Source organism: Methylomarinum vadi (assembly GCF_000733935.1).
Classification (GTDB): Bacteria; Pseudomonadota; Gammaproteobacteria; order Methylococcales; family Methylomonadaceae; genus Methylomarinum; species Methylomarinum vadi.
This window is the reverse complement of the sequence record NZ_JPON01000001.1, coordinates 1,035,733-1,151,075: the sequence shown is the minus strand read 5'-3', so window position 1 is coordinate 1,151,075 and position 115,343 is coordinate 1,035,733. Positions and strand designations below refer to the sequence as shown.

Annotated in this window: 96 protein-coding genes and 8 pseudogenes (1 of these 104 running past the window's edge); 54 read left to right on the top strand and 50 right to left on the bottom strand. The window is 52.4% G+C overall.

What is annotated here, in order from left to right; all coding sequences use genetic code 11:
* Positions 1-129 precede the first annotated feature (129 nt).
* From EP25_RS0105865 to EP25_RS0105830, 7 genes and pseudogenes are all read left to right on the top strand, one after another.
* Complete coding sequence (locus tag EP25_RS0105865; RefSeq protein WP_031433017.1) at positions 130-2,565, top strand: peptidoglycan-binding domain-containing protein; 2,436 nt, start codon at positions 130-132, stop codon at positions 2,563-2,565.
* 285 nt (positions 2,566-2,850) lie between these two features.
* Positions 2,851-3,600: a hypothetical protein gene (locus EP25_RS0105860; protein ID WP_031433016.1), complete on the top strand. Its 750-nt coding sequence runs from the start codon at positions 2,851-2,853 to the stop codon at positions 3,598-3,600.
* A 47-nt stretch (positions 3,601-3,647) separates the two neighbouring features.
* The gene (locus tag EP25_RS0105855) at positions 3,648-3,956 is read left to right on the top strand and encodes a hypothetical protein (protein WP_031433015.1); all 309 of its coding nucleotides are present in this window, start codon (positions 3,648-3,650) and stop codon (positions 3,954-3,956) included.
* Between the two features lie 120 nt (positions 3,957-4,076).
* A pseudogene (gene tnpA, locus EP25_RS0105850) lies at positions 4,077-4,508 on the top strand (IS200/IS605 family transposase).
* A 340-nt stretch (positions 4,509-4,848) separates the two neighbouring features.
* Entirely contained in the window at positions 4,849-5,850 is a 1,002-nt protein-coding gene (locus tag EP25_RS0105840; RefSeq protein WP_152555601.1) for a hypothetical protein, read from the top strand.
* Positions 5,851-6,233: 383 nt separating this feature from the next.
* Positions 6,234-8,393, top strand: a complete 2,160-nt coding sequence (locus EP25_RS0105835) for a C25 family cysteine peptidase (RefSeq protein ID WP_031433013.1) — start codon at positions 6,234-6,236, stop codon at positions 8,391-8,393.
* Positions 8,394-8,461: 68 nt separating this feature from the next.
* Positions 8,462-9,628 carry a hypothetical protein gene (locus EP25_RS0105830; protein WP_152555600.1) on the top strand — a complete coding sequence of 389 codons (1,167 nt, stop codon included), beginning with the start codon at positions 8,462-8,464 and terminating at the stop codon, positions 9,626-9,628.
* Between the two features lie 882 nt (positions 9,629-10,510).
* Here the strand turns inward: EP25_RS0105830 and EP25_RS0105820 are convergent.
* From EP25_RS0105820 to EP25_RS0105795, 5 genes are all read right to left on the bottom strand, one after another.
* Positions 10,511-10,702 (bottom strand): hypothetical protein, encoded by a 192-nt coding sequence (locus EP25_RS0105820; protein WP_152555599.1) that lies wholly within the window; start codon positions 10,700-10,702, stop codon positions 10,511-10,513.
* Positions 10,703-11,021: 319 nt separating this feature from the next.
* Positions 11,022-11,390, bottom strand: coding sequence for a hypothetical protein (locus tag EP25_RS0105815; RefSeq protein WP_031433009.1), 369 nt, complete (start codon positions 11,388-11,390; stop codon positions 11,022-11,024).
* Positions 11,391-11,454: 64 nt separating this feature from the next.
* Positions 11,455-12,999, bottom strand: coding sequence for a SpoVR family protein (locus tag EP25_RS0105810; RefSeq protein ID WP_051906424.1), 1,545 nt, complete (start codon positions 12,997-12,999; stop codon positions 11,455-11,457).
* Positions 12,996-14,264: a YeaH/YhbH family protein gene (locus tag EP25_RS0105805; RefSeq protein WP_031433007.1), complete on the bottom strand. Its 1,269-nt coding sequence runs from the start codon at positions 14,262-14,264 to the stop codon at positions 12,996-12,998. The genes EP25_RS0105810 and EP25_RS0105805 overlap by 4 nt, the downstream gene beginning before the upstream one ends.
* Positions 14,265-14,408: 144 nt before the next feature.
* Positions 14,409-16,328 carry a PrkA family serine protein kinase gene (locus EP25_RS0105795; protein ID WP_031433006.1) on the bottom strand — a complete coding sequence of 640 codons (1,920 nt, stop codon included), beginning with the start codon at positions 16,326-16,328 and terminating at the stop codon, positions 14,409-14,411.
* A 344-nt stretch (positions 16,329-16,672) separates the two neighbouring features.
* Here EP25_RS0105795 and EP25_RS0105790 point away from each other — a divergent pair, with 344 nt between their 5' ends.
* The gene (locus EP25_RS0105790) at positions 16,673-17,086 is read left to right on the top strand and encodes a hypothetical protein (RefSeq protein ID WP_031433005.1); all 414 of its coding nucleotides are present in this window, start codon (positions 16,673-16,675) and stop codon (positions 17,084-17,086) included.
* Positions 17,087-17,163: 77 nt separating this feature from the next.
* Positions 17,164-18,714: a permease gene (locus EP25_RS0105785; RefSeq protein WP_031433004.1), complete on the top strand. Its 1,551-nt coding sequence runs from the start codon at positions 17,164-17,166 to the stop codon at positions 18,712-18,714.
* A 103-nt stretch (positions 18,715-18,817) separates the two neighbouring features.
* Here the strand turns inward: EP25_RS0105785 and EP25_RS0105780 are convergent, their stop codons facing one another.
* From EP25_RS0105780 to EP25_RS0105765, 3 genes are all read right to left on the bottom strand, one after another.
* Positions 18,818-19,600, bottom strand: a complete 783-nt coding sequence (locus EP25_RS0105780; RefSeq protein ID WP_051906422.1) for a serine/threonine-protein kinase — start codon at positions 19,598-19,600, stop codon at positions 18,818-18,820.
* Positions 19,601-19,633: 33 nt separating this feature from the next.
* Positions 19,634-20,770, bottom strand: coding sequence for an HD domain-containing phosphohydrolase (locus tag EP25_RS0105775; protein WP_031433002.1), 1,137 nt, complete (start codon positions 20,768-20,770; stop codon positions 19,634-19,636).
* A gap of 135 nt (positions 20,771-20,905) precedes the next feature.
* Positions 20,906-21,739 (bottom strand): hypothetical protein, encoded by an 834-nt coding sequence (locus EP25_RS0105765; RefSeq protein WP_031433001.1) that lies wholly within the window; start codon positions 21,737-21,739, stop codon positions 20,906-20,908.
* Positions 21,740-22,010: 271 nt separating this feature from the next.
* Here EP25_RS0105765 and EP25_RS0105760 point away from each other — a divergent pair, with 271 nt between their 5' ends.
* Entirely contained in the window at positions 22,011-22,826 is an 816-nt protein-coding gene (locus EP25_RS0105760) for an ATP-grasp domain-containing protein (RefSeq protein ID WP_031433000.1), read from the top strand.
* Positions 22,827-22,846: 20 nt separating this feature from the next.
* Here the strand turns inward: EP25_RS0105760 and EP25_RS0105755 are convergent, their stop codons facing one another.
* The 5 genes from EP25_RS0105755 to EP25_RS0105735 all read right to left on the bottom strand — a co-directional run bounded on the left by EP25_RS0105755 (position 22,847) and on the right by EP25_RS0105735 (position 26,913).
* Complete coding sequence (locus EP25_RS0105755; protein WP_031432999.1) at positions 22,847-23,440, bottom strand: DUF4166 domain-containing protein; 594 nt, start codon at positions 23,438-23,440, stop codon at positions 22,847-22,849.
* Between the two features lie 2 nt (positions 23,441-23,442).
* Positions 23,443-23,916: a DUF2269 family protein gene (locus EP25_RS0105750; protein WP_031432998.1), complete on the bottom strand. Its 474-nt coding sequence runs from the start codon at positions 23,914-23,916 to the stop codon at positions 23,443-23,445.
* Positions 23,913-25,199 (bottom strand): NAD(P)H-binding protein, encoded by a 1,287-nt coding sequence (locus tag EP25_RS0105745; protein WP_031432997.1) that lies wholly within the window; start codon positions 25,197-25,199, stop codon positions 23,913-23,915. Before EP25_RS0105745 ends, EP25_RS0105750 begins: the two co-directional genes overlap by 4 nt.
* Positions 25,196-25,729, bottom strand: a complete 534-nt coding sequence (locus EP25_RS0105740) for a hypothetical protein (RefSeq protein WP_051906420.1) — start codon at positions 25,727-25,729, stop codon at positions 25,196-25,198. Before EP25_RS0105740 ends, EP25_RS0105745 begins: the two co-directional genes overlap by 4 nt.
* 176 nt (positions 25,730-25,905) lie before the next feature.
* A complete protein-coding gene (locus EP25_RS0105735) occupies positions 25,906-26,913 on the bottom strand; it encodes an AraC family transcriptional regulator (RefSeq protein ID WP_031432995.1) in 1,008 nt (335 codons plus the stop codon).
* Positions 26,914-27,072: 159 nt separating this feature from the next.
* Between EP25_RS0105735 and tgt the strand changes: the two genes are divergently transcribed.
* The 12 genes from tgt to tpx all read left to right on the top strand — a co-directional run bounded on the left by tgt (position 27,073) and on the right by tpx (position 39,195).
* The gene (gene tgt / locus EP25_RS0105730) at positions 27,073-28,188 is read left to right on the top strand and encodes a tRNA guanosine(34) transglycosylase Tgt (RefSeq protein WP_031432994.1); all 1,116 of its coding nucleotides are present in this window, start codon (positions 27,073-27,075) and stop codon (positions 28,186-28,188) included.
* Positions 28,189-28,254: 66 nt separating this feature from the next.
* Positions 28,255-28,605: a preprotein translocase subunit YajC gene (yajC, locus tag EP25_RS0105725; RefSeq protein ID WP_031432993.1), complete on the top strand. Its 351-nt coding sequence runs from the start codon at positions 28,255-28,257 to the stop codon at positions 28,603-28,605.
* 93 nt (positions 28,606-28,698) lie between these two features.
* Entirely contained in the window at positions 28,699-30,546 is a 1,848-nt protein-coding gene (gene secD / locus EP25_RS0105720) for a protein translocase subunit SecD (RefSeq protein WP_031432992.1), read from the top strand.
* 41 nt (positions 30,547-30,587) lie between these two features.
* On the top strand, positions 30,588-31,514 hold the full coding sequence (gene secF / locus EP25_RS0105715) for a protein translocase subunit SecF (protein WP_031432991.1): 927 nt from the start codon (positions 30,588-30,590) through the stop codon (positions 31,512-31,514).
* 118 nt (positions 31,515-31,632) lie between these two features.
* The gene (gene ndk / locus EP25_RS0105710; RefSeq protein WP_031432990.1) at positions 31,633-32,064 is read left to right on the top strand and encodes a nucleoside-diphosphate kinase; all 432 of its coding nucleotides are present in this window, start codon (positions 31,633-31,635) and stop codon (positions 32,062-32,064) included.
* Positions 32,039-33,151 carry a 23S rRNA (adenine(2503)-C(2))-methyltransferase RlmN gene (rlmN, locus tag EP25_RS0105705; protein WP_031432989.1) on the top strand — a complete coding sequence of 371 codons (1,113 nt, stop codon included), beginning with the start codon at positions 32,039-32,041 and terminating at the stop codon, positions 33,149-33,151. The genes ndk and rlmN overlap by 26 nt, the downstream gene beginning before the upstream one ends.
* Positions 33,141-33,908: a type IV pilus biogenesis/stability protein PilW gene (pilW, locus tag EP25_RS0105700; RefSeq protein ID WP_036300278.1), complete on the top strand. Its 768-nt coding sequence runs from the start codon at positions 33,141-33,143 to the stop codon at positions 33,906-33,908. The genes rlmN and pilW overlap by 11 nt, the downstream gene beginning before the upstream one ends.
* Positions 33,909-33,943: 35 nt before the next feature.
* Positions 33,944-35,230, top strand: a complete 1,287-nt coding sequence (hisS, locus tag EP25_RS0105695; RefSeq protein WP_031432987.1) for a histidine--tRNA ligase — start codon at positions 33,944-33,946, stop codon at positions 35,228-35,230.
* 44 nt (positions 35,231-35,274) lie between these two features.
* Positions 35,275-35,931 carry a YfgM family protein gene (locus tag EP25_RS0105690; protein ID WP_031432986.1) on the top strand — a complete coding sequence of 219 codons (657 nt, stop codon included), beginning with the start codon at positions 35,275-35,277 and terminating at the stop codon, positions 35,929-35,931.
* A 101-nt stretch (positions 35,932-36,032) separates the two neighbouring features.
* Positions 36,033-37,253, top strand: coding sequence for an outer membrane protein assembly factor BamB (gene bamB / locus EP25_RS0105685; RefSeq protein ID WP_051906988.1), 1,221 nt, complete (start codon positions 36,033-36,035; stop codon positions 37,251-37,253).
* Entirely contained in the window at positions 37,253-38,644 is a 1,392-nt protein-coding gene (gene der, locus EP25_RS0105680) for a ribosome biogenesis GTPase Der (protein WP_031432984.1), read from the top strand. Before bamB ends, der begins: the two co-directional genes overlap by 1 nt.
* A gap of 47 nt (positions 38,645-38,691) precedes the next feature.
* The gene (gene tpx, locus EP25_RS0105675) at positions 38,692-39,195 is read left to right on the top strand and encodes a thiol peroxidase (RefSeq protein ID WP_031432983.1); all 504 of its coding nucleotides are present in this window, start codon (positions 38,692-38,694) and stop codon (positions 39,193-39,195) included.
* A gap of 83 nt (positions 39,196-39,278) precedes the next feature.
* Here the strand turns inward: tpx and EP25_RS0105670 are convergent, their stop codons facing one another.
* Positions 39,279-40,073: an inositol monophosphatase family protein gene (locus tag EP25_RS0105670; protein ID WP_031432982.1), complete on the bottom strand. Its 795-nt coding sequence runs from the start codon at positions 40,071-40,073 to the stop codon at positions 39,279-39,281.
* An 89-nt stretch (positions 40,074-40,162) separates the two neighbouring features.
* On the opposite strand from EP25_RS0105670, the gene EP25_RS0105665 reads away from it, so the two are divergent.
* The 5 genes from EP25_RS0105665 (at position 40,163) to EP25_RS0105645 (ending at position 43,665) form a co-directional block, all read left to right on the top strand.
* Positions 40,163-40,891 carry an RNA methyltransferase gene (locus tag EP25_RS0105665; protein ID WP_031432981.1) on the top strand — a complete coding sequence of 243 codons (729 nt, stop codon included), beginning with the start codon at positions 40,163-40,165 and terminating at the stop codon, positions 40,889-40,891.
* Between the two features lie 5 nt (positions 40,892-40,896).
* Positions 40,897-41,649, top strand: coding sequence for a serine O-acetyltransferase (cysE, locus tag EP25_RS0105660; protein WP_031432980.1), 753 nt, complete (start codon positions 40,897-40,899; stop codon positions 41,647-41,649).
* Positions 41,650-41,735: 86 nt separating this feature from the next.
* Positions 41,736-42,221 carry a Fe-S cluster assembly transcriptional regulator IscR gene (gene iscR, locus EP25_RS0105655; RefSeq protein ID WP_031432979.1) on the top strand — a complete coding sequence of 162 codons (486 nt, stop codon included), beginning with the start codon at positions 41,736-41,738 and terminating at the stop codon, positions 42,219-42,221.
* On the top strand, positions 42,221-43,327 hold the full coding sequence (locus EP25_RS0105650) for a cysteine desulfurase family protein (protein ID WP_031432978.1): 1,107 nt from the start codon (positions 42,221-42,223) through the stop codon (positions 43,325-43,327). The genes iscR and EP25_RS0105650 overlap by 1 nt, the downstream gene beginning before the upstream one ends.
* A 14-nt stretch (positions 43,328-43,341) precedes the next feature.
* Positions 43,342-43,665, top strand: a complete 324-nt coding sequence (locus EP25_RS0105645; protein ID WP_031432977.1) for a HesB/IscA family protein — start codon at positions 43,342-43,344, stop codon at positions 43,663-43,665.
* On the opposite strand, the gene EP25_RS0105640 is transcribed toward EP25_RS0105645, so the two are convergent.
* From EP25_RS0105640 to EP25_RS0105630, 3 genes are all read right to left on the bottom strand, one after another.
* Positions 43,662-44,333 (bottom strand): ANTAR domain-containing response regulator, encoded by a 672-nt coding sequence (locus tag EP25_RS0105640; protein ID WP_031432976.1) that lies wholly within the window; start codon positions 44,331-44,333, stop codon positions 43,662-43,664. The two genes, EP25_RS0105645 and EP25_RS0105640, sit on opposite strands and share 4 nt — an antisense overlap.
* 198 nt (positions 44,334-44,531) lie before the next feature.
* Positions 44,532-44,924, bottom strand: coding sequence for an RNA-binding S4 domain-containing protein (locus tag EP25_RS0105635; protein ID WP_031432975.1), 393 nt, complete (start codon positions 44,922-44,924; stop codon positions 44,532-44,534).
* Positions 44,917-45,276, bottom strand: a complete 360-nt coding sequence (locus tag EP25_RS0105630; RefSeq protein ID WP_031432974.1) for a rhodanese-like domain-containing protein — start codon at positions 45,274-45,276, stop codon at positions 44,917-44,919. The genes EP25_RS0105635 and EP25_RS0105630 overlap by 8 nt, the downstream gene beginning before the upstream one ends.
* Before the next feature lie 155 nt (positions 45,277-45,431).
* Here EP25_RS0105630 and EP25_RS0105625 point away from each other — a divergent pair, with 155 nt between their 5' ends.
* The gene (locus EP25_RS0105625) at positions 45,432-45,815 is read left to right on the top strand and encodes a DUF6394 family protein (RefSeq protein ID WP_031432973.1); all 384 of its coding nucleotides are present in this window, start codon (positions 45,432-45,434) and stop codon (positions 45,813-45,815) included.
* A gap of 30 nt (positions 45,816-45,845) precedes the next feature.
* Complete coding sequence (locus EP25_RS0105620; protein WP_051906418.1) at positions 45,846-47,600, top strand: potassium channel family protein; 1,755 nt, start codon at positions 45,846-45,848, stop codon at positions 47,598-47,600.
* A 53-nt stretch (positions 47,601-47,653) separates the two neighbouring features.
* Here the strand turns inward: EP25_RS0105620 and ispH are convergent, their stop codons facing one another.
* Genes ispH through trhP form a run of 5 tightly spaced genes read right to left on the bottom strand, consistent with a single transcriptional unit; the run spans position 47,654 to position 54,870 of the window.
* On the bottom strand, positions 47,654-48,616 hold the full coding sequence (gene ispH, locus EP25_RS0105615) for a 4-hydroxy-3-methylbut-2-enyl diphosphate reductase (protein WP_031432971.1): 963 nt from the start codon (positions 48,614-48,616) through the stop codon (positions 47,654-47,656).
* Between the two features lie 37 nt (positions 48,617-48,653).
* Positions 48,654-49,139 carry a ribonuclease E activity regulator RraA gene (gene rraA / locus EP25_RS0105610; protein WP_031432970.1) on the bottom strand — a complete coding sequence of 162 codons (486 nt, stop codon included), beginning with the start codon at positions 49,137-49,139 and terminating at the stop codon, positions 48,654-48,656.
* 27 nt (positions 49,140-49,166) lie between these two features.
* Positions 49,167-52,280 carry an efflux RND transporter permease subunit gene (locus EP25_RS0105605; RefSeq protein ID WP_031432969.1) on the bottom strand — a complete coding sequence of 1,038 codons (3,114 nt, stop codon included), beginning with the start codon at positions 52,278-52,280 and terminating at the stop codon, positions 49,167-49,169.
* The gene (locus tag EP25_RS0105600) at positions 52,277-53,515 is read right to left on the bottom strand and encodes an efflux RND transporter periplasmic adaptor subunit (protein ID WP_031432968.1); all 1,239 of its coding nucleotides are present in this window, start codon (positions 53,513-53,515) and stop codon (positions 52,277-52,279) included. Before EP25_RS0105600 ends, EP25_RS0105605 begins: the two co-directional genes overlap by 4 nt.
* A 17-nt stretch (positions 53,516-53,532) precedes the next feature.
* Positions 53,533-54,870 (bottom strand): prephenate-dependent tRNA uridine(34) hydroxylase TrhP, encoded by a 1,338-nt coding sequence (gene trhP, locus EP25_RS0105595; protein ID WP_031432967.1) that lies wholly within the window; start codon positions 54,868-54,870, stop codon positions 53,533-53,535.
* An 86-nt stretch (positions 54,871-54,956) separates the two neighbouring features.
* On the opposite strand from trhP, the gene EP25_RS23425 reads away from it, so the two are divergent.
* Positions 54,957-55,103 carry a hypothetical protein gene (locus EP25_RS23425; protein ID WP_160172701.1) on the top strand — a complete coding sequence of 49 codons (147 nt, stop codon included), beginning with the start codon at positions 54,957-54,959 and terminating at the stop codon, positions 55,101-55,103.
* Positions 55,104-55,153: 50 nt separating this feature from the next.
* On the opposite strand, the gene EP25_RS0105585 is transcribed toward EP25_RS23425, so the two are convergent.
* From EP25_RS0105585 to EP25_RS24025, 3 genes are read right to left on the bottom strand one after another with little or no spacing between them, the layout of a single operon-like run.
* Positions 55,154-55,807, bottom strand: a complete 654-nt coding sequence (locus EP25_RS0105585) for a potassium channel family protein (RefSeq protein WP_031432966.1) — start codon at positions 55,805-55,807, stop codon at positions 55,154-55,156.
* The gene (locus EP25_RS24030; protein ID WP_051906416.1) at positions 55,804-56,334 is read right to left on the bottom strand and encodes a potassium transporter TrkG; all 531 of its coding nucleotides are present in this window, start codon (positions 56,332-56,334) and stop codon (positions 55,804-55,806) included. The genes EP25_RS0105585 and EP25_RS24030 overlap by 4 nt, the downstream gene beginning before the upstream one ends.
* A gap of 40 nt (positions 56,335-56,374) precedes the next feature.
* Positions 56,375-57,277: a potassium transporter TrkG gene (locus tag EP25_RS24025; RefSeq protein ID WP_051906414.1), complete on the bottom strand. Its 903-nt coding sequence runs from the start codon at positions 57,275-57,277 to the stop codon at positions 56,375-56,377.
* Positions 57,278-57,389: 112 nt separating this feature from the next.
* Between EP25_RS24025 and tnpA (EP25_RS0105575) the strand changes: the two are divergent.
* Both tnpA (EP25_RS0105575) and tnpA (EP25_RS0105565) read left to right on the top strand, forming a co-directional pair.
* Positions 57,390-57,821: pseudogene (tnpA, locus tag EP25_RS0105575) on the top strand (IS200/IS605 family transposase).
* 154 nt (positions 57,822-57,975) lie between these two features.
* Positions 57,976-58,407 (top strand): annotated as a pseudogene (gene tnpA / locus EP25_RS0105565) (IS200/IS605 family transposase).
* 232 nt (positions 58,408-58,639) lie between these two features.
* Here the strand turns inward: tnpA (EP25_RS0105565) and EP25_RS0105555 are convergent.
* From EP25_RS0105555 to EP25_RS22885, 4 genes are all read right to left on the bottom strand, one after another.
* Positions 58,640-60,277, bottom strand: a complete 1,638-nt coding sequence (locus EP25_RS0105555) for an IS1182 family transposase (RefSeq protein ID WP_051906412.1) — start codon at positions 60,275-60,277, stop codon at positions 58,640-58,642.
* Between the two features lie 62 nt (positions 60,278-60,339).
* A complete protein-coding gene (gene corA, locus EP25_RS0105550) occupies positions 60,340-61,401 on the bottom strand; it encodes a magnesium/cobalt transporter CorA (protein WP_036300272.1) in 1,062 nt (353 codons plus the stop codon).
* Between the two features lie 279 nt (positions 61,402-61,680).
* Positions 61,681-63,393 carry a proline--tRNA ligase gene (locus tag EP25_RS0105545; RefSeq protein WP_031432964.1) on the bottom strand — a complete coding sequence of 571 codons (1,713 nt, stop codon included), beginning with the start codon at positions 63,391-63,393 and terminating at the stop codon, positions 61,681-61,683.
* 72 nt (positions 63,394-63,465) lie between these two features.
* Entirely contained in the window at positions 63,466-63,627 is a 162-nt protein-coding gene (locus tag EP25_RS22885) for a hypothetical protein (protein WP_200875016.1), read from the bottom strand.
* A gap of 144 nt (positions 63,628-63,771) precedes the next feature.
* Between EP25_RS22885 and tnpA (EP25_RS0105530) the strand changes: the two are divergent.
* Positions 63,772-64,203: pseudogene (tnpA, locus tag EP25_RS0105530) on the top strand (IS200/IS605 family transposase).
* Positions 64,204-64,357: 154 nt separating this feature from the next.
* Positions 64,358-64,789 (top strand): annotated as a pseudogene (tnpA, locus tag EP25_RS0105520) (IS200/IS605 family transposase).
* Between the two features lie 10 nt (positions 64,790-64,799).
* On the opposite strand, the gene EP25_RS24150 reads toward tnpA (EP25_RS0105520), so the two are convergent.
* The 3 genes and pseudogenes from EP25_RS24150 to EP25_RS0105495 all read right to left on the bottom strand — a co-directional run bounded on the left by EP25_RS24150 (position 64,800) and on the right by EP25_RS0105495 (position 67,686).
* Positions 64,800-65,201: an ATP-binding protein gene (locus EP25_RS24150; protein ID WP_327036913.1), complete on the bottom strand. Its 402-nt coding sequence runs from the start codon at positions 65,199-65,201 to the stop codon at positions 64,800-64,802.
* Between the two features lie 59 nt (positions 65,202-65,260).
* Positions 65,261-65,692: pseudogene (tnpA, locus tag EP25_RS0105500) on the bottom strand (IS200/IS605 family transposase).
* Between the two features lie 56 nt (positions 65,693-65,748).
* Positions 65,749-67,686, bottom strand: a complete 1,938-nt coding sequence (locus tag EP25_RS0105495; RefSeq protein ID WP_051906410.1) for an MASE1 domain-containing protein — start codon at positions 67,684-67,686, stop codon at positions 65,749-65,751.
* A 75-nt stretch (positions 67,687-67,761) separates the two neighbouring features.
* On the opposite strand from EP25_RS0105495, the gene EP25_RS0105490 reads away from it, so the two are divergent.
* The 4 genes and pseudogenes from EP25_RS0105490 to EP25_RS0105470 all read left to right on the top strand — a co-directional run bounded on the left by EP25_RS0105490 (position 67,762) and on the right by EP25_RS0105470 (position 70,241).
* Entirely contained in the window at positions 67,762-69,075 is a 1,314-nt protein-coding gene (locus EP25_RS0105490; protein WP_031432961.1) for a YhjD/YihY/BrkB family envelope integrity protein, read from the top strand.
* A gap of 8 nt (positions 69,076-69,083) precedes the next feature.
* The gene (locus EP25_RS0105485) at positions 69,084-69,392 is read left to right on the top strand and encodes a hypothetical protein (protein WP_031432960.1); all 309 of its coding nucleotides are present in this window, start codon (positions 69,084-69,086) and stop codon (positions 69,390-69,392) included.
* Between the two features lie 56 nt (positions 69,393-69,448).
* A pseudogene (gene tnpA / locus EP25_RS0105480) lies at positions 69,449-69,880 on the top strand (IS200/IS605 family transposase).
* A gap of 100 nt (positions 69,881-69,980) precedes the next feature.
* Entirely contained in the window at positions 69,981-70,241 is a 261-nt protein-coding gene (locus EP25_RS0105470; protein ID WP_031432959.1) for a PilZ domain-containing protein, read from the top strand.
* A gap of 11 nt (positions 70,242-70,252) precedes the next feature.
* Here the strand turns inward: EP25_RS0105470 and EP25_RS0105465 are convergent, their stop codons facing one another.
* A complete protein-coding gene (locus tag EP25_RS0105465; protein ID WP_084190967.1) occupies positions 70,253-70,786 on the bottom strand; it encodes a putative metalloprotease CJM1_0395 family protein in 534 nt (177 codons plus the stop codon).
* Between the two features lie 74 nt (positions 70,787-70,860).
* Between EP25_RS0105465 and hrpA the strand changes: the two genes are divergently transcribed.
* Together hrpA and EP25_RS0105455 are read left to right on the top strand one after the other, a co-directional pair.
* Complete coding sequence (gene hrpA, locus EP25_RS0105460; RefSeq protein WP_031432957.1) at positions 70,861-74,748, top strand: ATP-dependent RNA helicase HrpA; 3,888 nt, start codon at positions 70,861-70,863, stop codon at positions 74,746-74,748.
* A gap of 189 nt (positions 74,749-74,937) precedes the next feature.
* A complete protein-coding gene (locus EP25_RS0105455) occupies positions 74,938-75,654 on the top strand; it encodes a rhomboid family intramembrane serine protease (RefSeq protein ID WP_031432956.1) in 717 nt (238 codons plus the stop codon).
* Positions 75,655-75,765: 111 nt separating this feature from the next.
* Here EP25_RS0105455 and EP25_RS0105450 read toward each other — a convergent pair whose 3' ends face one another.
* Genes EP25_RS0105450 through EP25_RS0105430 form a run of 5 tightly spaced genes read right to left on the bottom strand, consistent with a single transcriptional unit; the run spans position 75,766 to position 81,735 of the window.
* Positions 75,766-75,978 (bottom strand): formate dehydrogenase subunit delta, encoded by a 213-nt coding sequence (locus EP25_RS0105450; RefSeq protein ID WP_031432955.1) that lies wholly within the window; start codon positions 75,976-75,978, stop codon positions 75,766-75,768.
* Positions 75,979-75,987: 9 nt separating this feature from the next.
* Entirely contained in the window at positions 75,988-76,827 is an 840-nt protein-coding gene (fdhD, locus tag EP25_RS0105445) for a formate dehydrogenase accessory sulfurtransferase FdhD (RefSeq protein WP_031432954.1), read from the bottom strand.
* Positions 76,828-76,831: 4 nt separating this feature from the next.
* A complete protein-coding gene (gene fdhF / locus EP25_RS0105440) occupies positions 76,832-79,687 on the bottom strand; it encodes a formate dehydrogenase subunit alpha (RefSeq protein ID WP_031432953.1) in 2,856 nt (951 codons plus the stop codon).
* A 21-nt stretch (positions 79,688-79,708) separates the two neighbouring features.
* Positions 79,709-81,259: a formate dehydrogenase beta subunit gene (locus EP25_RS0105435; RefSeq protein WP_031432952.1), complete on the bottom strand. Its 1,551-nt coding sequence runs from the start codon at positions 81,257-81,259 to the stop codon at positions 79,709-79,711.
* On the bottom strand, positions 81,256-81,735 hold the full coding sequence (locus EP25_RS0105430; protein ID WP_031432951.1) for a formate dehydrogenase subunit gamma: 480 nt from the start codon (positions 81,733-81,735) through the stop codon (positions 81,256-81,258). The genes EP25_RS0105435 and EP25_RS0105430 overlap by 4 nt, the downstream gene beginning before the upstream one ends.
* A 463-nt stretch (positions 81,736-82,198) precedes the next feature.
* On the opposite strand from EP25_RS0105430, the gene EP25_RS0105420 reads away from it, so the two are divergent.
* From EP25_RS0105420 to EP25_RS0105400, 3 genes and pseudogenes are all read left to right on the top strand, one after another.
* Positions 82,199-84,514 carry an esterase-like activity of phytase family protein gene (locus tag EP25_RS0105420; protein ID WP_051906405.1) on the top strand — a complete coding sequence of 772 codons (2,316 nt, stop codon included), beginning with the start codon at positions 82,199-82,201 and terminating at the stop codon, positions 84,512-84,514.
* A 148-nt stretch (positions 84,515-84,662) separates the two neighbouring features.
* A pseudogene (tnpA, locus tag EP25_RS0105415) lies at positions 84,663-85,094 on the top strand (IS200/IS605 family transposase).
* Between the two features lie 252 nt (positions 85,095-85,346).
* Positions 85,347-85,670 (top strand): hypothetical protein, encoded by a 324-nt coding sequence (locus EP25_RS0105400; protein WP_031432949.1) that lies wholly within the window; start codon positions 85,347-85,349, stop codon positions 85,668-85,670.
* Between the two features lie 481 nt (positions 85,671-86,151).
* Here the strand turns inward: EP25_RS0105400 and dxs (EP25_RS0105395) are convergent, their stop codons facing one another.
* Genes dxs (EP25_RS0105395) through EP25_RS0105360 form a run of 8 tightly spaced genes read right to left on the bottom strand, consistent with a single transcriptional unit; the run spans position 86,152 to position 97,869 of the window.
* The gene (dxs, locus tag EP25_RS0105395) at positions 86,152-88,014 is read right to left on the bottom strand and encodes a 1-deoxy-D-xylulose-5-phosphate synthase (protein ID WP_031432948.1); all 1,863 of its coding nucleotides are present in this window, start codon (positions 88,012-88,014) and stop codon (positions 86,152-86,154) included.
* A 2-nt stretch (positions 88,015-88,016) separates the two neighbouring features.
* On the bottom strand, positions 88,017-89,648 hold the full coding sequence (locus EP25_RS0105390) for a copper resistance D family protein (RefSeq protein ID WP_031432947.1): 1,632 nt from the start codon (positions 89,646-89,648) through the stop codon (positions 88,017-88,019).
* A gap of 5 nt (positions 89,649-89,653) precedes the next feature.
* The gene (locus EP25_RS0105385) at positions 89,654-90,034 is read right to left on the bottom strand and encodes a copper resistance CopC family protein (RefSeq protein WP_051906404.1); all 381 of its coding nucleotides are present in this window, start codon (positions 90,032-90,034) and stop codon (positions 89,654-89,656) included.
* Positions 90,035-90,073: 39 nt separating this feature from the next.
* Positions 90,074-91,462: an aspartate aminotransferase family protein gene (locus tag EP25_RS0105380; protein ID WP_031432945.1), complete on the bottom strand. Its 1,389-nt coding sequence runs from the start codon at positions 91,460-91,462 to the stop codon at positions 90,074-90,076.
* A 17-nt stretch (positions 91,463-91,479) separates the two neighbouring features.
* Positions 91,480-94,083, bottom strand: coding sequence for an MMPL family transporter (locus EP25_RS0105375; RefSeq protein ID WP_031432944.1), 2,604 nt, complete (start codon positions 94,081-94,083; stop codon positions 91,480-91,482).
* 4 nt (positions 94,084-94,087) lie between these two features.
* Positions 94,088-94,813: a phosphorylase family protein gene (locus EP25_RS0105370; protein WP_031432943.1), complete on the bottom strand. Its 726-nt coding sequence runs from the start codon at positions 94,811-94,813 to the stop codon at positions 94,088-94,090.
* Positions 94,810-96,765 (bottom strand): squalene--hopene cyclase, encoded by a 1,956-nt coding sequence (gene shc, locus EP25_RS0105365; protein ID WP_031432942.1) that lies wholly within the window; start codon positions 96,763-96,765, stop codon positions 94,810-94,812. The genes EP25_RS0105370 and shc overlap by 4 nt, the downstream gene beginning before the upstream one ends.
* Before the next feature lie 12 nt (positions 96,766-96,777).
* The gene (locus EP25_RS0105360; RefSeq protein WP_031432941.1) at positions 96,778-97,869 is read right to left on the bottom strand and encodes a phytoene/squalene synthase family protein; all 1,092 of its coding nucleotides are present in this window, start codon (positions 97,867-97,869) and stop codon (positions 96,778-96,780) included.
* 475 nt (positions 97,870-98,344) lie between these two features.
* On the opposite strand from EP25_RS0105360, the gene hpnH reads away from it, so the two are divergent.
* From hpnH to EP25_RS0105340, 4 genes are read left to right on the top strand one after another with little or no spacing between them, the layout of a single operon-like run.
* On the top strand, positions 98,345-99,442 hold the full coding sequence (gene hpnH, locus EP25_RS0105355) for an adenosyl-hopene transferase HpnH (RefSeq protein WP_031432940.1): 1,098 nt from the start codon (positions 98,345-98,347) through the stop codon (positions 99,440-99,442).
* Positions 99,442-100,566 (top strand): glycosyltransferase, encoded by a 1,125-nt coding sequence (locus EP25_RS0105350; RefSeq protein ID WP_031432939.1) that lies wholly within the window; start codon positions 99,442-99,444, stop codon positions 100,564-100,566. The genes hpnH and EP25_RS0105350 overlap by 1 nt, the downstream gene beginning before the upstream one ends.
* A 25-nt stretch (positions 100,567-100,591) precedes the next feature.
* The gene (locus EP25_RS0105345; protein ID WP_031432938.1) at positions 100,592-101,227 is read left to right on the top strand and encodes an ABC transporter substrate-binding protein; all 636 of its coding nucleotides are present in this window, start codon (positions 100,592-100,594) and stop codon (positions 101,225-101,227) included.
* 15 nt (positions 101,228-101,242) lie between these two features.
* A complete protein-coding gene (locus tag EP25_RS0105340) occupies positions 101,243-102,337 on the top strand; it encodes an MlaA family lipoprotein (protein ID WP_084190966.1) in 1,095 nt (364 codons plus the stop codon).
* Between the two features lie 146 nt (positions 102,338-102,483).
* Here the strand turns inward: EP25_RS0105340 and EP25_RS0105335 are convergent, their stop codons facing one another.
* The 4 genes from EP25_RS0105335 to EP25_RS0105320 form a co-directional block, all read right to left on the bottom strand.
* On the bottom strand, positions 102,484-102,999 hold the full coding sequence (locus tag EP25_RS0105335; RefSeq protein WP_031432936.1) for an adenine phosphoribosyltransferase: 516 nt from the start codon (positions 102,997-102,999) through the stop codon (positions 102,484-102,486).
* Positions 103,000-103,319: 320 nt separating this feature from the next.
* Positions 103,320-105,182 (bottom strand): 1-deoxy-D-xylulose-5-phosphate synthase, encoded by a 1,863-nt coding sequence (dxs, locus tag EP25_RS0105330; RefSeq protein WP_031432935.1) that lies wholly within the window; start codon positions 105,180-105,182, stop codon positions 103,320-103,322.
* Positions 105,183-105,251: 69 nt separating this feature from the next.
* The gene (gene ispA, locus EP25_RS0105325) at positions 105,252-106,148 is read right to left on the bottom strand and encodes a (2E,6E)-farnesyl diphosphate synthase (protein ID WP_031432934.1); all 897 of its coding nucleotides are present in this window, start codon (positions 106,146-106,148) and stop codon (positions 105,252-105,254) included.
* On the bottom strand, positions 106,141-106,374 hold the full coding sequence (locus EP25_RS0105320) for an exodeoxyribonuclease VII small subunit (RefSeq protein ID WP_031432933.1): 234 nt from the start codon (positions 106,372-106,374) through the stop codon (positions 106,141-106,143). The genes ispA and EP25_RS0105320 overlap by 8 nt, the downstream gene beginning before the upstream one ends.
* 111 nt (positions 106,375-106,485) lie before the next feature.
* Here EP25_RS0105320 and parE point away from each other — a divergent pair, with 111 nt between their 5' ends.
* From parE to EP25_RS0105280, 7 genes are all read left to right on the top strand, one after another.
* A complete protein-coding gene (gene parE, locus EP25_RS0105315) occupies positions 106,486-108,375 on the top strand; it encodes a DNA topoisomerase IV subunit B (protein ID WP_031432932.1) in 1,890 nt (629 codons plus the stop codon).
* A gap of 95 nt (positions 108,376-108,470) precedes the next feature.
* A complete protein-coding gene (locus EP25_RS0105310; protein ID WP_031432931.1) occupies positions 108,471-109,310 on the top strand; it encodes a CvfB family protein in 840 nt (279 codons plus the stop codon).
* Complete coding sequence (locus tag EP25_RS0105305; protein ID WP_031432930.1) at positions 109,307-109,804, top strand: acyl-CoA thioesterase; 498 nt, start codon at positions 109,307-109,309, stop codon at positions 109,802-109,804. The genes EP25_RS0105310 and EP25_RS0105305 overlap by 4 nt, the downstream gene beginning before the upstream one ends.
* Positions 109,805-109,806: 2 nt before the next feature.
* The gene (gene parC / locus EP25_RS0105300) at positions 109,807-112,047 is read left to right on the top strand and encodes a DNA topoisomerase IV subunit A (RefSeq protein ID WP_031432929.1); all 2,241 of its coding nucleotides are present in this window, start codon (positions 109,807-109,809) and stop codon (positions 112,045-112,047) included.
* A gap of 87 nt (positions 112,048-112,134) precedes the next feature.
* Positions 112,135-113,637, top strand: a complete 1,503-nt coding sequence (locus tag EP25_RS24145; protein WP_327036912.1) for an alpha/beta fold hydrolase — start codon at positions 112,135-112,137, stop codon at positions 113,635-113,637.
* 299 nt (positions 113,638-113,936) lie between these two features.
* Positions 113,937-115,100: a MotY family protein gene (locus EP25_RS22410; protein WP_031432928.1), complete on the top strand. Its 1,164-nt coding sequence runs from the start codon at positions 113,937-113,939 to the stop codon at positions 115,098-115,100.
* 157 nt (positions 115,101-115,257) lie between these two features.
* A protein-coding gene (locus EP25_RS0105280) for an argininosuccinate synthase (RefSeq protein WP_031432927.1) crosses the window boundary here: on the top strand, positions 115,258-115,343 show its 5' end (the start). It continues 1,123 nt past the right edge of the window; 86 of the gene's 1,209 nt are visible here — the first part of the coding sequence; the start codon lies at positions 115,258-115,260; its stop codon lies off the right edge, out of view.

The window sequence follows — 115,343 nt, the reverse complement described above, 5'->3', positions numbered from 1 at the left end:
GCATTTATTCATAGTGATTGCGCTTCAATTTTCGGTACTTTATTTCCTTTTTCTCAGTGAGAAAGGGAATAACTGAATTTTGTAGGGCACACAGAATAATTTTGATACTTCTCAGCTTAAGGAGAAGATATGAATACTTTATCTTTAAATTCACAAGGGGATTTTGTTCGAGAAATCCAAGGTAAACTTCTCGAACTTGGTTTCGAGCCTGGGCCAATTGATGGCTTATTCGGTGAATGTACACGCAGGGCGGTGGTCTGTTTCCAACAAAGTAGAAAGCTAGAGGCCGATGGGATTGTAGGACCGATTACAGCCAATGCGTTGGGAATTAAAGTTGATTTTCAAGTTCTTGAGATTGAGCGCGCTAATTTCAGAGCATTGTTACTGACAAATCCAAACTACTTTGGAAACAAGCGCGTTTCCAAGTACCAGCCGGTCAAGCAGAAAAAGAGCGACACTTCTTATGAAGAATTGAAATGCGTAGGTTATAACCCTCATGTGAAACAACTGTACGCAGTGGTCCATATCAAGAGGGACTATGGTTTTCTAGGGGGGCTTTGCTCGACCGGTAGTACCGAGTATATACGGTTTTATATCGACTGGAACAATGACGGCCGCTGGATTGACGCAGGTCTGACTCATATTGCCGTCTTTGATATCCCTGGCGACAAACCGTTGGAATATTCGTTGACCCTCGACATCGATCCAGTGGAGAAACCTTGTGCTATCGAGAACCTTCCGAAAGTGCGAGCCATCCTTTCTTGGAACGATCTACCGACTGCAGGAGACCCCGATTATCTGCCGGTCTGGGGTAACATGGTGGAGGTGAGAATCCAGATAGATACCCTCAACGGCAAAACGGTTGCTTTGGGCGATTTTTTAAAATTGGGTAAAGCCACTTTCCCCGACAGCATTCTCGATAACATTGACCTTAATCAGCCTGTTTCACTCGCTGACACTAAAGAGCTCAGCATCGGCGATTTAGCCAGCGCTTATAAAGAGAAAGGCGTTCCGGCTCATCGCTTCACTTTCTCTACAGTAAAAAAACTTTCTATCAAATCGGTTGACGCCGGTATCGCTCATGACGAATTGTCCGAGCTCCTGTCTGGGTACGATATGAAGGTTTCCGAGGTCGTGGAGGCCTTGGCCGCGACCGACGGTGATACGCGCTACGAGGAATTGAAGTGCGTCGGCTACGATTCTCGGCGGAGGCATCTTACTGGAATTCTTAACGTCAAGCTTCCCTACGGTTATTCGGGTAGCTTGTGCAAGAAAGGCAGTTTGGAGTATGTCGCTTTTTGGGAATGGGATGAGATCGAAGCGATATGGCTATATCTAGGCACGGCTGTCGTAAATACGCACGATGTTAAAAGCATGCCTAGTGGAGGTATACAGTATGCCGTTTCTTTAAGTGCGGATTTTAGTCATCGCCGTCGTCCTTGTACTAAAGGGCCGAGCGAGGCAAGAATTCGAGCGATCCTGTCATGGGAAGAGCCGCCTCCGCCGCATAACCCAAATTGGGTACCTAAGTGGGGAAACCGGGAGGAAACCAGAATACACATCAAGCCGGGGCCAATCGTAACAGGAGAACATATTCCTTATATCGAAACGGTTGGGAATATGCACGTATGCGACATCAATCAGGGTACCGGCTTGGCCACCGGTGAGGGGATTATCGCTCACTTTGATGCGGACAGAAGCCCATTTGCACAAACTTTGACTGTGACGGGTTATATCGACAACCCTCCGGCAGGCGTTATGGAAGGAGCCGCAATCCCTTTGAAGTATAAGATTTCGGTTCGCCCTTATGATCCGATTAGCCCTCAGCCATGGCAATCACTGCACAATGATTTTTCAGTATGGGTGAGGGAAGAAATCGGTCTCAATCCCCCCATTCACAAGAAAATCAAGCAAAAGATCGATCCGGCGGATGGTTGTTATACCTATCTTGAGGATCCTGGCGGATCTCATGAACGTCATTATGTTATCCCGGTTTTAGCCAAATGGCATACCAGTGCTCCCCATACCGGCTTGTGGGAAATCCGGATCATGGCAAAACTTCCATCCGATGGAGTGATCTATGGTGGCGTGCTGATATGTGCGGCGGATGGATCAACCCGAAGCGTTGTCAGGGTGCGGCTGGACAATAAGGAGCCGGAGGTAGCAATCGGATTGACAGGCTATCAGCGTGGTAGTGATCCAACGGTACACCCGATCGGTACGAGCACATCGGAAAAATGTGGCAAATTCGTCATAGGCGACGTATTGCATGGTGTCTATGACGTTAAGGATGCGCATTTCGGCACACTGACCCTGACCGTCGCACCTAGCGGTCCCGCCCATGGAACAACGGTCAACCCGCCGTTAAGAAGATTCGACATTGTGCCGACCAGTGGTGAGTTCGGAACATGGACGTTAGATACTAAAAATATGGAGGCATGTGGGTACATCGTCAGGCTTTGGGCAAGAGATCGAGCCATCGTTGACAGTGGCTACATCGGTCTTCGGAACACTGATGATGTTGGCTTTTGTTTAGAGGAACCTTTAGCAGAAGAGAGCGCTTAGGTTTGGTTAAGAGTTAGGGAGTAGCAGTCGAGACCGCAGGGTGTCGACTGTTACCTGTTTGCTTGTACTGTTTGACTATACCACCTCCGTAATATCAGGGGAGAAGCATTACCGAAAAAGACATTGTATAAATTACCTTTTCAATCTATGACATTGAAATCCTTGAATAATAAGTGAATAAGATCTTTAGTTAAGATGTAGATGCAGTTTCTTAGAACTCGGAATGGGATATGCCCTGATTTCTGAAAAGGTTTACCCAGTTAGTGAACAACTGTGAGAGATCATATGAAAACCGAAATTGATTATGGTAATTGGGAGATTCATCCTCACTTAGCCAAACCGTTCCTACTCAAGAAAGTCAGAAAAACATCAGAAATGAAAGTGATGGCGACCAAGTACGAAGGGTCGATCACGTATCTTAAGTTCTGGAACTTTTGGGTGAGAGCGGGAACACCCGCCAACACACCGACGGAATATTTTTTCCACAATTTCGAAAGCGGTTCAAGCCAAGTAAAGATGCTGATTAATGCCGTGGGGGTTCCCACCTATTGGCCGCGTACAGAAAAAAAGGTTTGGAATAGAATCGTTGCGGTCTGGAGTTGGTTAGCTGAAAACGTAAGAGTCGATAATACCGACTATGCTGGCCTGACCTCCGAAGATAGGTGGCCTTCCCTTGAAGAGTATGCTCACTATTTTTCGGATCATCATCGTTTGGTGTGGGCAGCCTGTTTTTCAAAGGCGCACCTTTTTGCCAGTTTGCTGGGTCGGGTTCTACCGCGCTGGCATATCATTATCGCAACAGCTCATCATACCGAGGCAGGAGCGCCGCCGACCGCATCGCATGTCTATGTTGGCGTCTATTTGGCCAATCGTTGGTATTACTTGGATCCATCGGCTGTTTATACCGCGCCCTTGCCACGTTTTAAAGAGAAAAGATCCATCGGTCCCTTTGAAACGGTGGACTACGAGCATCCTTTCCGGGTCTTACCGATACCACTTTTCCCCTTGAATTTAGTGCCTTACTTGCCGGCATAAGGGCATGAGAAAACCATTCCTCATGATTACTTTATTGGAGACGCAACATGAATCTATCAATACGAAACAACAAAAAAAGATATTGGTTCCCATATGGAGTTCTTGCTCTTATTGGATTCCTTACCTCGTCATGCACTTACATGAAGATGAATCCGCCGCCCGATACAGATAAGGCATTTCTTGCGGGCAATAACACGTGTTATCTTGCAACGGCGGCAAATATGCTTGCTGGCGCCGGCTACGGGACGGGGGGCACGGTACAAGCCAGAGCAGATAATATTTATGCTAATTTAACCGACCATTTTGGTACGGCAAACACCGGCTGGACCGATACCGCCCTTAATTATCCATCATAAGGTTTAAACCACCGGCTTTAGCCGGTCAGCTTTAGCTGCGATAATTATCCATCATAAGGTTTAAACCACCGGCTTTAGCCGGTCAGCTTTAGCTGCGATAATTTGCCCAAGGAGGTGGCGATGGACTATAGATACGGCAGCCATACGGTTTACCAAATTGAGTATCATTTTGTTTGGGTTACGAAGTATCGTTATAAAGTGCTGAAGGATGAAATAGCCGAACGAGTGAGAGACTTGGTGCGGCAGACATGCGAAGCCTTTGAGATACGGATTATCAAAGGTGTCGTGAGCAAAGATCATGTGCACATTTTGGTGAGTGCGCCGCCGACTATGGCCCCAAGCGAAATCATGAGGCGAATCAAGGGACGAACTTCGAGCTATCTGTTCGAAGAGTTCCCGCACTTGAAAAAGCGATATTGGGGTCGACATTTTTGAGCCCGCGGTTATTTTTGCGCCACAGTGGGGCAAATGACTGATGAGATGATAAAGCAATATTTGGAGCATCACTTTGAACCTAATCCAAACGATAATTTCAAGATGGAGCCCGACTAAGACGCGTCGTTTAGTCGACGCGTATCCGGACTTTCAGTCCGTTATTGGAACCCACCCGCTTGAGCGGGTGGTTGTTTAGTGGTGGTTGGCATCCACTCATAACATATGGCCCACCAATCCTTACACCGTAGTCACCGTATACGGTAACAAGAATCCCAAAAATCCTTGGGCCAATGTTAACGGCAGTCGCGATATCGCTAACGAGCTACGACAATGTCATTTTGTTGGGTTAAGTATCAGTTGGCCTACCAATGCCCCAGGTGTAATCGGCAGTGGCGGACATGCAATCACGGGATGGGGGGATCGCAGCTGGCTACCGTGGAAAGGTTACAATGATGCGTTGACCGATAATGCCGGGGTAGTTCGTTTAGTCGACTCCGACCAAGATACCGGCGGTGATGTGCAACAGTATAGCTATGATGATTTTACTGACCCTAATCCAGGCGGCGCCAACGAAGGTAACGGTTGGTATATCGACTATGACCCTAACCATCCCTATATTAAACATATCGTCACGCTCTCTCCGACACAAAACGTCGGGGGGGGAGAGATGAGTCAGCGCGTGGTGGGATCATATAAGTTGTATCAGACTAAATCGGCGGCTGCGACAGATTTACACTATCGGGTTGGAACCGATGTGGATATCCTGTCTTATCTCACTCGGATCAACTGGGGCACCGAAAATACGCCGAGCATACAAGAAAACCAGCCTCACCGCACCCGTTTGACAGTGGATTGGGATTTATCCGATAAACCGGTTCCTCAAAACAGTTCGATCACAATCACGACAGAGTTTATCCTTAGAAACTGGAATGCCATCAATTATAGCGATGTCCATTTTACCTATCCCGACGGCAGCATTCAGACTGTTTTTCCGGATATCAGCTGGGATTTTCGATCTCCAGTTGTGGCGGGTGCCGCGCAAATCGCAAACGTCACCGGTGGATATGTGGTTGCCAGTTTCGATGTCATTGATTCACGGCAATCCGCTAATAACCGTTTGATCGGATCTTATCGTTTAATCCATCAATACAGTTTTACCCAATCCCCGGAAAAACATACATTTCATATTCAAGGGGAGAATGGGTTTAAGATTAGCCATCTTCGGTTTGGCCATAGTTATAGTTATTTAAACCGTGAGTCGTTGTGGGCGTTTCAACAATGGATGACTGATTTAGGCAGTGCTTCATACAGCTTGGATGGTTCGCCAACGACCGTGAACATCGATTGGACCGGACGTCTACCATATCCAGAAGGAGAGGATATTAAAGGGCGAATTCCCGATATTAAAAAAGGAGAGACGCGGACAACGCCCAGTATCTATGAAAAAGACGTCAAATAGGAAAAAGGAGGTACAAAAAACTAATGTCAAGTATTACCGATACTGATTTAAGAAGTCGGTTATAACGCCTAGACAAACTCATTATTAGGCTCATTTTTCACGGCTAGGTATGGATTAAGACGTATGTAAGCCAAGTCTGGAAGGTTATCCCGATGGCTCCGCGAAGCCGGGCCATCGGGTTTAATTAGGAGCGAAAGCATCGAAAAGCTAAATACTACGATTAACTCATCGCCATCAATCGAATCAAAACAGACACTTATGGTCTCCTAATTTAGCCCGTTAGATTTCAAGAGGATGAAAAAATGTCCAGAGATCCGCCATAACGCTTCTTTGACCTTGAATTGATTGCTTTACAAATTTTTTTCAAGAATGGAGAAAATGTCATGTCAGAATTTCTATCTCTATCCCCTTCAGGATTGCCTGAAGAATTCGATCTAGAACTGCATTCGGAGAAGCCGGTTGTATCGGTGGAAGAAAGGGAAGATCATATCGAGATCAACTACATCTTCCCTGGTTTCACTGTGGGCGACAACGAACAGCAGATGGAAGACCAAACCCTACCGTTCAAGGAAGTGGGAATCTCCGGAGCCGGGTTTGTGTCCGAGAGCGGCAAGCCGCTCCTGCCTTCGTTCGGACGTTTCGTGCAGATCCCGCCTGATTGCGACTATGAGGTCAGTAGCAAAAAGAGTAAACCCGTCAAGTTCGATGATATCTTGGTCACACCAGCCCAAGAGCAGGCCACCGATCAGGCCGATGAAGCGGGAGAATTTGAATACGACGTCGAGGCCTACGGCAAAGATACCCTGTATCCAACGGACGTGGTGCAGGTCGGAAAGCCACAAAACATGAACGATTACAGAGTGCTAGCGATCCATGTGCGTCCACTCCAGTACAGCGCCGGCAAACGCCAACTGGTGGGCTATAGCAACATCAAAATAACCATCTGGTTGAAAGCGAAGGAAGCAGCAGATGAGGAAGGTATGGAAGAATTCCCGCTTTGGGAGCCGTCCGTAAACCTTGAAGGTTATGGTAATCTGGTTCTCAATCCGCGTCGTCGTATCGCCGAGAGAATGCCTGTAAGTCGAGCACCAGGTTCCATAGTGATTCGACCCAGGGGCCCTGAGTTTCTCATTATCTACGACGACAAACTCAAGAATGCCGCAGAACAATTGGCTGATTGGAAGAACCGCAAGGGCCTGATCACCGAGACTGTATCTATAGCAACTGTGGGTAACACGGTAAATAAGATAAAAAAATATATCCGGAACCGTCGCAAGTTTTTACTGTATCGCCTTCGCTATGTTCTATTGCTCGGTGATGTCGCGGCCATTACCTCGGAGCAGCATCCTGAACCTTTCTTCATTCCAGCTGGTTGCCCCGCATCCTTTTACAGTGACCATTACTTCTTCACTTCACGGGATCCAGAAGACTCCGACGATTGCGTATTGCCGTGGATATCCGGCGGTCGCATTCCCGTTAAGTCGCTGGATGAGGCAAAGACTGTTGTCAAGCAAATCATCGACTACGAGCAAATCCCGCCCTGCGACCCCGACTACTATCTTCGCATGACCTTTGCTGCGTATTTCCAGGACGATGGACCTCAGGACGGGCGTGCCGACAGGGCCTATATGAAAACCATGGAAGGCATTCGTGACCATATGGTTTCCATCGGTTTTGACGTGGAGAGAGTGTATGTTTCCAATAACCCCAATCCGCAAAAATACAAGGATGGTACAACGGTACCGGCAGAGGTGCGTAACGCCATCGTAGAGGGTGACGACGCTACGGATATGCTGATCTCCGAAACCTCCGAAGGTCAACTCGCGGTAGGTCATAGAGATCACGGTGGCAAGACTGGTTGGGCTCATCCTTCTTTCACGAGTGGCCATTTAGTGGCCATTCTAAGCCGATACCCATCGATGTTCTACAGTATAAACTGCTTAACAGGTCGTTTCGATGACATTCCTAGCGACAGCTTCGCCGAGGATATTATGCTGCTGAATGGAGGAGCCCCGTCTTTGCTTGCGGCTACACAATGTTCCGGTACCTGGCGTAATGACAGCCTGATAAAGGCCGTGTTCGACGCTATGTGGCCAGGTGTCATTAGTGGATTCCCTGGCACCAGCGCGAGCTATGCGATCAAACACAATCGTCTCGGCGATATCCTCAACTATGGGAAATCCTATCTACTGGTTGCACACGGCACCAATTCCGGGGTTAAACACCATTTCGAAATTTACCATGTGGTGGGCGATCCCACTCTGCAGTTATGGGCGGATCAGCCTACTATTATCAATTTGCACGCTAGCATCCAGCGCAACAAACTAAATATTCACGTCAATCCCGCAGCGGCGGAGGCGGTAGTCACAATCTGGTACCAAAGAAAACTGGTAAAGCGCGCAGCTGTTTCCTCAAAGCGTATAAGTATACCAGTAACCGACTTACGGCTAACACCATCGCGTATTCCAACGCTTCGGCGTTATCTCAATGTCTGCGTCTCGGCTCCAGGCTATAGGTATGCCGAGACACGGGTGAAGCTATAGAGAAGGCATAAGGGCGTTCCTATTTTCCTAGGACACCGGTCAAACACTCATATTTGCAGGAGAATTTGATGATGAAAATCACGAGTCATCCGCACATTACTAAATTTAACGCAAGCAATGTGGTTGCTGAACTTTTTTCAGTAGGGAGAGAGCACAAACTCAGACCACTTAAAAACCAGAAGTCCACGGTGATTGCCGTACCAGATTTCCAACCGGAATCCTTTAGGATTTCTGGCTTTGTTTTCTCAAAACGTTTTTTAAAATCTGCAAATTTACATTCACTCGATCCTCCAAAGACGACCGAGGATTGGCAGCGCTTCATGCGTTATGCCGACCTAGCTAAGAGCATAGAAGTCGATAGTAATGGTGGACCGACAGTCGGAACAAATAAGGTCCTCATTGAGATAGATACGAATCATCGCAATGCAGGAAGCGAGGCAAGTTATATCTATTTGCGCTTTAGTAGTAATCACCGTGTCAAACTTTGGGGTATTGATGGAACTCGGTTCCCTAAAGGCTGGTGGATTGAATGGGACCTGAACAATATAAGTGATTTTTTAGAGACAATTCCGACGGATGCTTGGGATGAATTATTTTTGGAAAATCCATCTGGAGACGGCATGCTTTTATGCCGTATTCTGATCGTGCATGCCGGACAAACGATTCTAGATTGGCGTGAAAGGCAGTGGCTTGATGGGTCGAAGAAAGAGAGGTTCGGACGAATTGGATTGACGGCACAGATACTTGAGAAGAAGCTATCCTACGTGAACAATAATTGGATACCTCAAATCCACTGGGCTGCCCGAGAGATTGGTAAAACTGATTGGCGTAAGTATGGTAACGAGAGCGCTTGGTGCAGTGAATTTGCAGCCTGGTGTCTTCGTAAAGCCATGTGGGAGCCGCCAACAACGGCACATATTGCCTGCCCAGAAGATGGTGGCGCCTTCGGATCCTGTACTTTAGAGAATTGGTTTAGCGACCAGGATCGCAAGTACACGAAAAGCGACCTTACGAATGGAGATTATCGTTTGATTCCCGGAGACTACTTGCGGGTCAATAACGGAAACCATAGTGCATTGTTTGTATCCTACCTTGACGGTGATCCTTTTAACGGCCCATCCACACTTAGTCCGAATACCCGTATTCGTACGATCGAAGGAAACAGTGCGCAGACGGTACGTGTGAAGAACAACAGGACAATTGCTGAAATCTATTCGGTGGGCAGTACCGCGTAAGGAACGTCGCAAATAACGCAGGGGAGCGGGAGGACAAAGAGATTTTTCTTATAGTCAACTAGCTCTGAAAGTTAGTTGGCGTTTGGCAACCTGACAAAGAGCGGGAGGTAAAATTTGATATGAGATCTGAGGAAACTCAGCTGCCTAGATAGAGGCACATTGCGAAGTCCTGGTTGGATTTTTCGCAAAAGCATGCTGACAAGCAAGAAGTACTTCTCTTTTAAATTGAACAAAAAAGGTAATTCATCATGAAAGTAAGAATACTATCTGGCACCCTAGTGACACGAGATGCTCCAACTGGAACTGCGGTTATAGAGTTTAGGAATAACGTGCTAGCTGGAGGTCATACTCCAGGCGTTAGTTTGGCTAAAGCCTATACGGCTGGCGACGATATGCCCGCGAGTGGAGCATTTCTAGATGAACCAGCACACATGGTCTCGATTCGCGAACTGAAAATCGTAGAGACTGAGTGGACCCGAGGTTCTTCTCACGAAGGGAAAGAAATCGAAAACTTACGAATAGATACTGGGCGGATCAGTAGGACTACACTGGAAATTAGGTGGTCTTCTAGCGGTGGGTCACTGATTGAAGAAATTTCCTATATGATTATAGGAAATGTTTCATAGGCTTAGCATTGCTTAACACGGCACTTAATCTCGCTGCTCGAAGTTTGCCAGCGCGTTGTGCTGCGGTTTAGTTTGGCGTTCACGTGCGTGTTGTGCCCTGGAGCCCTTCGTTCGTTCAAGCGTCACGGCTACGCAGTTTCGCTACTTTGGGTATGGTCAGCAGCTTGCCGCAGATCATACCTAAAGCAAGTAAAAGATCGCAGGCCACATTTTTCATTGCAGCAGATATCGTTATCGAGCCGAATTAAACTTACTGTTAACCGATAATTTTCAAATCACCGGAAATACGTAAATACCGAAATTTTATGTGCGATGAGTATAGTGACTCTATCGTGGTATTAAAACGAATAAGGCTGGCAGTGCCGTTCGGACCCAGCTTAAAAAAGCGTCCGGAAAGGCCGCGTCGCCAACCCTCTTGCACCTGGCCAATCTCTTCCATGCCGCTCATCGCTGCACCTCGCCCGATCATGACGATAGCGTTGTGCTTGTGCAATTTGTGTTTGGTTTCGCGACGCGGGTTTTTCAATAGCAGGCTTGCAATGAAACGTCTCCAGCAATTCAAACGACGGACAATTCCCGAGTCGCAACGGCATCCACACGATGTCTAGGAATAAAACGTAAAATACGGTGTTAACTTTTCATAGCCTAAGTGCCTGGACGGTAAAAGCCGTCTCGAAAACTGCTATTTTACCTTATATCCAAGTCACTTAGGCTTTTCAGCTACAGCCACTAAATCCTAATCGGACAGTAATAATATAAAGCAATCTTTATGCTTTATCCGAAGCGGTTTTTCGAACATTTTCCGACGCTTCGATGATGTTCTTGCGGTATTTATAGACTAGGTATCCGACCACGACGCCAAGACCGATCAGCGTCGCGGGGTGAGTGACGAATTTTTTTAGCATGCTTTTACCAGCACCGGCGGATGCCGCAACGCCATGACTTGCTCCCTCCATCATGCCAGACTTCATCGCATGTTGCATGCCGTGTTTCATGCCTTCGTGCATGCCCATCATCGGTCCCATGCCGTGTTTCATGCCTTCATGCATGCCGCCCATATTTCCCATGGAGGAATTTAATGCGTTTTCTACGCCGGACTTGGTTACGCCGACTTTATTTTCTGTTACATGTGCCATGGCTCGTCTCCTCATCTATCAATTATGGTGGACAATGGATTGTTTCTATCTTTCCCAATCATATTCAAGTAAGGCATTCAGCGGCAAGTTCGGCATGGCCGTCTTCGTCGATGCTTTCGATACGCACGTCGTAGCCCCATAGTCTTGCAACATGGCGCAACACTTCGTCGGCACTGTCACCCAATGGCCTTCGATCGTGCATGTAGTGGCATAGGGTCAGCGAACGGTCGCCATAGATATCCGCATTCCACACCTGAATGTTGGGCTCGCGGTAGCCCAAGTTATACTGTTCCGCCAGAGTTTGACGGATTTGCTGGTAACCGGCATCGTCATGGATAGCGGATATTTCCAGTTGGTCGTCCTGGTCGTCGTCGATTACGGCGAATAATTTCATGTCCCGGATCAGATGGGGCGAGAGGTATTGGGCGATGAAGCTTTCATCCTTGAAGTTGCGCATCGCGTAGTCCAAGGTTTTCACCCAGTCGGAACCGGCTATGTCGGGAAACCAGCGCCTGTCCTCCTCTGTTGGATTCTCGCAGATGCGACGGATATCGCGGAACATGGAAAAACCGAGCGCATAAGGATTGATGCCGTGGTAGCCACGGTTATAGTAGGGCGGTTGGAAGACGACATTGGTGTGCGATTGCAGGAACTCCATCATGAAGCCGTCGGTCAGCTTGCCCTCGTCGTACAAATGGTTGAGCAGCGTGTAATGCCAGAATGTGGCCCAGCCTTCATTCATCACCTGAGTCTGGCGTTGGGGATAGAAATACTGGGCGATTTTTCTGACGATGCGAATGATTTCCCGCTGCCATGGCGCCAGGCAAGGGGCATTTTTCTCGATGAAATACAGCAGGTTCTCCTGTGGCTCGGGCGGAAAGCGGACCGCTTGCTTGGTCGCTTGACTGCGCTCTTCGGTTTTGGGCGGCAAGGTGCGCCATAAATCGTTCAACTGGGATTGCAGATAGGCCTCGCGTTCCCGCTGGCGGGTCTTTTCCTTGGCTAAGGACAGTTTGGCCGGTCGTTTGTAACGGTCTACGCCATGATTCATCAAGGCATGGCAGGAATCCAAAATTTCCTCGACCGCGACTTCACCGTAACGTTCCTCGCATTCTGTTACGTAGTTGCGCGCAAACACCAGATAATCCAGGATGCCCTCGGCATCGGTCCAGGTGCGGAACAAGTAGTTGCTCTTGAAGAACGAATTATGGCCGTAGCAGGCGTGCGCGATCACCAGCGCCTGCATGGTCATGGTGTTTTCCTCCATCAAGTAGGCGATACAGGGGGCCGAGTTGATGACGATCTCGTAGGCCAGCCCCATTTGCCCGCGCTTATAGCTCTTTTGCGTGGTCATGAATTGTTTGCCGAAGGACCAGTGGTGGTAGCCAACGGGCATGCCGACCGAGGAGTAGGCGTCGATCATCTGTTCGGAGGTGATGACCTCGATCTGACTTGGATAGGTGTCCAGTCCGTAGTGGGTCGCGACCCGGCCGATCTCATGGTCGTACAGGCGCAGCAGGTCGAAAGTCCATTCGGAGTCCTCGGAAAGCGGCCGGCAGCTGATCGCTTCCGGCCTGGCCGTTATAGTTGCCAATGATTCGTCTGTCATGTTGCCACCTTCTTCCGAAACAGTTCCCGGAATACCGGATAAATGTCTTCCAGCCCTAGAATGCGCTGCATCGTGAGATTCTTGTTGATGGATTTGACGTATTCATACTCCTCCCAAAGGCTCTGTGGATTTTCCGCCTTGATTTCGACATAGGCGTAGTATTGCACCAGAGGTAGCAAGGAGTTGATCAGCAGGTCGCGACAGTAGGGCGAATCGTCGTACCAATTGTCACCGTCGGAGGCCTGGGCCGCGTAAATGTTCCAGGAAGCGGCGGGATAACGTTCTTTGATGATGTCATGCATTAATTCCAGGGCGCTGGAAACCACAGTGCCGCCGGTTTCCCTGGAGGTGAAAAAGTCCTGTTCGTCCACTTCCTTGGCCACCGTGTGGTGGCGAATGAATACTAGATCGATGTGTTCGTAACTGCGGGTCAGAAACAAATAGAGCAGCATGAAAAAGCGCTTGGCGATGTTTTTGCATTCTTCGTCCATCGAACCGGACACGTCCATAAGGCAAAACATTACCGCCTGGCTGATAGGGCGGGGTTTCTCTACCCGGTTAGCATAACGCAGGTCCCAGGTATCGAGAAAAGGGATGCTGGCGATACGGGCCTTGAGAGCATCGATTTCCTCTCTGAGCGCATCGGCCTCGGGGCCGTTATCCTGTCCTTTCGCGGCCAATTCGGCCAAACGCTCCTCGGCGTCATTCAGCGCCTCGCGCGATCCGGCCGACATTGCCAGACGACGACCGATCGACTGTTTCATGGAACGGACCACGTGGAGATTGGAAGGTGTGCCGTCGCTGGTGAAGCCGGCGCGAACCTTCTTGAAATCCGGCACTGCGGTCAGTTGTTTCTTCACCAGGTCCGGCAAGGCAAGGTCCTCGAAGAAATAATTCATGAACTCTTCCTTGCTCAATTCGAAGACAAAATCGTCCATGCCTTCCCCGTCCGGCGAACCGCCGTTTCCGCCGCCCCGGCCGGCACCGCCTTCGGGGCGATTTACACGATCACCGCTAATGAACTCTTTGTTCCCGGGGTGGACGATGCTACGTTTCCCTCCCGGACCGTGCTCGAACACCGGTTCCTTAAGGTCTTTGGCGGGGATGGAAATCTTCTCGCCACGTTCCAGGTCGGCCACATCGCGGCCGGATACCGCTTCCGCTACAGCCTTGCGTATCTGTCCTTTGAAGCGGCGTAGGAAGCGCTGTCGGTTGGCGGCGCTGCGGTTTTTGCCGGAGAGACGGCGATCTACGAATTGGTTCATAATATTGCTACATTCAAAGAAATGATTCTCCCTTTACAGGACATAATCGGAGCGGGTGGCGAAGAACCGATGACTCGGTCAATCGCCCATCTTCTTTTCCCAGCTTTACTAAAGAAGATGGGTTAGCTTGAAAAGAGTTCCTGCTCACGACGCTTTTCTTGCCCGTAAAAACCACTCGGCCAGCAGGCGCACTTGTTTTTCCGTGTAGCCCTTGGCGACCATGCGTTCCACGAACTCGTGGTGTTTTTTCTGTTCCTCGCTGGAAGCCTTGGTGTTGAAGGAGATAACCGGCAATAAGTCCTCGGTGCTGGAAAACATGCGCTTTTCGATCACGACGCGTAGCTTTTCGTAGCTGGTCCAGACCGGGTTCTTGCCGTGATTCTGCGCGCGCGCCCGCAACACGAAGTTCACGACTTCGTGACGGAAATCCTTCGGATTGGCGATGCCGGAGGCTTTCTCGATCTTTTCCAATTCGGCATTGATTTGGGCACGGTCGAGGATCTCGCCGGTATCCGGGTCGCGGAATTCCAGGTCCTGGATCCACATGTCGGCATAGGTCACGTAGCGGTCGAAGATGTTCTGGCCGTATTCCGAATAAGACTCGAGATAGGCGGTCTGCAGTTCTTTCTCGATGAATTCGGCGTAGCGTGGGGCCAGGTATTCTTTCAGGTAGTTGATGTAGCGCTGCTCGACCTCGGGAGGAAACTGCTCCTGTTCGATCTGCTGTTCCAAAACATAGAGCAGATGGACCGGGTTGGCCGCCACCTCGACATGATCGAAGTTGAATACCTTGGACAGGATTTTGAAGGCGAAACGTGTGGAAATGCCGGTCATGCCCTCATCGACGCCGGCGAAATCGCGGTATTCCTGGTAGCTCTTCGCCTTGGGATCGGTTTCCTTGAGATTTTCCCCGTCGTAAATGCGCATCTTGGAATAGATGCTGGAATTCTCCGGTTCCTTGAGTCGGGTCAGCACCGAGAATTGGGCCAACATTTCCAGCGTGCCGGGAGCGCATGGCGCTTCGCCCAGGGAGCTATTTTGCAGCAGTTTCTGATAGATTTTGACTTCGTCGCTGACACGCAGGCAATAGGGCACCTTGACGATGTAAATGCGGTCCAGGAAGGCCTCGTTGTTCTTGTTGTTGCGGAAGCTGATCCATTCGCTCTCGTTGCTGTGGGCGAGCACCACGCCGTCGAACGGAATGGCGCCGAAACCTTCGGTGCCTTTGTAGTTGCCTTCCTGAGTCGCGGTCAACAAGGGATGCAGCACCTTGATGGGCGCCTTGAACATCTCCACGAACTCCATCAGGCCTTGGTTGGCCAGGCACAAGCCGCCCGAGTAACTGTAGGCGTCGGGGTCGTCCTGGGAAAACTTCTCCAGCTTGCGAATGTCGACCTTGCCGACCAACGAAGAGATATCCTGGTTGTTCTCGTCGCCCGGTTCGGTCTTGGCGATGCCCACCTGGCTCAACACCGAAGGCCAGCTCTTGACGACCTTGAATTGGGTGACATCGCCATTGAACTCGTGCAGGCGTTTAACGGCCCAGGGCGAGAGTACCTTGTTGAGATAACGGCGCGGAATGCCGTATTCCTGTTCCAGTATTTCGCCGTCCTCTTCGGCGGAAAACAGAGCCAAAGGAGAATCGTTGACCGGCGAATCCTTGATGGCGTAGAAAGGCATCTGTTCCATCAAATGTTTGAGCTTTTCGGCGAGGGAAGACTTGCCGCCGCCCACCGGCCCAAGCAGATAAAGGATTTGTTTCTTTTCTTCCAGACCTTGGGCGGCGTGACGGAAATAAGAAACGATTTGCTCGATGGTTTCCTCCATGCCGTAGAAGTCCTTGAAGGCCGGATAAAGCTTGATCACTTTGTTGGAAAAGATGCGGGACAGGCGCGGATCTTTCCTCGTGTCCACCAGCTCCGGTTCGCCGATGGCGGCCAACATTCTTTCCGTTGCGCTGGCATAGGCCATGCGATCCTCCTTGCAAAGATTCAGAAATTCCTCAAGGCTGTATTCCTCTTCTTCCCGGCGATATCGGGCTGTGTAGTGGTTGAATAACGTCATAATTTCACCTCCGGTTGCATAACATGGCGAACCTTTGTTTATTTCTCAGCAATGGTCGTGCCACTTGACTACTAGCCATTTCAACTTACTGTATGACCACAAAACTCCGCATTGGTGCTATCTATAACAGAACTAATTTCCACAGATTATTCAAGTCTATTTTGCACGGTATTGGTGCAAGAACCATGTTTAGAGATCACCACTCAGCGCATTTGCCGCAAGTAAGATGATCGTATGGTAGTGGGGTTAAACCTATCAGCAGGGGACAGATTCGTTAAGGATGAGCAACTTCTTTCAACGAACAGTCGCGATACAATGGCTTATAAAAGTCATAACATCAAAATATGTATAGTATAAAACTGAAATCAATCAACAAAGAACAGCGGATTGCCGGGGCTGTCTCATTAGTGTTGACGATGATTGCCGTGACGCCATTGTGCGGTTTCTTCTTTCAATGCGGTTGCGATTGGCCATGGCTGGGTTTGGATAGCGGTTGTAATTATTACCGGTCTGCCAGTTTATACCGCTGTCCCTGGTGCGTCTCATTGACCAGCGGAATAGTGTCGGCAGGTTTGGCCGTCATCGCCGCTGTTTTGACGTCGATAGCCTTACCGACATTCGTCCGGCAACCGCTTTACGATATGGTCATTCGCATCGTCTTCGCCCTGTCGGCCTTTGCCATGGTGGCGCTAGTGACGGCGGCCTGGGCTGCTTGGGTCCAGGCTTATCCTTTGGGGATAGGGCGTTATCTCAGCTAAAATCACTCCCAATTGATGAAATTCCGGCCATGCGGAATTTTCTGACTCGGCTTTTTTTATTTTCTTGGGACAAATTGATGAAATGGTTTGTGCGCGCCGATATCGACGGCTTTTTTGGCTTGGCACTGGATAATTTGGTGCAATTGCTGGTGATCGTCGGTTTATGCCGGAATGTGTTGGGATTTTCGGAAGAACTGATCTATCGGCATATTCTGCCCGGCGCTGCCGTATCGTTGCTGATCGGCAACGGTTATTATGCCTACCAGGCCAAAAAATTAGCCGAGCTTAACGGCCGTAACGATATTTGCGCCTTGCCTTACGGTATTAATACCGTTTCCCTGTTCGCCTATGTTTTTTTGGTCATGCTGCCGGCCAAGATGGTGGCGCAAGCCAGCGGCGCCGAAAATCCGGAACAGATCGCCTGGCAGGCCGGGCTACTGGCCTGTTTCGGTTCCGGCCTGATCGAATTCGGAGGGGCTTTCGTCGTCGATCGGCTCAGAAGGGTCACCCCGCGCGCCGCCTTGCTGTCGACCTTGTCGGGCATTGCCCTGACCTTTATTTCGCTGGGGTTCTTGTTTCGGAGTTATGCTAATCCCGTCGTCGGTCTGGTGACCTTGGCGGTGATTTTGCTGGTTTATTTCGGTCGCTTGCGTTTTCGCGGCAATATCCCGGGCGGATTGGTCGCCGTCGTATTGGGCGCGTTGCTGTCGTGGCTGACCGGATTGGCGCCGGTTGGCGCCTTGCCGACTCATGAGCTGGGGTTCTATTGGCCGGTTCCTGTGATCGGCGAGTTGTGCGAAATGTTGGCATCGCCGCTTAGTTTGACCTATTTGTCCGTCATCGTGCCGATGGGTTTGTTCAACGTGATTGGCTCGCTGCAGAACATCGAATCCGCCGAGGCCGCCGGCGACCGTTATCCGACTCGCCCGTCCTTGGCGGTAAACGGCCTTGGGACGTTGGCGGCCAGTTTGTTCGGTTCCTGCTTTCCGACCACCATTTATATCGGCCATCCTGGGTGGAAGGCGATGGGGGCAAGGGCCGGCTATTCCCTGCTGAACGGGGCCTTCATCACGTTGATTTGCCTCAGCGGCGGTTTGTCCTATATCGCTTGGGCGGTGCCGATCGATGCCGGCATGGCGATCGTGTTATGGATCGGGATCGTGATCGCGGCACAAGCTTTCCAGGAAACGCCGAAACGGCATGCGCCGGCGGTGGTGATGGGCATGTTGCCGGGCATCGCCGCCTGGGGCGCCTTCATGGCGAAAAGCGGCGTACGGGCCGCCGATTACGGCGGCGAACCGATGCCGGCGTTTTCCGAGACGTTGCTGGATCATTTCCAGCAGGCGGATATCTGGATAGACGGCGCGTTTGCCTTGGAGCAAGGGTTCATCTTTAGTGCGATGATACTGGCGGCGCTGACCGTCGCCATCATCGAACGGCAATTGCTCAAGGCCGCGCTGTGGAGCGTTGCCGCCGCCGCGTTGTCGGCTTGCGGATTGATACATTCCTACCGCTGGACCGTCGCGGACACCGCCTTGTCGCTGACGCCGGCCTGGGAATGGGCGCTGGCATATTTATTCATGGGAATAATCTTTATCAGTGCCAAATGGTTGTGTGTGAAAGATTGATTGGTTGATTCCAAAAGCGGCTGGTTATCTTAAAAGGGTAAAAATCGGTTTTGATTAATCATTGGGTAAACTCCCGGCTATGCCGGGGAGACTCTTGTAGGTTTTACCGATGTAGTTCGTAGCCTGGATGCAGCCTAGCGGAATCCGGGAATGGCGTGGTTCCAAGGTCCCGCATTCCGCTTTGCTTCATGCGGGCTTCTACGAGCTCGTGAAACATTTCCAGGCTGGCATAGGCCGGCGTCAGGCCGCGCAAAATAGCGGCGTCGAATTTTTCCTTGCGTTCGCTTTTGACCACGCGGGCGATACCGAAATCGATTACCTTGACCCGTTTGTCCCGGCCGACGAAGACGTTGCTGGGTTTGAAGTCAGAATGAATGATATGGCGGCTGTGGGCATGGGCCAGTGCCATCGCCAGTTGATCGATGATCGATAGCGCCTGGTCCAGTGGCAAGCCATTGGGATTGCCCCGAATGACTTGGTCCAGCGAGACGCCGTCCATGTATTCCATCATCATGAAGATATGATTGTCTACACGGTCGAAATCATAAACGGTAACGATGTTGGGATGGGCGAGTTCCTGCGACTTCTTGGCTTCGCTATGCAAGGCTTTTAACAAGGCGTTATCGGCCTGTAATTCGTCGTTCAAGACCTTGACGGCCAGAAAGGTAGTCTGTTCCGCTTCGATATCGCGTTTATCCAGTGCCTTGTAAACCGTGCCCATGCCGCCCCGGGCGATTTCTTCCAGTAGTTCGAAACGATCTTTTAGCAGCGAACCGGTGCTCAATTGTTTACGTTTGGTGTCGGTTGAAGTAACGTCCGTCGTGTTTGCCGGAGCGGGACCGAGCAATCGGGTGGCTTGATCGTTATCTTCCGGACTGTGCATCATGGCTTAGGCGGTTAGTTCGCTCTCGGCGATACATCAACCGTAAATATCTTCCTGGAAGGTTTGCTGTATTTGCTCGATATCCGAACGATGTTTGATCAATGCCTCGACACATTCCCTGTCCAGATGATGGTCGGCCAAATGCAGCAATGTATCGAAAGCATCGGCAATGCTCCAGGCGTTCTTGTAGGGGCGTTTGCTGGTGAGCGCGTCGAACACGTCGGCAACGGCGACGATTCGGGCCTCGATTGGAATTTCATCGGCTTTCAAGCCGGCCGGATAGCCGCTGCCGTCATAAGCCTCATGGTGGTATTCGGCGATGTTGCGGAGAATATCGATATTCTGAAAACGCTCCAGATGATAATTGTTCAACAGATCATCGATCATTTCCCGGCCTTTCCTGGCGTGGGACTTCATGATTTCATACTCCTCGTCGGTCAGTCTGCCCGGCTTGAGCAGAATTTTATCGGGAATACCGATCTTGCCCAAATCGTGTAGCGGCGAGAAGAGGAATATATGTTCGATAAACTGATCGTCGAAGCCATAATCATCGGCCAGTTCCGTCGCGATCAAACGGGCATAATGTGACATGCGGGCGATATGGCCGCCGGTTTCGGGATCTCGGTAATGGGTCAAGGATAGAGCCGAGCGGATCGTGGCCGTCAGCGTATTGATATTGGACCATTCGTTGACGACCAAAAGCATGATCAGATGGCTGAACATATCCAGCTCGGTCAACACATGATCGGAAAAAACCTGTTTCCGGAACGAGTTGAAAAAAATAAAGCCGTAGAATTGGTCGTCGTGAATAATCGGATGGGTATAGCTCGAGCCGAAACCGTGCCGGGAGAGCTTTTGCGCATATTCGTGCGTGCTGTTGTCGAAGATCGACAGGTCGTTGACGACGCGCGGTTTTCCCTCCCTTAAGATTTCGCACAATGAAGTGGCGTCTTGCAACCTGGCCTGATAGTGAGTCAATGGACTCGGTTCGTCGCTGCTATAAGTCAAGGTTTTAAGCATATCCGTCCCTGGGTCGTAGACCGCTATGGCGATTCGATCGATGAAGGGATGCTGCTTGATCAGCGTGCTGCGGATATTGTTCAGTTTATCGGACAACGGCAACTTCTTGTTCAGTGTTTCCAGCCGATCGGTATGCTTGAATAGGTTTGCCATAGATCGAGTCTCGTCATTGTTAATCAAGCTCAAGTACCTACTTCCTGCTGCCTTTTTGCGAACAACGAGTCCGCTTTCCCTTCGTTCGCGATAGCAGCCATGTTGTCAAGTCCCGCCACGGCAACCATTAGCGGCCTATTTTACCAATAGTTTCGCGAACGGCTTGAAATCGGCGTTGTTATGCTGGCTGCATACCGCGAAGGTGTAGTGCTGACCATCGACCGTATGGTTGATCGTTTCCAAATTGCTTTTGCGCCGGCATTGGCTTCCTTTCTGGGTCGCCGCCTGGCATTGCGTCGCTTTTTCAGCTAAGTTGATCAGGTCGCTTTTGGACGCCGCCGCTTTAACCGGTTCTTCTTTTTTGACGGGCGTGGGTGCCGGTTTTTGCTCCGCCTTCGGTTGCGCTTCGACGGGGTTGGGTGTTTCAGTGGCTGGTTTTGCCGCTACCGCCTGTGGCTTAGGGTCGGCTTTTGTTTCCTTGGGCGCGGCGGGAGTCGGGTTAACGGCTTTTTTTGCCGGCGCTTCGGTTTGTGGGGCTGTTTTTTGTTTAGCCAGGTACTTATCCACGCCCGTCAGTTCCTTGTTGGGGGCAGGAGTGTTTGCCGGCGCTTTGGGCGTCGAAGCCGGGCGGCCTTCCAGTTTGGCCAAATAACGGGCGACGCCTGTCATATTGGCCAGTTTTTCCGCTTCCGCTTTGGCTTTTTCCTGTTCCTGCCGTTGCTTTTGCGCCAGATATTTCGCGACGCCGGTTAACTCGGTTGCAGGTGCAGGCTGCTCGGGTTGCTTGGGGGTTTTTTTAGCCAAATATTTTTCCACCCCGGTCAATTGACCGGCGGTTTCAGCAGGGTCTGCGGGTTGTGGCTTGGCTGCAGATTCGTCGCGATAGACGGAAGGGTCGTATTGCCCGTCGGGATTGGGCAATTGTAATCCCGTCATGTTGAGTAATTGTCTCAGTAAGCTTTTTGCCATGGTCAGTACCTCGATTTAGTTATATTTATAGTTATTGTTGTGTTGCTTGGAATTCCTTATTAGGCTAAGGATAGCTTAAACCGTTGGCGATGTTAAACCGGATTGCAGTTGAATGAAGGGGATGAACTGAATAAGTCAGGTGAAGGTAAGATTATTTTCTTTATTCAAAGATGAACTAACACAAACAAACTAAATTCGTCATGCGTTAAAAAGCTTGAAAAATTGCCAGCAGGCCTTAAAATCGCCCGCTTCTTAACATTCCTGTTAGTGTATGGACCTGATTTCGTTCGATGCCTTGCGGACATTGAATATTCCCAATCATACTTATATCAAACCCGAGCGCATGTTCGCCGAGTTGGGACGGATCATTCAGGCCGACGGCGTTTTGTTTCCCGAGTATTGGCAGATCAATACGCTGGTTTACGCGCTGAAGGCTCGTATCTTCCCCAGCCAGGCCAGCTATTTGATCGGTCACGATAAGATCGAAATGACCCGCTGTTTTCAGGCGGTGGCGCCGGCCCATGTGCCTTATACGCTGATCGAGGCCAACACGCCAAGTAATGCCGACCGGGTCTGGCAGCAGATGCCGTTGCCGTTCGTCGCCAAGATTCCCAGAAGCAGCATGGGCCAGGGCGTGTTTTTGATCGAGACGCCGGCGCAATGGCGCGATTATCTGCAGCTGACACCCGTGATCTACGCCCAGGAGTATCTCGACATAGACCGCGATCTGCGGGTAGTTTGGGTCGGCGACCGCATCGTTGGCGGTTACTGGCGCTTACAATCTTGGCAAGGTTTTTACAATAATGTCGCCAAGGGCGGGACCATCGAAGAGGGTATCGTTCCGGTCGAGGCGCGCCGTTTGGTGCGGCGCTTGGCGCGTGCGCTAGGCATCGACTATGGCGGCTTCGACATCGCGATGCTGGGCTCGCATCCCTATGTGTTCGAGTTCAACCGGATTTTCGGCAATCAGGGATTGGCAGGCATGCAAGACAAAATGAATCAACAGTTGCTCGATTATCTTTACCGGCAATGGCACGATTTCGACCCGGGGCGGCCGCGTACGCCGCCCGTGTCGATGGCCGGCTGAGTTAGGCCGGCCATTTTCGGTCAAGGGCCATACTCGAACGAACCACGATAATAATAAGTGGTGCCGAGCAACGGGTGGCGGATCGTGAAATCGAGACTGAATTCGTCCTCCGACACCGGCTGTTCGATGATCGTGGCGCTGCCCAGCACCAGCCAGTCGGGAATGCTGAGCTGGAAACCGCAGCAACGCCACAAATGGCCGTTGCTGCGGTAGACTAATGTTTGTTGTTCGACGTCGACCGTTAATTTCAGGCCGAAGCCGAAACCGATGATCTCGACCAGTTCGTGCGGCCGCGAATAAAGCATGCGGGAGGCGAATGTATCTTGCCGGCCGTCCGGATAGTGCAGGGTCCGCTGCCAGCACAAGGCGGCCGTTTCTGGCGACTGTCGTTTGACGACCCGGGTCGGGATGTCCTTGCCGCGTTGGTAAATCAGGCCGCCGCATTGGTGAATCAGCCAAATCAAGGGCTTCAGATAGGATGGGTAACCGATTTCCAGTAAACCCTGCACCAGGCTTTGTTCTGCCGGCGGCAATTGGTAATGCCGGCGGATGACCGGGGGTAGGTTTTCCCAGTCGCTGCCTAATACTTGTTGCAATAAAGGTTGTAATCCCATGATTAACTCCAGAACGAACCGTGAAACACCATCAAGGTTGTGATGATCAGCATCGCGAAAAAAGCCGGCACCCCCAGCCACATCCAGATCAGCGAATAACGACGGTAGATGGGCGGCAACTGCCGGTTTTGCCGTAACGATTCCGCGGCGATATCGCGCATACGGATTTGCAGGTAAACTACGGGCAGCCAACATACGCCGGCCAGCAGATATAAAAGCAGCGTTTGCGATAACCAACCATCGATCCACGACAAGGACAATTGTTCGGCCAGCAATAATCCGGTCAGCGGTTGTATGATAACCGTCGGCGTCGTGAACCACCAGTCGGCCAATACGACATGGCGGCTGGTTACGGCGATCGTGGCATGGTCGCCGCTACGGTCGGCCATGATCTTGTAAAAGACCGTGCCGAGGCCGACGCCAAAGAGGATGATGGCGCTGAGGATATGAATGAGTTTTAGGCTTAAAAAGCTCATGATTGTTCTCCTTCTAATTGTATGGAAACCAGCAGGGCGATCAGTAAGGGGATGTTTTTCACGATCGGCCCGAACGGATGTAGCCAGAATTCGGGTAAAGAGATGCCGACGGTCAACGTGTAAAGCAGGACGATGCCGAACTGCAGCAGTAATAATCGGCGCGGTCGCGACAGCATCAGCGTCGCCAGGCCCAGAGCGATGTCCATTAGCGCTAGTCCGTACAAGGCCAACGGCGCGGCGATGCCGCTTATGCCGGTGCCGGCCAGTAAGTCGTAGCTGAGTTCGTGCGGATAGAAAAACAGGGAGACGAGGCCGCTCCACAGCCATACCATGGCTATCGACAGACGCAGCAGGGGGCGCAGAAAATACAGTCCGGCATGCCAGCGTTCCGCCTGATCGGCCGGCCGCAGCAGTTGGCGCGATAGGCTTAACGGCGGTCGTCCCAGCCACTGTGTTAACGGGGCTGAGGAGGCGCTATTGCCCGCCTGCAGCATCTTGATGTTGTCGGGGTTCAGAACCTGCTCGCCCAATAGCTTGCCGAGCCAGGCGACCGGGCGCGCCAGATTTTCCGGTAACGAAACGGTCGGCGCCGACGTTTTGCCGAGGCGGCGGCGTAATTTCTTTAAAAGATCGATGTAATTTATCGCCTCCGGGCCGACTAAAGCCAGCGTCTGTCGGACGGGGGCCGAAGGCTGCAGACAGCGAGCTACGGCGGCGACTACGTCGTCGATATGCACCGGCTGCAGCGACTGCCGGCCGCCGTCGATCGTCAGCAGCAGCGGCAAGGCCGACAGAGCCTGCAGAAATGGCATGCTGTGCGCGCCGTGGCCATAGACCAAGGAGGGTTGCAGGATGTACCAGTCTATTTCCAGTTTCCTTAGCGCGTCGTCGGCGGTTTTTTTGCTCAGATGATAGGGCGTGACGGCGGTCGCGTCGGCGCAGAGCGCGGAAAGCTGTATGACTTTTTTGACCCCGGCCTGGGAAGCGGCTCGAAACAACGCGATGGGCGCTTGCCGGTGCACCGCGGCGAAGCGTTGGGTTTGCGTTTCGCCGATGATGCCGACGCAATTGATGACTACATCGATATCGGTTAAATGGGGCAACCAGGCGTAGACCTCGGTCAGATCGGTAAAATCCAGCATCAAGGCGGTGGTGTTCTCCGACTTGAAATAAAGTCGATCGGGATGGCGGCAGCAGGCGATGACGCGATGCCCGCCGCGCTCCAGTTCCGCCAGGATGTGTCGGCCGATGAAGCCGCTGGCGCCGGTCAATAATATATTCATCGCAGACCTCCCTCGTTCAGCGCGTAGACGGTTGTATCGGTTTTTAGACGGATGCCGGCAATCAAGTCCCGGATTCCCCAGCCGAGCACGGCTAAGCCGAAACCAAGTAATGCCAAGCTCAGCAATCCGTAGTCGGCAGCCAAGACACGGGTGGGTTGCGATCCCCAGTGCACAAATTGCGGCACTAACAGCGCCAGATAGGCGCCGCCGTTCACGCTCAACAGCAGATGCGTGGTTCTTTCGACGGCGGATAGTTTGCGGGTCCGGTCTTCGACGATGAAATCCCAGGCCGTCAGCAGCAGCTCGATGGCAAGGGGCATGGCCATAACAATGACCCACCAGCCATGCCATTCGGCGTAGGCCAGTGCGAAGAATATGCCGGCGTAGAGCAGTTCGCGGGCGGCGTGGATTTTCTGTTCCAGCGCCGCGAAAGCACTGTGCGGTAAGCGTTCCCGATATTCATGGTTCCACAGCACGTCGAAGCCGCCCAGAGCGGCTTGCACGATCAACAAATAAAATACCTCGCTCATATTATTTACCTCGTGTTGGTGATGGTGGAACACAGCATAACGGGGCAGAGAGGTAAGGCCTTCCTGATTGATAGATCAGGAGTAGAAAGTATTTAACTAATTGTTTGTAACAGGGTTATTTTTTTTCAAAATGGACATAATGGAACATCGATAGCCGCAAACAGACTCCTGAGGGATCATTTCTTTCGTTGCGATTGTTTACGGTATTGGCCGGGAGCGATGCCGACTATGTCGCGGAAAGCGGTGTAAAAATTCGATTGCGTACTAAAGCCGACCGCCAGGCCGATCGACAACACCGAGGCTTGCGGTTCGTCGAGCAGCAGTTTTTTGGCCTCTTCGACACGATGCTGGCGGATATAGTGGGAAAAGCCTTGCTGAAATTCGCTGTTGATCAATTCGGATAATTGATGCGACGTCAATTGCACTTGTTCGGCCAGCATCGCCAGGTTTAGCGATTCCAGGGTAAAGATCTTGTCTTCCTGCATCAGCTTTTGTAATTGTTGCAGTACCGCCTGACGGTCGATGTTTTTTAATGTCGATTCGGCGTAGCTGGCCTGCGCCGCTTCGGCGACGTCCGATTCGATGGAAGGAAAGCGGAGCAAGGTGAGTACTGCGGCGAAAAAGGCTAGGCTGATCAGCATGCTGTAGCTGACGATGAAGGTGTCCGTGGTCAGCAGTGGCCAAATGAAGCCGAGCACGATGACGCCGGTCGCGATGAAGAAAAAAGCGGCCAGGGCCAGCAGTTCGAGTTTGAAACGTCGGCGTTGCTGGCGCAACGCATAGACGACGGCGGCCAGCCACAACACATAGCCGCTGCCAATCACAAACGCCGTTGGCATGGTCCAGTTTATCGGTAGCAATTGCCCGGCCGCCAAAGGTAAAGCATGCAATATATGCCGGGGACGGAAAGCGGCATCGGCGGTCAACAGGCGGCGGCTGTAAAAATAAAAGCTGGGGGCTATGACATACAACAGGCCGATGTAGAGTGGAGAAAAGAAGGGGTCGCTGTCCACGATAAAGTGTAAATGCAGCGCTTGCAACCCGGCCAGTGCGACGACCAGAACAAAGCCGGCTAATTTTCCCGATAATGGTTGAGTGGCCGAATGTTGCAATAAATTGCCAATAATCAATAATGCGGCGGTGAACAAGGAAAATCCGATTGAAAGTAAGGCTAACAGAAGCATGATAAAGGGTGCAAAATCAGTTGCGAAGGGTTCCTGTCGCTAAGTATAGACCTTGGTCGGAGACCGCCAGATATCTGACAGATGTTTAAGCAATCCTATATAATACCGCCTCTTTTTTGACAGATTATTTAGTATCTTCTCGGATAGAATTCCCGTAACATGCAATTCGACTTATTAAATACCGATGGCCATGCGCGCCGTGGGCGCCTGACGTTTGCCAGAGGTGTGGTGGAAACACCGATATTCATGCCGGTCGGCACCTATGGTTCGGTCAAATCGATGACGCCGGAGGAGTTAACCGGCATCGGCGCGCAGATCATATTGGGTAATACCTTTCATTTGATGTTGAGGCCGGGCATGGACGTGATGAAGGCGCATGGCGGGCTGCATGGTTTCATGCGGTGGGATAAGCCGATCCTGACCGATTCCGGAGGTTTTCAGGTATTTAGTCTCGGAGCCTTGCGCAAGATCACCGAACAGGGAGTAACCTTCAAGTCGCCCGTCGACGGCAGCACCATTTTCATGGGGCCGGAGGAATCGATGCGTGTGCAACGCGATCTGGATTCCGATATCGTGATGATATTCGACGAATGCACGCCTTATCCGGCGACGGTACAGGAGGCGGCCGATTCGATGCGCTTGTCGTTGCGTTGGGCGGAGCGTAGTAAAAAGGCCCATGGCGACAATGAGTCGGCGTTGTTCGGCATCGTGCAGGGCGGCATGTACGAGCATCTGCGCAGCGAATCGATAGCGGGTTTGGTCGATATCGGTTTCGACGGCTATGCCATCGGCGGTCTTTCGGTCGGCGAGCCGAAAGAGGAAATGCTGGCGACATTGGATGCGGTGCATCCGCAAATGCCGGCCGATAAGCCGCGTTATCTGATGGGAGTCGGGACGCCGGAGGATCTGGTCGAGGCGGTAAGGCGCGGTATCGATATGTTCGACTGCGTGATGCCGACGCGCAATGCCCGTAACGGCCATTTGTTTACCCGCGAGGGCGTGATCAAAATTCGCAACAGCCGCTATCAGTTCGATACTGGTCCATTGGACGAGCAATGCGGTTGTTATACCTGCCGCAATTATTCCCGTTCCTATCTGCGCCACTTGGACAAATGCCGGGAAATGCTGGGCCCGCGTTTGAACACGATCCATAACCTTTATTACTACCTGGAACTGATGCAGGGCTTGAGGGATGCGATTGCGGCGCAACGGCTGGACGATTTTGTCAATGAGTTTTACCGGCAACGAGGAAAAAGCGTTCCGCCTGTGGCATAATAAAACGATTTTTCGCCCAGATGCCGGGTGTTTTATTTTGTATAACGATAACAATTGAGGATTACGATGAGTTTTTTGATTTCTGATGCGATGGCCGAAGCGGCGGCTCCGGCGGTTCAACAACCGGGCTTTGAAGGCTTGATATTTCCGCTGGGCATTTTGATTTTTTTCTATTTTCTGTTTATCCGTCCTCAATCCAAGCGCAATAAGGAGCAGAAGCAAATGCTGGCGGCCCTGTCGAAAGGAGCCGAAGTGGTGACCTCCGGCGGTATCCTGGGCAAGGTGGCGGAGTTGGATGACAATTTTGTCAAACTGGAAGTCGGCGAGAACACGTTTATCCAGGTGCAACGCCACGCCATCGCCAATATGATGCCGAAAGGCACTTACAAGGCCTTGAGCAAAAAGGCCCGTAGTTAATCGACCGCTTCCGTGCTTTAGTTTCTCATTAGGGGTGCCCCGGCCGCACATCATTGGCAGTCGGGGCATGGCCGTTTTATCAATGGAATAACAATGCAAAACCGCTTCCCACTTTGGAAAAATGTCCTGATTCTGACCGTTTTACTGGTCGGGATTATTTATGCGCTGCCGAATTTGTTCGGTAATGATCCGTCCGTACAATTGTCTTCCTCGACAATCACGCCGCTCGAGCAACAGCAAGCGGACGAAGTGGCGGCCAGCATCAAACAGGCGGGTCTGGCCGTCAAGGCGTTCGAGTTCAGTGATGGCAAAATTTTGGCCCGGTTCAAAAATACCGATGATCAAATGAAAGCGGCCGATTTATTGCGCGACAAGATGGGCAACGATGTCACGGTGGCATTGAATCTGGCGCCCTCGACGCCGGCCTGGTTGAGCGCGTTGGGCGCCGAACCGATGTATCTCGGCCTGGATTTGCGTGGCGGTGTGCATTTTCTGTTGGAAGTGGACATGGATGCGGCCATCAAACAGGCGGAGGAGCGTTATTACAACGACATTCGCTCCGCTTTGCGGACGGCAAGGATACGCTATCAATCGGTCACGAAGGAAAATGGGGCTATCAAAGTCGTGCTGAGAAATGCGGAAGACAAGGTAGCTGCCCTGAATGTTATGGACAAGGACTTTAGGGATCTGAACGTGACCGATGACGAGGAGGAGCTCGCCTTCACTGCGCGCTTGTCCGAGAGCGAGCAACGAGAGATCAAGAAATTCGCCCTGGCGCAAAACATGACGACGTTGCGCAACCGGGTCAATGAGATCGGCGTTGCCGAGCCGGTTATTCAACAGCAGGGCGATAACCGTATCGTCGTCCAGTTGCCGGGGGTGCAGGATACCACGCGTGCCAAGGAAATTTTGGGTACTACCGCGACCTTGGAATACCGCCTGGTCGATGTCGAACACGATGTGCAGAAAGCGGTCGATGGGCGGGTGCCGGTCGGTAGTCGCCTGTATTACGAAAAAAACGGCAATCCGATTTTGTTGAAGCGCAAAGTCATCGTCACCGGTGATCAGATTGTCGATGCTTCATCCGGATTGGACCAAAACGGCTCGCCGGCCGTGTTTATTACCTTGAATGGCATCGGGGCGAAGAAAATGGGCAAGATGACCCAAGCCAATATCGGCAAGCCGATGGCGGTTGTGTTCATCGAATACAAGAGCGAGACCCGTACCGTCAACGGCAAGAAAGTCCGGCATAAGGAAAAAGTCGAGAAGGTCATCAGCGTCGCAACCATTCGCGATGCCTTCAGTAAGCGTTTTCAGACCACCGGTCTGGATAGCACACAAGAGGCGCGTAATCTGGCGCTATTGTTGAGAGCGGGCGCGTTGGCGGCACCGGTCGATATCGTCGAGGAACGTACCGTCGGTCCGAGCCTGGGGCAGGACAATATCGACCGCGGTCTGATGTCGGTCGTCGTCGGTTTGCTGTTGGTATTGGTGTTCATGGGAGTTTATTACAAGGTTTTCGGTTTGGTGGCCAATGCCGCGCTGGCATTCAACCTGATACTAATTGTGGCTTTGTTGTCGCTGCTGCAGGCTACGCTGACGTTGCCGGGTATCGCCGGCATCGTGTTGACGGTCGGTATGGCGGTTGACGCCAACGTTTTGATTTTCGAGAGGATCAAGGAGGAGATTCGCTTGGGCAATACGCCGCAGTCGAGCATCTACACCGGTTACGAGAAAGCCTTCGTCACGATTCTCGACGCCAATATCACGACCTTGCTGGTCGCGTTGGTGTTGTTTGGTTTCGGCACCGGACCGATCAAGGGCTTTGCCGTGACGCTTTCGCTCGGTATTCTGACCTCGATGTTTACCGCGATCATGGGTACCCGGATGCTGATCAATTGGATCTACGGCAATCGCCGGATTGACAAGCTGTCGATTTGATCAAGTCGGTATTTAGCTCAAACATAACGGATAACAAGAACATGTTTAAACAAGAAATCGATTTCCTGGGCAAGCGTAAATATGCGCTGGCTTTTTCCAGTTTGCTGATTGTCATATCGGTTGTTTCCTTAATTGCGAACGGTCTGACCATGGGTATCGACTTTACCGGTGGTACGCTGGTCGAGGTCGGTTATAAACAAGCAGCCGATTTGTCGGCCATGCGCGCGTCATTGGGCGAGGCCGGTTTCGGCGATGCCACGGTGCAAAATTTCGGCACCGCTAAGGACGTCTTGATTCGCCTCAAGCCGGATGAAAACCTTAGTAGTGCGGAGCTTAGTAACCGCGTCTTGGAGGCAATTAACAAGAATAGCGCGGAGCCGGCCGAACTGCGGCGGGTCGAATTCGTCGGGCCGCAGGTGGGTGACGAATTGGCCGAGGATGGCGGCTTGGCGTTGTTGTATTCGATGTTCGGCATTTTGATTTATGTTGCCTGGCGCTTCGAATATAAGTTCTCGTTGGGGTCGGTGGCCGCCTTGGTCCATGACGTTATCATTACCCTGGGCGTTTTTTCCGTGTTCGGTATGGAATTCGACTTGACCGTGCTGGCGGCTGTATTGGCGGTCATCGGTTATTCATTGAACGATACCATCGTCGTCTATGACCGTATCCGGGAGAATTTTCGCAAGTTAAGGAAGGGCGATCCCGAAAACATCATGAACACCTCGCTAAACCAGACGTTGAACCGTACCTTGATGACTTCGTTGACTACGGCCTTGGTTTTGGTGGCGCTGGCGGCGCTGGGTGGTGAAATCATCCATAACTTCGCCTTGGCGTTGTTGATCGGCGTGGCGATCGGTACCTATTCATCGATCTACATTGCCAGTCCGGTGGTTCTGGCTTTGGGTATCAGTAAGGAAGATTTGATGATGCCGGAAAAAGAAGGGCTCGACGTCGACGGTTTGCCTTAGCCAAAAATGGCCTAAGCAAAGGCCGGGAGGCGGTAAAAAAGATATTACCGGAAAAATAGATTGGTTATAATGTCTGATTATTTTACTTTTTACTTTAGAAACTGGAGTTTGAAACAACATGGCAATTGAACGTACGTTCTCAATTATTAAACCCGATGCTGTCGCCAAAAACGTGATTGGTGAGATTGTTAGCCGGTTCGAAAAAAACGGCCTGAGAGTGGTTGCATCGAAAATGGTGCAATTGAGCAAAGAACAAGCGGAAGGTTTTTACGCGGTTCATAAAGAGCGTCCTTTTTTCAATGATCTGGTTTCTTTCATGATTTCCGGCCCCGTCGTCGTCCAAGTATTGGAAGGCGAAAACGCGGTATTGAAAAACCGCGAATTGATGGGAGCTACCAATCCTAAAGAAGCGGCTCCCGGCACGATTCGCGCCGATTTCGCGGAAAGCATCGACGAAAACGCGGTGCATGGTTCCGATGCCCCGGAAACTGCGAAAGAAGAAATCGCCTTCTTTTTCTCTGAAAATGACATCTGCGAACGCATCCGTTAATTTGGATAAAATCAATTTGCTCGATTACGACAGAAAAGGCCTGCAGGCCTTTTTTGTCGAGATGGGCGAAAAACCGTTTCGGGCAACGCAATTGCTGAAATGGATCTATCAGGAAGGGGTCGAAGATTTCGATCAGATGACCAACCTGAGCAAGACCTTGCGCGCCTGGTTGCAAGATCACTGTTGCATTAAGGCGCCCGAAATTGTCGCCGAACAAAAAGCATCCGATGGCACCTACAAATGGGTCATGCAGATGAGTTGCGGCAACCGGGTCGAAACCGTGTATATTCCGGAGGAAAAGCGGGGTACGCTCTGCGTCTCGTCGCAAGTCGGTTGCGCCTTGGCTTGTACCTTTTGTTCGACGGCCAGACAGGGCTTTAATCGTAATCTCACGGTAGCGGAAATTATTGGCCAGCTTTATGTGGCGCAAAACCGCTTGGGACCTCAGCAAAAAATCACTAATGTCGTGATGATGGGGATGGGCGAGCCATTATTAAATTTCGATAATGTCGTGACCGCGATGAATTTGATGATGGACGATTTCTGTTACGGTTTGTCGAAACGACGGGTGACTGTCAGTACTTCCGGTGTCGTGCCGGCCATGCGCCGATTGCATGACGTCTGCGATGTGAGCGTGGCGGTTTCCTTGCATGCCGCGACAGACGAGCTGCGCGACGTGTTGGTGCCGATCAACCAGAAATATCCATTGCGGGAATTGATGGCGGCTTGTCGTGATTATGCCAAACAAGGGCCGCGTAAGCATATCACTTTCGAATACGTGATGCTGGACGGGATCAACGATTCCGAACGCGATGCGAAGGCCTTGATCAGGTTGTTGAGCCATGTCCCGTCCAAAGTCAATCTGATACCGTTCAACCCTTTTCCGCAAACGGATTATCGATGTTCCAAACCGGAAACGATCCTGCGTTTCCGCGATATTTTGCACAATGCCGGCATCGTCACTACGATACGCAAGACCCGCGGCGATGATATCGACGCCGCCTGCGGTCAGTTGGTCGGGCAGGTGCAGGATAAAAGCCGTCGGCATTTGAAGCTTCAGCGAGCTGGAGTGCAGCATGTCGCTTAATAAATATTGTAGCGTGATCCTTGCCGGCCTCTTGAGCCTGGTTGTCGCCGGCTGCGTATCGACTTCCGGCGCTAAGGATTCGAAGAGCAGGGAAGAAAAAGCGTTGCTGAATCTGCAAATGGGCGTGCGTTATCTGGATCTAGGGATGTTGAACGTGGCCAAGGAAAAACTGGAAATCGCCTACGAGCTAGACTCCAGGAATGCCGACGTTCTCAATGCGCTGGCAGTGCTGCATGAGCGCCTCAAGCAATACGATAAGGCCCGCTATTATTATCAGGAAGCGATGGATTTGAATCCGGATGAGGCGAGCGTGAAAAACAACTACGGTCGTTTTTTATGCGAGCACGGCAATTATAGCGAAGCCATGGAGCTATTGAATCAGGCTGCGCAAATGCCGCTGAACAGCCGAAAATGGTTGCCGTTGACCAACCTCGGCTTGTGTTATTTGAGTCAGAATCAGCAGCAGCAAGCCGAGACGGAATTCAGAAAGGCATTGCAGTTGCAGCCGAATTACGCTCCGGCATTGATGGAAATGCAGCAGATCAGCTATGAGCAACGGAATTATTTGTCGGCCCGTGCCTTTCTGGAACGCTATCTCAGCGTCGCCCAACACACGCCGCAAACGTTGTGGGTCGCTTTCCAGACAGAAAGAGCGTTGGGTAACCGGGAGTTGACGGAAAAATACCGGCAGGAGTTGCTACGTTTGTTTCCGGCGTCAGAGCAGGCCCAACAAATCCGAACGGCTATCAATCGTTAAATCAAACTTTCAAGCTTTATTCTTTTTACACCTCAATGGCAAAAAAACAGCAGGCAATACAAGCTATCCGGGGCATGCACGATATTCTCCCGGAACAATCTCCGCGTTGGCATAAGGTCGAGACGACTATCAAAGCAGTTCTCGACAGTTATGGTTACCGGGAAATACGCCTGCCGATCGTCGAGAAAACGGAGTTATTCAAACGCTCGATCGGTGAGGTTACCGATATTGTCGAAAAGGAGATGTATACCTTCGATGATCGCAATGGCGACTCCTTGACGCTTAGACCGGAAGGGACCGCTGGTTGCTTGCGCGCCTGTTTGGAACATGGCTTGTTGCATAACCAGGTCCATCGTTTATGGTATTGCGGCCCTATGTTCAGGCACGAGCGCCCGCAGAAGGGACGTTATCGCCAGTTTTACCAATTGGGTGTCGAAACCTACGGCATGGCGGGGCCCGATGTCGATGCGGAAATCATTTTGTTGAGCGATCGCCTGTGGAGAAGGCTAGGGATTCGCGGCAACGTCGAATTGCAATTGAATTCGCTGGGTACGATCGAAGAGCGAGCCGCCTACCGGGATAAATTGATCGACTATTTCAAGAGACATCTGGATTTATTGGATGAGGACAGCTTACGCCGATTAGAGACCAATCCGCTCCGCATTCTCGACAGCAAAAATCCGGATATGAAGGGAGTGATCGCCGGCGCTCCTGAATTGATGGATTATCTCGGTGAGGAAAGCCGTAATCATTTCAATGAATTGCGTGCCATGCTCGACGATTTGGGAATAGCCTATGTGTTGAATTCCCGGTTGGTGCGAGGATTGGATTACTATGGCAAGACCGTGTTCGAATGGGTGACCGACGAACTCGGCGCGCAAGGCACGATTTGCGCGGGCGGCCGCTACGACGGCTTGATCGAGCAGCTGGGCGGGAAAAAGAATTTCGCCATCGGTTTTGCCCTCGGCATGGAAAGATTGTTGGCATTGGTGGAAATGCAGGACGATTTTCAGGTCGAACCGACCGTGGACGTTTTTATGATACGGGTGGGTAGCGAGGCGGAGAAAGCCGGCATGCGTATTGCCGAACAACTCAGATCCGAGTTGCCCAAGTTGAAATTGCTGGTCAATTGTGGCGGCGGAAGTTTCAAGAGCCAGTTCAAAAAGGCGGACAAAAGTGGCGCCGAATATGCCGTCATCATCGGTGACGACGAGGTTAGCCAGGGGGTAGTCAGTTTGAAACCTCTGCGTAGCGATCGGGAACAGAGAAACATGCCTGTGTCGGAACTGATACAAGTGCTGAGTGAATGGTTGGCCTGTTGAAATTGGCCGAAGTTTGTAGAAAACGATATTAACAGAGAAAAACCGTGGAAATTTACGAAACAGAAGAACAGCAGGTCGAGGCCTTAAAGCGTTGGTGGAAGGAAAACGGTACGTCGACGATTGTGGGATTGATTGCGGCGATCGTTCTGGTGGGGGGCTGGAATTTTTGGCGCAGTTACCAACAAGACCAGCAAAATCAAGCATCGGCATTATATGAGCAATTGCTAACGGATATGGAGCAATCCAAGTATAAGGACGTGGAAAAAATTTCCGAGCGGTTGATGGATCAATACGGTTCCAGTGCCTATAGCGCTTACGCCCAATTGATGCTGGCCAAAAGCAAGGTCCAGCAAGGCGATCTGGACGGAAGTAAAGCGGTTTTACAGCAATTATTGCAAAATGCCGGCAGTGATGAGATTAAAAACGTGGCGCGTATTCGCTTGGTCAGGTTGATGTTGGCGACGGGCGACTACGAAACGGGCCTGCAATTAATCGCGGAAGTCGATCCCTCTTCGGCGGAAGGTTTTAGCGGTACTTATGACGAGCTGACAGGAGACTTGTATGTGGCGTTAGGACGTCTAGGGGAAGCCCGTACCGCTTATCAAAACGCCTTGCGTTCGGGCCAGCAATCGCCGCTATTGCAGTTCAAGCTGGATGATATTACCGCGCCGGAACTCGTTACGCCCCCCGCGACCGAATAATTTTCCCAGCGCCTTCTTCTTCCGCAGAAGGCGCGTTCTTTTAACGTAACCATGCTGGCGGTGAGGTGAAGTTAAAAGGTTTTCGTATAAAAGTGCCTTTCATGCTTAAAAATCACGCTTCCGATAAAGTTTTTCCGTTTCTGCTGGGGTTGTTGTTGTCGTTTTTGCAAGGCTGTGCCGCGGTCGATGCCGGCAAGGAATTGATGAGCGGCGCCACCAGTTATTTTCTTGGTGGTGAGGATAATACCGAGCCGCCCGCCGTATTATTGGAATATGAGCCGGAAATCGAAATAGAACGGTTATGGCGGGAAACGACCGGCGACGGCGCGGAAGAACAATTCCTCAAGCTGGTGCTTTCGGTCAGTTATGGCAAGGTGTTGAGCGCCGACCATAATGGCCTGATCCTGGCTCGAAATGTCGAGAGCGGCGATATCGTTTGGGAAACGGAAACCGACTTTGCTTTTTCCGCGGGACCCGGCAGCGGGATCGAGACGGTGATCATGGGCACCAGCGATGCGGAGGTGATCGCTTTCGATATCGACAGCGGCGAACAAAAATGGGCTAGTCAGGTATCCAGTGAAGTGTTGGCGGTTCCGCTGGTTGCCAAGGGCAAGGTCATCGTGCGTACCATCGACGGCAAGGTTGTCGCGTTGGATGAAAAAGACGGCGCTCAGCTGTGGGAATTCGAACGGAATGTGCCGGCGCTAAGTATTCGCGGTACCAGTTCGCCGATCATAGTCGAGGATAATGTCATCGCGGGTTATGCCAACGGTAAAATCTTGGCATTGCGACTCAGCGACGGCAAGAATATCTGGGAGACCAGTATTGCGATACCCAGCGGGCGTTCCGAGGTGGAACGTTTGGTCGACTTGGATGTCGATCCGGTGGAAACGGATGGCGTCATCTATATTTCCAGCTACCAGAGCGGTACCTCGGCCGTACTGGAAATCGATGGTGATGTGCTCTGGCGCAACGAGGATGTCTCTTCCTATTCGGGTATCGGCTATGATTGGCGTTATCTGTATGTGACCGATAGCAGCAGCGAAGTCTGGCAATTGGATCAGCGCAACGGTGCCGCCTTGTGGAAACAGGACGAGTTGCGTTTCCGCAAACTGACGGCACCGGTCGCCTATGATGGTTATGTCGTCGTCGGTGATTTGGAAGGCTATGTGCATTGGTTGTCGGCGAGCGACGGCCGGCAGCTAGGGCGCATACATGTGACCGAGGCGGCAATCGAAGCCAAACCGGTGGTGGTCGATAATACCGTATTTATCTATGCAAAAGACGGCACCTTGGCCGCCTATAAGATCAAACGCAAATAATGTTACCTGTAATCGCTTTGGTGGGCCGGCCTAATGTCGGCAAATCCACGTTGTTCAATTATCTGACTCGTAGCCGCGAGGCGCTGGTCGCCGATTATCCGGGGTTAACCCGCGACAGGCAATATGGCCGCGTCAAGCGGGGAGGGCGTGATTGCCTGGTGGTCGATACCGGCGGAATCGTCGATGATAGCGAAGGCATAGACAGTTTCGCTCGCAAGCAGGTGGAGATCGCTTTGCAGGAAGCCGATATCGTGTTTTTTCTGGTCGATGCCCGCGCCGGTATCAATGCCGCCGACGAGATTATCGCCGAAACCCTGCGCAAGCTGAACAAGCCGGTGGTATTGGTGGCGAACAAGATTGACGGTATCAATGCCGATCTGGCGGCCGCCGATTTCTACGCCTTGGCCTTGGGCGAGCCGGTGCAGATCGCCGCGTCGCATGGTCGCGGTGTAAAAGAGTTGTTGGCTCGTATCGACGAGATATTGCCGCCTTCTGCGGAGGAAGCGGAAGAAGAGGAACAGGGCATCGGCATCGCGATCGTCGGCCGTCCTAATGTCGGCAAGTCCACGCTGGTCAATCGACTGTTGGGCGAAGAAAGAGTGGTCGTGTTCGACGAGGCAGGCACTACTCGTGATAGTATTTATATTCCGTTCGAACGCAACAATCAGAAATTCACCTTGATCGATACCGCGGGCATGCGCAGGAAGTCGCGGGTCTCGCTGGCGATCGAAAAATTCAGTATCATCAAGTCGCTGCAAGCCATTGAAAAGGCCAATGTCGTCATTTATCTGATCGATGCGCGCGAAGGGGTGACCGAACAGGATGCGCATTTGCTTGGTTTGGTACTCGAGGCCGGGCGGGCCCTGATCATCGGCTTGAATAAATGGGACGGTATCCCGGCGGAGCAAAAAGACATCGTCAAAAAGCAAATCGAGATCAAACTGCCGTTTCTGGATTTCGCCGAAAAACATCCGATTTCCGCGTTGCACGGCAGCGGGGTCGGCAAGTTGTTCGATGTCGTGCATGATTTGTACGATGCGGCGATGATAGACATGTCGACGCCGGTATTGACCCGCATTCTTAACGAGGCCATGGCGGCCCATCAGCCGCCACTGGTGCGTGGTCGCAGGATCAAGCTGAAATACGCCCACCAGGGCGGCCGTAATCCGCCAGTCGTCGTGATTCATGGCGTACAGACGGATGCTCTGCCGGGGTCCTATAAACGTTACTTGATGAATTATTTCCGGGAACAATTGGGATTGAAGGGTACGCCGGTGCGGTTGGTGTTCAAGTCGCCGGAAAATCCGTTCCAGGGGCAAAAAAACAAATTGACCGAACGCCAGCTGAAAAAACGCAAGCGCTTGGTTCAGTTCAAGAAAAGAAAGAAATGACGGTGTGCATGGCGCATCGATAAAACACAACGGGTAGAGATAAGATAATGGCGACAATAACATTCCAAGGTAAACCCATTCATACCAGCGGCGAATTACCTGCGGTCGGCAGTCAGGCGCCGGATTTCAAGCTGGTCAGCAATAAATTAAAAGAAGTTTCGTTGCGGAACTATGCCGGCAAGAAGAAAGTGTTGAATATCGTTCCGAGCCTGGATACGCCGACCTGTCAGATGTCGGCCCGAAAATTCAACGAGAAGGCCGCCAGCCTTGACAATACCGTTGTGTTGGCGATCTCGGCCGACTTGCCCTTTGCCCAGAACCGTTTTTGCGAGGCGGAAGGCATCAAGGATGTCATTCCTCTATCGACCTTTCGTTCCAGTTTCGCCAAGGATTATGGCGTTGAGCTGATCGATAGCATTCTGGCTGGTTTGACCGCACGTGCGGTGGTGGTGTTGGATCGGGACGATCAAGTCGTGTATACCGAATTGGTCGGCGAGGTCGCCGATGAGCCGAATTACGAAGAGGCTTTGAATGCGGTACGAGAGATATAATAGATCTATGAGCCAGGAATAAAAAGCTAAGCAAGGGCTGATAAATCAATTCAGCCCTTGCCATCGCTATTATATTCTGTATTTTACTTCAACTTATCCGTCACATGCGGCTCGATGTGCTGGTAGATCAATTGATGCATTTTCGGGTTGCCGGCGATGATGTTGCCGGATTGCAGGTAGTGGGAGTTAAAGGAAAAATCGGTGACGACGCCGCCCGCTTCCTGGATCAGCAACACGCCGGCAGCCATGTCCCACTCCTTTAGGCCGATTTCCCAAAAACCGTCCAGTCTTCCGGCGGCCACATAAGCCAGATCGAGTGCCGCGGAGCCGGGGCGCCTGATGCCAGACGTTGCTGCGCATAGTGACCGAAACATCGCCAGGTAGTCGTCCAGGTGTTCTTCGCTCCTGAAGGGAAAACCGGTGCCCAGCAATGCGCCTTGCAGACTGGCCTGGCGAGCCACGCGAATGCGGCGGTTATTGAGCATGGCGCCCCCACCCCGTTCGGCAGTAAACAATTCATCCCTGCCGGGGTCGTAGATCACACCCAGCTCTATTTTTCCCTTGACTTTCAGTGCGATCGAAACGGAATATTGCGGAAAGCCGTGCAGGAAGTTGGTTGTGCCGTCCAATGGGTCTATCACCCAGACATAATCATTTCCTTCGTGTTCGCCGCTTTCCTCGGCCAGAATGGCGTGTTCGGGATAGGCATTGCGGATGACTCTAATGATTTCGCGTTCCGCCTGATAATCGACCTCGGAAGCGTAGTCGTATTTACTCTTTTGGTTGATGGTCAAGCGGTCGATGTTATCGGCCGAACGTTGGATCAAGTCGCCGGCATTTCTTGCCGCACGGACGGCAATGTTGAGCATTGGATGCATAGATCTATTTTTTATAGAGCACAGAAAACCGCATAGAATAACAAATCTTTTGTTAAAATCATCGATTTTTTACGCTGTAGGACAGATCATTGTTGTCGCATTTTAAAATTGTGTTGGTCGAGACGACTAATCCCGGCAATATCGGCGCCGCAGCCCGGGCGATGAAGAATATGAGGCTGAGCCATCTTTGCTTGGTTGCGCCGAAGGTTTTTCCCAGTGCCGATGCGACCGCCCGCGCCGCTGGGGCCAACGATATTCTGAGTTCAGTGGAGATATGCGATACGCTGGAGCAAGCGATTGCCGATTGCCAGATCGTAGTCGGAGCGAGCGCCCGGGATCGCACGATCAGTTGGCCGGAGCTGACGGTCAGGGAGTGCGCGGAAAAATTCGTCGCGCCGGAATACCGCGCGGCGCGTATCGCCATCGTGTTCGGACGGGAAAGCTCCGGGTTGAAGAATCACGAGCTGGACTTGTGCCAGTATTTGTTGCGCATACCCTGTAACCCTGAGTTCAGTTCCCTTAATGTGGCGGCCGCGGTGCAAGTCGTATGCTATGAATTGTTCATCGCCAGCGGATTTACCCATGAAAGGAAAATCGGCGATAAAGGCGCGGATCCTTTGGCGACCGTTGAACAAATGGAAGCGTTTTACCGCCATTTATATCAAACCATGGACGATATCGGCTTTCTGCACCCGGATAAATCCAAATCCATCATGCGGCGGTTGCGGCGAATTTTTAACCGCGCCCATTTGGATGTCAAAGAGTTGGATATACTGCGAGGAATACTCCGCTTTTCACAAAATCATAATGCCAAATAGCGTCTATGTTTAAGCGAATTCAAGAAGAAATAAACTGCGTTTTCGATCGCGACCCCGCCGCGCAGTCGGTGTTCGAAGTGATCACCGCCTATCCGGGCTTTCATGCCATGATCATTCACCGGCTTAGCCATTATTTCTGGCAAAGCGGTTATCGTTGGTTGGGGCGATTCAGTTCCCATATCGGCCGGTGGCTGACCGGCATAGAGATTCATCCCGGCGCGACGATCGGCCGACGTTTCTTCATCGATCACGGCATGGGCGTGGTAATAGGGGAAACCGCCGTGATCGGCGATGACTGTACCTTATATCATGGCGTGACCCTGGGCGGCACCAGCTGGAATAAGGGCAAGCGACATCCGACGTTGCGCAATGGCGTCGTGATCGGCGCCGGCGCAAAAGTATTGGGGCCGATCGAAATAGGCGAGGGCGCCCGGGTCGGGTCCAATTCGGTCGTGGTCAAACCTGTTCCAGCCGGCGCGACGGTGGTGGGTATTCCCGCGCATATTATCGACCGTAAATCCAAGCAAAAAGCCGCTAACCGCGATGCCATCGCCCAGAAAATGGGTTTCGATGCTTACGGAGCGACCGCCGACATGCCCGATCCGATTGCCAACGCGATCAATCATATGCTCGATCATATCCATGCCATGGATAAACAATTAGAAAGTCTGAAACAAGTGCTGAATGAAGCTGGAATCGAATTTAAAAATCAGGCCATTCCTGAATTAAATCATTGTGAAATAAAGGATAATGAGTAAAAAAACTATTTAATGAAAATTGTTGACCAAAATACTAGGTTTTATTATAGTGTCCTTACATATTTTAGGTTTATAAGGAACTTCCAGTGCGATTAACAACAAAAGGGCGTTATGCCGTTACCGCGATGCTGGATCTGGCGTTTCACAGTCAAACCAGACCAGTGACATTAACCGATATTGCGACTAGACAAACGATCTCTTTATCCTATCTTGAGCAATTGTTTGCCCGCTTACGCAAGGCTGGCATGGTCAAGGGGGTGCGCGGCCCGGGTGGAGGCTATAAATTGAGTCGTGATGCGGATGATATCAATATTGCCGAAATTATCGTGGCCGTCGACGAGCAAGTCGATTCGACTAAATGCGGCGGCAAGGGCAATTGCCAGAACAATCAGCATTGCTTGACCCATGATCTTTGGATGGGTTTGAGTGACCAGATTCGTGATTATTTATCGGGCATCAGCCTGGGTTCTTTGCTGGAAAGAGAGCTCGTTAACGAAGTCGCCAAACGCCAGGATAAGGATTTGGAACAGGTTATCGAGATTTCGAATAGAACGGAAAAAATGACCGCTTGATGATCTATTTCGATCATAACGCCACCACGCCTATCGATGAGCGGGTGGTCGAAGTGATGCAGCCTTTTCTGCACTCTTTCTATGGCAATCCGTCGAGTCTTTATCGTTTGGGTAGACTGTCCAGAAGCGCCGTGGAAACGGCCCGAGAGCAGGTCGCGGCGTTGCTCGGGACGCAACCGTCCCGGGTCGTCTTTACCAGTGGCGGCACCGAGGCAAACAATCTTGCCGTCAATAGTATCGACGATTCGTCCTCGGTTGCTGTTTCGGCGATCGAGCACCCGTCCATGCTCGAGCCCCTGTTTCACAGGCGCTCCAGCTATCGTAAGTTCAGTTTGATCGAAGTCGACGAAAACGGACGAGTCATACCCGAGGCGATCGATGGCTTGAATTTGAATCAGGGCGATTTTGTCTCCATCATGCTGGCCAATAACGAAACCGGTGTGATCCAGGACATTGCCGGCCTGGTTGAAAAGCTGCGAAGAAGACGGGTCGTCTTTCATACCGATGCGGTTCAAGCAATCGGTAAGGTACCGGTTTCCTTCGACCAATTGGGCGTCGATATGATGTCGGTGTCGGGGCACAAAATTTATGGCCCTAAAGGCGTCGGTGCGTTGGTATTCACCAAGGGCTCCGAGCCTAAGCCGATGTTGCTCGGCGGCGGGCAGGAGCATGGCTGGCGGGCCGGCACGGAGAATGTTGCCGCTATTGTCGGTTTCGGCAAGGCGGCCGAGTTGGCGGCCAGTGAGTTGGATGAACGCCGGCGACGGATTGAATCATTACGCGATAAATTGGAGCAAGCGTTAGCGGAGCTCGCGGGCGTCACGGTTTTCTCCAAGAACGCCGAGCGCTTGCCCAATACGTTGCAGATATCGATACCCGGCGTCGATGGCGAGATGTTATTGATGCGGATGGACCAACATAATATTGCCGTGTCGAGCGGCTCGGCCTGCGCCTCGGGAGCGGGAGAGCCCAGCCCGGTGTTGACGGCGATGGGAGTTGACTCGGTCGTCGCGAAAGGAGCCATTCGCATTAGCTTGGGAAAGGATAATACCGAGCAAGATATCGATAAAATGATCTCGGTGATTAACAAATTATTGGTTCTATAGTTTCAGAGGTGTTAATGACTATTACAGTGACAGAAAATGCGGCCAGGCAAATTCAAAAGCAATTGGATAAACGCGGCTCCGGAGTCGGGCTCAAATTAGGCGTTAAGCAAGCCGGCTGCTCCGGCTATGCCTATGTGCTGGATTATGCCGATCGCATAGAAGAGGATGAGACGGTATTCGAGCAATTTGGCGTCAAGTTGGTCGTCGATAATAAGGATTTGGCCATTCTGAATGGAATCGAATTAGATTATGCGAGGGAAGGCATTAATGAAGCATTCAAATTCAACAATCCCAATGTAACCGCAACCTGCGGTTGCGGCGAAAGCTTTTCGGTCTAAGCGATCAGCATTTGGATCTCGTGTTGAATCTGCCCCAAATAGCGTTTGCTCTGTTTGGGGCTCGTTTTAATATCGGCTATTAGCTTGCTTTCATCGCCGGATAAAGACTGTTCGTGGGCGGCGATGATTTTTTCGGCGATATCGATAATCCGGTACTGTTTGTTCCGCGCAGTACTGCGCAATATCTCGAACGCGTCATGTCCTTTGATTTTATAGCGTTCCATGATAATGCCTATCGCCGTGCTGATTTTACGGTTGTTGGCGATTGTGATATCGATATTTTCCGTACGCCGGTTCAACTGCATCTTTTCCCAATGCCAATGCAAGGCCGTTTCGATTTCAATGATCAATTGTTGAGTATTGATTGGTTTTAGCAACAGCCCTAATGCGCCATGTCGGTATATGGAGGCTATCGGGTCATTTTCATCGCTGTTACTGATAAATATGAATGGCAGATTATGCTGATTTAAATAAGCAGTAAGATCAACAAACTGGGGGAATGAGCGATCCAGTAGAACAAGGTCGGGTTGGGTTTGATAAGTGTAGGTAAAGATATTGCCGCACTTATTGGCGTAATGAGTGACCGAATAGGAATTCTGGCGAAGTTCCGATAACAAGCGTTTGCTGTGAGCGATGTCGTCATCAATGACCAGAATTTTTTTCGGCATACAATAAGATCCAGTTCCCTGTACCATCCTGAGAATTTAAAAACGTTAGTATCGGTTGCAGCAGGAAACGCTGCTTTGGCAGGGTGTAGGCCGTAAGAGTTATTTTAAGAAAAAAACCAAAAATGTAAAGTGATAAATAAGAGGAGTTGTATTACCTATTGATTTGCATGGTATTTTCCGTGGGCTGTGTTGGGCCGGTTAATTTTGTTTGAAGCGATGGATCTGCCGGCGTTGTTTTTTGTTGGGTTTGCGTTCCCGTTCCGAATGATCCAAGTATTCTCGTTGCAGTTTTTGCTGGGCTATCTGTTCCCGGCGTTTGGCTTTACTTTCCTCGCTTTCCTCATAGAGCAAGGCCGCCTCGCTGGCCGGGCGGCGTTGCTTGTTGATGCCTGTGACGACAATGTTCCAGGTGTATCGATCCTTGCTGATGACTATATGACTGCCGGCCTTGACCTCCTTGGAAGGTTTGCAGCGTTGACCGTTAAAATGGACCTTGCCGCCAGACACGGCGTCGGCTGCGAGCTTGCGCGTTTTAAAAAAACGCGCGGCCCACAGCCATTTATCCAGACGGAGAGAATCCGGTTCAGTCAACGTCGTATCCTTTCTCGGACCATTCCTTAAAACCGCCTGCCATGCTGACAGCTTTAACGTAGCCGATTTTATGCAAGGCTTCGGTAGCCAGGGCGGATCTGCCGCCGGTTTGGCAATAGACGATGATTTCCTTATCTTGTTGGTTTTGCAGAAGCGGATCGGAAGTGATTTTAAATTCCAAGACCCCGCGTGGAATGTTAATGGCTCCCGGTAGATGGCCGGCGGCAAATTCGGCCGGTTCCCTGACGTCTAGAATGGGATTGCCGGCCAGCTTGCTTTTCGCTGTTTCGGTCGTTATTTCGGTGATTTTTTGTTTGGCTTCGGCCACAAGATCCATAGCGGTAACTGACATGAGAGACTCCTCTTGGGTTAATGAATATTAGTGGATGATAATATTCATTTGGCTTTTTTGCAATGATGGTTCTATTTTCGGTAAAAAAGAATTCATTATTTGGTTACAATAGGCACCCGTTCAAAGACGCGTTATATTTACGGAGAAATCAGGCCATGAATTTTGAAAAGGTTATTTTCGGGTTTTTTGTCGTTTTGGCGTTGACGCTCAATTTCGGCTTTTTTTTGGGAGAAATGGATAATCCGGCCCATCATAACGTGTTCGAACTGTTTGCCGTCATCATTGTAAATTTTATCGCCACTATTTTAAAGTTTGGCGATCGTTCTCAAATCGGGGCGGTGCTGTTGGCGACCAGTCTCGTCGCCGATTTGCAATTAGTCACGGCGGCGACCTACTGGACCGTCGTCGTGCATATCACCGAAACCGGACTGACGCCTGACGTCATGGCCAGTATCATTTCCTTCACCGGCGGGGCATTGCTGGCCAACATCATATCGACGGTCATACTGGTTACCGAAACGCTGATGTCCCGCCTGTAAGACTTGCACCTTTAGCAATTAGCTCTAGCAATGGTTGCCCCGTCAGTCGATATTTCCCGAGTTTCGTTCATCGTCATGCGCGAAATGCGCGCTCCGCTCATGGCGCTGATTGCCGTATATTCGGTTTCAGTGTTCGGCATGGTTTTCATTCCAGGGCCGGTCGTCGACGGTGAAGTGCAGTACATGAGCATTTTCCATGCCTTCTATTTCATGACCTATACCGCGACGACGACGGGTTTCGGCGAGATCCCGTTCGAGTTCAGCGATGCCCAGCGCTTTTGGGCGATTGCCTGTCTCTATGTCAGCGTCATCACTTGGCTGTATGCCATCGGGAGTATTATTCATCTGATCCAAAACCCCTTTTTCGTCAGGGCGCTGGCCGAATGGCGGTTCGCCAAGAGGGTGGAACGGATCGTCAATCCTTATTTCATCATTTGCGGGTTTGGCGATACCGGCAGCGTGTTGACCCGAGGATTGAGCGACTATGGCATGTCGGCCGTGATCATCGATTCCAGCGAGGAGCGGATCAAGGCATTGCAACTGCGCAATTATACCGTGGCGATGCCGGGTTTATATGCCGATGCCAGCGTGCCCAAACATTTACTGGAAGCGGGCGTCATGCGAAAAAATTGTAAATTCGTCGTTGCCATCACCAATAATGAGGAGGCGAATTTAAAGATTTCCGCGCTGGCCCGTTCGCTGAACCCTAAGGTGGGCATTATTACGATGTCCAAGGTCGAGGTGTTCGAGGAAACGCTGGCGACGCTGGGTGGTGAAGTGCATATCGTCGATCCTTTCAAAACCTATGCCAAGGTTTTGGCGGCGGCGATGCACAATCCGGGCTTCTATGCCTTGAATAACTGGTTGGTGCGCGAGCGTGGAGCCAGTTTGAACAAATATGTCAATCCGCCGTTGGGAACCTGGATTATTTGCGGTTACGGCCGGATGGGGCATGAGGTGAATAGGGTATTGACCAAATATGGGATAAAAACCGCCGTCATCGACCCTCACGACTCGAAGGAAGAAGAGCATATAGAACGCTATATCGTCGGCCGGACGACGGCCAGAACGTTGTCACAGGCTGGTATTGAACATGCGGCCGGAATCCTTGCTGGCACCGATGATGACGGCCATAATTTAGGCATCCTGCTGAATGCGCGCTACTTCAACCGTAAACTGTTTACCATCGTCCGGCAGAATCGCCATCAGAATGCCGTCGCCTTCAACGCCTCCGACGTCGACATGATCATGCAGCCGTCACTGGTGACGGCGCGGAAGATTCTGTTCCTATTGATCGCGCCGTTGTTGAAGTCTTTTTTCCGTTACTTATTGGCCAACGAACCGGGAAGGATGGAGGAAATGGAGCAGGTGATCAGTGAGTTAAGAGCCAAGATAGGCCATAGAACGCCCCATCTGATTACCGTGGACTTTAATCGGGAAAGAAGCCCGGCGGTAATCAAATGGCTGGACGAAGGCAAAAAAGTCTTGTTGGGCGATTTGATGTCCGATCCGCGCGGCCGACATAAAAAACTCGACCTGATTGTGTTTGTCATCAAATCGGACGATAAGGAATATATTCTGCCTAAGGAGGATTACGAGATTAAAGAGGGCGATCAACTGCTGTTTTGCGGAACCTTGTTGGCGCATCGCTTGTTCAATGCCACGATTAACAGCGAATATAAATTGTTCTACATTCAGAACGGCTTGTATTTGCCTAGAGGTTATTTGGCGCGCTGGTGGTTGAAGAAAACCCACAAGAAAGGGCTCGATACTTACAACTATTGATCCTGCCCGCGGAGAGCATCCTGCCTCGGAGCGGGCAGGATGCCTTCAAACGGTTATACCGCCGCCTGTTGTCTTTTCAGCTCTTTCAATTCTTTCGGCAACGAAAAAACCACTTTTTCCTCGATCCCTTGATTTTCGACGATCGATTCTCCTCCCCATTCCTTCAATTGCGAGATGACTTCCTGGACCAAAACTTCCGGTGCCGATGCGCCGGCCGTAACGCCGACCACATCGATCCCTTCCAGCCATTCGCGTTGCAGATCCCTATAGGTATCGATCAAATAGGCGGGTTTGCCCAGTTGTTCGGCGATTTCACGCAAGCGGTTGGAGTTGGAGCTGTTCGGCGAGCCGACGACCAGGATCAGATCGGATTTTTTCGCCAGATCGTGTACGGCGTCCTGGCGGTTTTGCGTCGCGTAGCAGATGTCGTCCTTTTTTTGCTCCTGTATCGACGGGAAGGTCTCCCGCAGGGCGTCGACCATCACCTTGGTGTCGGTCATCGATAAGGTGGTTTGCGTGACATAGGCCAGATTGTCGGGATTGTTCACCTTCAGGTTTTTGACATCTTCCGGCGTTTCGACCAGATAAATGGCGCCGTTGTCGGTGCATTTTTCATACTGTCCCATTGTCCCTTCCACTTCCGGGTGGCCGGCGTGGCCGATCAGGATCACTTCGCGGTCCTGTTTGGCATGCTTGGCGACTTGCATGTGTACCTTGGTCACTAGCGGACAGGTGGCGTCGAATACCGTCAAATTGCGATCCTGCGCTTCCTGCTGAACTTTTTTGGAAACGCCGTGGGCGCTGAAAATCAGGTAGGAGCCCACCGGTACGTCGGCCAGGTCTTCGATGAACACCGCGCCTTTTTCCTTCAAGCCGTCGACGACGGTGCGGTTATGCACGACTTCATGGCGGACATAAATGGGGGCGCCGAACGCTTCTAGGGCTTGGTCGACGATTTCGATGGCGCGGTCAACGCCGGCGCAGAAACCACGGGGATTAGCGAGAACGATTTGCATATCTTGACTTATTTACTAGGTTAATAGACTTGGGATTTTAACCCAATTTTGTTTCGGAGACGATAATTCCATCCTCGTCGGCATACAAATAATGATCTTTTTTGAAATTGATGCCGGCAAAGGTAATCATGACATCGCGTTCTCCCAGGCCGCGTTTATGGCTTTTTTGCGGATGCGTGCTGAGCGCCCTGACGCCGATATCCAGTCGATTGATGGCCACGGAGTCGCGGATGCAGCCGTAAACGATGATGCCTTGCCAACCGTTGCGGCAGGCGAGTTCGGCCAGATTGTCGCCGAGCAGCGCGCAGCGGCGCGAGCCGCCGCCGTCGATCACCAAGACCCTATCTTCGACTTTTTCTGCCAAGACTTCACGCACCAGCGAATTGTCTTCGAAAACCTTCAGAGTGGTAATTTGACCGTTGAACGCCGTTTTTTTGCCGAACGATTGAAAGGTGGGCTCGGCGATTTGAAAATCTTCCTGCCCGGAAAATTGATCGCAAAGGTCTGCGGTAGCAAATGACATGATGTTAACCTTGAGCTTTGTTGCGGATTATACCAGTTTTTCCCGGTAGCGAACAAAAACGCTATGTAAATCTTCATGATAGGATAGTAGCACCGGAATGATCAATAATACCAGGACGGTGGAGAAAATCAGTCCGAAGGCGATCGCGGTGGCCATCGGGATCAAGAATTGCGCTTGCAGCGACGTTTCGAACAACAGCGGCGCCAAACCGGCGATCGTGGTCAACGAGGTCAACAACACCGCACGCAGGCGTTGACAGGAAGCCTCGATCAAAGCCTCGCGGCTGGTTAGTCCGCGGTTGATGAGGTGTTGATAAAAATTGACCAGGATGATCGAGTCGTTGATGACGATGCCGGAAAGGCCGAAGAAGCCGAACAGCGACAATATGGTCAGGTCGATGCCCATGAACAGATGGCCGAACAGGGCCCCGATCAAGCCGAACGGGATCGCCGTCATCACGACCAGCGGCCAGCCGTAGGAGGCGAACACCCAGGCCAATACCAGGTATATCAGCAGCAGGCCTATCAGCAGTCCGTTGCGCATGTCGGTCAGCGTTTCGTTCTGGTCGGCGGCGCGTCCCTCGAAGGAATAGTCGATTCCGTAACGGGAGGCCAGCTGCGGCATCACGTTTCGTTCCAGAAAGTCGATGATCAGGTCGGCGTTATTGATTTTGCTGTCGACTTCGGCGGAGATCTCCACCGCCAGTTTGCCCTCGGCATGGCGCAAAATTTCGAAACCGCGCTTGCTTTGCCACGTCGCCACATTGCTCAACGGCACGCTGTCGCCGTCCGCCAGCCGGATCTCCAGTTCATTCAGGGCGTTCAAGCTTTGTCGTTGTTGTTCCGGCAATTTGACACGAACCTCCACCTCATCCAAACCGTCTTGGAATAACTGAATCAAACGCCCCTCGAAGGCGGTGCGCAATTGCCTGCCCAGGTCGGCTACCGTTAGCCCCAGCGCTTCGCCGGCCGGCGTCAATCGATAAATCAATTGATTGCGGCCATAGGGCATATCGTCTTCGATATCGCTGACCCCGGGGATCGATTGGAGGCGGTTGGCCAGTTCCAGGGCCGCTTGTTTCAGCACTTCGGGTTTGTTGTCGCTCAGCCGTATCGCCAAGTCGCGTCCCGGCGGGCCGACCATTCTCGTCGTGATCGTGAATACATCCAGTCCGGCGGGTTTGATGATTCGCTGCTTCCAGGTCCTGATAAATTCGCTGTTGCGGACGCTCCGTTTATCCGGTTCCGCCAGTTCGAGTATCATCGATGCCATGTGGTCGCCGTTATGTTCCGCCTGGCCGCGGTTGGATATGCCGCTACCGTGGCGGCTGACGGCGGTTATCACCAGTGCTTGGTCGCTGAGTTGGTGATCGGTTTCCCGCAAAGTTTGTTGCAGATGGCCCAGAAAACGGTCGACCTGGTCCTTGGGCGTTCCCGGCACGAAGGAGGCGTTGACATAGAGGATGGCGGCTTCCGGCGACGGGAAGAAATGGAATTTCAAACGCTTGCCGGCCAATAAACCCACCGCGGTGATCAACAGGGCGATAACCAGGCTCAGGGCGATGGCGCGGTTTCGTAAGGTTATCGTGACGAGTTTCCTGAAATAGGTGTTTTTAAAGCGGTCGAAGTGGTCGTTAAAACGTTTGTGCCAGCTGTCGTGCTCTATCCTTTCCATGTGTAAAAAAGAGTGGCGCAGATGGCCGGGCAGCACGAAAAAGCTTTCGATGACCGAGGCGATGATGACCGCTACGATGATCAGCGGGATGTCGAACAAGATTTTGCCAGTCGGGCCGCCGATCAACATCAATGGAATGAAGGCCGCGATGGTGGTGAGCGACGAGGCAATGACCGGCGCGCGCATGCGCCGGGCGCCGCCCTCGGCGGCCAACAGCGCTTGTTCGCCCATTTGATAGTGGGTCAACGCGTCCTCGCCGACCACGATGGCGTCGTCGACGATGATACCCAGTGCCATGATCAATGCGAACAGACTGATCATGTTGATGCTGCCGCCGACCAGCCAGAGGATGAACAATGTGGCCATGAACGACACCGGAATGCCGACCGCGACCCAAAAAGCGACCCGCGAGCTTAAAAACAAATAGAGAATGGCGATCACCAAAACCAGACCGCCGCCGCCGTTCTTCAACAGCAGGTTGATGCGGTCCTTGATCAGTTGCCAGCTCTCGTCGTAAACCTGAAGCTCGATGCCGGGCGGCAGTTTCGTCCGGGTTTCTTCCAGCCAATGTTGAAAAATAGCTGCCGATTTGAAGGCATCGCCATAGTCGGAACTGCGAATGGTCAACTCCACGGCCGGCTTGCCGTCGACCGACAGAGTCACGCCGCCTTTTTCATTCTGGCGCTGAATGACGGCGATATCGCCAAGATTGATGCGGCTGGTCTGGTCGCTGACGATCGGCAGGGAATAAAAGCCCATTTCGCTGCGGCGTTGGTCGAGGCTGCGCAGCTCCGTGGCGCTGTCGTTTTCGCCGAAGGTACCGGCCGGTATGTCCTGGCTTAAGGCTTCGATACGCTGGCCGATTTGGTCCAAGCTGATGCCCAAGCGTTGCAGTTGATCGTGATCGATCTGAATGGAAATTTCCTGTTCCGGCAGGCCGCTGACATCGACTTTGTCGATGCCGCGATCCAACAATTCCTGTTCGAAGCGGTTGGAGAGGATGCGCAATTCGGCCGGATCGTCGGGGCCGTAAAGCAGCAGGCGGGCGACCTGCTCGTAGCGGGCCACGTTCAGGACGCTGGGTTCCTCGGCCTCGGCCGGCAGGTTGCGGAATTCGTCGACTTTCTGTTTGGCCTGATTCAACGCGTCGATGGTGTCGGTGCCCTCGACCAGTTCCAGCGTGATCGTGGAGAGCCCTTGCGCCGAGGTCGAGGTAATCTTACGCAGGTTGTCGATCGATTTGAGGTTTTGTTCCAGCGGTATCGTGATGCCGGTTTCGACGTCCTCGGCACTGGCCCCGCTCCAGACCACGCTGATTCGGATCAGGTCGAGGTCGAAGCGGGGAAAATAACGAATGGTCAGTTGTTGCAGCGCGAACAGGCCGGCGCCGATCATCAGGATCATCAGCAGATTGGCGGCTACCTTGTGATGGGCGAAGAAACCCAGCAGGTCGGGGCGGTGGTTCATTTGACCTCGACTTTCATGCCGCTGACGGCGCCCGGTAACTGGGTGGTGATGATGCGGTCGCCGGGCTGAAGTTCGTCGCTTTTAACCAGCAACCAGGCTTGGTCGTTCCGCATCCGCTCGCCGAGGACGGTGATGTTGGCTGCCTGCATGCGATCATCAATGACACGGTAGACGCGGTTGTTGTCGTAAATGGCCGTATAGGGCAGGGCGATGACATCTTCCTTGACCGGACGGCGCAACACGGCGCTGACGGTGGCGCCCAGCCTGACCCATTCGCCGCCCGACTGGATGCGGAACAAGGCATCGATGCCGCGGCTGTCGGCCTTTCCGGAAAGGCGGTCGAGCATCAGTTCCAGTTTCGCGCCGGCGTAATCGGCCTCGGCCGGTAACGGCAGGCCCTCGGCCAGCGCGCGTTGAATCTCGTGCTGGAATGCGGCCGGAATCTTGGCGCGCAGCTCCAATTTGTCCTTAGGGTAAAGCGTCATCAATAACTGCGCTTCCTTGACCTGGTCGCCGGTTGCCACCGACAGTTTTTCCACATAACCGGCGAAAGGCGCGACGATACGGCTGCGTTCCAGGTCGAGCCTGGCCAGTTCCTCCTCGGCCTCGGCATATGCCAGCCTGGCCTGCAATTGTTGCAGGCGGGCCTCGTGGTCGTCCAGCGCCAGCTTACGATTGGTGTACGCCAGTTGTTGGCGCTTCAGCGCTTCCTGCGCCTCTTCCAAAGCAGCCTGGGATCCCAGTTTGCGTTGTTTCAGTTCCTCGGCGCGAGCGACCGCGGATTGCTCCAGTGCCAAGATCGACTTTTCATGGTTGATGGCGACTTTGTCGTTGCGATAGCGGAGCTGCTCGCTGGCGATCAAAGCCCTCAGCTCCTCGGCCCTGGCCTTGGCCTGATTCAGCTTTGGCTTGAAATCGCGTTCGTCCAGTTCCAGTAGTATTTGCCCCGCGCTGACCGAATCCCCTTCCTTGACGGCGATATTCATGACCCGGCTCTTGCCGGGAGCGGCCGCGTTCAGCAGGGCGGGCGTTTCGACCTGGCCATACAGCGTCAAGGTCGGAGCCAAGGCCTGGGGTTCGGCCGGCAGCGTCTCGACCAGCCAGCTGCGCTCCTTGGATGGGACGGAAGGCGAGCCGGGTGCCGTCGCCGTCAGCAGGGTAAAGATAGCTAGACCGGCGCCGATGATTAGCAGTGGCAACAGCCAGGGTAATTTATAAAGCTTACGAAACTCCATTTCGGAGCAGCCTCCGATTAAAAATAACGCGCCAATAAACCGTGGTCTCCGGCGACCTCGGGCATGGGAACGCGCACCTCATAACCGCCGCCCGGCGCTTCCTGCATGGCATGGCCGTAGAGGTCCTCCATGTGTTCGACGACGATATCCCGGTTGCCTTGCGGGAGGATCATTTCCAAGCGGTCGCCGACCGCGAATTTGTTTTTCACTTTGATTTCGGCGAGTCCGGTGGCGGCGTCGTAACCGGCGATTTCACCGCAAAACTGCTGCTGATGGCTTTTCGAATAACCGGTGATATAGTTTTGGTATTCGTGGGTATGGTGGCGCTGGTAAAAGCCGTCGGTGTAGCCGCGGTTGGCCAGGTTGTCCAACACGCCCAATAATTGCGGCCGGAATTGGCGGCCGGCCAGCGCGTCGTCGATCGCCATGCGATAGGCCTGGGCGGTGCGGGCGACATAATAATGCGACTTGGTCCGACCTTCGATTTTCAGGCTGTCGACGCCGATTTCGACCAGGCGTTGCACATGTTCGATCGCGCGCAGGTCTTTCGAGTTCATGATATAGGTGCCGTTTTCGTCTTCCATCACCGGCATCAGTTCGCCCTTGCGGCCTTCCTCTTCCAGAAAGTAGACCTGGTCGGCCAAAGGATGGCGTTCGCCGCCGCAGCCGCCATGGCTCAAATCGGCCGGCGACAGCGCCGCGCTGTCCAGCACATAATCGCCTTCGGCGTTTTCATGGGCCGGCAGGGTGTCGTATTTCCAGCGGCAGGAATTGGTGCAGGTGCCCTGGTTGGGATCGCGATGATTGAAATAGCCGGACAACAGGCAGCGGCCGGAATACGCGATGCATAAGGCGCCGTGCACGAATACTTCCAGTTCCATGTCGGGGCATTGCTGGCGGATTTCGGCGATCTCGTCCAGCGACAATTCGCGCGACAGAATCACCCGTTCCACGCCCATGCTTTGCCAGAACTTGACGCTGGCGTAGTTGACCGTGTTGGCCTGCACCGATAGATGGACCGGCATGTCCGGCCATTTTTCCCGGGTAAGCATGATCAGGCCGGGGTCGGCCATGATCAAGGCATCCGGTTGCATCGCGACGATCGGTTCCATGTCGGCCAGGAAGGTCTTGATCTTGGCATTATGCGGGATGACGTTGGCGGCCAGGAAGAATTTCTTGCCCAATTGATGGGCCTCGACTATGCCCTTGGCCAGATTCTTTTCCAGAAAATCGTTGTTGCGTACGCGCAGGCTGTAACGCGGTTGCCCGGCATAGACCGCATCGGCGCCGAAAGCGAACGCATAGCGCATGTTTTTTAAGGTGCCTGCCGGGGAAAGTAGTTCGACTTGTTTCATTTAGATTTATAAGATTGCGGAAATGCGCGGTATTTTATCACTTTATCAATCAACGGTATTCGCCGTTTGTTTGCATGGGAGTTACAATGCAATTGATTTTCTTCATTTTTTTTGGGGTAATTCTGGTGTTCGGCGGTGCCTTTGTGTTGCTGAGAACGGCGAAAAAGCCGAAAGTTCCCAAGGCGTACAAACACAAGGTCCACGATGACGAAGAAAATAGCGATGGTTGGTGAGAATATGGCTGGATAAAAGGCCCTTGAGTTTGCCTCTATTTCAGTAAGGTTCAAACTTTACCCGCCGACCATTTTTCGTGCAGTTTCTCGTATTCGTCGGTGGTCGTCACCAGGACAACTTCATCGCCTTTCTTCAATTTGCTATCAGCGTCGATAGGCTGATAAACATTTTCGCGATAGAGGAATATCACTCGCGTTTGTTTCGGCAGGTCCAGTTCGTTGATTGGCACTTCGTTGTTTTCATCGGCGACGAAACTAAATAGCCTGACATTGCTGCGGAACACCGCGGATAATTCCAGAATGTTTCTGCCCGCGGCGATATTGGCCAGGTAGCGAGCGTTGGTCAGCGTCGGGATGATGGTGTCGTTCAGTCCCAACTCGACGCAGATATGTTCGAATTCCGGGTCCTCGATCCGGGTGACGACCCGCTTAACCCCCAGCGAACGGGATACCAGGCTGGCGATAATATTGGCTTCGTCGCTTTTGGTCAGGCAGAACAAAATATCGATGGACGCCGGATCGGTTTCTTTTAGTATGGCCGGCTTGCTGCCGTTTCCATGAATGAATACGCAGTCGATTTTTCCCATCAATTCGTCGATCACCGTTTTATCGCTCTCGATAATAATGACTTCGTGACCGATGCGCAGCAATAATTCGGCGGTTGCCACCGCCAACGAAGAGGCGCCAATAAAGACAACTTTCAAGTTTTACTCCCTACCTTCAGCCAGGTACGTGGATACATAAACAATAAAAAAGCCAAAAACTCGACCCGACCCAGCAACATATCGATAATCAACACCCATTTCAGGCCCGCTTCGAGATGGGGCGAACTGATGCCTGTCGACAGGCCCGTGGTCGAACACGCCGAAACCACTTCAAACAAGGCGTCTAATGGATCATACCCCATTATCAAGAACGGCAACCAGGAACCGAATACCGTGCCGGCGAAGATCAGGATCAGCATCAACACTCTTTCAATCTCGTCGGCTTCCAGTTTATCGTTGCTCAATTGCCGCTCCAGCACGGCATGGGCCGGCAGCGCGGTGCGCTGAATGAAAAACTGCAGTAGCCGCAGGACGATCAGTAAACGGAGAATTTTGATGCCGCCCGCGGTCGATCCGATCGAACCGCCCACCAACATCGAAAAAATCAGACTTAATTTGGAAGCATTATCCAGGGCGGCGACATCGACATTGGCGAAGCCGGTCGTGGTCTGGGCCGACAGCCCCATGACCACCGCACTTTTAAGGCGGGCGATAGCATCCAGGCCACTATCCTTGCCGCAAAAAAAAAAGCAAACCGATCACGGCAAACGACAACAACAGCAGGGCGCGGATTTCCAGGTTGTATGACAACTCTTTAACGCCGTTGCGGGCAAAGCGATAATAAAAGGGTAACGAAATGGCGCCCAGCACGCCGCAAAACACGATCAGGAATTGGACCAACCAGGGATCGATGGCGGCGAGGCTGGCATCGTAAATGGAAAATCCGCCGGTCGAAATGCCGCTTAGCGCATGGGTCACCGCGCTCAACGGATTGCTTCCCGCCAACAGTAGCAAGATGATCGTGAGCAGAGTCAGCGCGCAATAGACGATGAGTAATTTGATCGAATGGCTGCGGGCATTGCCGAGGATGTCGCGGTTATCGCTGATATCGCCCATGGCGAGGCGCCGGGTAGCGATGCCTTGGTCCAGGAACAACAATGCAACGGAAAAAATCACCACCCCCAAACCACCATACCATTGCATCCAGGCCCTGGAAAAGAGAAAGCCGGTGGAATGTTGTTGTACCTGTCCCATCGTACTTAAGCCCGTCGTCGTCACACCCGAAACCGCTTCAAACAATGCATCGATGGGAGTCAATCCTTCTCCGAAAAATGGAAGGGCGCCCGATGCTGCCGACAGGAAAAAAGACAGGGCCGAGATGACCAATACTTCATTGTCCTTGATGCCTTCGGGGGCTTTTAGGCGCGAAAGGGGAAGGCAGATTGCGCCGAGCGCTGTCAACATGATCACTTGGCTGAACATGAAGCGCCAGTCACCGTCGATTCCCGCTACTAAGATCGGCACCAAGCGCAAGACGATCACGACGAGGCCGATACGGGCGAGATAGCGGGTTAAAACCCGGTAGCGAACCGGTTGAGCCAACGCACGGGAAACATCGGATAAAGTCATCTGGAGGGTTGAACCTTGGCGGAATGAATACCTTAATTATCCATCATAAGGTTTAAACCACCGGCTTTAGCCGGTCAGCTTTAGCTGCGATAATTTGCCCAAGGAGGTGGCGATGGACTATAGATACGGCAGCCATACGGTTTACCAAATTGAGTATCATTTTGTTTGGGTTACGAAGTATCGTTATAAAGTGCTGAAGGATGAAATAGCCGAACGAGTGAGAGACTTGGTGCGGCAGACATGCGAAGCCTTTGAGATACGGATTATCAAAGGTGTCGTGAGCAAAGATCATGTGCACATTTTGGTGAGTGCGCCGCCGACTATGGCCCCAAGCGAAATCATGAGGCGAATCAAGGGACGAACTTCGAGCTATCTGTTCGAAGAGTTCCCGCACTTGAAAAAGCGATATTGGGGTCGACATTTTTGAGCCCGCGGTTATTTTTGCGCCACAGTGGGGCAAATGACTGATGAGATGATAAAGCAATATTTGGAGCATCACTTTGAACCTAATCCAAACGATAATTTCAAGATGGAGCCCGACTAAGACGCGTCGTTTAGTCGACGCGTATCCGGACTTTCAGTCCGTTATTGGAACCCACCCGCTTGAGCGGGTGGTTGTTTAGTATCCATCATAAGGTTTAAACCACCGGCTTTAGCCGGTCAGCTTTAGCTGCGATAATTTGCCCAAGGAGGTGGCGATGGACTATAGATACGGCAGCCATACGGTTTACCAAATTGAGTATCATTTTGTTTGGGTTACGAAGTATCGTTATAAAGTGCTGAAGGATGAAATAGCCGAACGAGTGAGAGACTTGGTGCGGCAGACATGCGAAGCCTTTGAGATACGGATTATCAAAGGTGTCGTGAGCAAAGATCATGTGCACATTTTGGTGAGTGCGCCGCCGACTATGGCCCCAAGCGAAATCATGAGGCGAATCAAGGGACGAACTTCGAGCTATCTGTTCGAAGAGTTCCCGCACTTGAAAAAGCGATATTGGGGTCGACATTTTTGAGCCCGCGGTTATTTTTGCGCCACAGTGGGGCAAATGACTGATGAGATGATAAAGCAATATTTGGAGCATCACTTTGAACCTAATCCAAACGATAATTTCAAGATGGAGCCCGACTAAGACGCGTCGTTTAGTCGACGCGTATCCGGACTTTCAGTCCGTTATTGGAACCCACCCGCTTGAGCGGGTGGTTGTTTAGTTAGCATTATCTAGGTTGCCTATGCCAAACTGCTTTTGTCTACAGTATTACAGTCAGAGCCACTTCTTTCTTTTGAAAAAAAGCAGCAGAATGACCGTAATAACGACGAACAACGCCCATAGGAGGGCGTCGTAAAACCCCAATTTCTTTGATTTACCACTGGAAACCGGCCGTATTTTCCACGGTCGGCGAAGTTGGCAAGTCAGTAGTGTAACTCAGCCAAATGTCGACCATTCGGTCAAACGAGCTCATAAACCGGCTAAGCCAATGATATAAAGCACGAAAAAGAGCTGCCACTAAGGCGCGGCTCAGATTGTAAGCCATGGCGTGCAAGGCGAACTCTACTTTGACACCCGCCAAACCTTTACGGCGAAAGCGATTCAAACCTTGGCGACCGCGTAGCTGACTGAAGACGGGCTCCACCATGGCCTGCCGCTGTCGATAGCGTTGCCGAGGTTCGGGCTGGTCCATTTTCAGGCGCAGGGCTTCTTTTTGTGTATCGCTGTCATAGCGTTTGAGGGTGCGACCACTCTCGCTACGCGTGCATTGGGATTTCAGCGGGCAGTCTGAACAGGCATCGCAGGCGTAGACGGTATAAGCGCGGCCACTTTTACCGCCTTTGCAGGTGTGACGGCGAGTCAAGCGTTGTTGCCCCGGACAGCGATAGGTGTCGTCGTCGGCCTGATAAATAAAGCGGCTTTTGGGGATTTGTTTGTTGGATTGTTTGTTCCAATCGTCTCCTTCACTTTGGCCTTCCGGACAAAGCAATTCGATGTTGTGTTGCTCAGCAGTATCCAAGACGCCATTGCTGAAATAGCCAGCATCGAACAGAGCTGTTTCGACGCCTCCCATGGCTTGGGCGCGATCCAGTAAGCCCGGCACCACCTCGGTTTCGCTGGAAGGATGAACGTCGCAAGCCACGATCACTCGATTGTCGTTCGCCAATACCGACGGTTTATAACTGCCGCGAAAGTCTTTGGAGTTCTTTTGCGGCTGTAATACCGCCTCCGGCTCGTTGCTTTGTACTTGGGTCTTGGCCGGATCTTTGCCTTTGGCGGCTTGTTTTTGCTGGCGAGACTTTAGCTCGGCTTGGGCTTGTTCCAATAGGTTCAACCGCTTGCTTGCCGCTGCATCGTCGGGTTTGGCTTGCGCGGCTTCCTGCGCTTGCGCCAAGGCTTGCTTGAGCGCTTCTTCCTTCATCAATTGAAACCGGGAGGACATGGCTTCGATCACGGTACCGTCGCCCGCCAACGTCGTCGTGCCTGAGCCTGTGACTTTCAAAGTACGGCGCGCCAGTTGATCGAAAAATTCGGTCGTCAATGATTCGGCATGCTGATGGACGAAACGGCCAATGACTGAGTGATCCGGCATGATACCGCCACTTAGCCACCAACACCCCACATCGGCTCGAGCTAAACGCTCCAAGTCGCGCAGGCTGCTGATGCCTTGTAACAGGCCGTAGAGAATAATCCCCACCATCGCACGTGGCGCATACGGCGGACGCCCGCCGGGCCGATAACGGGCTTCGAACTCGGCGAAGGATAGCGATTGCAGGAAGGGGCGCAATTTCAACGGGATGGTTAAGCCGGCGTGCTCCAGATGTTCGCCGAGCGGTTTACCGTTGATCGATAAGCCGCGCGGGTCGGGCGCTTCAAAATGGGCCATCGGTTCGCTTGAGTTCGATTGAGCGATCAACTCAGGTAACGGTTCAACCTCGCATTCATCGAATAGCGAATACTGCTTGGCGCTATACAATGTCCTGACGGGTCTAATGTTCACTTCGGCTGCCATTGATCTATTTCTAATAGGTTTGGATAGGGTTATTTTACCGTATGTAGCTGGTTGGGGGGCTTTTACGACAGCCTCCATAGCGAGGGATAGGCCCAGTGCCATTTCAATTCGGGCATATACTCGAAGTTCATGCCGTAAATGCCGGCAATGAACGTGAGCGGTATGAAGATCGAGGCGAAAACGGTCAAAACCTTCATCGTTTCGTTCATTTTATTGCTGAGGCTGCTTAGATAAATGTCCTGCATGGCGGCGATACGTTCCCGATAGGACTCCAGCGAGTCGGTGATACGTAGCACGTGGTCGTGCACGTCGGTGAAATAGCGCAGGGTTTTTTCATCCAGCAATGTGGTGTCGGCATAGTGGATCTGTGTCAATAAGTCGCGCAACGGGGCAATATTGCGCTTCATGGCGATCAGCTCGCGGCGTAGTTGTTGTATAGTCTGCAGGGAGTCGTCGCTGGGGGAGTTTAGCAGACTCTCTTCCAAGGGATCGATGACAACATCGAGCCGGTCTTCGACTACGAAATATTCGTCGACAATGGTATCGAGGATGACGTAAGCCAGATAATCGTTTCCGCCCGTACGTAGCCGGCCCTTACGGTTCTGCAGGCGGTGATGTATCGGTTGGAAAATATCGTCGGCCTTTTCCTTGAACGTGATGACATAATCTTCTAGCAGCAATAGGCTGATTTGTTCGTACTGAAGGTTGAAGCCTTCGGCACCGGCCATGCTGATGCCTTTGACCACCAGATACAGAAAATCCTCGTACTCCTCCAACTTGGGCCGTTGATGCGTGCTAAGAATATCCTCCAGCACCAGGGGATGGATGTTGAAAACATGGCCGATACCCTCGATGACACTGGTGTCGGTCAAACCATCGATATTAATCCAAGTGATGAGCCGTTGGTTTTTGAGGGAAGGCAGTTCGTCCAGCGAGGCGATTTCTTGTTGATGCAAGAAAGTGGCGTTGTATTGGGTGACGCTGATTCGGCATTCTGACAGATGGACTTGGCCAATATGCACCAGCGATCCCGGCGGCAGGCCGGATTTATGTGCGGCGCTGGGTAAGGCTTTCTTGCCGCCGTGTTGACGCGGAGAATGTCGTTTGGAATAAGAAGGCTTCATATGCGATCGGACTTTGCCTTTAAGCGACTTTCTTTATAACGGAAGAAGTGTAGCCCGTAAAGGTTGGATTGCTTTCGATTATGTGAGCGTTGCGGGTTTGCCGCCGCCAACCACTCGAAATTGCTGGTTTTTATGCTGTTCGCACTTCAAATTTCGGTTCTTCTGATGCCCTCATCCAGTCTTCTCCCGGAGGGCGAAGGTGTTAAGGTGTCGAAATTTGAAGCGCGATGACTATATGGGGTTGGGCCGATTCGCCTTAAGGCGAATCGGCCGGATGAGTTATGCCAATTTGTTGTGAATGAATTCGACGACGTCGGCCAACGGAATGTCCTGGCTGGCACTGTCGGTGCGGCCCCGATATTCGATCAGGCCTTTGTCCAGGCCGCGGTCGCCAATCACGAGACGGTGCGGAATGCCGATCAACTCCATGTCCGAGAACATGAAGCCGGCGCGAACCTTGCGATCGTCGAACAACACTTCGATACCGGCGGCCTGCAAGTCCCGATAGATTTTTTCCGCAACCTCTTGCAAGCGATCGGATTTATGCATGTTCATCGGGCACAGGGCGACTTGGAACGGTGCCAGTTCGTTAGGCCAGATGATGCCGTTGTCGTCATGGCCCTGCTCGATCGCGGCGGCGACGACCCGGGAAATGCCGATGCCGTAACAACCCATGATCATGATCTGGTTCTTGCCGTCTTCATTAATGATAGAGGCTTTCATCGCTTCGCTGTATTTGGCGCCGAGCTGGAAGATATGGCCGACCTCGATCCCGCGGGCGATGGTCAGCATGCCTTTGCCGTCCGGGCTGGGATCGCCTTCGACCACCAGGCGAATGTCTTCGACCCGTTCCGGAAAAGGGAGGTCGCGTTCCCAGTTGACGCCTTGATAATGGTAGCCATCGTCGTTGGCGCCGCAGACGAAATCGGCCATCAAGGTTACGCCGCGATCGGCGATGACCGGAATACGCAGGCCGATGGGCCCGATCGAGCCGGGTTTGCAGCCGCAGGCCGAGGCAATCTCTTCGTCGCTGGCAAATTGCAGCGGCGCGGCGATGCCGTCGATTTTTTCCGCCTTGATCGGATTCAATTCGTGGTCGCCGCTTAGCAGCAGCGCGACTAGGCTGTTTTCTTCCTCGCCCCGCACGATTAGCGTTTTCAGGCATTGCGCGGCGGTAATGCCGAAAAATTGGCTGACTTCGTCGATGCTGTGTTGCTGCGGCGTCGCCGTCTTCGCCAACGATTGCGTGGCCGCCGGCCGGTTGCCTTCGGGCGCCAATGCCTCGGCTTTTTCGATATTGGCGGCATAGTCGCTGCTGTCGGAAAAAGCGATCGCGTCCTCGCCGGAGTCGGCCAGCACATGGAATTCGTGCGACACTGCGCCGCCGATCGAGCCCGAGTCGGCGATGACGGCGCGGAACTTCAGGCCGAAACGGCTGAAAATATTGCTATAGGCCTGATACATGACTTCATAGGTTTGCTGCAGCGATTCCTGGTCCAGATGGAAAGAATAGGCGTCCTTCATGACGAATTCGCGCGAGCGCATCACGCCGAAGCGGGGGCGGATTTCGTCGCGGAATTTGGTTTGGATCTGGTAATAGGTGATCGGCAATTGTTTGTAGCTTTTAAGCTCGTTGCGAGCCAGATCGGTAATGATTTCCTCGTGCGTCGGGCCCAGGCAAAAATCGCGCTCGTGACGGTCTTTCAGGCGGGCCAGTTCCGGACCGTATTGCTCCCAGCGGCCGGTTTCCTGCCATAGTTCGGCCGGTTGCAGTGCAGGCATCAATACTTCCAGGGCGCCGGCTTTTTCCATTTCTTCGCGCACGATGGTTTCGACTTTGCGTAACACCCGAAGACCCAGCGGCAGCCAAGTATAGACCCCGGCCGCCAGCTTGCGGATCAGGCCGGCGCGAATCATCAGTTTATGGCTGGCGATTTCGGCATCGGAAGGGATTTCTTTGACGGTGCTGAGAGGAAATTGTGAGGTGCGCATTTTGTTGTTCGAGTTGAATCCAAAATTGGATATTCTACCTTTTAACGGTGAAAAACGGGTAATTCTTTACGATCAGAAGAAGGCGATGATCATGCCTTGCACGGTCGATTCCTCGACGCCGTCGAGGCCGAATTTTCGATACCAATACATATATTCGGTGCCGATGTAGACCTTATCGCTTTTCCAGCCGGCCAGGTCGCCGACGTCGATCAGCATCTGCGGTTGCGTCAGCACATGGAAGTTGCCGGAATGATTGGTGTTGCCGGTCCTGAAATCGGTGAAACCGCGGAATTTGAATTTAATTATCCATCATAAGGTTTAAACCACCGGCTTTAGCCGGTCAGCTTTAGCTGCGATAATTTGCCCAAGGAGGTGGCGATGGACTATAGATACGGCAGCCATACGGTTTACCAAATTGAGTATCATTTTGTTTGGGTTACGAAGTATCGTTATAAAGTGCTGAAGGATGAAATAGCCGAACGAGTGAGAGACTTGGTGCGGCAGACATGCGAAGCCTTTGAGATACGGATTATCAAAGGTGTCGTGAGCAAAGATCATGTGCACATTTTGGTGAGTGCGCCGCCGACTATGGCCCCAAGCGAAATCATGAGGCGAATCAAGGGACGAACTTCGAGCTATCTGTTCGAAGAGTTCCCGCACTTGAAAAAGCGATATTGGGGTCGACATTTTTGAGCCCGCGGTTATTTTTGCGCCACAGTGGGGCAAATGACTGATGAGATGATAAAGCAATATTTGGAGCATCACTTTGAACCTAATCCAAACGATAATTTCAAGATGGAGCCCGACTAAGACGCGTCGTTTAGTCGACGCGTATCCGGACTTTCAGTCCGTTATTGGAACCCACCCGCTTGAGCGGGTGGTTGTTTAGTATCCATCATAAGGTTTAAACCACCGGCTTTAGCCGGTCAGCTTTAGCTGCGATAATTTGCCCAAGGAGGTGGCGATGGACTATAGATACGGCAGCCATACGGTTTACCAAATTGAGTATCATTTTGTTTGGGTTACGAAGTATCGTTATAAAGTGCTGAAGGATGAAATAGCCGAACGAGTGAGAGACTTGGTGCGGCAGACATGCGAAGCCTTTGAGATACGGATTATCAAAGGTGTCGTGAGCAAAGATCATGTGCACATTTTGGTGAGTGCGCCGCCGACTATGGCCCCAAGCGAAATCATGAGGCGAATCAAGGGACGAACTTCGAGCTATCTGTTCGAAGAGTTCCCGCACTTGAAAAAGCGATATTGGGGTCGACATTTTTGAGCCCGCGGTTATTTTTGCGCCACAGTGGGGCAAATGACTGATGAGATGATAAAGCAATATTTGGAGCATCACTTTGAACCTAATCCAAACGATAATTTCAAGATGGAGCCCGACTAAGACGCGTCGTTTAGTCGACGCGTATCCGGACTTTCAGTCCGTTATTGGAACCCACCCGCTTGAGCGGGTGGTTGTTTAGTTCATTATCGTCGGCGACCAACAGGCGTAGGCCATGGCTTGGCTTAACCTCGTTTCGTGGGACAACTGTTGCAAGAGGCTTTTGTTCAGCGGCTTCCTGGCGCGGCAGGCGGACGGTGAACGTACTGCCTTGTCCGGGGTGGCTGGAGAGGGAAATCGTTCCGCCCAGTAAGCGGACCAACTCATAAGTGATGGCTAACCCCAGGCCAACGCCTTCTCGGGAAAAGTCTTGTTGATTGATTTGTATGAATGGCGAAAAAACCAGTTCTTGATGATCGGAAGAGATACCGCAACCGGTATCTTCGATGATGAAACTAAACAACCACCCGCTCAAGCGGGTGGGTTCCAATAACGGACTGAAAGTCCGGATACGCGTCGACTAAACGACGCGTCTTAGTCGGGCTCCATCTTGAAATTATCGTTTGGATTAGGTTCAAAGTGATGCTCCAAATATTGCTTTATCATCTCATCAGTCATTTGCCCCACTGTGGCGCAAAAATAACCGCGGGCTCAAAAATGTCGACCCCAATATCGCTTTTTCAAGTGCGGGAACTCTTCGAACAGATAGCTCGAAGTTCGTCCCTTGATTCGCCTCATGATTTCGCTTGGGGCCATAGTCGGCGGCGCACTCACCAAAATGTGCACATGATCTTTGCTCACGACACCTTTGATAATCCGTATCTCAAAGGCTTCGCATGTCTGCCGCACCAAGTCTCTCACTCGTTCGGCTATTTCATCCTTCAGCACTTTATAACGATACTTCGTAACCCAAACAAAATGATACTCAATTTGGTAAACCGTATGGCTGCCGTATCTATAGTCCATCGCCACCTCCTTGGGCAAATTATCGCAGCTAAAGCTGACCGGCTAAAGCCGGTGGTTTAAACCTTATGATGGATAATTAATTCCCGGTCGTCGTCAAGGACGGAGAGGCTGATATGGCCGCGCTCGGTAAATTTGATGGCATTACCGAGCAGATTAACCAGGATCTGACGCAAGCGTTTTTCGTCCGAATAGAGGTTAGGCTGCCGCAATTTTTTGCTGACTATGAAGTTAAGATGTCTTTTTTCCGCCTTAATCTTGAAAATGGAAACAATATCTTCCAGAAATACATTCAAGTCGAATTGATTTTGCTGAATCTTGATTTTGTTGCTCTCGATTCGGGAAATGTCGAGCAAGTCGTTGATCAGGTTTAATAAATGCTGGCCGCAGTGATCGATGATATTGATCTGTTTCCGGTCGTCGTCGTGTAAATAACTTTTTTGTTGCAGCAATTGGGTAAAACCGAGTATGCCATTCAACGGAGTCCGTAATTCATGGCTGATATTGGAAAGAAAACGGGATTTCGCTTGATTGGCTGCTTCGGCGTGATTTTTTGCCGCCAATAGTTCTGAGGTACGCTCCCGGACCATCGTTTCGGTCAGGAAATAGCGGCCGGTCAGGAATAGCAACCCCGCCCCCAGTAAACAGGTGAACAACAAACCGCTGATGATGACCCACCACAACGACCAGTGAGTTTTATTGTCGATATGGATATTATGCCCATAAAATAGTAGCCATTCTTGGTTGGCGATATTCAATCGGTACTGATGCGTGCTCTTTAATTGAGTCCTTTGGGCGATATTATTATAAATTTCCCGGGCCGTAGCCGAATCGATGATGGCTAGGTCGATATTGGCGAATTGCGAGTCTTTCATAAGTTGATCGACCAGGTTCCTGATATTTAAGGATAACGAGATGATCCCGATAAAATCGATTTGGATATTATTTGTGTGGCGGTATACCGGCGTATATAAATCCACGATGTTCGCGTCGTTTCGCAAATAAAGCGACGATGCGGGGGAAATGATCAACTCGTTGTTCAATTGAGAGAGCAACCGGGTCGGAACTTCGTTTATGTTCAATGCCTGGGCCTCTCCATTCCTTTCATAATATTCCGTTACCAGCTTTTTTTTTAGGTCGTATCTGAGCCAGCGAATCAATTTCAGTTCCGGATATTGTTGTAAGGTGGAACGGGTGAATAGCCTGAATTCATCTTGTTTAATGCGCTCGGAACTGATGAAAAAGCTGTGGATGGATTCTAGCGTTCTGATATGGGTTTGAATGCGTGCGTTAATCGATTGCGTAATAATTTTACTTTGATTGGCGAATTGTTCATGACGGCGGTCGTACTCCTGTTTTTGCACGTAAAAGAACAGCAGGATTACCAGCAGGAAAGTGCCGAGTAAGGGCAGCGTCAGGATCGTCCGCCGTCTCTTCCAGACCGGATTGTTCCGGTAAAACAACGTCAGCACCAAAGGAGTGAAAATCAAGACGCCGATGGTGTCGCCGACCCACCAACTGAACCAGTTTACGGCGATCTCGCGCCAGCTGATGATGCCGGCGAGGAACATCGAACCGATTCCGATTGTCGCCGGAATCAAACAGCTTAGCGGACCTCCCAACAGCAGAAACAAAACAATATCCCTGTCTTTGATCAGGTCGTTGGGAATGCCGATGAAATGCTTGATCAAGCGGTAACCGGTATAAGCGCAAAGCGAGGCGCCACTGCCGGTTGCCAAATAGATGGCCAGCGACTCGGGATTAAAACCGAACGCCCAGGCGCTGATGCAGAAATTACCGATGAAAATGCCAGGCCAGATACGCGGGCCGCATAACAGCATGGCTGCCAATGCAATGCCGGCGGGAGGCCAAACCGCGCCGGCTTGGCTGGGAGGCACGGCCAATTGTAAGCCCAATAAGCCCAGGACGATATAGCTAACCGCTATAAAAAAAATGACTAGCAGAGTCGTCGATAATTTTTGTTGTCCGGAATCCATGGGCAAGTTGTTTTTTTACTTTTTAGAGTTAAGCTTAGCTAATGATTACTGAAAATTCTTCCGAATATAGTTGAAATGTTAACCAAAACCACTGACTTTATTAAAGAAGGTATCTGGTTGATACAGGAAAACAGGCTTAGCGGCGTGCAAGCGCTTGCCGTTAAATTCTTGCGTATCGTCCTGTTGTCTTTGCAGGGGTTTGTTAGGGATCTTTGTCCGCTACGCGCCTCGGCCCTGACTCTTTATACCTTGTTGTCCATCGTGCCGGTCATCGCATTATTGTTTGGCGTCGCCAAAGGGTTCGGCTTCGAAAAGATGCTGCGTGAGCGGTTGCTGGAACAAACGCCCGAACAAGATACGATGATGATTCAGCTGATCGAGTTCGCCGAAAACATGCTGGCCAATACCAAAGGGGGCGTCGTCGCCGGTATCGGTATTGTGCTATTGTTTTGGACCGTGATCAAGGTGATCGGCAATATCGAAGAGTCTTTCAACCATATTTGGAAAGTCGAACGGAATCGGAATCTAGCTAGAAAGCTCAGTGATTACTTGTCGATGATGCTGCTAGCGCCGGTTCTATTGATTTTATCGGGCAGCATCACCGTGTTCGTCAAAACCAAGCTGACTTGGTTGATGGAAGTTATTCATTTACCCGAATTCGGCACCCAATTAGTTCTCTATGCGTTGAGTTTTTCGCCTTTGCTGATCATGGCGCTGTTGTTTACCTTTATCTTCATGTTTATGCCGAACAGGAAAATTAACGTTAAAGCCGGCCTTGTTGCCGGGATCGTCACCGGCATTCTTTATCAATGGGTGCAGTGGGCTTATTTGACATTGCAAATTGGAGCATCCAGCTATAATGCCGTCTATGGCAGTTTTGCCGCCTTGCCGTTGTTTCTGATCTGGCTGCAACTGGGTTGGTTCGTCGTGTTGCTGGGGTGTGAATTTTCCTTTTATATTCAAAATTATGCCAGTTATTGCCATAACGAAAAATTTTCCGAATTAAGCCTTTCCCTAAAGAAAACCTTGGCGATGCAGATCATGCATATTATTGTAAATAAGTTTTTTCTTGGCGAACGCCCCCTAAATGCGGAAAGTATTGCAACGCAATTGAATCTGCCATTATCCGTCGTGCAAAAATCCCTGGATACGTTATTGCATAGCGGTTTAATCGTGGAACTCAAGGTAGAGGAAGAAGAAGCCATGGTTTATCAGCCGGCCTACGATATCAACCGGATGTCGGTGGCCGCCGTCATCTCGGCAATTGAGTCTGCCGGCAGGAATCAATTGCCCGATGCTAAGGGACTAGAGCCTTTCACTTCGTTGTCCCAGGAATGTCTGAATAATTTGGAACGCAGTAGCTGTAACAGACTGTTGGTGGAAATCTAGGGAAGGCGATGAAAAGTATAGGCTTGCTACTATTGGGCATATGGCTGATTGCGATCGCTTTATTGGATTTGACTCATTGGCATTTTAGCCATCAACGGACGGTGCTGGCCGTGCTGGCGCTAATATCGGGAAGCGTCGTGCTGTTGTCCGTGATCAAGACGCGTTTTTCAGAAATTGGCTTACTTTTATTGTCTATCTGGTTGATCTTACGTAGCTTGATGCAATTGTTTCATGTTACATTTCCGCATAGTGCATTGGTTGCCGATATCCTGGCCATCGCCAGCGGCTTGTTTTTAATTATCCATCATAAGGTTTAAACCACCGGCTTTAGCCGGTCAGCTTTAGCTGCGATAATTTGCCCAAGGAGGTGGCGATGGACTATAGATACGGCAGCCATACGGTTTACCAAATTGAGTATCATTTTGTTTGGGTTACGAAGTATCGTTATAAAGTGCTGAAGGATGAAATAGCCGAACGAGTGAGAGACTTGGTGCGGCAGACATGCGAAGCCTTTGAGATACGGATTATCAAAGGTGTCGTGAGCAAAGATCATGTGCACATTTTGGTGAGTGCGCCGCCGACTATGGCCCCAAGCGAAATCATGAGGCGAATCAAGGGACGAACTTCGAGCTATCTGTTCGAAGAGTTCCCGCACTTGAAAAAGCGATATTGGGGTCGACATTTTTGAGCCCGCGGTTATTTTTGCGCCACAGTGGGGCAAATGACTGATGAGATGATAAAGCAATATTTGGAGCATCACTTTGAACCTAATCCAAACGATAATTTCAAGATGGAGCCCGACTAAGACGCGTCGTTTAGTCGACGCGTATCCGGACTTTCAGTCCGTTATTGGAACCCACCCGCTTGAGCGGGTGGTTGTTTAGTTTGCGTAAATAATAATCATAGTGAGCAACAACAAACGTAGACATATTCGGTTACGGCACAGCGCCGAAATCAGTTTACAGATTTCCCCTGACGATCCTATGATCGTCACCATGCGGGATTTTTCCGACAGCGGATTGTATCTGTTGGGCTGCGACGATAAAGTCGAGCTAGGCGATATCGTCTCGGTAAGAACTCTGGAATTCGACGATGCGCCGACGCAACAGGGCAAGGTGGTCAGGATAGAACCGGGTCAGGGCTTTGCCATTGAATTCATCAGCTAATCTCGGCGCTGTCAGACGGTAATGTCGAGCGTGATGCCCGGAGGGTGGCGGCTTGGTTCGCCTTCCGTTTTTAGCCGCAATAATTCCAATTGAGCTTGATTAGCCATGGCCGCGGCCTTGCCGGCCACTCTCTGGTCTTGCGATGAAGGTTTGCTCGGAGCCAATGCCGCGCGCCGGATCATGTCCGCTTTTTTCAAGGTGGCCTCGGGATCGCCGGCGATCTCCGCGATATCGATGTTGACTTCGCCGCCGATGGCATAGCGTTTGCCGTCCAGGCCAGTCGCGTAGGTAAAATTGGCGCCGCCGAGGGCGAGATTTCCCGCCGCTCCGAGATGGGCCTGCTCATGGGCGCGAACTTCCCGGTCCCGTGTTTCTAATTGCTGAACGGCTTTGAGCTCTTCAAGCGACAATGCATTCTGTGCCGGTGCCGGCCCCGGCGTTTTTTTTGTTCTGTCTGATGTTTGTGAGCCGTCGTCGCCAAGACGAATTGCGGGCCTATGGCTCCCGCCGGTTGTGTTATGAATGGGGCTTACGGATGACAGCATGGTTCTCGGGTATCGGTAATGCAAGTTACACTCATCAAAGTATATAATAGTCGGATTTTTTCTGTCAGCGTTAAATGTCTGTTTCCGATACTCTAAAGCTATTGTCCCGCAAACTTCCGGTCTGTATGAACCAGGACCGGCATGCCTGCAAACGACAACTGGATCGGCTGCGCGGCGATTATCAAAAAGGCAAGAATCCGGTCGATAAGGTCGCCGCATTATGCGACAGGATCGAGCGTTCGATTGCGAGACGAAATCAGCGCAAGGCCGGCAAGCCGGTCATTAACTTTCCGGATTTGCCGGTCACCGAAAAAAAAGACGACATCGCACAATTGATCAAGCAGCACCAAGTCGTCATTGTGTGCGGCGAAACCGGCTCCGGCAAGACCACGCAATTGCCCAAGATTTGTCTCGAGGCAGGACGGGGGGAAGCCGGTTTCATCGGCCATACCCAGCCGCGCCGTATCGCCGCCCGCACGGTGGCCGACCGCATCGCCGAGGAGTTGGGGCAGGGGGTCGGCGAGTCGGTCGGTTATAAGGTGCGCTTTCACGACAAAACGCACGAGCGCTCGTTGGTCAAGCTGATGACCGACGGCATCCTGCTGGCCGAAACCCAGAATGATCCCTATCTGAACCAGTACGATACGATCATCATCGACGAGGCGCACGAACGCAGCCTGAATATCGATTTCCTGCTTGGCTACATGAAATGGCTGTTGCCGAAAAGACGTGACCTGAAACTGATCATCACTTCAGCGACCATCGATCCGGAACGGTTTTCCAAACATTTCGACGACGCTCCGATCATCAACGTTTCCGGCCGCACCTATCCGGTGGAGATCCGTTACCGGCCGATCGAATTAATCGAGGAGGACGACGAGACTTCCGCCGATCTGCAGCAGGCGATACTCGATGCGGTCGACGAACTGCACCGCGACCTGCGCGGCGACATCCTGATTTTCCTCAGCGGCGAACAGGAAATCAAGGAAACCACCGATTCGCTGAAAAAACACCACGGCAACCGTTACGAAATCCTACCCTTGTATTCCAAGCTTAGTGTCAGGGAGCAGGAGCAGGTGTTCAAACCTAGCGGGAGGCTGCGTATTGTGCTGGCCACCAATGTCGCCGAGACGTCATTGACCGTGCCCGGCATTCGTTGCGTGATCGACAGCGGCCATGCCCGCATCAGCCGCTACAGCCATCGCAGCAAGATCCAGCGCCTGCCGATCGAGAAGATTTCCCAGGCCAGCGCCAATCAGCGGGCCGGGCGTTGCGGCCGGGTCGCCGAGGGTATTTGTATCCGACTGTATTCGGAGGAGGATTTTAAGGCGCGTCCGGAATTCACCGAACCGGAGATTCTGCGCACCAACCTATCCTCCGTCATCTTGCAGATGACGTCGCTGAAGCTTGCCGATATCGACAAATTTCCGTTCGTCGAACCGCCCGAAGACAAGATGATTCGCGACGGCAAGACCATGCTGCATGAAGTTAACGCATTGGACAAGGGCGGCAAGCTGACCGTAGTCGGCAAGCAGCTGGCGAAAATCCCGACGGATCCTAAGTTGTCGCGCATGCTGTTGGCCGCGGCCAAGAATAATTGCCTGACCGAGGTGGCTATCATCGTCTCGGCGCTGAGCATTCAAGATCCCCGTGAAAAACCGGCCGATAAGATGCAGCAGGCCGAAAGCAAACATGCGCTGTTTAAGGCCGAGGACTCGGATTTCCTGAGTTTGCTGAATCTCTGGAATACTTACGAAGAACAGAAAAAGCATTTATCGAACAACAAACTGCGTAAATATTGCCGCGACAATTTTTTGTCTTATATCCGGATGCGCGAATGGCACGATATTCACAGCCAGATCATGCAGGTGATCAAGGGAGAGTTGAAACTCAGGCCCAATCAGGTCGAGGCCGGTTACGCCGAGATCCATCGATCCTTGCTGACCGGGTTATTGTCGAATATCGGTTTTCGTCATGAACAATACGAATATGTCGGCGCGCGCAATCTGAAGTTTTACATTTTTCCGGGTTCCGGCCAGCACAAGGCGCGGCCGAAATGGTTGATGGCGGCGGAACAGGTGGAGACCTCGAAGGTCTATGCGCGCACCGTCGCTAAGATCGAGCCGGAATGGATCGAGGAGTGCGCCCAGCATCTGGTCAAGCGCAATTATTACGATCCGCATTGGGAGAAAAAAGCCGGCCGCTGCGCGGTTTACGAAAGAACCTTGTTGTATGGCTTGACGCTGCAGGCCGGACGCAAGATCCCCTATGAACGCATCGATCCCAAGGCGGCCCGGGAAATCTTCATCCGCTGCGGCCTGGTCGCCCAGGATTACCATACCAATGCACCGTTCTATAAAGCTAACCAGAAATTGTTGGAGGAGGTGGGGAAGATCCTGCACAAGGGAAGACGGGTCGATCTGGTGGAAGACGAGGAGTGGCTGTACCAGTTTTACGACAAGCGCTTGCCGGAAACGGTTGTCAACGGCATCACGCTGGACCAATGGCGCAAAAAAGCGGAAAAAGACAATCCCAGGATTTTGTTTTTAACCAAGGAGGACCTGACCCGTCACGATGACGAAAAGGTCACCGAGTGGGACTTTCCGGACCACAAAAGAATCGGCGATTTGACCCTGGAATTGCAATACCGTTTCGAACCGGGCCATGACGAGGATGGAGTTACGGTCATCATTCCGGTGCATCAGCTCAACCAATTGCATCGGCAGCCGTTCGACTGGTTGGTGCCGGGGATGCTGGAAGAAAAAGTGATCGCGCTGATCAAGACATTGCCAAAACAATTGCGCAAGCATTTCGTGCCGGTGCCACAGACCGCGCAACGCTGTCTGGAAATCGAGCCGGATTTCAAGGGCTCGTTGTTCGAATGGCTCAGCAACAGGCTGCGCAAACTGACCGGCGAATCGATCCCGTTGAACGAATGGCAACCGGACGCGTTGCCGGATCATCTGAAGATGAATTTCCGCGTCGTCGATGAAAAAGGCCGCTCGCTTGCCTATGGGCGAAACCTCGATAAACTGCAAAAACAATATGCTCAACAAGCCGGCGATAGCTTCGAGCAGTTGGCCGCGGACGAGCTCAATTACAGCGGCTGCATCGCCTGGGCTTTCGATGATTTGCCGGAAACCTGGCAGTTCATGCAGAAAGGACAATCTTTCGTCGGCTATCCGGCGATTGTCGACGAAGGCGATGCCGTGGGCGTGCGTATTTTCGATACGATGCAAAAGGCGATATTGGCGCATGAGGCGGGATTGAATCGGCTGTTTCAATGTCAATGTCGCAAGGAATGCAGATATTTGCAAAAGAATATTCCGCTGCCGCAACGGAGCGTTATGATGCTCGACCAATTACCGAAACATCCATTGTTGGCGGACAGGGAAGGAGCGGATTTGCGCGAGGATATGTTGTATGCCGTATTCGCGGCCGTGTTCGTGCAACAGGGCGATATCCGCAGTCAACAACAGTTCGAGTCGGCTGTGGCGGAACGGAAGAACCTGTTGATTTCGGTGGGTAACGAAGTGGGTAAATTGTTGTCCGACATTGCCGAACAATATTCGATCGTGAAAAGCCAGCTAAAACAGCCCGGTGTAACCGGAGCGATGGCGAACGACATCAGGGAACAGTTGAATTTTTTGTTGTACAGTGGTTTTGTGCGACATACGCCGCTAGCGCAATTAAAACATTTTCCGCGCTATTTAAAGGCAATCGCCTATCGTTTGGAAAAACAGAAAAACGAGATTCAGGCCATGCAGGAGCTGACTAGATTCTGGGTTCGCTACTGGAACGATGTTAAGGAAAAAATGAAGAGTGAAATCGTCACTCCCGAACGGCAGGCATTTCGTTGGGCACTGGAAGAGTTTCGCGTTTCATTGTTTGCCCAGCAATTGAAAACCGCTTATCCTGTCTCTGCCAAGAGATTGGAAAAACTTTGGAACGAACATTTTTAAAACGCATAGGTCTATTTAAGCTACAGATTATAAACATCAAACGTGAAGCAGAAGCTGTTGATTGCCAGAGGGAAGTATTTACGCCATCGCTTGAAAGCTCCTGGCAGGGAGCGGACCTGCTGTAAGTTCATAGCCATTTAAAATAAAGTCTTCTTTACCTATAACCATAATAATTTAACGGCATGTTTTATGATCCCCATTAGAGATACGATTCCCTGTAATACCACTCCGGTAGTCACTTGGTCGATCATGGCCATTTGCACGGCTGTTTTTTTGTTCATGCAGTTGTTGCCGGAAGAAGGGCAGCGGCAAATACTCTATCTCTATGGCATGGTGCCTATCCGTTACTCGCATCCCCAGTGGGCATACGGTTTTGGCTTGCCGCCTGACCATTATTTGTCGTTTCTGACCAGCTTGTTTTTGCATGGCGGCTGGGGACATATTCTGATGAATATGTTGTTCCTATGGATATTTGCCGATAATATCGAGGATTTGATGGGGCATAGCCGCTTTTTGGTGTTTTATTTGTTATGCGGCTTATTGGCGACTTACGTGCAATGGCATTTCGATCCGGAAATGGCTTTTCCCGTGGTTGGGGCGTCCGGGGCGATCGCGGGCGTTTTAGGCGCGTATTTTTTTCTATACCCTTACGCTCGGGTCATCATCATGATTCCGATTATCATTGTTCCGCTATTTTTCGATGTCCCAGCGATTGCCTTCTTAGGATTGTGGGTCATATTGCAATTACAGAAAGCGACCACGGCCGTCATGTTCGAGGGGGTCAGCATCGATGTCGCCTGGTGGGCGCATTTGGGCGGATTTCTCGCCGGCGCATTCTTGCATCCTTTGTTTTTGAAAAAACGTCCTGTGAGCGAGCCGCCTGCTAACGAGGGGGATGGGGAATAACTCTAGGTTACAGCGTGGAAAACAAGGATTGTTTACCCGTTAGTAATGACAGAGTCAATCGGGTTAAGCGCGAAAAGCACGCGCTTAACCCGATGCTAAATAGATTTCTGTTTATTTACCTAGTCTGCGGACGGCTTCGGCGACGATATCCATCAGATCGTTTCCGCCCTGTTGCAGATAGTCGATAATCTGGTTCCGCATGCGCGGTTCCCAGAAATTTTTCAGATGTTGTTCGATGCCGGCGATGGCGACATCTCTGTCAGGTTCCGATTGAAAAAAAGCACCGATATTATTGGCCATTTTGACCAGATTTTGATTGTCCATAGAGTGTGTTTATGAAGCGATAGTCTGATAATGTTGAATACGATAGGGGTGTGTATAGATGACATGATTGTCATTGCGGGCAAATCCGACGAGGGTTAAACCGCATTCTTCGGCCAATTTGATCGCCAAGCCGGTCGGCGCGGAAATCGCCGCCATTACGGTAATGCCGACGCTTGCCGCTTTTTGTACCATTTCATAACTGGCCCGGCTGGTAATCAATAAACAACCTTGATCGAAGGTCTGCTTGGTTTTGGCTAACGTACCGATCAACTTGTCCAGAGCATTATGGCGGCCGATATCTTCTCTTAACACGGCAATTCCTTGACCCGGTCTCAACCAAGCCGCCGCATGCACCGAACCGGTCAGTTGGTTCAGCGATTGCTGTTTCCTCATGGCCGCAAGCGCGGACATTATTTGCTCGGCATCTACGGTCAGGCCCCGGCCCACCGGAGGTGGTTGCCTGATGGCCTGTTCCAATGTGGTGGCCCCGCACAAACCGCAGCCGGTGCGGCCGGTCATGTTGCGGCCTTTATCCAGAATACAGCTGAAACGATTTTCAGGGAGCCGCATTCTAACCTCGATGCCTTTGGCGCGCTGCACCACATGAATCGACAGCAGTTCCGACGGATGCCGAATAATGCCCTCGGTAAGACTGAAACCAAGGGCGAAATCCTCCAAGTCCAGAGGCGTCGTCAGCATCACGACATGCGGCTGATTATTGTAGACCAGTACAATCGGTACTTCTTCGGCGACGTAGTCTTCCTTGCGGACATGGTTGGCGCCTTGCCAACTGTCCACCGATCCTTGCCGATAACTGGGCCAGCCTAATTCAGCCGCGATGTCGTCCATGGCGTTAATCGTGCTCGTGGGCCGCTATGCGATTCTCCAGCAATGATTGCTGTTGTTCGCTGAAACTACGGTATTCTTCCTGCCATTCCGAAGGATGGCTGACCTTCGCGACATGCACCGCGGTGACCTTGTATTCCGGACAGTTGGTCGCCCAATCGGAATTGTCCGTGGTGATGACGTTGGCCCCGGAATGCGGGAAGTGGAAGGTCGTGTAGACCACGCCCGGTTGGACCCGGTCCGTAATCAAAGCCCGCAATACCGTTTCGCCGGAACGGCTCTTGACGCCAACCCAATCGCCGTCGGCGATGCCCAGTTGTTCGGCATCATGCGGATGGATTTCCAGGCGATCCTCTTCGTGCCAGACCACGTTATCGGTGCGGCGGGTTTGCGCGCCGACATTGTATTGCGACAAGATACGGCCGGTCGTCAGAATCAGCGGGAACTTGCGGCTGGTTCGCTCCTCGGTCGGGATATATTGGGTCAACATGAAACGCCCCTTGCCGCGGATGAAATGATCGGCGTGCATGGTGGGGGTGCCGTCCGGCGTTTCGTCGTTGCATGGCCATTGAATGCTGCCCATGCGTTCGATTTTTTCGTAGCTGACGCCGGCAAATTGCGGGGTCAAACGGGCAATTTCGTCCATGATTTCCGACGGATGAGAGTAGTTCATCGGGAAACCAATGGCATTGGCTAAGTCTTGGGTCACTTCCCAGTCTTCCTTGCCGCCCAATGGCGTCATGACCTTGCGTACCGGCGAGATACGGCGCTCGGCATTGGTGAAGGTGCCGTTTTTCTCCAGGAAGGACGACCCCGGCAGGAATACGTGGGCGAACTTGGCTGTTTCGTTCAGGAACAAATCCTGGACGATGATGCACTCCATTTCACGCAGGGCATGATGCACATGCTTGATGTCGGGATCGGACTGCGCGATGTCTTCACCTTGGACGTACAAGCCTTTAAAGCTGCCATCGATCGCCGCGCCGAACATGTTCGGAATCCGTAGGCCGGGCTCGGCCTGCAATTCGACATTCCAGGCATTCTCGAACAGGGTGCGGGTTTCCACGTCGGAGACATGGCGGTAACCGACGAATTCGTGTGGGAACGAACCCATGTCGCAAGAGCCCTGGACGTTGTTTTGACCGCGCAGCGGATTGACGCCGACGCCTTCGCGGCCGATGTTGCCGGTGGCCATGGCCAGGTTGGCGATGCCGATGACGGTGGTCGAACCCTGGCTGTGCTCGGTCACGCCCAGGCCGTAGTAAATCGCGCCATTGCCGCCGGTGGCGTAGAGTCGGGCAGCGGCGCGGATAGTTTCGGCCGGCACACCGGTGACTTCTGCCATTGCTTCCGGCGAGTTTTCCTCCTGAGCGACGAAAGTTTTCCATTTTTGATAGGACTCGATATCGCAGCGCTCGTCAATGAAGCGTTCGTCGGTCAGACCTTCGGTGACGATGACGTGGGCCAGTGCCGTCACCAACGCGACATTAGTGCCGGGACGCAGTTTTAAATGATAATTCGCTTTGACGTGCGGCGATTTGACCAGGTTGATGTTGCGCGGGTCGACGACAATCAGTTTCGCGCCTTCTCTAATGCGCCGCTTCATCATCGAACCGAATACCGGATGGCCGTCGGTCGGGTTGGCGCCGATGACCATGATGACGTCGGATTTGCGGATCGAGTCGAAATTCTGGGTGCCGGAGGATTCGCCGAAGGTGTTCTTCAGGCCGTAACCGGTAGGCGAATGACAGACCCGGGCGCAAGTGTCGACGTTGTTGTTGCCGAAACCGGCGCGAACCAGTTTTTGCACCAGGTAAGTCTCTTCGTTGGTGCAGCGCGACGAGGTGATGCCGCCGATGGAGTCGCGGCCGTATTTTTGTTGCAGGCCTTTCAGTTTGTCGGCCGCGAATCGAATGGCCTCTTCCCAGGTGACTTCTTGCCAGGCGTCGGTGATTTTTTCCCGAATCATCGGTTTAGTGATCCGGTCTTTATGCGTCGCATAACCGAAGGCGAAACGACCCTTGACGCAGGAATGGCCATGGTTGGCCTGGCCGTTTTTGTCAGGAACCATGCGCACGACTTGCTCGCCTTTCATCTCGGCGCGGAAGGAACAACCAACCCCGCAATAGGCGCAAGTAGTGATGATGCTTTCATCAGGCTGGCCGTGCTGAATCACCGAATTTTCCATCAGCGTCGCGGTTGGGCAAGCCTGGACGCAGGCGCCGCAGGAAACGCATTCCGAATCCAGAAAATCTTGGTTTTGCCCGGAGGCCACTTTCGATTCGAAGCCGCGGCCGTCGATGGTCAGGGCAAAGGTGCCTTGGGTTTCTTCGCAAGCTCTGACGCAACGTGAACAGACAATACACTTGGAAGGGTCGAAACTGAAATACGGGTTGCTGGTATCCTTGGTGGCGGACAAATGGTTGTCGCCTTCATAGCCGTAACGAACTTCGCGCAGGCCGACCTGGCCGACGGTATCCTGCAGTTCGCAGTTGCCGTTGGCCGAGCAAGTCAAGCAATCCAGCGGATGATCGGAAATATACAATTCGGCGACGCCGCGACGGATATCGGCCAATTTGTCATTCTGGGTACAGACCTTCATGCCTTCGGCCACCGGGGTGGTGCAAGAGGCCGGGTAACCGCGCGCGCCTTCGATTTGCACCAGGCACATGCGGCACGAGCCGAATGGGTCCAAGCTGTCGGTGGCGCAAAGTTTGGGGATGCTGATGCCGGCCTCGGCCGCCGCGCGCATGACCGAAGTGCCTTCGGCGACAGTAACTGTGCGGCCATCGATCTCCAAAGTAACTTGATTGGTGGAGGAACTGGCCGGAGTGCCGTAATCTGTTTCTTTATTCATGCTCATGAGTAATCTCCTGGCTGACTGCTAGGCTGCATCGCTGGCCTTGTCGAGGCCGAAATCTTCGGGAAAATGATTCAAGGCGCTGAGTACCGGAAACGGCGTCATGCCGCCCATCGCGCACAATGAACCGTTAATCATCGTGTCGCACAAATCGCGCAACAGTTGAGTGTTCATGTCTTTTTGCCTACCTTCCACGATACGGTCGATAACCTCGACGCCTCGGGTCGAACCAATCCGGCACGGCGTGCATTTGCCGCAGGATTCCTCGACGCAGAATTCCATTGCATAACGGGCCATCTCGGCCATATCGACCGTGTCGTCGTGGACGACGATGCCGCCATGGCCGACTACCGCGGAAATCGCGCTGAAAGCCTCGTAATCGAGCGGAGTGTCGAATTGTGATTCCGGCACATAGGCCCCCAGCGGTCCGCCCACTTGAACGGCGCGAATCGGACGACCACTGGCGGAACCGCCGCCGTAATCATAAAGGATTTCGCGCAAGGTTAGACCAAAAGCCGCTTCGAATAATCCCGGGTATTTAATGTTGCCGGCCAATTGCAATGGTAACGTGCCGCGCGAACGCCCCATGCCATAATCGCGGTAATACTCGCCGCCCTTATCCAGAATGATGGGCACCGAAGCCAACGAAATGACGTTGTTGACGATAGTCGGTTTGCCGAACAAGCCAACAATGGCCGGCAGTGGCGGTTTGAATCTGACCAAGCCGCGTTTGCCTTCCAGGCTTTCCAGCAAGGAAGTTTCCTCGCCGCAAATATAGGCGCCGGCACCCAGGCGAACTTCCAAATGAAAGGATTTGCCACTGCCGAGGATGTCGTCGCCCAGATAGCCGTTGGCATAGGCTTTTTCGATTGCCTCGTTCAACGCCGCGCCGGCATGCGGGTATTCGACGCGCAGATAGATATAGCCCTGGGTGGCGCCGACCGCGAGCCCGGCGATGGTCATGCCTTCGATCAATACGAACGGGTCGCCTTCCATGACCATGCGGTCGGAGAAGGTTCCGGAATCGCCTTCGTCGGCGTTGCAGACGATGTATTTTTGTTCGGCTGGGGCGTTCAGGACCGTGTTCCATTTGATCCCGGTGGGAAAGGCCGCGCCGCCGCGTCCGCGCAGGCCGGAATCGGTGACTTGCTGGACGATATCTTGCGGAGACATATCGAGGGCATTGCGCAGGCCCCGATAACCTTCATGGGCCAGATAATCATCCAGCGAAACCGGGTCGGTAATGCCGACGCGGGCAAAGGTCAGACGGTTTTGGTCCTTGAAATAAGGCAGTTCTTCGATGTTGCCGAGGTATAAAGGATGTTCCTTGCCTTCCAGCATGCCTGCTTCGAGTAAGGCGGGGATATCCTGGCTTTGTACTGGCCCATAAGCGACTCGCCCTGCCGTTGTCTCGACCTCGACCAAGGGCTCGAGCCAAAACAATCCCCGCGAGCCATTGCGAACGATTTCGACGTTCAGTCCTCCGCTTTCACAAGCTTGCTGCAAGGCTGAGGCGACCTGATTGGCGCCTAAGGACAAGACAGTTGAATCGCGGGAAATAAAAACTCGTGTCATTCTACGGCACCTCTGTAATTGGCGATGATTTCATCGAAACGTTCCGGCGTAACACGACCGTAGACTTCGTTATTGACGGTCATGGATGGGGAGCAGGCGCAGTTGCCGAGACAAAATACCGGTTCCAGGGAAAATTCACCGTCGGCGCTGGTTCCATGCCAATCGACATTTAGTTGCTTCTTGGCGTGTTCTTCCAATGTCTTTCCATTCATGGCTTGACAGGATTCGGCTCGGCACACGCGAATGGTGTTTTTACCGGGAGGGGTTTGTCTGAAATAATGATAAAAACTGATGACGCCATGAATCTCGGCAATCGACTGGTTCAATGCATCGGCAATATCGGCGACCGCTTCGGTTGGAATGTAACCCAACGCATCCTGAATGCCATGAAGGACGGGTAGCAGATTTCCCGGCATCGATTCATGCTCGGCCAAAATCTTTGCCACAACGTTTTTTTGAAGATGATAATCCTGCATCATTACACCGTAAATGATTAAATGAGTGCCGGACATTTAATCATAAAAAAACCCAATCATGCAATTTAAAACAGCATCGGCTAACGGCCTGTAATCGAGATGTGGTGCGGGTATTGGATTATTCCAAATAGGGTTTAAAGACGCTGTGAAACATAAGGAAATATGGCCAAACGGCGAATATCTGTTGTTCGAATAAAAGGTTAGGGAGATAAGTTGATAATCTGTTTTTCATAATAATATTGACATTAGTGTGGTTGTATGCATTCAAAGGCGCGGCATTAAAAATTTTTCAGAAACTCTGCATAAACCAGGCGTCAATGTAGAAATTTGCCTTGGCTGTCATTTTTTCATAAACATTGCGGTAGGATATCGGAGCTGAAGCCAATTTGTTTTTACCGAATTGTCATAATTCTGCAACATTTCTTCTTTATAGTGCGTCGTTTCCTTTTTTGACGACGTCCGCATGGTTAAAACCCTCAATCATTATCCCTATCTTCGCGTGTTCATTTGCTTGATTGGGTTATGGTTTATCGCCTTTAACGCTTATGCCGGCGATGGCCGCTCGCCGCGGCAGCACCACGAGCCAGGCAGGTTTTTTAACCGGATTGCCTCCTTTCCGGTCTATCTTAATGCGAGTATCGACCAGCAAAGCGTCTCCGAGATCGTCGATGTCAGTAAGGACGGCAATATTCTGATTTATACTGACGGAGCCGGCGGTAAAATCGGCTTTGTCGACATTCACGATCCTGATCATCCGCAACCGCTCGGTAGTCTTGAAGTCGAGGGTGAGCCGACGTCGGTTGCCGTGGCTGGAAACTATGCTCTGGCAGTGATCAATACGTCGGGCGATTTCGACAATCCGAGCGGCTTGCTGCGCGTGATCGATATTGCGCAACAAACCGTTATTCAAAGTTTCGATCTGGGCGGTCAACCGGATGCAATCGCCATCAGTCCGGATGGAAAATATGCCGCCATCGTCATTGAAAACGAGCGTGACGAAGCTTTCAATGGTGGGAAGTTGCCGCAAAGGCCAAGCGGTTTTTTGGTTATCGTCGATATCGATGATGAACCGGCTAAGTGGCGAATGCGTCAGGTCGGGTTGACGGGGATTGCCTACCCTTACCCCAGCGATGCCGAGCCGGAATATGTCGACATTAATGATGACAATGTCGCCGTGGTGACGTTTCAGGAAAACAATTATCTGGCGCTGGTCGATGTAGCGAGCGGCCGTATTATCGATCATTTTAGTGCCGGGACCGTCGATTTGTCTGCTATCGACACTCGGGAAGAAAGCACGGCCTTCATTCGGTTGACCGACAGGCAGTCGCAACGGGCGCGTGAACCGGATGGCGTGGCGTGGCTCAATACTGAGTTGTTTGTGACGGCTAATGAAGGCGATCTGGATGGCGGTAGCCGCGATTTTACCGTTTTCGACCATCATGGCCGGGTTGTTTTCACCGCCGGAAATGCCTTAGATCATCAAGCGGTACGCTTGGGGCATTATCCCGACAAGCGTTCCGGAAATAAGGGGAATGAACCGGAAAATGTCGATGTCGGCCGCTACGGCAAAGACACCTTTTTGTTTATCGCCTCGGAGCGGGCCAATCTCATTTTTGTTTATCGCGTGAACAACGGCGGTCGTTCTTTCAGATTAATGCAGACGTTGCCGGCTGGCGTCGCGCCGGAAGGAATCAAAGCAATACCGGGCCGCAATCTCTTGGTGGCCGCGGGTGAAGTGGATGATCGTAAAAAAGGCATTCGTTCGGTGCTGACGCTATACCGGTTACAAGACAAACCGGCCGGTTATCCCACCGTGGAGTCGGCGAATCGGAATGACGGCACCCCGATTCCGTGGGGGGCATTGTCCGGTTTGAGCATGGATTTATACGATGAACATATTGCTTATGCCATTCATGACGGCTTTTTTCGGCAAAGCCGTATTTATAAACTGAACACCAGTCGTCATCCGGCGGTGATTCAAGCGGAAATCGTCCTGACCGACAGCCGGGGCAGATTGGCCGAGGTCGCTCCGGATCTGGTCAATGCCGACGGCACCGTCAATCTCGATGGCGAGGGAATCAGTAGCAGCGCCAATGGGGGCTTCTGGATCGCTTCCGAGGGGGCGGGCTCGCCAGGGGATGAAAAGAAGTCCATCACCCGTAAAAATCTATTGGTACATGTCGATCGCTTCGGCGATATTGACCGAGTCGTGCTATTGCCCGGCGCAACCGATGTCAAACAAAAGCATTTCGGGTTGCAGGGTGTCGCATCCGTCGGTAAGAGTGATAACGAAGTGCTCTTTGTCGCCTTCCAGCGGGAATGGTTGGGTGATAGGAGCGGACATGTTCGGGTCGGCCGTTATGACGTAGCCAACGCGGAATGGTCATTTTACTATTACCCGTTGGATAAAGCGGATTCAGCGAATGGCGGCTGGGTAGGGTTATCCGAAATCATCGCCTTGGGTGATCAGGAATTCGCCGTTATCGAGCGCGATAACCAGGCTAATAACGATGCCCGCATCAAGCGCATCTATCGATTCACGATTGCCGGGCTGAGCGCGTTAACAGAGGAGCATGCGCCATTTTTTCCCGTCGTTCAGAAAACCTTGCTGGCGGATTTGCTGCCCACCCTAAAAGCCAGTGGCGGCATGGTCTTGGAAAAAATCGAAGGTATGACGGTCAATGAACACGGTGATATATTGGTCGTTAACGACAACGATGGGGTCGATGGATCCAATGGCGAGACCCAATTGCTGACCCTGCAACACTTGCTCCATTAAAAAAGTCGATTTAAGCAGCGATGTCCCGGGGCATTTTTTCACGAAGTGTCCTTAGCGACCGTTTTGCCTTAATTATCCATCATAAGGTTTAAACCACCGGCTTTAGCCGGTCAGCTTTAGCTGCGATAATTTGCCCAAGGAGGTGGCGATGGACTATAGATACGGCAGCCATACGGTTTACCAAATTGAGTATCATTTTGTTTGGGTTACGAAGTATCGTTATAAAGTGCTGAAGGATGAAATAGCCGAACGAGTGAGAGACTTGGTGCGGCAGACATGCGAAGCCTTTGAGATACGGATTATCAAAGGTGTCGTGAGCAAAGATCATGTGCACATTTTGGTGAGTGCGCCGCCGACTATGGCCCCAAGCGAAATCATGAGGCGAATCAAGGGACGAACTTCGAGCTATCTGTTCGAAGAGTTCCCGCACTTGAAAAAGCGATATTGGGGTCGACATTTTTGAGCCCGCGGTTATTTTTGCGCCACAGTGGGGCAAATGACTGATGAGATGATAAAGCAATATTTGGAGCATCACTTTGAACCTAATCCAAACGATAATTTCAAGATGGAGCCCGACTAAGACGCGTCGTTTAGTCGACGCGTATCCGGACTTTCAGTCCGTTATTGGAACCCACCCGCTTGAGCGGGTGGTTGTTTAGTATTAGCCTTTTCTGATATAGTGCGGGCTAGTTTCGGCTCATGAAAAGTAAAGAAATGAGCAGGGTTTTGTTTTATAATGCGCGGTTGATTTTGACGGCTGATACAGTCGATGCTGACATCGATCGGTTGGAAGTCTGACAGGTTTCATTTCATCAATTCGGGAAAAACACATATGAATAAAATTAACGTCGCGTTGGTAAGGTTGCTGCAATTCGTGGTATTCACCTTATTCACTTTCATGGTACTGACTTATTTTGGCGCCATGATTCTGGTTCCTTTGGATCTGGTCGTGTTGTTAACCAAGTTACTGAATGTCATCGGTATCGGTACTTTGTTCGGCGCGATTGTCGCTATTCCTGTGGTCGGTTATATGGGGATGATCGTCTATAAAACCCCTGGTCTGGTGCAAATGATCATCGACACCGGCGTAGATTTGGTGAATACCGGCAAACAACGGGTCGAGGCGTTTAACGAGATCGCTAACAGCGTTAAATAAACCACAGCGCTACGTTGATTGCTAAAAGGGCGTGCTTACGCCCTTTTTTGTGCTTGTTGCATCGTAATCGTAGATGGGATGTGTTGGTCGTCACTGCGCCGGCCGTCAATGGTGGGGCGGAGGAGTGGTGCAATAATTTAAATGCCTATGAACTTACTGTAGGTTGTTACCTGTTTGCCTTTCAATATACGGCGTAAATACCTCCCTTGCTGTCGACAATCTTGTAAATCTAACAGCTACAGCCTCTGACACAGGTAACCTGTGGATTGTAAATAACCATTATAATTTATCAGTGGGTAAATCCCCACGGCGAGACTCTCTTCGGTTTTACCAATGCGGCAGTTCGTAGCCTCGGTGCAGCGTAGCGGAATCCGGGAATGGCGTGGTTCCAAGGCTCCTGCTTGATGCGGATGACTGTCGACCCTATGCGATGGGTTTTACCCGCAGGACACAGACAGCTTTGCTCTACCCATCTCCTACTCTAGGCGCAAAACGCCTCGATTCGGGCCAGGATGCCCTTCACATCGAGCCCGACCAGGCCGAGCAATTCCTCGCGGCTTCCTTGTTCGACGTATTCGTCCGGCAGGCCGATGTTCAACACCGGCAACAGGATGCGTTGCGCGTGCAGGAATTCGTTGACCGCGCTGCCGGCGCCGCCGGCGACGACGTTCTCTTCCACGGTCACGATGACATCGTGGCTTTTGGCCAAGTCCAGGATCAGGTCCTGGTCGAGCGGTTTGACGAAGCGCATGTTGGCGACGGTCGCCCCCAATTGCTTGCCGGCTTCCAGTGCGGCGCTAAACGGCGCGCCCCAGGCCAGGATGGCGATGCGCCCGCCCTGATGGCGGATCTCGCCCTTGCCGATTTCCACGCCGTCGAGGTTGCACTCGATGGCGGCGCCTGGGCCCTTGCCGCGCGGATAGCGCACCGCCGCCGGGCCTTCATAGTGGTAGCCGGTGGTCAGCATTTGCCGGCATTCGTTTTCGTCGGCCGGCGCCATCACCACCATGTTGGGGATACAGCGCAGATAACTGAGATCGAAACTGCCGGCATGGGTCGGGCCGTCCGGGCCGACCAGGCCGGCGCGGTCCAGAGCGAACAACACATCCAGGTTTTGCAGCGCGACATCGTGGATCAACTGGTCGTAGGCCCGCTGCAGGAAGGTCGAATAGATCGCCACCACCGGCTTGGCGCCCTGGCAGGCCTGGCCGGCGGCCAAGGTCACCGCGTGCTGCTCGGCGATGGCGACATCGAAATAGCGTTTCGGAAAGCGCTGCGAGAACTCGACCAGGCCGGAGCCTTCCCGCATCGCCGGGGTGATGCCGAGCAGGCGCTCGTCCTGTTCGGCCATGTCGCACAGCCAACTGCCGAACACCTGGGTATAGGTCGGATGCGGCGACGGCGCCGCCTTCGGCAGCGAATCCTTGCACGGGTTGAAGGCCGGCACGCCGTGATAGGCCAGGGGGTCCTTCTCGGCCGGCGCATAACCCTTGCCTTTCTTGGTCACGACATGGAGAAACACCGGGCCCTTCAGGTCCTTGATATTTTCCAGCGTCGATACCAGCATGTCCACGTCGTGGCCGTCGATCGGGCCGATATAATTGAAACCCAGCTCCTCGAACAAGGTGCCCGGCACGATCATGCCCTTGACGTGTTCCTCGGTCTTGCGCGCCAATTCCCAGACGCTGGGCATGCCGCTCAACACCTTCTTGCTTTCCTCGCGCACCGACGAATACAGCTTGCTCGACAACACCTTGGTCAGGTAATTGTTCATCGCCCCGACATTGGGCGAGATCGACATATCGTTGTCGTTCAGGATCACCAACAAATCGGCGTTGACGTCGCCGGCATGGTTCATCGCCTCGTAGGCCATGCCGCCGGTGATGCTGCCGTCGCCGATGATCGCCACCATTTTCTTGTGTTCGCCGCGCAACTGCGACGCGATCGCCATGCCCAGGGCCGCGCTGATCGACGTGCTGGAGTGGCCGACGCCGAAGGCGTCGTACTCGCTCTCCGCCCGTTTCGGGAAGGCCGACACGCCGCCGTAGGTGCGAATGGTCGGCATCCTGTCCTTGCGCCCGGTCAGGATCTTATGCGGATAGGCCTGGTGGCCGACATCCCAGACCAACTGATCCTCGGGCGTGTTGAAGACGTAATGCAGCGCCACGGTCAGTTCCACCGTGCCGAGGCCGGCGGAGAAATGGCCGCCGGAAATACTGACGGTCTGGGTCAGAAACTCGCGCAGTTCCTTGGCGACTTGCGGCAGTTGCTTCTTGTCCAGCTGGCGCAGATCGGACGGCAGGTTGATGTCCTTCAGCAACGGATAGTCTTGAGTCACATTCATAATCAATACAAGGGTTCACGATAGAACATCAAAATGATGCCTATCTGGAAGAGGGCGAATACCGAAATAAAACCGGCAATGTCCTTGCCCGGCGAATCCAATTTCAATTCCAGCCAGCGACCGCAGGCCAGTATCAATGCGAACAGTCCCATCAACGTATGGCCGACTTGGATCAAGAAGGCGGTTTTCGGCTGGAAGCCGACATGGGAGTGCGCCAACAACATCAATCCGCCGAACGCCGCGAGTACCGGAAACACATAGGGGAGTTTGCTGTCCGGGTCTTGGGTCAGCCGCGCCTTCATTTCCATGACGCCGAGCATGAATACCAGCAGGGTGGCGATGCGGTGTTGCAATACCTCGCCGTTGTTGAAGGTGCTTTCCCAGAAACCGATAGGACCCAATGGCCAGGTCTCGGCATCGCTGCGGAAGAACAGAAAAATGCCCAGCAAGACGAAACCGATCGGCCAGTATTTGGCCCAATGAAATCTGCGGTAATAGGACAGCATGGCGAACACGCTCATGACCGTCAGGAAAATACCGGAAACATTGTGGTTATAGTCCGACCAGGCGGTCGCCGCTTCAGATGGTACCTGGCCGACGATCGCCACCCGGCCGGCCTCGCCGGCCAATAAATCTTCGTGGCTGGGCGATGTGATTCGCGGAATGCGCGGGGCGAAAGTATTCAATACTTCCTGCCAGGTCGCAGTCAGGTGTGGGATATCGATCGCGGGCGGCTGAGAAGCCAGGCTGGCCGCGGTGAACAGCAGCGTGATCAAAATCAGTAATTCGGCTTCGATATAGTAGGGAACCCGGCGATTGATGTCATGGCTGTTGGAAGTCAGAAAATAGTCATGCACGGCACGCCGGTTCATTGCGGCGAACCCCAAGGCGATGAACAGCATCAGTATCTTGACCAGCAGCAAGTTGCCGTAGCCGGTACCGATGAAACCGTTCCAACTATCGATGTAGTGCAATGCGATCGGTATGCCCGATACCAACAGGGCCAATACTGCGACGATCCCCATCGGGGAAAAACGCCACAGCAGGGCGGGCCATAATTCCTCGTTAATCCGGCCTTGTTTTTTCAAGCGCCAGACATTGAGCAATTGAAAGACGCTGCCTATCCATACCGCAGCGGAAACCTGATGGAAGACGGTAAACATCATCAGTATGCCGCGATCCTCCAGTCTGCTGGCGCCATGAACCAGCCAGGCACCCGATATGATCATCGGCAAGGCCAGCAATATCGCGTTTTCCCAGCATTGTTTCGAACGAAAATCATGACGCAGCCGTTTATGAATGTAAACAGCCAAGGCGACGCCGAAAAACGCGCGCACCAGGCCGGCCTGGAATTGAACGGTATTGGCGAAAGCCGGAAAAGGCCAACGATCCAGGGTCGCCGTCATCAGCCATATTTTCAATATGATTTTCGCCACTTGGGTGATAACCAATGTATACGCGCCAACAAAAGTTAAATGGACGCTTTTTTCCAGCAATTTATTAGTGTACGCCACCTTGGGATCCCAAGGTCGTAGAATGACGAAGCCCCAGAATAATCCGCCTACCGCCAGAGAATAAAAGGTCAGGTCGACGCCGCCTATCAGGGAATCGAGAAAATCAGCAATTCCTTCCATAGCGTTTACTCGGTCCCCGCGGTCACGTGAAACCGCACGATATCCTCGCTCAAATGGCCATCGGCAGCAAAGATACTCAGTTTCAAGGCGTACTCGCCGGGGACGAGCGGCGGTAGGTCGATAAGCACCGTGCCGGGATGGTTACTATGGCTGGCGTTGACCAATTGCATCTTATCGCCGGCGCTGACCAGGAAAATCTGCGACAGATCAAGTTCAACCTTGGAATTGAAGGTCAGGCTGACTTGCGTCGCCTTGTTGGGCGCAATTTTATCCACACTCAGGGAGGAGTGGGTGACCACTGCGTGAGCAGCAACCTGTTCAATAGGTAACAAAATTAATGCCGCGACGGCGAGCAATCTGAAATAAAGCGCTAGCTTATGTAACATAATTTTCCCCAATCGTTCGTTAGTAGTGATTCGCGTGTATTATTTCTTTTTGTTTTTCATGGCATGGCCAGCCAGGGTTTTACCCAAATCCCAGATCGAGCCGGGCACCTGGTGCGTGTCGGCGATCGCCTGGTCGAACGAGTTGACGATCCAGTCGCGGTCCTTTTGCGTCAGGTTTAGTGGCGGCAGTAGTTTGACGACGTTCATGCCATGCCCGGCCACTTGAGTCAGAATACGGTGTTCCTTGAACAGAGGGATCGTCACCATTTGGCAGAACAAGCCTTTATTGGCCGCTTCCAGCATGGTCCAAGCTGCTTTCAACGACAGGCTTTTCGGCGATTCGAATTCGACCGCGATCATCATGCCCTTGCCGCGCGCCTCTTTCAGGAATTCGTATTTGGATGCCGTGGCATTTATGGTTCGGATAATGTCTTCGCCGACCTTTGCGCTGTTTTCGACCAGTTTTTCATCCTCCATGACCTGCAGGGTCGCCAGGCCAGCCGCCATCGCCATGTTGTTCTTGGAGAAGGTGGAACCGTGTACGACGGCACGGTCCATGCGGTTGAAGACGGTATCCATGATTTTTTGCGTCATCGCCACTGCGCCGACCGGAATGAAACCGCCGGACAGCGCTTTGGCCATGCAGATCATGTCCGGTTTCACACCCCAATGCTCGATGGCCCAGAATTTACCGGTACGGCCCAGGCCGGTTTGCACCTCGTCGGCGACAAACAGCGTGCCGTATTTTTTACACAGGCGTTCGACCTCCGGCAGGTAATCATCGTTCGGCACGTTGACGCCTTTGCCTTGCACCGGTTCGACGATGAAGGCGGCGACGTCCTTGCCGCTTAATGCTTTCTCCAGCGCTTCCAGGTCGTTAAATGGCACCGAGTGGCAGCCCGGCAGCAGCGGACCGAAGCCTTCGCGGAAGATTTGCTCGCCGTTCAACGACAGCGATCCCATCGTCAGACCGTGAAAGCTGTGGTCGCAAAAGACGATTTTTTCCCGTTTGGTAACGTAACGGGAAAACTTGATCGCCGCCTCCACCGATTCGGTACCGGAGTTACAGAAGAACATCTTCGTCAGGTTGTCCGGCGTCGTTTGCAGAATTTTCTCGGCCAGCAAACCGCTGAGCAAGGAGACGTCCATTTGTACCAGATTGGGCAATTCCAGCGTCAGCGTTTCCTGCAAGGCGCCGATCACCGTCGGATGGTTGCGTCCGATGGCAAAGGCGCCGAAACCGCTCAATAAATCGAGGTATTCGCGGCCTTCTTCGTCGTACAAATATTGCCCTACGGCGCGTTTATAATTACGGTCGTAGCCGATAGTGCGCAAGACCCGGACCATCTGATTGTTTAAATGCTGTTCGTGCAAATCGAATTTCTTGTCGAAATGTTCAGAAAAAAGATTGGCGATACTGAAAGTCATGAATAAACCTCAATCAATTAAGCTTGTTTGCCGTAAAAAGCCGGCAACACAATTAATGTGCAAAGCAATGTAAAAGTAATCCCTATGGCCAGTAACAGGCCCATACTGGCGACGCCTAGATGAGGGGTAAAGGCGAGACTGGAAAAACTGCACAGGGTGGTTAGTGAGCTGAAGAAAACGCCTCGTGCCGTGCTGCTTTCCAGAATATTATTGCTACTGAAATGTTCCGATTGCAGACGGTGCAAAATGTGGATGCCGCTATCGACCCCCATTCCCATCAACAGCGGAAGGGCAATGATGTTGGCGAAATTGAACGGATTGTCCAGTACGACATTGGCCGCGCCGGTCAGCATCCCGGCCAGCAACAGCGGACCTAAGACCAATAGCGTGTCCCTAAAGTTTCGCAAGATTAACAATAACAGGACAAAAATTGCGATCAAGGCGCCGCTAAAGGCCTCGATAAATGCCTTGACCACGGCGACGCCGGACGCCTGGTCGGCAACCGGCAAACCGGTGGCGGCGGGGTCCACGCTCTGGACCTCGGTGACGAACTGTTTCAGGTTCTCCACCTTGTTTTGATCAAACTCCGGCGTGATCAATATTTTATATAGTCCGCTAGGGCTCACCCAGTGCGCCGATAAATAATCCGGCAGGTCATTCAACCCATAGGCTTGGGCCGTCAAACTGGTTCGTAGCCGGTCCATCGTATAGGGCAGTAATTGCAAAATATTGCGTTCCAGTGTGTGGGCCTTGGCGTTGGCGTCTTCACTATGGCTCAGTGTGCGAAAATTCTGCAGTAAGCGTTCCAGTTCCGCCTTGCTCGGTTCGTCAGGCTGTCGTTGCAAGTGTTTTTCAACAGCGGAGACGAATTCGCGAATGGCGGCCAAAGGTTTGGTATCGGTCAGTTCATGGTCAAATTTGTTCAGTTGATTGCCCAAGATCATCGCCAGATCTTCGATGATATAGAGTTTTTCTTCCTGGTTCTCGGCCACCAGGTTGCTCAGAATGACCGTGTCATGCACAGACGGCAGTGCCTGGAATTTTTCCGCCAGTTGTTCGGCGCTTTTCAAGTCGGGAGCTAGTGCAGCCAGGGAAAACGGTGAGTCGGTTTGCGAACGCAATAGTTCCTTGATGGAAGAGACCGATTCGCTACTTGGATCGCGCAGGTTGATCGGATTTGAGTCGAACTTCAGCTGAGTCAATATCGCGGCGGAAATGATCGCGAACAGGATCGACAAGACCCGAATCGGAGTAGCGTACTTAAACGGCATCGTGGTAACGAATGTCGCCCTGAACCTGGAATGGAACGGTTTGACATTGTTGATCGGCATGATTTTCAGCAAGGCCGGTAAAACCGTTAGTGAGATGGTCAGGCCGATAAACATGCCGGCACCGGAAATGATGCCCAACTCCGAAACACCGGAATAATCGGTCGGGATGAAAGCCAGGAAGCCTATCGCGGTGGTGATGGCGCACAGGAAGAGGGAAACGCCGACCGTCGCGACACTGTGGTTGATGGCCGCGAGATTTTCCATGCCTTGCGCCCGGCATTCGCGGTAATGCAGGCAGAGGTGGATGGCATAATCGACTCCCAGTCCGATATAGAGCACGGCAAAGGCGATTGAGATCAAATTCAGGTGGCCGATCGCGAGGGCGGCGAAGCCCGCGGTCAAGATCAAGCCCAGAATCAGCGCGATGAAGGTGGACAGCAACAGTTTGACGGAGCGCAGGGCGATCAGTAGCGAGGCGCTGACCAATATCAACGAAACTACGCCGGCAATCTCGGCGCCCCGGGTTACGCTCTCCAGTTCTTCGTGTTCCAACGCGGTTTCGCCGGTGATGCGAATTTTGACCGAAGGGTTAGCGGCCATGATGGCCGAAACCATCTTCCGGGCAGTGGTCAGCGCGTGTTCGGCCGGCAGAATTTCGTCGAATTTCATTTTGGGCCGGGCGATGACGATGGTACGGTTGGTGTCGGTATTCAATTTGCCGGCCGCCAGTAGGTTTTGCCACGACATGTTGGTGGGGTGGCCGCTGAGCAAATTTTCCGCCGTGCCGTTAATCGCCTGCAGCAGTGGGTTGAGGTCCATCGGCAGCTCTTTGTCCTTGTTTTCCAGCGCTTTCAGGATAATGTCCAGCAAGCCTTGCAGGCTGTAATGCTCGGACAGGTAGCCGATGAACGGCTGGGCGTCGGTCAGCTTGGCCGAAAGGTCGTACAGTTCGTCGATATCGAGGTAAAGCAGTGCCTCCCGTCGGAAAAATTCGTTATCGGTCGGAATATAGGCCGATACGAAATGATCTTTTTGCGCGAGCAGTTGATTTTCCAACTGGTTGGCGGCAATCGACGTCTCTTCCGGCGTGGCCGCTTCGACGACTAGGATGATCGCTCCGGCATCTTGGGGAAATTCGGTCTCCAGGCGCTTACGATTGACTTGAAACGGCAGATCCGGCGACAGCATTTGGGCGGTGTTGGTATTGACGCCGAGATTGTTGATGGTGTAATACAGGCTGAATCCCGCCAAAATGCAAGTCAGCAAAATCAGCGTTATTGGAAAACGCAAAACCTTGCTGCTCCAACAGCACAAAAAAGATTCGATATAAGCGGATGGGTTACGGGCCATGGTGTTAGTGTTCCGTTTTGTTCGCGTAAAATTCCGTTATTTTATCAAGGTATTGGCTGGTATACTTTAAAGTCTTCTTAGCGGCCGAAAAATGCAAACCTAGTTTGATTAGCGCGGGGATCTCTTGCGGATGTTTTAGGACATGGCTTATCAATTCGGGTAATTCAATATCTCCGGCATCGTTTAATGCTTGGCAGACCGCGTTGGGTAAGCTCATGTCGGCCGGGTCCGCTATCGTCCTGATCGTCAGGCAGGGGAGGGCGGCCTTGTCGGCAGCCGCGGCAAGCGCATAACTTTCCATATCCACAGCTAGCGCGGCGGTGTGCGCATACAAAGCTTGTTTATCTCGACTGTCGGCGACGATGGTGGGGGTGGAAACCAGTTTGCCGATATAGACGGTGATTTTATCAGTAAGCGTCAGCTTGGTATGTTCGGCCCATTCGTTGTCGCCTGGAATCGCTGGCCGTTGCGGCGATAAGAAAGCATCGGCAACGACCAGGTCACCGGGTTTCAGCTCGGGCGACAAAGCCGCGGCGCAGCCCCAACTAATGAGTTGGTCTGCGCCACGGCGGATCAGTGCTTCAGACGCTTGGCCCGCGTTTTCGCAACCCGCTCCGGCAAAGGCGATCAACGTATTGGGTGTCAAGGCGACAACATCGCCTTTTTCGACTTTACCGGAAACCAGGGTGGCGAGTTCTTCGGGTAAGGCAACGACGATCCCCGTGATCACTGTTTCATCAGCTCGTTACGGTATCTGGCCAATGCCCACAGCGGGAAAAACTTGTCGTAGCCATGATATTTCAAATAGAAAACCCGGGGAAAGCCTGGCGCGGTAAAGCATTTGTCATCCCAGACGCCGTCTTCTTGCTGAGCTTTCAGCAGGAACTTAATGCCGTCCCTCACTTCCTTGCTGTTCACTTCGCCGGCCGCGATCAGGCCCAGGACGGCCCAGGCCGTTTGAAATGCCGTGCTGAAATGATATTTGCCGCGATATTTGTGCTCGTCGTGGTAGCTTTTGTTGTCCTCGCCCCAACCGCCGTCTTCTCGTTGCACGCTTTTGAGCCAATCGACCGCCTTGCGGTACATCGGGTCGCTTTTGGGGACGTCGGTTTGTTCCAGGCCCAACAGGACCGACCAGGTGCCATAGATGTAGTTGGTGCCCCAGCGGCCGAACCAGGAACCGTCATTCTCTTGTTCGCTACGGATGTAGTCGATGGTGCGTTGCAGCGCCGGCAAATATTCGTCGTGTTCCTTGGCGACGCGGGCCATCAGCATTGCGCAACGGGCGCTGACATCGACCGTAGGCGGGTCTAACAGCGCGCCGTGATCGGCAAACGGAATTTCGTTCAGATAATAATAGGTGTTGTCGACGTCGAAGGCGCCGTAACCCCCGTTGTTCGATTGCATGCCGACGATCCAGCGGGTCGCCTGATGAATCGATTGGTCCATGTCTGCGAGTTCGGATTCGGCCATGCCGAAGGCGACCACGGCGGTGTCGTCGACATCGGGATAATAAGCGTTGTTGAATTGGAAGGCCCAGCCGCCGCCAGGCAAACCGGGACGGGAAACCTGCCAATCGCCCGGCTCGTCGGTCAATTGTTTCGATTTAAGCCATTCGAAGGCGTTATTGAGACTGTCTTTGTTACCGTGCTTGTCGGCTTCGATCAATGCCAGGGCCGCGAGGCCGGTATCCCAGACCGGTGACAGGCAGGGCTGGCAATAGGCGTAGTCGTCCTTGACGACGAGGAGTTTATCTATCGACTTGCGGGCGATGACGACATTGGGATGGTCCTTGGGCATGCCAAGCAGCAGCATGGCCTCGTAGGCATTGACCATGGCAGGAAATATACCGCCCAAGCCGTCTTCGCCGTTGAGGCGCTCGGTAAACCAGTCCAAGGCTTTTTGTATGGCGCGTTCATGCATGCTGCGCGGAATCAGGGGGCGGGTAAGGCGGCCAAGCTTGTCCAGGCCCAGGAAAAATTTGTTCAACAGGGTCCTTTCCGGAAAATAGTGTTTTTCCTTGTCCGGATGGATGACAAATAGTTCCAGGATGCCGACGTTATGCGGGTTTTTTGCCTTGGCTTTCAAGGTACACAGGATAAACAGCGGCACCATCACGGTACGCGACCAATAGGAAACCTTGTCCAGATGAAACGGGAACCACTTCGGCAGCAGCATGATTTCCACCGGAATATAGGGTACCCCGCGCCAGGGCAGTTGCTCGAACATGGCTAGGGCGATACGGGTAAATACATTGGCCTTGGCCGCGCCGCCTTGGCTGAGTATGTAGTCTCGCAATTTTTTCATGTGCGGCGCTTCGACCGAGTCGCCGGCCATTTTCAGCGCGTAATAGACCTTGATGCTGCAACTCAGATCGCCATCTCCGCCGGTGAATAACGGATAGCTGCCGTCCTCGGATTGGCGGCTGCGTAAATAAACGGCAATTTTGGCTTGCAGTGCTTCGTCGATCTCACCCAGGTAATGCATCATCATGATGTACTCGGCCGGGATGGTGCAGTCGGCTTCCAGTTCGAACAACCAATAGCCTTCCTTGTCTTGTAGTTTCAGCAGATGGTCCTGTGCCTTTTCAATGGCCTGTTCAAGCGCGCTGCGATTGATGCCTGATGAAGCGGAGCTGCTTGATGTTTCGTTGCTAATTTCTACTTCGGCTTCTGTAAACATAATGCTTCCTTCTTATTGTCCTGCGGGCAATTGTGGAGAATACTGCCAATCGGGTGTTTTCAGTTTTCGGCTGGTAATAGTAAAAAGCAAAGACAACAAAGTGTTGCTGCGCACAGCCAGTTTGGTTGCAAAAATAGTGGCTTTAACGCTCTTGCGGGTTATTTTCACCTGGCTGGAATCGTTAAAGTCCAGGTTTTCCTTGATTTTTTTCAAGGTCAACACGGCCATGCCCAGCGCCCAAAGACAGAAGTTCCGGATACCCGTTTCATGGGAGGGAATCAACTGGGTGTAAATCAAGGCGTTATGGAGATGGCCGTGGGCGATGCTGATTAAATGTTCGAGACCCTGGCGGAAATGTTCGTCATTGGTTTCCGGAGTCAGCGTGCCGAGGTCGAACCCGGTTTCGCTGAAAATATCCTGCGGCAGCCAGCACACGCCGCGTTTGGCGTCGTCCCAGATGTCCTTGAGGATATTGGTCATCTGTAAGCCTTGGCCGAAGGAAACCGACAGTTTCAGCAATTTCTCCCGGTGTTGGTTGATCTCGGGCGAATAATGGCAGAACAATCGAGCCAACATCTCGCCGACGCAGCCGGCCACGTAATAGCAATAGCGGTCCATGTCGGCCATCGTTTTCAGGCCCGCGTGCAGATCCTGCGCCTGAAATATCGGCATGCCGTTGGCCATGGTTTCGACACACTCGGCCAACGCATCGATTTGTTCTTGGTCGAACGAATGCGTGATGTCGATAACCCTGGGGGTCAGGCGAATCAGACTGTGTTCGGCGGGAATGGTTTGTTCGGACAGCAATGGAGATAACTCGTCGGCGAATTGCCGGGAATTTTTTCCGCTTTTAACGATCTCGATAAATTGCCGGCAAAAATATTTTTTTTGCTCGGCGCTTAAGGAAACCTCGTCTTCTATGGTGTCGACGATGCGGCATAACAAATAGGCATTGGCGACCGCCGGATAAAGACTGCTTGGAAGTTGCGGAATGGTCAAGGCGAAAGTGCGGGATACGCCTTCCAATAAAATGGCTTGCAACTCGTCGTCGGCCAGAGGCAGCAGTGTTTCCGGTTTTTCAATGGAAATCTGAGGTCCGTTCATTGGTATTTGCTTCGCGATTACATTACACATGGTTGGACTAAATGATAGACTGTTTGTTGGTATTTTGCAAAGCAATGTTGTTTTAAGGCAAAATTTATTGGACGACAATCCGTGTAGTCTTTTTACAGATTTCTGTCATTTACACATAGGGCCCGATGCGAGGATTGTTGTGGATTCAATCTTATGATTGTTGGGCAGGGTTAGTTCTGTTGTATTTTAGCTAAAATTGTCGCTGATTAGGTAAGTATGCGGGTCGGATGTTGTATTTTTTCCTTTTTTTTCTGGAGTCGGCGCCGAAAAAAGTGTATTCTCTGCCATAAATGCAATCGGCCGGCATGTTTCATGTCTGAATAAATCTATTAAATATTATAGGGTTATGGTCGGTTGGCGGGTTTTCAGCGACTATTTCTTCGTTGTTGCAATCAAGCAACAATGCCATTTCGCTGTTTTTTTATGGTTTTTGAGGAGTAAGCTTGTGAGTGTTCCTTTACGTCAGCAATTAACGGTAGGTAGTTATTTAATCAAGCAAAAACTGAAAGGGGTTAAAAAATATCCTCTGGTTTTAATGTTGGAACCGTTGTTTCGATGCAATCTAGCCTGTGCCGGCTGCGGAAAGATCGATTATCCGGATGAAATCCTCAATAAAAGGTTGTCGGCACAGGAATGTTTGGATGCGGTCGATGAATGCGACGCTCCGATGGTTTCGATTCCGGGGGGCGAGCCTCTAATTCATAAGGAAATGCCGCAAATTGTCGAAGGGATTATTGCCAGGAAGAAATTTGTCTATCTTTGCACCAACGCCTTATTGTTGAAAAAACGGATTAAGGACTACAAGCCTTCGCCCTACTTGACGTTTTCCATTCATCTCGATGGAAATCGCGAGCGCCACGATGCTTCGGTGTGCCAGGAAGGGGTTTTCGATCAAGCGGTAGAGGCGATCAAGCTTGCCTTGGATAAAGGTTTTCGCGTTACCGTCAACTGTACGCTGTTTCAGGGAGAGACTTCCGAGGAAGTGGCCGAATTTTTAGATTATGCAATGGAATTGGGTGTCGAAGGAGTGACCATCGCGCCGGGTTTCAGTTACGAGCACGCTCCAAGACAGGATGTGTTTATCAAGGGCAAGGAGACGAAAGAACTGTTTCGCGGTATTTTCAGGATCGGTAAAAAACGCAAATGGAAATTGAACCACTCTTCCCTTTATTTGGATTTTTTGGCTGGAAATCAAAATTATGACTGCACGCCTTGGGGCAATCCGACCCGCAATGTATTCGGTTGGCAAAAGCCATGTTATCTATTGGCCGATGAAGGCTATGCCTCAAGCTTTCAGGAATTGTTGGACGACACGCCTTGGGATAAGTATGGTAGCGTGAAAAATCCCAAATGCGCCAACTGTATGGCGCATTGCGGATACGAAGCTACCGCGGTCGAGGATACGATGGCGCATCCGCTGAAAGCGTTTTGGGCAAAAATTCGAGGTCCTAAAACGGAAGGAGCCATGGTACCGGAAAAAACACCGGAATTTGCGCAAACTAAAGCTTCGATTAAAGATATTCCAGTCAAGATTGAGTCCTGATGGTTGAATTAGGTTTTTATTTATCGGCATTGGCTGTGCTGATTTGGGGGATTACTTTATTACTGCCATGGCAGCCCTGGCGTTCCCGGGAGGTGCTGCAACCCGAGGATTTTGACGAGGATTACGATTTGAGCGATATCACCGTCGTGATACCGGCCCGGGATGAAGCCGGAGTCATTGCCGAAACCTTGGCGTCACTGAAACAACAAGGGCGGGGGCTTAAGGTCATCGTTGTCGATGACGAATCTAGCGACGGTACGGCGGATATTGCCAGAGCCTCCGGCCTGGCTGGCCTGAAGGTGATCGAGTCCGCCCCGCTCCCGGCAGGGTGGACCGGCAAATTATGGGCCCAGGAGCAAGGTTTGAGTCATGTCGAGACCGGATTGACGTTATTGCTGGATGCCGATATTGCCTTGCGTCCCGGAATGATTAAGGGTTTGAAGCAAAAATACCTGGCCGGCGATGTGCAATTCATATCGTTGATGGCGGTGCTGCGCTTCGATTCTTTTTGGGAAAAAGTGTTGATGCCGGCTTTTATCTACTTTTTTAAGATGATTTATCCGTTTGCGTTGGCAAATGAGCCCTCATCGAAAATGGCCGCCGCCGCTGGCGGTTGTATTCTAGTCGAGACCGAGGCGTTAAGAAAAATCGGTGGAATGGCGTCGATTCGGGATGCCGTGATCGATGATTGCACGTTGGCGAAAACCATTAAAAATTCAGGGTATAATACTTGGATCGGCTTGACTCACGGCGTAATCAGTCAACGCCCCTACGGAAATTTGGCGGAAATTTGGCAAATGGTGGCCCGGACCGCTTATACGCAACTGAATTATTCGCTGTTGCTGTTGCTGGCCTGCACCTTCCTGATGCTGTTGTTGTACTGGTGGCCATTGCTAGCTTTGTTTTATTTTTCCGGGGAAGCGCTGGTGTTGAATTTGTTTTCCTTGTTTTTGATGATGTTGATGGTTTGGCCGACCCTGCGTTTTTATTCGTTTAATCCGCTGTGGGCATTGCTAATGCCGGCGGTGGCGTGTTTATATTTAATGATGACGTGGACTTCCGCCATTCGTTATTGGCGTGGTGAAAGGTCGCGTTGGAAAGGGCGCAGTTATCTGACAGAGTAACGATTGACAGTTCGACGAGGTATTGATGATCAATAAAATGCTAAAAATTTATTTCACCCTAGCCATTATTTTATGGTCATTGGTCGGCAATAACGTCTTTGCCGCATCAGGCAGTGAAAATCCGTCTTCTGCCAGACAAGTGGTCGAGGATTTTCAACAAGTATTGCTCGCTGTGATGAAGCAGGGCAAGGACCTGGGTTTTCAGGGGCGATACGATAAACTGGACCAGACGGTTAGAAATAGCCACTATCTGTATAAGATTTCAAGGCTGGTCGTTGGTCCTGAATGGAAAAAACTGAGCAAGGAACAGCAAAATCAGTTTGTTGATGTCTTCACCGATTACAGTATCTCGGCCTATGCCAATAATTTTAAGGAATTCGATGGCGAATCCTTTAAATATGTGTCGGAAGAAAAGACATCGCAGGGCGGCATCGTTTTACATTATTTATTTCAAATACCCAGTGAAAGAAAGGATGTAAAATTCGATTACATGATGAAAAAAAATGACGAAGGTTGGCGTATTCTTTTTATAATAGCCGACGGCGTTAACGATGTCGCATTAAAGAGATCGGAGTTCTCGAGCATTATCGAAAAACAAGGTTTCGATGCGCTGATAACAAAAATAAAAGAGAAGATAGATAATTACGCAAAACAAAGCTAATTAAGGTTGAGCAAGATGTATAACGAAAACCTGGAACAAAAACACCATTTATGGTGGTTATTGGCGTTGATGCTGGCAACGAGCTTGGCGCTGACCGGTTGTGCCGGCACCAATGTTGCCGAACAGGAAACGACGGCGGAAGAGGTCACTGTCGGGGAAGCCGCCGCCGAGGAGAATGAAGTCGATCCTTACGAAAATCTCAACCGTAAGATTTTTGTTTTCAATGACAAAGTCGATACCTATGTCGCTAAACCGATTTCCGACGCGTATATATGGATTACCCCCCAGTTTGTGCAAACCGGTATCGCGAATTTTTTCAACAATCTAAAGGATATCAACGTCGTTCTGAACGATGTTATGCAGGGTAAGTTGCAGCAAGGGCTGGAAGATACTGGCAGGTTCACCGTCAATAGCACGATTGGCCTGTTAGGTGTGTTTGACGTGGCCACCGAAATGGGTTTGCAAAAGCATGAGGAGGACTTTGACCAGACGCTGGCGGTATGGGGTGTGCCGGAAGGGCCTTATCTGGTGTTGCCGTTATTGGGTCCGACTACTTCCAGAGGAATTCCCGGCAGCGTTTTCGATACCGCTGCCAATCCGACGACCTATGTAGGTTTGCCGGTGCAGTTGGTTTCCATGTTGAATACCCGCGCCAATGCCGAAGGCGCATTAAAATTTATCGATGAAGCGGCTCTGGATCCTTATGTGTTCACCCGGGAATCGTTTCTGCAATACCGTCGTAATCTGGTTTCCGACGGTAAAATCGAACTTGCCGACGATATCTTGGATTTAGAAGAAGAGTTCTATGATGACGAGGAAGAAGAGGGTGGTGATGATTCTTCCCTGCCGTTGAAAGAGACCTCGACAGAAAAAGAGGCTGCCGAACAACAAATGGATGGCTCAGCGGAACAGCAGCCTGTAAAGGTGGTTGCCAACGAGGATGCGTTTAAGGAGGAAACAGAAAAAGGATTCATGTTGAAGCTTAGTGCCGATAAGAATGAATTCGACCAGGCTTCGAGTTCATTCGATAGCGCGGTTGAATCGTTCGACGATGCTTCGCGTTCCTTCGAACAAGCCGCCGAGAAACTGGATCGCCTGGAACGCCAATAACATTTACAGTTTCGATATCTGATGTTTCAGGTATTTCGCACAGAGCCCCTTGATAGGGGCTTTTTTTATGGTTGTTTGTTGGAGTGCAAGGAAACGCGGCGAAGACTGAACTACTCTGCGCGGATTCATCCGGCGCCGCCTCAATATCAATAGTGGAGCAATGAATGGACCGGGTAACCCGCTAACGTTTGGCGACCGTTCAGGAAATCGAGTTCCACGACAAACGCGCATGCAACCACTGTTGCCCCCAGTTTTTCCACCAGTTCGCAGCTAGCTTTAGCTGTGCCGCCGGTTGCCAACAAATCATCGATTAACAGCACCTGATCATTGCTATCGAAGGCATCGATATGGGCTTCCAGAGTGGCGGAGCCGTATTCCAGGTCATAGGAAACGCTCTGCACGTCATAAGGGAGTTTTCCAGGCTTGCGCAATGGCACGAAAGGGATGCCCAGTTCCCAGGCAACTAGTGAGCCGAAAATAAAACCGCGCGCCTCCATGCCGGCGATGGCGGTGATGTCGTTACCTAAAAAAGGCTGCAACAATTGATGAACCGTCAAACGCAAGGCAGCCGGGTCTTTGACCAACGGCGTAATGTCTTTGAAAACGATGCCTGGCTTGGGGAAGTCCGGGATATCGCGGATTTTGTTTCTTAATCGTTCCATAGTTGGTTACTTATAAAATAAAGGGTGCATAAGCGAAGCGCCATGCACCTGAAATGTTAAATGTTGGTGCCGGCTTTGACGGATGACGCTGCGCTTATCCGTCCTACGACCTGACAGGGGCGTAGGACGCGGTGAGGCACGAACCGCATCGGTCGAGTCTTGATGCAGTTTCGTAGCCTGGATGCAGCGCAGCGGAATCCGGGAATGGCGTGGCTCCGATTCCCCGCATTCCGCTTTGCTTCATGCGGGTTACGGATGGCCGGCCAAAGCAATGCGATGGGTTTCTGCGCGCCCTCGTTCTGCATCGCTGCAGAAGTGGCCTAGGCGCAGAACGCCTCGATTCGGGCCAGGATGCCCTTCACATCGAGCCCGACCAGGCCGAGCAATTCCTCGCGGCTTCCTTGTTCGACGTATTCGTCCGGCAGGCCGATGTTCAACACCGGCAACAGGATGCGTTGCGCGTGCAGGAATTCGTTGACCGCGCTGCCGGCGCCGCCGGCGACGACGTTCTCTTCCACGGTCACGATGACATCGTGGCTTTTGGCCAAGTCCAGGATCAGGTCCTGGTCGAGCGGTTTGACGAAGCGCATGTTGGCGACGGTCGCCCCCAATTGCTTGCCGGCTTCCAGTGCGGCGCTAAACGGCGCGCCCCAGGCCAGGATGGCGATGCGCCCGCCCTGATGGCGGATCTCGCCCTTGCCGATTTCCACGCCGTCGAGGTTGCACTCGATGGCGGCGCCTGGGCCCTTGCCGCGCGGATAGCGCACCGCCGCCGGGCCTTCATAGTGGTAGCCGGTGGTCAGCATTTGCCGGCATTCGTTTTCGTCGGCCGGCGCCATCACCACCATGTTGGGGATACAGCGCAGATAACTGAGATCGAAACTGCCGGCATGGGTCGGGCCGTCCGGGCCGACCAGGCCGGCGCGGTCCAGAGCGAACAACACATCCAGGTTTTGCAGCGCGACATCGTGGATCAACTGGTCGTAGGCCCGCTGCAGGAAGGTCGAATAGATCGCCACCACCGGCTTGGCGCCCTGGCAGGCCTGGCCGGCGGCCAAGGTCACCGCGTGCTGCTCGGCGATGGCGACATCGAAATAGCGTTTCGGAAAGCGCTGCGAGAACTCGACCAGGCCGGAGCCTTCCCGCATCGCCGGGGTGATGCCGAGCAGGCGCTCGTCCTGTTCGGCCATGTCGCACAGCCAACTGCCGAACACCTGGGTATAGGTCGGATGCGGCGACGGCGCCGCCTTCGGCAGCGAATCCTTGCACGGGTTGAAGGCCGGCACGCCGTGATAGGCCAGGGGGTCCTTCTCGGCCGGCGCATAACCCTTGCCTTTCTTGGTCACGACATGGAGAAACACCGGGCCCTTCAGGTCCTTGATATTTTCCAGCGTCGATACCAGCATGTCCACGTCGTGGCCGTCGATCGGGCCGATATAATTGAAACCCAGCTCCTCGAACAAGGTGCCCGGCACGATCATGCCCTTGACGTGTTCCTCGGTCTTGCGCGCCAATTCCCAGACGCTGGGCATGCCGCTCAACACCTTCTTGCTTTCCTCGCGCACCGACGAATACAGCTTGCTCGACAACACCTTGGTCAGGTAATTGTTCATCGCCCCGACATTGGGCGAGATCGACATATCGTTGTCGTTCAGGATCACCAACAAATCGGCGTTGACGTCGCCGGCATGGTTCATCGCCTCGTAGGCCATGCCGCCGGTGATGCTGCCGTCGCCGATGATCGCCACCATTTTCTTGTGTTCGCCGCGCAACTGCGACGCGATCGCCATGCCCAGGGCCGCGCTGATCGACGTGCTGGAGTGGCCGACGCCGAAGGCGTCGTACTCGCTCTCCGCCCGTTTCGGAAAGGCCGACACGCCGCCGTAGGTGCGAATGGTCGGCATCCTGTCTTTGCGTCCGGTCAGGATCTTATGCGGATAGGCCTGGTGGCCGACATCCCAGACCAACTGATCCTCGGGTGTGTTAAAGACATAATGCAGCGCCACGGTCAGTTCCACCGTGCCGAGGCCGGCGGAGAAATGGCCGCCGGACTGGCTGACGGTATGGGTCAGGAATTCGCGCAGCTCCCTCGCCAGTTGCGGCAACTGCTTCTTGTCCAGCCGGCGGACGTCGGCCGGCAGGCTGATGGTGTCGAGAATCGGATAGGTTCCTGTAAAGGTCATCTTTCAATCAGTTCCGTTAAAGTTTTTCGTTGATTATCAGGGTTAATAACCAACGTATCAAGTCGGTTTTTAATGGTCGCGTTCGATAATATACAGCGACAGATCCCGCAACAAATCGGCCTCCGGACCGAAATCGCTCAGGCTTTCCAATGCCTGCTCATGCAATTCTCGTGCTTTTTGTTTGGCGCCGGCCAGTCCCAGAAGAGCGGGATAGGTCGGCTTGTCGTTGTCCTTGTCCTTGCCTTGCGTCTTGCCCAGCGTCGCGGTATCGCTTTCCTCATCCAGGATATCGTCCTTGACCTGGAACGACAGGCCGATGCATTTTGCGTAGTGATCCAGTTTCTTGGCGACGGTCGGGTCGATGTCCGCTTTGCACAGCGCGGCCAGGTTGACGCTGGCCCGGATCAACGCGCCGGTCTTGTGGATATGCATATTTTCCAATTCCGGCAGCGTCAGTGTAGTGCCGACCGATTCCAGGTCGATGGCCTGGCCGCCGACCATGCCTTGCGAACCGCTGGCCTTGGCCAGGGTCGTGATCATGTTCAGGCGCGCAGCGGGCGTCGCGGCGATGCTGGCGTCATTGGCCAGGATTTCGAAGGCCAGAGCCTGCAGCGCGTCGCCGGTCAGAATCGCGGTGGCTTCGTCGTAGGCGACATGGCAGGTGGGTTTGCCGCGGCGCAAGTCGTCATCGTCCATGGCCGGCAGGTCGTCGTGTATCAACGAGTAGACATGAATGAATTCGACCGCGCAGGCGGGACCGTCCAGCGACTCTTCCGGGATAGCCAGAGCCTTGCCGGCGGCATAGGTCAACATCGGCCGCATTCTCTTGCCGCCTTCGAGAGTGCTGTAACGCATGGCTTCATGCAGTTTTTTCGGCAGAATATTGTCGCTCGGCAGGCGGGCATCCAGTGCTCTTTCGACCCGATTTTGACAGGCGGTTAGATATTGTTTCAAAGCTTCACTCATCGTTAAATGGCTCCAGGGTTTGTTTGCCGTCTTTTTCCAGTAGAATTTGCACTTTCTGCTCGGCTTCCTGCAAGGCTTTCTGGCAAGTACGTGTCAGTTTGATGCCGCGTTCGAAGGATTGCAGCGACTCCTCCAGAGAAATATCGCCTTTCTCCATTTGCTCCACCAGCTGTTCCAGTTCCTCCATGGAGTTCTCGAATAACGTCGTACTTTTTTTTCTCGGCATATAAATAAAGTCGGTTGTGATACGATGTAGCGCCTGCCGGCATGGGAGGCATCCGGCTGACCAAAGTAAATCGGCTATTATATCTGAAATTATCCCAACTGATTAGGAAGTATGACGAACGAATACAACGCGGCGGCGATCGAGGTTTTAAGCGGTTTGGATCCGGTCCGGAAGAGACCGGGCATGTATACCGATACCACGCGGCCCAATCATCTGGTACAGGAGGTGGTCGACAACAGCGTCGACGAAGCCATGGCCGGCCACGCCGACAGGATCGAAGTGATCTTATACAAGGACGGTTCGGTATCGGTCCAGGACAACGGTCGCGGGATGCCGGTCGATCTGCATCCGGAACAACGCATACCGGGCGTGGAAGTGATTCTGACCCAGTTGCATGCCGGCGGTAAGTTTTCCAACAAGAATTATCAGTTCTCCGGCGGTCTGCACGGCGTCGGCGTGTCGGTGGTCAATGCGCTGTCGAAAAAGTTGGAGATCGAGGTTAAAAGAGGCGGAAGCATCTATCGAATGAGTTTTGCCCATGGCGACAAGCTGACCGATTTGGAGGAAGTGGGATCCGTCGGCAAGGCCAATACCGGAACGACGATCCGTTTCTGGCCGGACGGAAACTATTTCGATTCCGGCAAGGTTTCCGTTACTAAGTTGAAGCATGTGCTCAGGGCCAAGGCGGTATTATGTCCGGGACTGAAAATTTCGTTGCAGTCCGAGGCGACCGACGAGCAATGGGAGTGGTGCTATCAACACGGCTTGCAGGAATATCTGCTCGACCGCGTCGGCGAAACGGAAATCTGTCCCGAACAACCCTTCATGGCGGAGATGAACGCCAGCAACGAGGCGGTCGAATGGGGTATCGTCTGGACTGCCGACAATCTGCCGGAAACCATCGCCGAGAGTTATGTCAATCTGGTGCCGACCGCGCAGGGCGGTACCCATGTCAACGGCCTGCGCGCCGGCCTGACCGAGGCGATGCGGGAATTCTGCGATTTCCGCAATCTGCTGCCGCGCGGCGTCAAGATCGCGCCGGAGGATGTCTGGGAAAACTGTCATTTCGTGTTGTCGGTCAAATTGGAAGACCCGCAATTTTCCGGGCAGACCAAGGAACGGCTCAGTTCGCGCGAATGTGTGACCTTCGTGTCCGGCGTCGCCAAGGACAGTTTCAGTCTGTGGCTGAACCAGCATCCGCAGGAAGGCGAGAAGGTCGCCGAGATCATCCTGGCCAGCGCCCAGAAACGGCTGAAATCCAGCAAGAAGATCGTCAGGAAGAAGGTTACATCGGGGCCGGCGCTGCCGGGCAAACTGGCGGATTGCTCGGCGCAGGATATCAGCCGCACCGAACTGTTTCTCGTGGAAGGCGACTCGGCCGGCGGATCGGCCAAGCAGGCGCGCGATCGCGAATACCAAGCGATCATGCCGCTGCGCGGTAAAATTCTCAACACTTGGGAGGTCGAGCCGGGACAAGTGATGGCTTCGCAGGAGGTGCACGATATCGCGGTCGCGTTGGGTATCGAACCCGATTCCGACAATTTGGGCAATCTGCGTTACGGCAAAATCTGCATTCTGGCCGATGCCGATTCCGACGGCAATCATATCGCCACGTTGATCTGTGCGTTGTTTTATCGCCATTTCCGGGCGTTGGTCGAAGCCGGGCATGTTTTCGTCGCGATGCCACCGCTGTATCGTATCGACGTCGGCAAAAAGGTATTTTACGCCCTGGACGAATCGGAAAGACTGGGTGTGCTGGCCCGGATCGAAGCGGAGAAGCTGAAAGGCAAGATCAACGTGCAACGTTTCAAGGGGCTGGGCGAGATGAATCCGGCGCAGCTGCGGGAAACGACGATGAATCCCGATACCCGCCGTCTGGTGCAATTGACCGTCGACGACCAGGACGCCACGCGCGAGCAAATGGATTTGTTGCTGGCCAGGAAACGCGCCCAGGACCGCAAGAGCTGGTTGGAGGCGAAGGGAAATCTGGCGGAAATATAAAAAAAATGTAGGCTGGGTTAGGCGTTAGCCGTAACCCGACGACAACTTTAGCGCATGGCATATTACCTGATTCTAAATAGTTTTGAGTTGAAACAGTGATTCATATCGGTAAATTCAACACCCTAAAAATCTGCCGCCAGAGCGACGGCGAAATCTATCTCGACGGCGGCGAGAGCGGCGAGATTACGTTGCAGCGCCAGGACGTGCGGAAAGATTATCAAGTGAGGGACGACCTGGAAGTCTTCGTCTACACCGACGGCCAAGGCAACCTAGTGGCGACGACGCAAACGCCCTTGGCCCAGGTCGGCGAAGTGGCCTGGTTAAAAGTCGTGTCGCTAAGCCATGCCGGCGCCTTTCTCGACTGGGGCTTGCCCAAGGATTTGTTGGTGCCGTTCAGCGAGCAGAAGCAAAAAATGGTCGAAGGCAGGCATTATTTGGTCAAATTGTTTCTCGACAAAGACAACCGCATCGCCGCCTCGGCCATCCTGGACGATTTCATCCGCGACGAAGCGGTGTATTTAAAAGAAGGGCAGCCGGTGGAATTGATCATCGCCGACGAAACGGAGCTGGGCACCAAGGCCGTCGTCAATCACGAATTCTGGGGCGTGCTGTATAAGAACGAAGTCTTTCGGAAGCTGCGCAAGGGCCAGAAAATCAAGGGGTACATCAAGAAAATCCGCGCGGACAAGAAAATCGACCTGAGTTTGCAACAGGAAAAAAACACTTGTCAGGCGGAAACGACCGCCGAGCGAATTCTGGCGCTTTTAAAGCGGCAGCAGGGCGAAATGCGTATCACCGACAAGAGCGAGCCGCAGCTGATTTACGATACTTTCGGCGTCAGCAAAAAGGTCTTCAAACAAGCGCTCGGTCATCTCTATAAACGGCGATTGATCACGATGGCCGAAGACAGGGTCACATTGACGGATAAATCATGAGTAAGCAAGAAAAATCGTTGACGATGACGGTGTTGATGACGCCGGACATGGCCAATTTCAGCGGTAATGTGCATGGCGGTTCGTTGTTGAAATTGCTCGACCAGGTCGCCTATGCCTGCGCCGCCAAATACAGTAAATGTTATGTCGTCACGGCGACGCTCGATCAGGTATCCTTCAAGGAAAAAGTACGGGTCGGGGAGCTGGTGACCTTTTATGCGCATATCAATTATGTAGGTCGCTCATCGATGGAGGTCGGCGTGAAAGCGGTCGCCGAGGATCTGCGTAGCCAGGAAAAGAGGCATACGACCTCTTGTTACTTCACGATGGTGGCGATCGGCGACGACGGCAAACCGGTCGACGTGCCGCCGCTACACATCGAAACCGACGTGGAACGGAAACTCTTTGAAGCCGCGCAACTGCGCAAGCAAATACGACAGGAGATCATGGAAAAAAATAAAGCGTTACATGTGGATTTACCCAAGGAAGATTTATAACGATGGGCATACAAGAAAACTTCGAACAACTGCCGTTAAAGGACTTCACCGAAAAGGCGTATCTGGATTATTCCATGTACGTGATTCTCGACCGGGCCTTGCCGCATATCGGCGACGGCTTGAAACCGGTGCAGCGGCGCATCGTCTATGCGATGTCGGAATTGGGCCTGACCGCGCTGGCCAAATACAAAAAATCGGCGCGTACGGTCGGGGACGTGTTGGGTAAGTATCATCCGCACGGCGATTCGGCTTGCTATGAGGCGATGGTGCTGATGGCGCAGGATTTTTCCTACCGTTATCCGCTGATCGACGGTCAGGGCAACTGGGGCTCGCCGGACGACCCCAAGTCTTTCGCCGCGATGCGTTACACCGAGTCGCGCTTGACGTCTTATGCGCAAACCCTGCTCGGCGAGTTGGGGCAGGGCACCGTCGATTGGGTGGACAATTTCGACGGTACGATGAAGGAGCCGAAACTGTTGCCGGCACGCTTGCCGAACGTGTTGCTGAACGGCACGATGGGGATCGCCGTCGGCATGGCCACCGATATTCCGCCGCACAATCTGCGCGAAGTGGCGGCCGCCTGCATGCAATTGCTCGACGACCCGGACACGCCGCTGGATGGCTTGCTGGAACACATTCAGGGGCCGGATTATCCGACCGAGGCGGAGATCATCAGCACCAAGGAAGAGATACGCAAAATCTATCTGAGCGGCAACGGCTCGATCAAGATGCGGGCCCGTTATGAAAGGGAGGATAGCAACATCGTCATCACCGCGTTGCCGCACCAGGTATCGGGCGCCAAGCTGCTGGAGCAGATCGCGGCGCAGATGCTGGCGAAGAAGTTGCCGATGATCGAGGATTTGCGCGACGAATCCGATCACGAGAATCCGACCCGGCTGGTGATCATTCCAAAATCCAAGCGAGTCGACGTCGAGTCGGTCATGTCGCATTTGTTCGCCACCACCGATCTGGAGAAGAATTACCGCGTCAATTTGAACATGATCGGTTTGAACGGCAAGCCGCAGGTCAAGAATTTGCGGCAGATCTTGACAGAATGGCTGGATTTCCGAACCGAAACGGTGCGCCGGCGCTTGCAGCATCGCCTAGACAAGGTGCTGGCGCGTCTGCATATTCTGGAAGGCTTGCTGATCGCCTATTTGAATATCGACGAGGTGATCCATATTATCCGCACCGAGGACCGCCCCAAGCCGGTTCTGATGGAGCGTTTCGGGCTGACCGATCCGCAGGCGGAAGCCATCCTGGAATTGAAGCTGCGCCACCTGGCCAAGCTGGAGGAAATGAAAATCCGCGGCGAACAGGAAGAGCTGGAAAAGGAACGCGAGGCGTTGGAGAAAACGCTGGGTTCGGCGCATTTGCTGAACCGTCTGATACGGAAGGAAATCGAGGTCGACGCGGAAAAATACGGGGACGCCAGACGTTCGCCCATCGTCGAGCGCGGCGCGGCCCAGGCCTTGGATACGACGTCCTTGATCGCCAACGAACCGTTGACGATCATTTTGTCGCAAAAAGGCTGGATCAGGGCGGCGAAAGGACACGATATCGATGTCGAGGCGTTGAATTACCGATCGGGCGACGGCTACCTGGCTGCGGCCCGGGGGCGCACTACCCAACCGGTCTACGTCCTGGATACGACCGGTCGGGTTTATTCGGTGACGACCCATGACCTGCCGTCGGCCAGGAGTCAGGGCGAGCCGTTGACCGGCCGCCTGAAACCGCCGTCCGGTTCGTTGTTCACCCACTTATTGGCCGGCAATCCGGACGATTGGTATTTGTTGGTCAGCAGCGCCGGTTACGGCTTCAGGGTGCAGTTGCAGGATCTGTACAGCAAGAACAAGGCCGGTAAGGCGCTAATCACCTTGCCGAAAAATGCCGGGGTGGTCGCGCCGGCGCCGATCCGCTCCGACTCCGATGTGCTTGCGGTCGCGACCCTGCAGGGGCGGCTGTTGATCTTTCCGGTGCTGGAGTTGCCGGCGCTGGCCAAGGGCAAGGGCAATAAACTGATTCAAATTCCGTCGAAGGACTTTAATTCGGGCAAGGATGCGGTTGTCGCTATCACCGCATTCTCGCCGGAGGGAGCGTTGAAAGTGCTGGCGGGTAAGCGCCATTTGACCCTGAGGAGCGGGGATATCGAGCATTATTCCGCGACCAGGGCCAAGCGTGGATTGGCCTTGCCGCGTGGTTTTCAGCGCGTGGACGGCCTGCTTGCCGAAGGCCGGGAGTAGGACGGACAAAGCGTCGCCTGTCCGGCAAGATAGCTGACACATTCATAGATGCAAGGTATTGGATAAATAGACGATTTTTCAACGACGATGAAGAAACTGTTCAATAAAAGTTTACTGACCAATTTGGTCGCCTTGCTGGTTATCGCAACCGGCTATTGGTGTCCGGTGCAGCCGGAACTGCTGAAATCGATCGGCTTTTTCGCCTTGTCGGGGGCGATTACCAATTGGCTGGCGGTGCATATGTTGTTCGAGAAAGTGCCGTTATTGTATGGTTCGGGCGTCATCCCGAACCGATTCGACGAATTCAAGTCGTCGATCAAGGAATTGATGATGCAGCAGTTCTTCACCGCGGAGCATGTCGAACAATTCATCGAGAAGGAAGAGCGGCAGGGCAGCAAGGTATTGAACATCGACCCCTTGTTGAATGCGGTGGATTATGACAAGGTCTACGACAGCCTGGTAACCTCGATCATGGAATCCTCCTTTGGCGCGATGTTACAGATGATGGGCGGGGAAGAGGCTCTGACGCCCTTGAAGGAGCCGTTTATCCAGAAAATGCGAGCGACGCTGACCGAGATGGTGGAATCGGAACGCTTCAAGGAAGCGCTGCGCCAAGGGTTGGACGCGCATAAGATCGGCGAGGATATCGTCGGCAAGATCGAAACGGTGATCGACAAACGCTTGAACGAGTTGACACCGCAAATGGTCAAGGAAATCGTGCAGACGATCATTCGCGAGCATTTAGGTTGGCTGGTGGTCTGGGGCGGCGTATTCGGGGGGGGCTTGGTGCCGCCTTTAGTTTTGCCTGAGACGATGAGCATACAGCCTTTAACGCTCGCGTTTGACGAGTTCGGCGACTGTAATGCCGCTCCTTTGGTTATTCTGCACGGTTTTTTCGCCTCGTCGCGCAACTGGCGCACGATCGCCAAAATGCTGGCGGAACGCTACCACGTCTATGTGCCGGATTTGCGCAATCATGGTGCATCGCCGCATTCGTCGGTGATGGATTATTCGGCCATGGCCGTCGATTTAAAAAACTTTCTCGATCAGCATGGCATCGGTAAGGCCCACCTGCTGGGACACAGCATGGGCGGGAAGGTGGCGATGTGGTTTGCCCTCAATTATCCGGAAGCGGTGGAGCGGTTGGTCGTCGCCGATATATCGCCGACTCGTTACCAGCACAGTTTCGAGCAAACCATCACGGCTTTGCGGGCCGTACCGTTGCAAGCCATTCGCAACCGGAAAGAGGCGGAAGCGGCCTTGAGCGATTCGATTGCCGACGGCAGTTATCGACAGTTCTTGTTGCAAAACCTGCAGTTGAAAGACGGCGAATACGCCTGGCGGGTCGATCTCGATATTTTCCGGCGCACAGCCGACAACATCGTTGCTTTTCCCGAGGCGGACAAGGTGTTGCCTTATCCGAAGAAGGTCTTGTTTCTGGGCGGCGGCGATTCCGACTATATTCGCGAGGAAGACGTGTACCGCTGGTTTCCGGAGGCCCGGATTAAGCAGATAGCCGATACCGGTCATTGGCTGCATGTGCAGGCGCCACGACAATTTTGCGAAGAGGTGAGTGTTTTTTTGACTTAACCCAGCCTTGTCGTAGAAACTTGTAGGATATTGATAAATAATGAGTAAAGGCAGCCGCTAAAAATAACGTTATGCGAATTTTTCTATCCTGCATTTTCAATAACTTACACACATCAAGATGGCTAAATTTCGAATTATTAGAGGCTGCCTAAATCATTTTATGGCAATACAAGCAAGAAAAGTGGCATGATTTTTAATGCATATTAAGCAATGGCTTGAAGACTCATGGCTCTAAATTGAAAAAGCTGGGTTAAAAAAATCGCCGTTCGGCCGCTAATTGGTTTATGAACCGAAGAGGTATGGGCGAATTAGTCATGGACAAAATGGCGGTTTCCATTGTATTGCTGTTATTGTGCGGTGAAGGCTGGAGCGAATATGTCACGGCGCCGATGCAGTATGCCGACTGGCAGAGTCAGCAAAGCAAAACATTATGCCAATTGCTGCATCCTATCGATCATTTCGGCAGCGCCGGGTTTTTGCATTATTCCGGCGAACCGTTGCAATTTTATCTTCAGGAAACCCAATTCCAATCGACCATCAGCCACGCCAGCCTGTATGTCGAGCCGTCACCCTGGCGCGAGCAGCCGACTTATCGGCGAGATTACCCCGTTTTTCTCGACGACCAGCCGCCTTCCCATTTTCATCGGCTGGTCGTTTTTGCCGATGCCGCCGAGGAAATGCTGAATACTTTGCTGCAAGGGCATTATCCGGTTTTCGCGTTGTTTCGCCGCAGCCGGGAGATTCGGGTCGCGGTGTCGTCGATAAACTTCGCCGAGTCTTATTCTAATTTTGCCGAATGCCGTAAGGCTTTGTTGCCTTTCGGTGAAAAGCAATTGGAGCGGGATGATCTTTATTTCGCGCCTCAAAGCGATGGGCTATCCGGGCCGGTTGCCGAGCGTTTACGGGATGTGTCCGTTTATATGCGGGAAATGCCGCAAGCTCGAGTCGTCATCGCCAGTGCGACCGCCGTGGCGGGAACAGCCGACCAAAAATGGTTCGGCCGCAGGGCGCAGCGAATCGTTAAGCAATTGCGCCAGTATGGAATTGCCGACAAGCGAATTCGTATCGAAAGCGGTCCTTATCAACGAAACGATGACAACGAGTTACTGCTGAATGTGTTTGGCCCCGATGCGCTTAGCCGCTATTATTTTCGTAAAGGCAGTACCCGCTTGAGTTATCAGGAAAAACAAAGGCTGGCACTGCTGGCGCAGTATATCCGGGATAATAAACCCCTTGGTCAAATCACTATCAGCAGTCATACCGATAGCCGGGGCAGGCGGGCCAGTAATCTGAAAGTCTCTAAAGAACGCGGCGAGGCTGTCAAGAATTATCTGATCGCTCAAGGCATAGCAGGCGAAAGTTTGCGAGTCAAAGCCTATGGCGAAAGCCTGCCAATAAAAAGCAATCGTTTCCCCACCGGTAGGGCGCAAAACCGGCGGGTCGTGATCACTTTTAGCAATTGACCCCAGTTATCGGCTCACTGATTTGATGGCTCTTTAAAATAAGACCCTTCAGCAAACTTTGGCGGCAAAATGTCGGCCGTTGAGAAAGTTATCCAAATAAGGCAGCGATTTCCGGTATAATTGGACCCATTTTTCATTTAATGGGTATTTATCGATTATGGCGGAAATTAATAAAGTCGTTTTGGCCTATTCAGGCGGGTTGGATACTTCAGTCATTCTAAAATGGTTGCAGGATGAATATTC

Excerpts from the sequence above, each read along its gene's own strand:
- EP25_RS0105865 (WP_031433017.1), top strand. The coding sequence starts at position 130 with ATGAATACTTTATCTTTAAATTCACAAGGGGATTTTGTTCGAGAAATC.
- EP25_RS0105860 (WP_031433016.1), top strand. The coding sequence starts at position 2,851 with ATGAAAACCGAAATTGATTATGGTAATTGGGAGATTCATCCTCACTTA.
- EP25_RS0105855 (WP_031433015.1), top strand. The coding sequence starts at position 3,648 with ATGAATCTATCAATACGAAACAACAAAAAAAGATATTGGTTCCCATAT.
- EP25_RS0105835 (WP_031433013.1), top strand. The coding sequence starts at position 6,234 with ATGTCAGAATTTCTATCTCTATCCCCTTCAGGATTGCCTGAAGAATTC.
- EP25_RS0105830 (WP_152555600.1), top strand. The coding sequence starts at position 8,462 with ATGATGAAAATCACGAGTCATCCGCACATTACTAAATTTAACGCAAGC.
- EP25_RS0105820 (WP_152555599.1), bottom strand. The coding sequence starts at position 10,702 with ATGAGCGGCATGGAAGAGATTGGCCAGGTGCAAGAGGGTTGGCGACGC.
- EP25_RS0105815 (WP_031433009.1), bottom strand. The coding sequence starts at position 11,390 with ATGGCACATGTAACAGAAAATAAAGTCGGCGTAACCAAGTCCGGCGTA.
- EP25_RS0105810 (WP_051906424.1), bottom strand. The coding sequence starts at position 12,999 with ATGACAGACGAATCATTGGCAACTATAACGGCCAGGCCGGAAGCGATC.
- EP25_RS0105805 (WP_031433007.1), bottom strand. The coding sequence starts at position 14,264 with ATGAACCAATTCGTAGATCGCCGTCTCTCCGGCAAAAACCGCAGCGCC.
- EP25_RS0105795 (WP_031433006.1), bottom strand. The coding sequence starts at position 16,328 with ATGACGTTATTCAACCACTACACAGCCCGATATCGCCGGGAAGAAGAG.
- EP25_RS0105790 (WP_031433005.1), top strand. The coding sequence starts at position 16,673 with ATGTATAGTATAAAACTGAAATCAATCAACAAAGAACAGCGGATTGCC.
- EP25_RS0105785 (WP_031433004.1), top strand. The coding sequence starts at position 17,164 with ATGAAATGGTTTGTGCGCGCCGATATCGACGGCTTTTTTGGCTTGGCA.
- EP25_RS0105780 (WP_051906422.1), bottom strand. The coding sequence starts at position 19,600 with ATGATGCACAGTCCGGAAGATAACGATCAAGCCACCCGATTGCTCGGT.
- EP25_RS0105775 (WP_031433002.1), bottom strand. The coding sequence starts at position 20,770 with ATGGCAAACCTATTCAAGCATACCGATCGGCTGGAAACACTGAACAAG.
- EP25_RS0105765 (WP_031433001.1), bottom strand. The coding sequence starts at position 21,739 with ATGGCAAAAAGCTTACTGAGACAATTACTCAACATGACGGGATTACAA.
- EP25_RS0105760 (WP_031433000.1), top strand. The coding sequence starts at position 22,011 with ATGGACCTGATTTCGTTCGATGCCTTGCGGACATTGAATATTCCCAAT.
- EP25_RS0105755 (WP_031432999.1), bottom strand. The coding sequence starts at position 23,440 with ATGGGATTACAACCTTTATTGCAACAAGTATTAGGCAGCGACTGGGAA.
- EP25_RS0105750 (WP_031432998.1), bottom strand. The coding sequence starts at position 23,916 with ATGAGCTTTTTAAGCCTAAAACTCATTCATATCCTCAGCGCCATCATC.
- EP25_RS0105745 (WP_031432997.1), bottom strand. The coding sequence starts at position 25,199 with ATGAATATATTATTGACCGGCGCCAGCGGCTTCATCGGCCGACACATC.
- EP25_RS0105740 (WP_051906420.1), bottom strand. The coding sequence starts at position 25,729 with ATGAGCGAGGTATTTTATTTGTTGATCGTGCAAGCCGCTCTGGGCGGC.
- EP25_RS0105735 (WP_031432995.1), bottom strand. The coding sequence starts at position 26,913 with ATGCTTCTGTTAGCCTTACTTTCAATCGGATTTTCCTTGTTCACCGCC.
- tgt (WP_031432994.1), top strand. The coding sequence starts at position 27,073 with ATGCAATTCGACTTATTAAATACCGATGGCCATGCGCGCCGTGGGCGC.
- yajC (WP_031432993.1), top strand. The coding sequence starts at position 28,255 with ATGAGTTTTTTGATTTCTGATGCGATGGCCGAAGCGGCGGCTCCGGCG.
- secD (WP_031432992.1), top strand. The coding sequence starts at position 28,699 with ATGCAAAACCGCTTCCCACTTTGGAAAAATGTCCTGATTCTGACCGTT.
- secF (WP_031432991.1), top strand. The coding sequence starts at position 30,588 with ATGTTTAAACAAGAAATCGATTTCCTGGGCAAGCGTAAATATGCGCTG.
- ndk (WP_031432990.1), top strand. The coding sequence starts at position 31,633 with ATGGCAATTGAACGTACGTTCTCAATTATTAAACCCGATGCTGTCGCC.
- rlmN (WP_031432989.1), top strand. The coding sequence starts at position 32,039 with ATGACATCTGCGAACGCATCCGTTAATTTGGATAAAATCAATTTGCTC.
- pilW (WP_036300278.1), top strand. The coding sequence starts at position 33,141 with ATGTCGCTTAATAAATATTGTAGCGTGATCCTTGCCGGCCTCTTGAGC.
- hisS (WP_031432987.1), top strand. The coding sequence starts at position 33,944 with ATGGCAAAAAAACAGCAGGCAATACAAGCTATCCGGGGCATGCACGAT.
- bamB (WP_051906988.1), top strand. The coding sequence starts at position 36,033 with ATGCTTAAAAATCACGCTTCCGATAAAGTTTTTCCGTTTCTGCTGGGG.
- der (WP_031432984.1), top strand. The coding sequence starts at position 37,253 with ATGTTACCTGTAATCGCTTTGGTGGGCCGGCCTAATGTCGGCAAATCC.
- tpx (WP_031432983.1), top strand. The coding sequence starts at position 38,692 with ATGGCGACAATAACATTCCAAGGTAAACCCATTCATACCAGCGGCGAA.
- EP25_RS0105670 (WP_031432982.1), bottom strand. The coding sequence starts at position 40,073 with ATGCATCCAATGCTCAACATTGCCGTCCGTGCGGCAAGAAATGCCGGC.
- cysE (WP_031432980.1), top strand. The coding sequence starts at position 40,897 with ATGTTTAAGCGAATTCAAGAAGAAATAAACTGCGTTTTCGATCGCGAC.
- EP25_RS0105650 (WP_031432978.1), top strand. The coding sequence starts at position 42,221 with ATGATCTATTTCGATCATAACGCCACCACGCCTATCGATGAGCGGGTG.
- EP25_RS0105645 (WP_031432977.1), top strand. The coding sequence starts at position 43,342 with ATGACTATTACAGTGACAGAAAATGCGGCCAGGCAAATTCAAAAGCAA.
- EP25_RS0105640 (WP_031432976.1), bottom strand. The coding sequence starts at position 44,333 with ATGCCGAAAAAAATTCTGGTCATTGATGACGACATCGCTCACAGCAAA.
- EP25_RS0105630 (WP_031432974.1), bottom strand. The coding sequence starts at position 45,276 with ATGTCAGTTACCGCTATGGATCTTGTGGCCGAAGCCAAACAAAAAATC.
- EP25_RS0105625 (WP_031432973.1), top strand. The coding sequence starts at position 45,432 with ATGAATTTTGAAAAGGTTATTTTCGGGTTTTTTGTCGTTTTGGCGTTG.
- EP25_RS0105620 (WP_051906418.1), top strand. The coding sequence starts at position 45,846 with ATGGTTGCCCCGTCAGTCGATATTTCCCGAGTTTCGTTCATCGTCATG.
- ispH (WP_031432971.1), bottom strand. The coding sequence starts at position 48,616 with ATGCAAATCGTTCTCGCTAATCCCCGTGGTTTCTGCGCCGGCGTTGAC.
- rraA (WP_031432970.1), bottom strand. The coding sequence starts at position 49,139 with ATGTCATTTGCTACCGCAGACCTTTGCGATCAATTTTCCGGGCAGGAA.
- EP25_RS0105605 (WP_031432969.1), bottom strand. The coding sequence starts at position 52,280 with ATGAACCACCGCCCCGACCTGCTGGGTTTCTTCGCCCATCACAAGGTA.
- EP25_RS0105600 (WP_031432968.1), bottom strand. The coding sequence starts at position 53,515 with ATGGAGTTTCGTAAGCTTTATAAATTACCCTGGCTGTTGCCACTGCTA.
- trhP (WP_031432967.1), bottom strand. The coding sequence starts at position 54,870 with ATGAAACAAGTCGAACTACTTTCCCCGGCAGGCACCTTAAAAAACATG.
- EP25_RS23425 (WP_160172701.1), top strand. The coding sequence starts at position 54,957 with ATGCAATTGATTTTCTTCATTTTTTTTGGGGTAATTCTGGTGTTCGGC.
- EP25_RS24030 (WP_051906416.1), bottom strand. The coding sequence starts at position 56,334 with ATGGGGCTGTCGGCCCAGACCACGACCGGCTTCGCCAATGTCGATGTC.
- EP25_RS24025 (WP_051906414.1), bottom strand. The coding sequence starts at position 57,277 with ATGACTTTATCCGATGTTTCCCGTGCGTTGGCTCAACCGGTTCGCTAC.
- EP25_RS0105555 (WP_051906412.1), bottom strand. The coding sequence starts at position 60,277 with ATGGCAGCCGAAGTGAACATTAGACCCGTCAGGACATTGTATAGCGCC.
- corA (WP_036300272.1), bottom strand. The coding sequence starts at position 61,401 with ATGAAGCCTTCTTATTCCAAACGACATTCTCCGCGTCAACACGGCGGC.
- EP25_RS0105545 (WP_031432964.1), bottom strand. The coding sequence starts at position 63,393 with ATGCGCACCTCACAATTTCCTCTCAGCACCGTCAAAGAAATCCCTTCC.
- EP25_RS0105495 (WP_051906410.1), bottom strand. The coding sequence starts at position 67,686 with ATGGATTCCGGACAACAAAAATTATCGACGACTCTGCTAGTCATTTTT.
- EP25_RS0105490 (WP_031432961.1), top strand. The coding sequence starts at position 67,762 with ATGTTAACCAAAACCACTGACTTTATTAAAGAAGGTATCTGGTTGATA.
- EP25_RS0105485 (WP_031432960.1), top strand. The coding sequence starts at position 69,084 with ATGAAAAGTATAGGCTTGCTACTATTGGGCATATGGCTGATTGCGATC.
- EP25_RS0105465 (WP_084190967.1), bottom strand. The coding sequence starts at position 70,786 with ATGCTGTCATCCGTAAGCCCCATTCATAACACAACCGGCGGGAGCCAT.
- hrpA (WP_031432957.1), top strand. The coding sequence starts at position 70,861 with ATGTCTGTTTCCGATACTCTAAAGCTATTGTCCCGCAAACTTCCGGTC.
- EP25_RS0105455 (WP_031432956.1), top strand. The coding sequence starts at position 74,938 with ATGATCCCCATTAGAGATACGATTCCCTGTAATACCACTCCGGTAGTC.
- EP25_RS0105450 (WP_031432955.1), bottom strand. The coding sequence starts at position 75,978 with ATGGACAATCAAAATCTGGTCAAAATGGCCAATAATATCGGTGCTTTT.
- fdhD (WP_031432954.1), bottom strand. The coding sequence starts at position 76,827 with ATGGACGACATCGCGGCTGAATTAGGCTGGCCCAGTTATCGGCAAGGA.
- fdhF (WP_031432953.1), bottom strand. The coding sequence starts at position 79,687 with ATGAGCATGAATAAAGAAACAGATTACGGCACTCCGGCCAGTTCCTCC.
- EP25_RS0105435 (WP_031432952.1), bottom strand. The coding sequence starts at position 81,259 with ATGACACGAGTTTTTATTTCCCGCGATTCAACTGTCTTGTCCTTAGGC.
- EP25_RS0105430 (WP_031432951.1), bottom strand. The coding sequence starts at position 81,735 with ATGCAGGATTATCATCTTCAAAAAAACGTTGTGGCAAAGATTTTGGCC.
- EP25_RS0105420 (WP_051906405.1), top strand. The coding sequence starts at position 82,199 with ATGGTTAAAACCCTCAATCATTATCCCTATCTTCGCGTGTTCATTTGC.
- EP25_RS0105400 (WP_031432949.1), top strand. The coding sequence starts at position 85,347 with ATGAATAAAATTAACGTCGCGTTGGTAAGGTTGCTGCAATTCGTGGTA.
- dxs (WP_031432948.1), bottom strand. The coding sequence starts at position 88,014 with ATGAATGTGACTCAAGACTATCCGTTGCTGAAGGACATCAACCTGCCG.
- EP25_RS0105390 (WP_031432947.1), bottom strand. The coding sequence starts at position 89,648 with ATGGAAGGAATTGCTGATTTTCTCGATTCCCTGATAGGCGGCGTCGAC.
- EP25_RS0105385 (WP_051906404.1), bottom strand. The coding sequence starts at position 90,034 with ATGTTACATAAGCTAGCGCTTTATTTCAGATTGCTCGCCGTCGCGGCA.
- EP25_RS0105380 (WP_031432945.1), bottom strand. The coding sequence starts at position 91,462 with ATGACTTTCAGTATCGCCAATCTTTTTTCTGAACATTTCGACAAGAAA.
- EP25_RS0105375 (WP_031432944.1), bottom strand. The coding sequence starts at position 94,083 with ATGGCCCGTAACCCATCCGCTTATATCGAATCTTTTTTGTGCTGTTGG.
- shc (WP_031432942.1), bottom strand. The coding sequence starts at position 96,765 with ATGTTTACAGAAGCCGAAGTAGAAATTAGCAACGAAACATCAAGCAGC.
- EP25_RS0105360 (WP_031432941.1), bottom strand. The coding sequence starts at position 97,869 with ATGAACGGACCTCAGATTTCCATTGAAAAACCGGAAACACTGCTGCCT.
- EP25_RS0105350 (WP_031432939.1), top strand. The coding sequence starts at position 99,442 with ATGGTTGAATTAGGTTTTTATTTATCGGCATTGGCTGTGCTGATTTGG.
- EP25_RS0105345 (WP_031432938.1), top strand. The coding sequence starts at position 100,592 with ATGATCAATAAAATGCTAAAAATTTATTTCACCCTAGCCATTATTTTA.
- EP25_RS0105340 (WP_084190966.1), top strand. The coding sequence starts at position 101,243 with ATGTATAACGAAAACCTGGAACAAAAACACCATTTATGGTGGTTATTG.
- EP25_RS0105335 (WP_031432936.1), bottom strand. The coding sequence starts at position 102,999 with ATGGAACGATTAAGAAACAAAATCCGCGATATCCCGGACTTCCCCAAG.
- dxs (WP_031432935.1), bottom strand. The coding sequence starts at position 105,182 with ATGACCTTTACAGGAACCTATCCGATTCTCGACACCATCAGCCTGCCG.
- ispA (WP_031432934.1), bottom strand. The coding sequence starts at position 106,148 with ATGAGTGAAGCTTTGAAACAATATCTAACCGCCTGTCAAAATCGGGTC.
- EP25_RS0105320 (WP_031432933.1), bottom strand. The coding sequence starts at position 106,374 with ATGCCGAGAAAAAAAAGTACGACGTTATTCGAGAACTCCATGGAGGAA.
- parE (WP_031432932.1), top strand. The coding sequence starts at position 106,486 with ATGACGAACGAATACAACGCGGCGGCGATCGAGGTTTTAAGCGGTTTG.
- EP25_RS0105305 (WP_031432930.1), top strand. The coding sequence starts at position 109,307 with ATGAGTAAGCAAGAAAAATCGTTGACGATGACGGTGTTGATGACGCCG.
- parC (WP_031432929.1), top strand. The coding sequence starts at position 109,807 with ATGGGCATACAAGAAAACTTCGAACAACTGCCGTTAAAGGACTTCACC.
- EP25_RS24145 (WP_327036912.1), top strand. The coding sequence starts at position 112,135 with ATGAAGAAACTGTTCAATAAAAGTTTACTGACCAATTTGGTCGCCTTG.
- EP25_RS22410 (WP_031432928.1), top strand. The coding sequence starts at position 113,937 with ATGGGCGAATTAGTCATGGACAAAATGGCGGTTTCCATTGTATTGCTG.